This window comes from Actinoplanes sp. NBRC 103695 (assembly GCF_030269485.1).
GTDB lineage: Bacteria > Actinomycetota > Actinomycetes > Mycobacteriales > Micromonosporaceae > Actinoplanes.
The window spans coordinates 125837-239930 of record NZ_BSTL01000007.1; the positions used below are offsets into that span (position 1 = coordinate 125837).

General features: G+C 70.3%; 102 protein-coding genes and 1 tRNA gene (2 of these 103 cut by a window edge). 66 read left to right on the forward strand and 37 right to left on the reverse strand.

The window, feature by feature from the left end:
* From QSK31_RS13885 to QSK31_RS13895, 3 genes are all read left to right on the forward strand, one after another.
* Positions 1 to 761 carry the 3' end of an ABC-F family ATP-binding cassette domain-containing protein gene (locus QSK31_RS13885; protein ID WP_285684083.1) on the forward strand. 1036 nt of this gene lie to the left of the window's left edge, so only the last 761 of its 1797 coding nucleotides appear in the window; its start codon lies off the left edge, out of view; it ends in the stop codon at positions 759 to 761.
* 82 nt (positions 762 to 843) lie between these two features.
* Entirely contained in the window at positions 844 to 1305 is a 462-nt protein-coding gene (locus QSK31_RS13890) for a DUF4383 domain-containing protein (RefSeq protein ID WP_285684084.1), read from the forward strand.
* Positions 1305 to 1724: a DUF4383 domain-containing protein gene (locus tag QSK31_RS13895; protein WP_285684085.1), complete on the forward strand. Its 420-nt coding sequence runs from the start codon at positions 1305 to 1307 to the stop codon at positions 1722 to 1724. The genes QSK31_RS13890 and QSK31_RS13895 overlap by 1 nt, the downstream gene beginning before the upstream one ends.
* A gap of 68 nt (positions 1725 to 1792) precedes the next feature.
* Here the strand turns inward: QSK31_RS13895 and QSK31_RS13900 are convergent, their stop codons facing one another.
* On the reverse strand, positions 1793 to 2395 hold the full coding sequence (locus QSK31_RS13900; protein WP_285684472.1) for a TetR/AcrR family transcriptional regulator: 603 nt from the start codon (positions 2393 to 2395) through the stop codon (positions 1793 to 1795).
* A gap of 131 nt (positions 2396 to 2526) precedes the next feature.
* A complete protein-coding gene (locus tag QSK31_RS13905; RefSeq protein ID WP_285684086.1) occupies positions 2527 to 3495 on the reverse strand; it encodes an acyl-CoA desaturase in 969 nt (322 codons plus the stop codon).
* A gap of 206 nt (positions 3496 to 3701) precedes the next feature.
* On the opposite strand from QSK31_RS13905, the gene QSK31_RS13910 reads away from it, so the two are divergent.
* The 9 genes from QSK31_RS13910 to cysN all read left to right on the forward strand — a co-directional run bounded on the left by QSK31_RS13910 (position 3702) and on the right by cysN (position 12976).
* A tRNA-Gln gene (locus QSK31_RS13910) sits at positions 3702 to 3772 on the forward strand.
* A gap of 50 nt (positions 3773 to 3822) precedes the next feature.
* A complete protein-coding gene (gene glmU, locus QSK31_RS13915; protein ID WP_352244421.1) occupies positions 3823 to 5253 on the forward strand; it encodes a bifunctional UDP-N-acetylglucosamine diphosphorylase/glucosamine-1-phosphate N-acetyltransferase GlmU in 1431 nt (476 codons plus the stop codon).
* Between the two features lie 99 nt (positions 5254 to 5352).
* Entirely contained in the window at positions 5353 to 6333 is a 981-nt protein-coding gene (locus tag QSK31_RS13920; RefSeq protein ID WP_285684087.1) for a ribose-phosphate diphosphokinase, read from the forward strand.
* Positions 6334 to 6599: 266 nt separating this feature from the next.
* Positions 6600 to 7238, forward strand: coding sequence for a 50S ribosomal protein L25/general stress protein Ctc (locus QSK31_RS13925; protein ID WP_285684088.1), 639 nt, complete (start codon positions 6600 to 6602; stop codon positions 7236 to 7238).
* Positions 7239 to 7309: 71 nt separating this feature from the next.
* Positions 7310 to 7891, forward strand: a complete 582-nt coding sequence (gene pth, locus QSK31_RS13930) for an aminoacyl-tRNA hydrolase (protein WP_285684089.1) — start codon at positions 7310 to 7312, stop codon at positions 7889 to 7891.
* Positions 7892 to 8031: 140 nt separating this feature from the next.
* On the forward strand, positions 8032 to 9831 hold the full coding sequence (locus tag QSK31_RS13935; RefSeq protein ID WP_285684090.1) for a sugar transferase: 1800 nt from the start codon (positions 8032 to 8034) through the stop codon (positions 9829 to 9831).
* 18 nt (positions 9832 to 9849) lie between these two features.
* The gene (locus tag QSK31_RS13940) at positions 9850 to 10734 is read left to right on the forward strand and encodes a 3'(2'),5'-bisphosphate nucleotidase CysQ (RefSeq protein WP_285684091.1); all 885 of its coding nucleotides are present in this window, start codon (positions 9850 to 9852) and stop codon (positions 10732 to 10734) included.
* 32 nt (positions 10735 to 10766) lie between these two features.
* Entirely contained in the window at positions 10767 to 11678 is a 912-nt protein-coding gene (gene cysD / locus QSK31_RS13945; protein ID WP_285684095.1) for a sulfate adenylyltransferase subunit CysD, read from the forward strand.
* Entirely contained in the window at positions 11678 to 12976 is a 1299-nt protein-coding gene (gene cysN, locus QSK31_RS13950) for a sulfate adenylyltransferase subunit CysN (protein WP_285684096.1), read from the forward strand. Before cysD ends, cysN begins: the two co-directional genes overlap by 1 nt.
* Positions 12977 to 13062: 86 nt before the next feature.
* Here the strand turns inward: cysN and QSK31_RS13955 are convergent, their stop codons facing one another.
* Entirely contained in the window at positions 13063 to 13800 is a 738-nt protein-coding gene (locus tag QSK31_RS13955) for a hypothetical protein (protein ID WP_285684097.1), read from the reverse strand.
* Positions 13797 to 14315: a SigE family RNA polymerase sigma factor gene (locus QSK31_RS13960; protein ID WP_502872953.1), complete on the reverse strand. Its 519-nt coding sequence runs from the start codon at positions 14313 to 14315 to the stop codon at positions 13797 to 13799. The genes QSK31_RS13955 and QSK31_RS13960 overlap by 4 nt, the downstream gene beginning before the upstream one ends.
* Before the next feature lie 125 nt (positions 14316 to 14440).
* On the opposite strand from QSK31_RS13960, the gene QSK31_RS13965 reads away from it, so the two are divergent.
* The 7 genes from QSK31_RS13965 (at position 14441) to QSK31_RS13995 (ending at position 22681) form a co-directional block, all read left to right on the forward strand.
* Entirely contained in the window at positions 14441 to 15430 is a 990-nt protein-coding gene (locus tag QSK31_RS13965) for a LacI family DNA-binding transcriptional regulator (protein WP_502872954.1), read from the forward strand.
* A 74-nt stretch (positions 15431 to 15504) separates the two neighbouring features.
* Positions 15505 to 16959, forward strand: a complete 1455-nt coding sequence (gene arfA / locus QSK31_RS13970; RefSeq protein WP_285684101.1) for an arabinosylfuranosidase ArfA — start codon at positions 15505 to 15507, stop codon at positions 16957 to 16959.
* Complete coding sequence (locus QSK31_RS13975; RefSeq protein ID WP_285684103.1) at positions 16956 to 18287, forward strand: ABC transporter substrate-binding protein; 1332 nt, start codon at positions 16956 to 16958, stop codon at positions 18285 to 18287. The genes arfA and QSK31_RS13975 overlap by 4 nt, the downstream gene beginning before the upstream one ends.
* A gap of 2 nt (positions 18288 to 18289) precedes the next feature.
* Positions 18290 to 19150, forward strand: a complete 861-nt coding sequence (locus QSK31_RS13980; protein WP_285684105.1) for a carbohydrate ABC transporter permease — start codon at positions 18290 to 18292, stop codon at positions 19148 to 19150.
* The gene (locus QSK31_RS13985) at positions 19147 to 20019 is read left to right on the forward strand and encodes a carbohydrate ABC transporter permease (RefSeq protein WP_285684107.1); all 873 of its coding nucleotides are present in this window, start codon (positions 19147 to 19149) and stop codon (positions 20017 to 20019) included. Before QSK31_RS13980 ends, QSK31_RS13985 begins: the two co-directional genes overlap by 4 nt.
* A gap of 2 nt (positions 20020 to 20021) precedes the next feature.
* The gene (locus tag QSK31_RS13990) at positions 20022 to 21707 is read left to right on the forward strand and encodes a glycoside hydrolase family 43 protein (RefSeq protein ID WP_285684108.1); all 1686 of its coding nucleotides are present in this window, start codon (positions 20022 to 20024) and stop codon (positions 21705 to 21707) included.
* The gene (locus tag QSK31_RS13995) at positions 21701 to 22681 is read left to right on the forward strand and encodes a glycoside hydrolase family 43 protein (protein WP_285684110.1); all 981 of its coding nucleotides are present in this window, start codon (positions 21701 to 21703) and stop codon (positions 22679 to 22681) included. The genes QSK31_RS13990 and QSK31_RS13995 overlap by 7 nt, the downstream gene beginning before the upstream one ends.
* A 74-nt stretch (positions 22682 to 22755) precedes the next feature.
* Here QSK31_RS13995 and QSK31_RS14000 read toward each other — a convergent pair whose 3' ends face one another.
* From QSK31_RS14000 to galE, 3 genes are all read right to left on the reverse strand, one after another.
* Positions 22756 to 23841 carry a serine hydrolase domain-containing protein gene (locus tag QSK31_RS14000; RefSeq protein WP_502872959.1) on the reverse strand — a complete coding sequence of 362 codons (1086 nt, stop codon included), beginning with the start codon at positions 23839 to 23841 and terminating at the stop codon, positions 22756 to 22758.
* Between the two features lie 203 nt (positions 23842 to 24044).
* Positions 24045 to 25178 carry a galactokinase gene (galK, locus tag QSK31_RS14005; RefSeq protein ID WP_285684114.1) on the reverse strand — a complete coding sequence of 378 codons (1134 nt, stop codon included), beginning with the start codon at positions 25176 to 25178 and terminating at the stop codon, positions 24045 to 24047.
* A 12-nt stretch (positions 25179 to 25190) separates the two neighbouring features.
* Positions 25191 to 26168: a UDP-glucose 4-epimerase GalE gene (gene galE / locus QSK31_RS14010; protein ID WP_285684115.1), complete on the reverse strand. Its 978-nt coding sequence runs from the start codon at positions 26166 to 26168 to the stop codon at positions 25191 to 25193.
* Positions 26169 to 26305: 137 nt separating this feature from the next.
* On the opposite strand from galE, the gene trpS reads away from it, so the two are divergent.
* Genes trpS through QSK31_RS14030 form a run of 4 tightly spaced genes read left to right on the forward strand, consistent with a single transcriptional unit; the run spans position 26306 to position 29205 of the window.
* The gene (gene trpS / locus QSK31_RS14015; RefSeq protein ID WP_285684117.1) at positions 26306 to 27331 is read left to right on the forward strand and encodes a tryptophan--tRNA ligase; all 1026 of its coding nucleotides are present in this window, start codon (positions 26306 to 26308) and stop codon (positions 27329 to 27331) included.
* 4 nt (positions 27332 to 27335) lie between these two features.
* A complete protein-coding gene (locus QSK31_RS14020; protein WP_285684119.1) occupies positions 27336 to 27860 on the forward strand; it encodes a 2'-5' RNA ligase family protein in 525 nt (174 codons plus the stop codon).
* 21 nt (positions 27861 to 27881) lie between these two features.
* Entirely contained in the window at positions 27882 to 28799 is a 918-nt protein-coding gene (locus tag QSK31_RS14025) for a YihY/virulence factor BrkB family protein (RefSeq protein ID WP_285684120.1), read from the forward strand.
* Positions 28800 to 28809: 10 nt separating this feature from the next.
* Complete coding sequence (locus QSK31_RS14030; RefSeq protein WP_285684122.1) at positions 28810 to 29205, forward strand: hypothetical protein; 396 nt, start codon at positions 28810 to 28812, stop codon at positions 29203 to 29205.
* A 78-nt stretch (positions 29206 to 29283) separates the two neighbouring features.
* On the opposite strand, the gene QSK31_RS14035 is transcribed toward QSK31_RS14030, so the two are convergent.
* Positions 29284 to 29874, reverse strand: a complete 591-nt coding sequence (locus QSK31_RS14035) for a TetR/AcrR family transcriptional regulator (protein ID WP_285684124.1) — start codon at positions 29872 to 29874, stop codon at positions 29284 to 29286.
* A gap of 101 nt (positions 29875 to 29975) precedes the next feature.
* Here QSK31_RS14035 and QSK31_RS14040 point away from each other — a divergent pair, with 101 nt between their 5' ends.
* The 9 genes from QSK31_RS14040 (at position 29976) to QSK31_RS14080 (ending at position 39863) form a co-directional block, all read left to right on the forward strand.
* Positions 29976 to 31085, forward strand: a complete 1110-nt coding sequence (locus QSK31_RS14040) for a hypothetical protein (protein WP_285684125.1) — start codon at positions 29976 to 29978, stop codon at positions 31083 to 31085.
* A gap of 34 nt (positions 31086 to 31119) precedes the next feature.
* Entirely contained in the window at positions 31120 to 31521 is a 402-nt protein-coding gene (locus QSK31_RS14045) for an SCO4848 family membrane protein (protein WP_285684127.1), read from the forward strand.
* Positions 31522 to 31734: 213 nt separating this feature from the next.
* A complete protein-coding gene (locus QSK31_RS14050) occupies positions 31735 to 32814 on the forward strand; it encodes a BMP family lipoprotein (protein WP_285684128.1) in 1080 nt (359 codons plus the stop codon).
* Positions 32815 to 32962: 148 nt separating this feature from the next.
* Complete coding sequence (locus QSK31_RS14055) at positions 32963 to 34432, forward strand: ABC transporter ATP-binding protein (RefSeq protein WP_352244423.1); 1470 nt, start codon at positions 32963 to 32965, stop codon at positions 34430 to 34432.
* The gene (locus QSK31_RS14060; RefSeq protein WP_285684129.1) at positions 34429 to 35679 is read left to right on the forward strand and encodes an ABC transporter permease; all 1251 of its coding nucleotides are present in this window, start codon (positions 34429 to 34431) and stop codon (positions 35677 to 35679) included. Before QSK31_RS14055 ends, QSK31_RS14060 begins: the two co-directional genes overlap by 4 nt.
* A gap of 38 nt (positions 35680 to 35717) precedes the next feature.
* Positions 35718 to 36992, forward strand: a complete 1275-nt coding sequence (locus tag QSK31_RS14065) for an ABC transporter permease (RefSeq protein WP_285684131.1) — start codon at positions 35718 to 35720, stop codon at positions 36990 to 36992.
* Positions 36993 to 37099: 107 nt separating this feature from the next.
* Complete coding sequence (locus QSK31_RS14070) at positions 37100 to 37819, forward strand: cytidine deaminase (RefSeq protein ID WP_285684133.1); 720 nt, start codon at positions 37100 to 37102, stop codon at positions 37817 to 37819.
* Between the two features lie 73 nt (positions 37820 to 37892).
* Positions 37893 to 39176, forward strand: a complete 1284-nt coding sequence (locus tag QSK31_RS14075; RefSeq protein WP_285684135.1) for a thymidine phosphorylase — start codon at positions 37893 to 37895, stop codon at positions 39174 to 39176.
* Positions 39177 to 39182: 6 nt separating this feature from the next.
* Entirely contained in the window at positions 39183 to 39863 is a 681-nt protein-coding gene (locus QSK31_RS14080; protein WP_285684137.1) for a DUF4272 domain-containing protein, read from the forward strand.
* Here the strand turns inward: QSK31_RS14080 and QSK31_RS14085 are convergent.
* Positions 39805 to 40653, reverse strand: a complete 849-nt coding sequence (locus tag QSK31_RS14085) for a putative RNA methyltransferase (protein WP_285684139.1) — start codon at positions 40651 to 40653, stop codon at positions 39805 to 39807. The two genes, QSK31_RS14080 and QSK31_RS14085, sit on opposite strands and share 59 nt — an antisense overlap.
* Before the next feature lie 26 nt (positions 40654 to 40679).
* On the opposite strand from QSK31_RS14085, the gene QSK31_RS14090 reads away from it, so the two are divergent.
* From QSK31_RS14090 to QSK31_RS14115, 6 genes are all read left to right on the forward strand, one after another.
* The gene (locus QSK31_RS14090; RefSeq protein ID WP_285684141.1) at positions 40680 to 41759 is read left to right on the forward strand and encodes an adenosine deaminase; all 1080 of its coding nucleotides are present in this window, start codon (positions 40680 to 40682) and stop codon (positions 41757 to 41759) included.
* A gap of 449 nt (positions 41760 to 42208) precedes the next feature.
* The gene (locus QSK31_RS14095; RefSeq protein WP_285684142.1) at positions 42209 to 45703 is read left to right on the forward strand and encodes a sensor histidine kinase; all 3495 of its coding nucleotides are present in this window, start codon (positions 42209 to 42211) and stop codon (positions 45701 to 45703) included.
* On the forward strand, positions 45700 to 46104 hold the full coding sequence (locus QSK31_RS14100) for a roadblock/LC7 domain-containing protein (RefSeq protein ID WP_014447580.1): 405 nt from the start codon (positions 45700 to 45702) through the stop codon (positions 46102 to 46104). The genes QSK31_RS14095 and QSK31_RS14100 overlap by 4 nt, the downstream gene beginning before the upstream one ends.
* Before the next feature lie 98 nt (positions 46105 to 46202).
* On the forward strand, positions 46203 to 46583 hold the full coding sequence (locus tag QSK31_RS14105; RefSeq protein ID WP_285684477.1) for a DUF742 domain-containing protein: 381 nt from the start codon (positions 46203 to 46205) through the stop codon (positions 46581 to 46583).
* Positions 46564 to 47172, forward strand: a complete 609-nt coding sequence (locus QSK31_RS14110; protein WP_285684146.1) for a GTP-binding protein — start codon at positions 46564 to 46566, stop codon at positions 47170 to 47172. The genes QSK31_RS14105 and QSK31_RS14110 overlap by 20 nt, the downstream gene beginning before the upstream one ends.
* A 1682-nt stretch (positions 47173 to 48854) precedes the next feature.
* Positions 48855 to 49361, forward strand: a complete 507-nt coding sequence (locus QSK31_RS14115; RefSeq protein WP_285684148.1) for an AbfB domain-containing protein — start codon at positions 48855 to 48857, stop codon at positions 49359 to 49361.
* A 325-nt stretch (positions 49362 to 49686) separates the two neighbouring features.
* Here the strand turns inward: QSK31_RS14115 and QSK31_RS14120 are convergent, their stop codons facing one another.
* The 3 genes from QSK31_RS14120 to QSK31_RS14130 all read right to left on the reverse strand — a co-directional run bounded on the left by QSK31_RS14120 (position 49687) and on the right by QSK31_RS14130 (position 53254).
* The gene (locus QSK31_RS14120; RefSeq protein ID WP_285684149.1) at positions 49687 to 50529 is read right to left on the reverse strand and encodes a PHP domain-containing protein; all 843 of its coding nucleotides are present in this window, start codon (positions 50527 to 50529) and stop codon (positions 49687 to 49689) included.
* Positions 50530 to 50698: 169 nt separating this feature from the next.
* Positions 50699 to 51253: an AAA family ATPase gene (locus tag QSK31_RS14125; protein WP_285684151.1), complete on the reverse strand. Its 555-nt coding sequence runs from the start codon at positions 51251 to 51253 to the stop codon at positions 50699 to 50701.
* 552 nt (positions 51254 to 51805) lie between these two features.
* Positions 51806 to 53254, reverse strand: coding sequence for a methionine--tRNA ligase (locus QSK31_RS14130; protein ID WP_285684152.1), 1449 nt, complete (start codon positions 53252 to 53254; stop codon positions 51806 to 51808).
* A gap of 226 nt (positions 53255 to 53480) precedes the next feature.
* Between QSK31_RS14130 and QSK31_RS14135 the strand changes: the two genes are divergently transcribed.
* Positions 53481 to 54269, forward strand: a complete 789-nt coding sequence (locus tag QSK31_RS14135) for a hypothetical protein (RefSeq protein ID WP_285684155.1) — start codon at positions 53481 to 53483, stop codon at positions 54267 to 54269.
* Here QSK31_RS14135 and QSK31_RS14140 read toward each other — a convergent pair.
* The 5 genes from QSK31_RS14140 to deoC form a co-directional block, all read right to left on the reverse strand.
* Positions 54266 to 56446 (reverse strand): transposase, encoded by a 2181-nt coding sequence (locus QSK31_RS14140; protein ID WP_285684156.1) that lies wholly within the window; start codon positions 56444 to 56446, stop codon positions 54266 to 54268. The genes QSK31_RS14135 and QSK31_RS14140 overlap by 4 nt on opposite strands.
* Positions 56447 to 56591: 145 nt before the next feature.
* Complete coding sequence (locus QSK31_RS14145) at positions 56592 to 57506, reverse strand: SatS C-terminal domain-containing protein (protein WP_502872960.1); 915 nt, start codon at positions 57504 to 57506, stop codon at positions 56592 to 56594.
* 22 nt (positions 57507 to 57528) lie between these two features.
* The gene (locus QSK31_RS14150; protein WP_285684158.1) at positions 57529 to 58341 is read right to left on the reverse strand and encodes an aldehyde dehydrogenase family protein; all 813 of its coding nucleotides are present in this window, start codon (positions 58339 to 58341) and stop codon (positions 57529 to 57531) included.
* Positions 58334 to 59758 carry an aldehyde dehydrogenase family protein gene (locus QSK31_RS14155; protein WP_285684159.1) on the reverse strand — a complete coding sequence of 475 codons (1425 nt, stop codon included), beginning with the start codon at positions 59756 to 59758 and terminating at the stop codon, positions 58334 to 58336. The genes QSK31_RS14150 and QSK31_RS14155 overlap by 8 nt, the downstream gene beginning before the upstream one ends.
* A 2-nt stretch (positions 59759 to 59760) precedes the next feature.
* Positions 59761 to 60687, reverse strand: coding sequence for a deoxyribose-phosphate aldolase (gene deoC, locus QSK31_RS14160; RefSeq protein ID WP_285684160.1), 927 nt, complete (start codon positions 60685 to 60687; stop codon positions 59761 to 59763).
* Between the two features lie 116 nt (positions 60688 to 60803).
* Here deoC and upp point away from each other — a divergent pair, with 116 nt between their 5' ends.
* Positions 60804 to 61436: a uracil phosphoribosyltransferase gene (gene upp / locus QSK31_RS14165; RefSeq protein ID WP_285684161.1), complete on the forward strand. Its 633-nt coding sequence runs from the start codon at positions 60804 to 60806 to the stop codon at positions 61434 to 61436.
* A gap of 22 nt (positions 61437 to 61458) precedes the next feature.
* On the opposite strand, the gene QSK31_RS14170 is transcribed toward upp, so the two are convergent.
* Positions 61459 to 61959 (reverse strand): NUDIX hydrolase, encoded by a 501-nt coding sequence (locus tag QSK31_RS14170; RefSeq protein WP_285684162.1) that lies wholly within the window; start codon positions 61957 to 61959, stop codon positions 61459 to 61461.
* Between the two features lie 74 nt (positions 61960 to 62033).
* Between QSK31_RS14170 and QSK31_RS14175 the strand changes: the two genes are divergently transcribed.
* From QSK31_RS14175 to QSK31_RS14185, 3 genes are read left to right on the forward strand one after another with little or no spacing between them, the layout of a single operon-like run.
* Positions 62034 to 63140 (forward strand): DegT/DnrJ/EryC1/StrS family aminotransferase, encoded by a 1107-nt coding sequence (locus tag QSK31_RS14175; protein WP_285684163.1) that lies wholly within the window; start codon positions 62034 to 62036, stop codon positions 63138 to 63140.
* Positions 63137 to 64138 carry a Gfo/Idh/MocA family protein gene (locus QSK31_RS14180; RefSeq protein ID WP_285684165.1) on the forward strand — a complete coding sequence of 334 codons (1002 nt, stop codon included), beginning with the start codon at positions 63137 to 63139 and terminating at the stop codon, positions 64136 to 64138. Before QSK31_RS14175 ends, QSK31_RS14180 begins: the two co-directional genes overlap by 4 nt.
* A 50-nt stretch (positions 64139 to 64188) precedes the next feature.
* Complete coding sequence (locus QSK31_RS14185; protein ID WP_285684166.1) at positions 64189 to 66789, forward strand: glycosyltransferase; 2601 nt, start codon at positions 64189 to 64191, stop codon at positions 66787 to 66789.
* 12 nt (positions 66790 to 66801) lie between these two features.
* On the opposite strand, the gene QSK31_RS14190 is transcribed toward QSK31_RS14185, so the two are convergent.
* Genes QSK31_RS14190 through wecB form a run of 4 tightly spaced genes read right to left on the reverse strand, consistent with a single transcriptional unit; the run spans position 66802 to position 70967 of the window.
* Complete coding sequence (locus tag QSK31_RS14190) at positions 66802 to 68148, reverse strand: glycosyltransferase (RefSeq protein WP_285684167.1); 1347 nt, start codon at positions 68146 to 68148, stop codon at positions 66802 to 66804.
* The gene (locus QSK31_RS14195) at positions 68145 to 68687 is read right to left on the reverse strand and encodes a hypothetical protein (RefSeq protein ID WP_285684168.1); all 543 of its coding nucleotides are present in this window, start codon (positions 68685 to 68687) and stop codon (positions 68145 to 68147) included. Before QSK31_RS14195 ends, QSK31_RS14190 begins: the two co-directional genes overlap by 4 nt.
* Complete coding sequence (locus QSK31_RS14200; protein WP_285684169.1) at positions 68680 to 69849, reverse strand: glycosyltransferase family 4 protein; 1170 nt, start codon at positions 69847 to 69849, stop codon at positions 68680 to 68682. The genes QSK31_RS14195 and QSK31_RS14200 overlap by 8 nt, the downstream gene beginning before the upstream one ends.
* Before the next feature lie 41 nt (positions 69850 to 69890).
* Positions 69891 to 70967, reverse strand: coding sequence for a non-hydrolyzing UDP-N-acetylglucosamine 2-epimerase (gene wecB, locus QSK31_RS14205; protein WP_285684171.1), 1077 nt, complete (start codon positions 70965 to 70967; stop codon positions 69891 to 69893).
* 219 nt (positions 70968 to 71186) lie between these two features.
* Here wecB and QSK31_RS14210 point away from each other — a divergent pair, with 219 nt between their 5' ends.
* From QSK31_RS14210 to QSK31_RS14220, 3 genes are all read left to right on the forward strand, one after another.
* The gene (locus tag QSK31_RS14210) at positions 71187 to 73379 is read left to right on the forward strand and encodes a glycosyltransferase (RefSeq protein WP_285684173.1); all 2193 of its coding nucleotides are present in this window, start codon (positions 71187 to 71189) and stop codon (positions 73377 to 73379) included.
* Complete coding sequence (locus QSK31_RS14215) at positions 73376 to 74941, forward strand: glycosyltransferase (protein ID WP_285684175.1); 1566 nt, start codon at positions 73376 to 73378, stop codon at positions 74939 to 74941. Before QSK31_RS14210 ends, QSK31_RS14215 begins: the two co-directional genes overlap by 4 nt.
* Positions 74942 to 75003: 62 nt before the next feature.
* Positions 75004 to 76287, forward strand: coding sequence for a nucleotide sugar dehydrogenase (locus QSK31_RS14220; protein ID WP_285684176.1), 1284 nt, complete (start codon positions 75004 to 75006; stop codon positions 76285 to 76287).
* A gap of 189 nt (positions 76288 to 76476) precedes the next feature.
* Here the strand turns inward: QSK31_RS14220 and QSK31_RS14225 are convergent, their stop codons facing one another.
* A complete protein-coding gene (locus QSK31_RS14225; RefSeq protein ID WP_502872955.1) occupies positions 76477 to 77010 on the reverse strand; it encodes an acyltransferase in 534 nt (177 codons plus the stop codon).
* 133 nt (positions 77011 to 77143) lie between these two features.
* On the opposite strand from QSK31_RS14225, the gene QSK31_RS14230 reads away from it, so the two are divergent.
* Positions 77144 to 77827 (forward strand): GOLPH3/VPS74 family protein, encoded by a 684-nt coding sequence (locus QSK31_RS14230; protein WP_285684180.1) that lies wholly within the window; start codon positions 77144 to 77146, stop codon positions 77825 to 77827.
* On the opposite strand, the gene QSK31_RS14235 is transcribed toward QSK31_RS14230, so the two are convergent.
* Complete coding sequence (locus QSK31_RS14235) at positions 77804 to 79456, reverse strand: phospho-sugar mutase (RefSeq protein WP_285684181.1); 1653 nt, start codon at positions 79454 to 79456, stop codon at positions 77804 to 77806. The two genes, QSK31_RS14230 and QSK31_RS14235, sit on opposite strands and share 24 nt — an antisense overlap.
* Positions 79457 to 79509: 53 nt before the next feature.
* Positions 79510 to 81402, reverse strand: coding sequence for a serine/threonine-protein kinase (locus QSK31_RS14240; protein WP_285684182.1), 1893 nt, complete (start codon positions 81400 to 81402; stop codon positions 79510 to 79512).
* A 156-nt stretch (positions 81403 to 81558) separates the two neighbouring features.
* On the opposite strand from QSK31_RS14240, the gene QSK31_RS14245 reads away from it, so the two are divergent.
* Positions 81559 to 83115 carry an acyl-CoA mutase large subunit family protein gene (locus QSK31_RS14245; RefSeq protein WP_285684183.1) on the forward strand — a complete coding sequence of 519 codons (1557 nt, stop codon included), beginning with the start codon at positions 81559 to 81561 and terminating at the stop codon, positions 83113 to 83115.
* A 105-nt stretch (positions 83116 to 83220) separates the two neighbouring features.
* A complete protein-coding gene (locus QSK31_RS14250) occupies positions 83221 to 84462 on the forward strand; it encodes an amidohydrolase (protein ID WP_502872956.1) in 1242 nt (413 codons plus the stop codon).
* Here QSK31_RS14250 and QSK31_RS14255 read toward each other — a convergent pair.
* Entirely contained in the window at positions 84459 to 85427 is a 969-nt protein-coding gene (locus QSK31_RS14255) for a DUF4349 domain-containing protein (protein ID WP_285684186.1), read from the reverse strand. The two genes, QSK31_RS14250 and QSK31_RS14255, sit on opposite strands and share 4 nt — an antisense overlap.
* A 111-nt stretch (positions 85428 to 85538) precedes the next feature.
* Between QSK31_RS14255 and QSK31_RS14260 the strand changes: the two genes are divergently transcribed.
* The 4 genes from QSK31_RS14260 to QSK31_RS14275 all read left to right on the forward strand — a co-directional run bounded on the left by QSK31_RS14260 (position 85539) and on the right by QSK31_RS14275 (position 88953).
* Positions 85539 to 86174 (forward strand): MBL fold metallo-hydrolase, encoded by a 636-nt coding sequence (locus QSK31_RS14260; RefSeq protein ID WP_285684187.1) that lies wholly within the window; start codon positions 85539 to 85541, stop codon positions 86172 to 86174.
* Positions 86174 to 87094, forward strand: coding sequence for a hypothetical protein (locus tag QSK31_RS14265; protein ID WP_285684189.1), 921 nt, complete (start codon positions 86174 to 86176; stop codon positions 87092 to 87094). Before QSK31_RS14260 ends, QSK31_RS14265 begins: the two co-directional genes overlap by 1 nt.
* 88 nt (positions 87095 to 87182) lie before the next feature.
* Positions 87183 to 87920: an SCO6745 family protein gene (locus tag QSK31_RS14270; RefSeq protein WP_285684191.1), complete on the forward strand. Its 738-nt coding sequence runs from the start codon at positions 87183 to 87185 to the stop codon at positions 87918 to 87920.
* 76 nt (positions 87921 to 87996) lie between these two features.
* Positions 87997 to 88953, forward strand: a complete 957-nt coding sequence (locus QSK31_RS14275; protein ID WP_285684192.1) for a GNAT family N-acetyltransferase — start codon at positions 87997 to 87999, stop codon at positions 88951 to 88953.
* Here QSK31_RS14275 and QSK31_RS14280 read toward each other — a convergent pair whose 3' ends face one another.
* Positions 88954 to 89415: a gamma-glutamylcyclotransferase gene (locus tag QSK31_RS14280; protein WP_285684193.1), complete on the reverse strand. Its 462-nt coding sequence runs from the start codon at positions 89413 to 89415 to the stop codon at positions 88954 to 88956.
* Positions 89416 to 89506: 91 nt separating this feature from the next.
* On the opposite strand from QSK31_RS14280, the gene QSK31_RS14285 reads away from it, so the two are divergent.
* On the forward strand, positions 89507 to 90907 hold the full coding sequence (locus tag QSK31_RS14285) for an NAD(P)H-quinone dehydrogenase (RefSeq protein ID WP_285684194.1): 1401 nt from the start codon (positions 89507 to 89509) through the stop codon (positions 90905 to 90907).
* On the opposite strand, the gene QSK31_RS14290 is transcribed toward QSK31_RS14285, so the two are convergent.
* On the reverse strand, positions 90834 to 91571 hold the full coding sequence (locus QSK31_RS14290; protein WP_285684195.1) for a DedA family protein: 738 nt from the start codon (positions 91569 to 91571) through the stop codon (positions 90834 to 90836). The two genes, QSK31_RS14285 and QSK31_RS14290, sit on opposite strands and share 74 nt — an antisense overlap.
* 310 nt (positions 91572 to 91881) lie before the next feature.
* On the opposite strand from QSK31_RS14290, the gene QSK31_RS14295 reads away from it, so the two are divergent.
* From QSK31_RS14295 to QSK31_RS14305, 3 genes are read left to right on the forward strand one after another with little or no spacing between them, the layout of a single operon-like run.
* Positions 91882 to 93462 (forward strand): circularly permuted type 2 ATP-grasp protein, encoded by a 1581-nt coding sequence (locus QSK31_RS14295; RefSeq protein ID WP_285684197.1) that lies wholly within the window; start codon positions 91882 to 91884, stop codon positions 93460 to 93462.
* Positions 93456 to 94394, forward strand: a complete 939-nt coding sequence (locus QSK31_RS14300) for an alpha-E domain-containing protein (protein WP_285684200.1) — start codon at positions 93456 to 93458, stop codon at positions 94392 to 94394. Before QSK31_RS14295 ends, QSK31_RS14300 begins: the two co-directional genes overlap by 7 nt.
* Positions 94394 to 95251, forward strand: coding sequence for a transglutaminase family protein (locus QSK31_RS14305; RefSeq protein WP_285684201.1), 858 nt, complete (start codon positions 94394 to 94396; stop codon positions 95249 to 95251). The genes QSK31_RS14300 and QSK31_RS14305 overlap by 1 nt, the downstream gene beginning before the upstream one ends.
* An 18-nt stretch (positions 95252 to 95269) precedes the next feature.
* Here QSK31_RS14305 and QSK31_RS14310 read toward each other — a convergent pair whose 3' ends face one another.
* On the reverse strand, positions 95270 to 97021 hold the full coding sequence (locus QSK31_RS14310) for an acetyl/propionyl/methylcrotonyl-CoA carboxylase subunit alpha (RefSeq protein WP_285684203.1): 1752 nt from the start codon (positions 97019 to 97021) through the stop codon (positions 95270 to 95272).
* Between the two features lie 177 nt (positions 97022 to 97198).
* On the opposite strand from QSK31_RS14310, the gene QSK31_RS14315 reads away from it, so the two are divergent.
* The 3 genes from QSK31_RS14315 (at position 97199) to QSK31_RS14325 (ending at position 99579) form a co-directional block, all read left to right on the forward strand.
* Positions 97199 to 97804, forward strand: a complete 606-nt coding sequence (locus QSK31_RS14315; protein WP_285684204.1) for a PadR family transcriptional regulator — start codon at positions 97199 to 97201, stop codon at positions 97802 to 97804.
* 65 nt (positions 97805 to 97869) lie between these two features.
* Complete coding sequence (locus tag QSK31_RS14320; RefSeq protein ID WP_285684206.1) at positions 97870 to 98820, forward strand: ATP-binding cassette domain-containing protein; 951 nt, start codon at positions 97870 to 97872, stop codon at positions 98818 to 98820.
* Positions 98821 to 98823: 3 nt separating this feature from the next.
* Positions 98824 to 99579 (forward strand): ABC transporter permease, encoded by a 756-nt coding sequence (locus QSK31_RS14325; protein ID WP_285684208.1) that lies wholly within the window; start codon positions 98824 to 98826, stop codon positions 99577 to 99579.
* Here QSK31_RS14325 and QSK31_RS14330 read toward each other — a convergent pair.
* The 6 genes from QSK31_RS14330 to QSK31_RS14355 all read right to left on the reverse strand — a co-directional run bounded on the left by QSK31_RS14330 (position 99576) and on the right by QSK31_RS14355 (position 104056).
* A complete protein-coding gene (locus tag QSK31_RS14330; protein ID WP_285684210.1) occupies positions 99576 to 100229 on the reverse strand; it encodes an O-methyltransferase in 654 nt (217 codons plus the stop codon). The genes QSK31_RS14325 and QSK31_RS14330 overlap by 4 nt on opposite strands.
* Positions 100230 to 100232: 3 nt before the next feature.
* The gene (locus tag QSK31_RS14335) at positions 100233 to 100847 is read right to left on the reverse strand and encodes a Maf family protein (protein WP_285684211.1); all 615 of its coding nucleotides are present in this window, start codon (positions 100845 to 100847) and stop codon (positions 100233 to 100235) included.
* Positions 100848 to 100939: 92 nt separating this feature from the next.
* Positions 100940 to 102046 (reverse strand): type VII secretion-associated serine protease mycosin, encoded by a 1107-nt coding sequence (gene mycP / locus QSK31_RS14340; protein ID WP_285684213.1) that lies wholly within the window; start codon positions 102044 to 102046, stop codon positions 100940 to 100942.
* On the reverse strand, positions 102047 to 103336 hold the full coding sequence (locus QSK31_RS14345) for a hypothetical protein (protein ID WP_285684215.1): 1290 nt from the start codon (positions 103334 to 103336) through the stop codon (positions 102047 to 102049). It abuts the gene before it with no gap.
* Positions 103326 to 103751, reverse strand: a complete 426-nt coding sequence (locus tag QSK31_RS14350; RefSeq protein ID WP_285684217.1) for a hypothetical protein — start codon at positions 103749 to 103751, stop codon at positions 103326 to 103328. Before QSK31_RS14350 ends, QSK31_RS14345 begins: the two co-directional genes overlap by 11 nt.
* 95 nt (positions 103752 to 103846) lie before the next feature.
* Positions 103847 to 104056 carry an acyl-CoA carboxylase subunit epsilon gene (locus tag QSK31_RS14355; RefSeq protein ID WP_285684219.1) on the reverse strand — a complete coding sequence of 70 codons (210 nt, stop codon included), beginning with the start codon at positions 104054 to 104056 and terminating at the stop codon, positions 103847 to 103849.
* Positions 104057 to 104158: 102 nt separating this feature from the next.
* On the opposite strand from QSK31_RS14355, the gene QSK31_RS49215 reads away from it, so the two are divergent.
* The 3 genes from QSK31_RS49215 to QSK31_RS14370 all read left to right on the forward strand — a co-directional run bounded on the left by QSK31_RS49215 (position 104159) and on the right by QSK31_RS14370 (position 109461).
* A complete protein-coding gene (locus tag QSK31_RS49215) occupies positions 104159 to 108280 on the forward strand; it encodes a serine/threonine-protein kinase (protein ID WP_502872957.1) in 4122 nt (1373 codons plus the stop codon).
* Positions 108281 to 108329: 49 nt separating this feature from the next.
* Positions 108330 to 108545, forward strand: coding sequence for a hypothetical protein (locus tag QSK31_RS14365; RefSeq protein ID WP_285684221.1), 216 nt, complete (start codon positions 108330 to 108332; stop codon positions 108543 to 108545).
* A gap of 178 nt (positions 108546 to 108723) precedes the next feature.
* Complete coding sequence (locus tag QSK31_RS14370; protein WP_285684222.1) at positions 108724 to 109461, forward strand: M50 family metallopeptidase; 738 nt, start codon at positions 108724 to 108726, stop codon at positions 109459 to 109461.
* Here the strand turns inward: QSK31_RS14370 and QSK31_RS14375 are convergent.
* Together QSK31_RS14375 and QSK31_RS14380 are read right to left on the reverse strand one after the other, a co-directional pair.
* The gene (locus tag QSK31_RS14375) at positions 109447 to 109794 is read right to left on the reverse strand and encodes a hypothetical protein (protein WP_285684223.1); all 348 of its coding nucleotides are present in this window, start codon (positions 109792 to 109794) and stop codon (positions 109447 to 109449) included. The genes QSK31_RS14370 and QSK31_RS14375 overlap by 15 nt on opposite strands.
* A gap of 52 nt (positions 109795 to 109846) precedes the next feature.
* On the reverse strand, positions 109847 to 111424 hold the full coding sequence (locus QSK31_RS14380) for an acyl-CoA carboxylase subunit beta (RefSeq protein WP_285684479.1): 1578 nt from the start codon (positions 111422 to 111424) through the stop codon (positions 109847 to 109849).
* Positions 111425 to 111557: 133 nt separating this feature from the next.
* On the opposite strand from QSK31_RS14380, the gene QSK31_RS14385 reads away from it, so the two are divergent.
* The 3 genes from QSK31_RS14385 to QSK31_RS14395 form a co-directional block, all read left to right on the forward strand.
* The gene (locus QSK31_RS14385; RefSeq protein ID WP_285684224.1) at positions 111558 to 112841 is read left to right on the forward strand and encodes a hypothetical protein; all 1284 of its coding nucleotides are present in this window, start codon (positions 111558 to 111560) and stop codon (positions 112839 to 112841) included.
* 243 nt (positions 112842 to 113084) lie between these two features.
* Positions 113085 to 113927 carry a biotin--[acetyl-CoA-carboxylase] ligase gene (locus tag QSK31_RS14390; RefSeq protein ID WP_285684225.1) on the forward strand — a complete coding sequence of 281 codons (843 nt, stop codon included), beginning with the start codon at positions 113085 to 113087 and terminating at the stop codon, positions 113925 to 113927.
* A 4-nt stretch (positions 113928 to 113931) separates the two neighbouring features.
* On the forward strand, positions 113932 to 114094 hold the 5' end (the start) of the coding sequence (locus QSK31_RS14395) for a PH domain-containing protein (protein ID WP_285684226.1). The gene runs 425 nt beyond the window's last position; only the first 163 of its 588 coding nucleotides appear in the window; it begins with the start codon at positions 113932 to 113934; the stop codon falls past the right edge of the window.

Below are 114094 nucleotides of genomic sequence, written 5' to 3' on the forward strand. Positions count from 1 at the left end.
GCACGATCGTGCGCGGCTCGACCGTGAAGCCCGCGTTCCTCTCCCAGGAGCTGCGGGAGCTGCCCGGAAAGCTGCGTCTGCTGGAGGCGGTCGAGGAGGTCGCGCGGCGGGTCCAGCTGGGTGACCGGGAGTTGTCCGCGTCGCAGCTGGCCGAGGTGTTCGGCTTCACCGACAAGCGGCTGTGGACGCCGGTGAGCGACCTGTCCGGTGGCGAGCGGCGGCGGTTGCAGATGCTGCGGCTGCTGGCCGGCGAGCCGAACGTCCTGCTGCTCGACGAGCCCACCAACGACCTGGACACCGACACGCTGGCCGCTCTCGAGGACCTGCTGGACAGCTGGCCGGGCACGATGATCGTGGCCAGCCACGACCGTTACCTGGTCGAGCGGGTGACCGAGACGGCGTACGGCTTCTTCGGCGACGGTCGCCTGGTCCACCTGCCCGGCGGCGTGGACGAGTTCCTGGCCCGGGTGCAGACGCCGACCGGCGAGATGCCGGCGACCGCTCCGGGTGTCGCCCGAGCGAGTGCGCCCGGGATGTCGGCGGCCGAGGCGCGCGCCGCCAAGAAGGATCTGACCCGGCTCGAGCGGCAGATCGCCAAGCTGGACGAGCGGGAAACCAAGATCAACGAGGGGCTGGCCGAGCACGGTCACGACTACGACCGTGTCGTCGAGCTGGACACCCAGCTCAAGGCCGTGCAGGCGGAGCGGGAGCAGGCCGAGGAAGCGTGGCTGGAGCTCGCGGAGCGCGTACCGGAGGGGTGATCCGGGGGTGCTCCTGCGACGCCGGATCACGATGCGCGAGAATCGACGTCGAGACCACCGGCCCGACGTTGGAGACGGACACATGGCGCACTACCCGGTCAACCACCCGATGCGGCCGCTCTACCGCGCCCTCGCCGCGCTGGCCGGGCTCTACCTGGTGCTCTACGGCGTGGTCGGCTTGATCATGGTGAGCGACGGCGGCCTCTTCGGGCACCCGGACGAGCGCATCCTCGGCCAGGGCGGCAACCTCTTCTGGTCGATCGTCTCGCTGCTGGTCGGCGTCGTGGTGCTGATCGCGACCGTGCTGGGCCGCAACATCGACACCGAGGTCAACCGGGTGCTCGGCTGGGGCCTGCTGGTGGTCGGCAGCTACGAGCTCGCCGCCAGCCGCACCGACGCGAACTTCCTCGACTTCAGCATCGCCACAGTGGTCGTCACCTACCTCGTGGGGCTGGCGCTCGTCACCTCGGGGCTGTATATCAAGACGGAGCGCACGGAGAACGCCGGCGCCCCGCGCCAGGTGAGGGAGGGTCGCACGGCCTGATGGCGCATTTCCCCCTCAACCATCACCTGCGTCAGACCTATCGTTTCATCGCCGCCCTCGCCGGGCTCTACCTGCTCGTCGCCGGCGTGATCGGCCTCGTCCAGACCGCCGGCGACCCCTTCTTCGACCGCACCGGCGGCGACTGGGCCCTCGGCCTGCGGGTCAACCCGGCCGGCTCGTGGCTGCTGGTGATCCTCGGCGTGCTGATCCTGGGCGGTGCCGTGATCGGCGGCAACGTCTACCACCACTTGAGCATGGTGCTCGGCTGGGGCGTGATGGGCATCGCCATGTTCGTGATGGCGGCCATCCAGACCGACGTCAACGTGCTGAACGTGTCGATGGTCAACGTCGTCGTGCTGGCCGCGGCCGGCCTGCTCGTGCTGACGGCCGGCCTCTACGGCAAGGTCGAGCGGGCCTGACCCACCCGACCCTGCCGGTTCAGTTCGCCTTGCGGGCCTTCGCCGTGTGCCTATTTCGCCTTACGGGCCTATTTCGCCCTGCGGGTCAGCAGGGTCGGCTTGGCCTCCAGGTGGGACAGGCCGTTCCAGGCCAGGTTGACCAGGTGCGCGGCCACCATTTCCTTCTTGGGCTTGCGCGCCTCCCGCCACCACTGGCCGACCAGCGCCACCATCCCGACCAGCGCCTGCGAGTAGAGCTCGGCGAACTTCGGGTCCAGGTTCCGCTGCTTGAACTCGGCGCCGAGGATGTGCTCGACCTGGTGTGCCACGTCGTTCATCACGCTGGAGAAATTGCCCGCCGGGGACAGCACCGGCGACTCGCGGACCAGCACCTGGAAGCCGTGCGGCTCGTCCTCGATGTAGTCCAGCAGCGCTAGTGCCGCCTGTTCCAGCAGCTCACGTGGGTGGCCCGCGGTGAGCGCGGCGGCGATCCGGTCGAGCAGCGAGCGGACCTCCCGGTCCACCACCACGGCGTACAGACCCTCCTTGCCGCCGAAGTGCTCGTAGACCACCGGCTTGGAGACCTTGGCGCGGGCGGCGACCTCCTCGACGCTGGTGCCGTCGAAGCCTCGCTCGGCGAACAGCTGCCGCCCGATGGCGATCAACTGCTCGCGGCGCTGGGCTGCGGACATGCGCACCCGCGACGTCCCCTGCGTTACGTTCGTCGTGGCGCGAGCGCGTCGCCCCCGAGGTGGTGCTGGGCTGTCGTTCAACTCGGTCACCCGGCCATCCTGCCAGGACGGCCGGGTCTGCGTTGACTCACTCAGTTCGCAACCTTGGTCGGCTTGGCGGTCATCTTGGCGGCCAGGCGATCCATCCGAGGCCACTTGACGTCGGACGCGGCGCCGGTCTTCTCGAACAACCAGATCACCCGGGCCGAGATGTCGATCTGGCCACGCAGGACACCGTGCCGGGCGCAGGTCGGGTCGGCGTGGTGCAGGTTGTGCCAGCTCTCGCCGAAGGACACGATCGCCAGCGGCCAGAAGTTCGCCGCCTTGTCGCCGTTGCGGACCTCGAACGGGCGCTCACCGTACACATGGCACACCGAGTTGATCGACCAGGTGATGTGGTGCAGCAGGCCGATGCGGACCAGGCCGGCCCAGAAGAACGCGGTCAGGGCGCCCTGCCAGGACATCGTGATCAGGCCGCCGGCCAGCGCAGGTCCGAGCGTCGAGACGACCACGATCAGCGGGAACAGCTTGTCGACCCGGGCGATCGCCTTGTCCGCCATCAGGTCCGGGGCGAACCGGGCCCGGTTGGTGAGCTCACGCTTGAACAGCCAGCCCATGTGCGCGTACCAGAGGCCCTTGGTCAGGGCCCAGAAGCCGGTGCCGAACCGCCACGGCGAGTGCGGGTCACCCTCCTGGTCGCTGAACGCGTGGTGCCGCCGGTGGTCGGCCACCCACTGGATGATCTCGCCCTCGATGGCCAGCGAACCGGCCACCGCCAGGGACACCCGCAGCCACGGCTTCGCCTTGAACGAGCCGTGCGTGAAGTACCGGTGGAACCCGACCGTGATGCCCAGGCCGGAGATCACATAGAAGACCGCGCCGATCGCGATGTCGGTCCAGGACAACCAGCCACCCCAGGCGATCGGGACCGCCACCAGGACCGCGAGGAAGGGGATCAGCACGAAGAGGTAGAGCGCGAACAGGATCCCCTTGGACTGCGGGCCCTCGGTGAGCGGCTTCGGACCGGTCTTCGGGGCGGACTCGGCGAGCGTGGATGTCATGGCACCTCACAGGTTCTTTGAACGGGGGAGTGGGGACGGGAACTTACGGCTACGTCACCGTAACCTACGCAACCGTAGCTTGCCTACACTCCAAGTGCCCCTTCGGCGGGTGTGCATGCGCGCTGAGGGAGAGCTAAAAATCAGGAAGCGGGCGGCCGCTAATATGTGGCTCGAGGGCTTCGCGCACAGAGGCGATGCCCGATTGGTCCCGGATCGTCTAATGGTAGGACCGCGGCTTTTGGTGCCGTTTATAGGGGTTCGAATCCTCTTCCGGGAGCATCTCGTGTTGAACTGACAACCCCAACACCCCACCTCTGGAGTTTCCGCGTGAGCCAGACTCAGCGCACCGTCGTCGTACTCGCCGCCGGTGAGGGCAAGCGGATGAAATCCGCCACGCCCAAGGTGCTGCACCCGCTGCTCGGCCGCACCCTGGTCGGGCACGTGCTGAGCGCGGCGGCCGCCGCCCGCGCCGAGCACACGATCGTCGTCGTCGGGCACAAGGCCGACCAGGTCACCGCCCACCTCGGCGAGATCGCGCCGGAGGCCACGCCGGTGCTGCAGGCCCAGCAGAACGGGACCGGACACGCCGTACGCATCGCCCTGGAGGCCGCGCCCGACGCGGCCGGCACCGTCGTCGTGCTCAACGGCGACGTCCCGCTGCTCCGGCCGGACACGGTCGAGGCGCTGGTGGTGGCGCACGAGCAGGCCGGGTCCGCGGGCACCGTGCTGGCCGCCGAGGTGGCCGACCCGACCGGGCTGGGCCGGGTGGTCCGCGACGCGAGCGGCCGGCTGGAGCGGATCGTCGAGGAACGCGACGCCTCGCCCGAGGTGCGCGCCGTCCGCGAGGTGAACGCCGGCATCTACGCCTTCGACGCGGCGCTGCTGCGCGAGGCGCTGAGCAAGCTCTCCACCGAGAACGACCAGGGCGAGGAATACCTCACCGACGTGTTCGAGCTGCTCACCTCGGTCGGGCACCCGGTCGGCGTGTTCGTCGCGCCGGACGCGGAGGAGACGCTGGGCTGCAACGACCGGGCCGAGCTGGCCGGGCTGCGGGCCCGCCTGCGCGACCGGGTGAACACCGCCTGGCTGCGGGCCGGAGTGTCGATCTTCGACCCGGCCACCGCCTGGATCGACGTGACCGTGACTCTCGAACCGGACGCCCAGATCGAGCCCAACTGCCGGCTCACCGGCCGGACCACGGTCGCCGCCGGTGCGGTCATCGGACCGGACACCACGCTCGAGGACACCACCGTCGGCGAGGGGGCGACCGTCCTGCGGACCCACTCGATCGGCGCCGAGGTCGGACCGGCGGCCACCGTCGGGCCGTTCTCCTACCTGCGGCCGGGCACCCGGCTCGGCCGCAAGGCCAAGGTCGGCGGGTTCGTCGAGACCAAGAACGCGGAGTTGGGCGACGGTGCGAAGGTGCCGCACCTCACGTATGTGGGGGACGCCACCATCGGGGCCAAGGCCAACATCGGCGCCGGCACGATCTTCGCCAACTACGACGGGGTCAACAAGCACCACACCACGGTCGGTGAGGCCGCCTTCGTGGGCAGCGACACCGTGCTGATCGCGCCCGTGGAGATCGGGCCCGGGGCGTACGTCGCCGCAGGTAGCGCCATCGACAAGGGGGTGCCGGCCGGCAACCTCGGCGTCACCCGGGCGCAGCAGCGCAACATCGAGGGGTGGACCGAGCGTAAGCGGCCGGGCACGGTTTCCGCCGACGCGGCGCAGCGTGCGGCCGACCAGCAGAAGTGAGCAGTCCCACCCCGCTTGCCTGAGCGGGTGGCTTCCAGGCGGCCGAGGGGGATACTGCAAGCGAAGAATCCCCCTCGACCCACGGGAGAGACCAGACCGATGGGCAGCATCGTCGCGGAGAACCGCAAAAGTTTGATGCTCTTCTCCGGACGCGGCTTTCCGGAGCTGGCCGAGGAGATCGGGCAGGTGCTGGGCATCGAGCCCACCCGCTCAGATTCGTACGAGTTCGCGAACGGCGAGATCTTCGTCCGGTTCAAGGACTCGGTACGCGGCTCGGACTCGTTCGTCGTCCAGTCCATGACCGAGGGGATCAACACCTGGGTCATGGAGACGCTGATCATGATCGACGCGTTGAAACGCGGGTCGGCCAAGAGGATCACCGTCGTCCTGCCGTTCTACCCGTACTCACGCCAGGACAAGAAGCACCGAGGCCGGGAACCGATCTCCGCCCGCCTGGTCGCCGACCTGCTCAAGAGCGCCGGCGCCAACCGGATCCTCACGGTCGACCTGCACACCGCGCAGATCCAGGGCTTCTTCGACGGCCCGGTGGACCACCTCTTCGCGATGGACATCCTGGCCCAGCACGTACAGAAGAAGTTCGAAGGCCGGCCGATGACCGTGGTCGCGCCCGACTCCGGCCGGGTCCGCGTGGCCGAGCGCTGGACCGACCGGCTGGGCGGCTGCCCGCTGGCGTTCATCCACAAGACCCGCGACCCGCTCAAGCCCAACCAGGTGGTGGCCAACCGCGTGGTCGGCGAGGTCGAGGGCCGGGTCTGCCTGGTCGTCGACGACATGATCGACACCGGCGGCACGATCGCCAAGGCGGCGGACATCCTGTTCGACACCGGTGCGGCCGACGTCGTGGTGGCGGCCACCCATGCGCTGCTCTCCGACCCGGCCACCGAACGGCTGAAGAACAGCCGGATCAGTGAGCTCGTGGTGACGAACACGCTGCCGCTGCCGGCCGAGAAGCAGCTCGACAAGATCACTGTGCTGTCGATCGCCCCGCTGCTGGCCCGGGCTATCCGCGAGGTTTTCGACGACGGCTCGGTCACGACACTCTTCGGCGGCTTGAGCTGAGCACCCTGCAAGTTGCACCTGTCGTGTCGTGATTTTGCTCTTGGCGGGGACCGGTTCTTCGATGTGGTGTGTGGGCAGGTAAGCTGGTGCGGTTGCCACGGCGAGGGTGCCCCGTGGACTGCTGAAGTTCGCAGTCCTGGTGGAGGCGCCGTTATCGACGCGGTGCTCCGGGCTTGTGCCCAGCGCGCCCCTCTCGCCCGGCACCGCCGCAGCCCGCAGCCCGCCGACATGACGCAGCCGTTCAGTTGAGTTTCAGGAGTTTCCCCGTGTCCGAGGTAAAGATCAGCGCCGAGCCCCGCACCGAGTTCGGCAAGGGTGGTGCCCGCCGCACGCGCCGGGCCGGCCTGGTGCCCGCCGTGCTTTACGGTCACGGCGAGAAGCCACAGCACATCGCCCTCCCGGCCCGTGAGTTCGCCGCCGCGATCCGGCACGGCGGTCTCAACCAGGTGTTCACCATCGACATCGTCGGTGCCTCGGGCGCCACGCTCGCCCTGCCCAAGGCGATCCAGCGCGACCCGATCAAGGACACGTACGAGCACGTGGACCTGATCATCGTGAAGCGCGGCGAGAAGGTCCAGGTCGACGTCCCGGTGACGCTGGTCGGCGAGGCCGCCCGCAACACCCTGGTGGTCAGCGAGTCGACCACCCTGGCCGTGGTCGCCGAGGCCATGCACCTGCCGTCCGGCTTCGACGTCTCGATCGAGGGCCTGGAGGCGGGTTCGCAGGTCACCGCCGCCGACGTCAACCTGCCGCAGGGCACCGAGCTGGCCGTCGAGCCGGACTTCGTGCTCGCCAACATCAGCCAGGCGCAGACCGCCGAGCAGATGGAGGGCGACACCGGCGAGGAGGGCGAGTCCGCCGAGGGTTCGGCCGAGGGCGCCGCCACCGAGGAATCCGCTTCCTGATCTAACGTCTCTCATCAGGGGAAGTGCCCGTGTGGCGCTTCCCCTGATCTGTCTGTCTCTCTGGAGTGGCGATGAGCGAGCCCTGGCTGGTGGTGGGTCTGGGTAACCCCGGCAAGGAGTACGCGGGCAACCGGCACAACGTCGGCTTCCTGGTCGCCGACCTCCTCGCGTCCCGGGTCGGCGGGAAGTTCGGCCGGTCGAAGAAGGCGCACGCGGACGTCGCCGAGGGGCATCTCGGGTTCGGCGGGCCGAAGCTGATCCTGGTCAAGCCGCTGACCTACATGAACCTGTCCGGCGGCCCGGTCAGCCAGCTCGCCCAGTTCTTCAAGGTGCCGCTGGAGAACATCGCGGCCGTGCACGACGAACTGGATCTGCCGTACGGGCAGGTCCGCGCGAAGCGTGGCGGCGGTGAGGGTGGTCACAACGGGCTGCGTTCGATGTCGAAATCGCTGTCCACCAAGGAGTACGCACGGGTCCGGTTCGGTATCGGCCGCCCGCCTGGCCGGCAGGATCCGGCCGACTACGTGCTGTCCGACTTCTCCTCGGCGGAGCGCAAGGAGCTGGAGTTCCTCGTCGATCGGGCGGCCGACGTGACCGAGGCGATCGTGCTCGAGGGCGTCGAGTGGGCGCAGAACAAATACCACGGTTCGTAATCCGGCAAGGCTCAAATCGGATAGATCCTTTAGACCTTTTTGTCCGTCTATCCATGCCGTGACGCAGATCGGGCTCCACGCGTTGGTCACGTGAACGCACCGCACGGTGCGGTCCGTCCGGCGAACGTGGGGAGGTTCGGATGCGAGGCGACCTGTCCGAAGGGCGTGACCGAGCGCTCACCGAACCGACCGTGACGCTCCCGGTCATCGGGGCGCAGCGGCGCGAGTACGGCTACACCGACCCCGATCCGACGCCGGTCCCGGAGAACTACGCTCCGGCCAACCATCCGCCGGCCAACCACGGCCCGCGGACGCACCGGCCGTCACCGCGAAGCCGCAACCGGATCCCGGCGCCGTCGATCCCGACGAGCCCGCCACCGGCCGGCGCCGGCGACCTGAACCACCCGCCGCTGGCCGCCGAGGGAGGCCCGGCACGCAACCGGGCGGTCGAGCGGCTCTGGACGCCGGAGCCCAGCCGGTCGATGGCGGTGCGTCCGCCGTCCCGGCCGTTCGTCCGGGTCCGTGGCCGGCACGCCGCCATGTCCCGCCGGCAGCGGTGGGAACGCAGCTACGTCCGCGCCCTGGTGCTGTCCGACCTGTTCGCCGGAGTGGCGGCCGGCGCGGCCATGTTCGGGCTGCGCTTCGGCGACGTGGTGACCCCGTACAACCGGTGGTATCTGCTGCTCTCCGCGCTGCTGCCGGTGGTGCTGCTGGTGGTGCTGGCGGTGAGCCGGGCGTACGAGCGGCGCTTCCTCTTCGTCGGGACCGACGAGTACCAGCGGGTGTTCCGGGGTGGCGTCGGCCTGATCGCGGGCGTGGCCGTCCTGTCGTACGCGCTGGATCTTGATCTGGCCCGCAGTTATGTCCTGGCCGCCATCCCGACGGCGGTGATCACCGCGGGTGTCCTGCGCTTCGCGCTGCGCAAGCGGCTGCACAACGCGCGAGCCCGCGGCGAGCGACTGCGGCGCGTCATCGTGGTCGGCCACGAACTCAGCGTGATCGGCATCGCCCGGCAGCTCCGGCGTGAGCGGTATCACGGCCTCGAGGTCGTCGGCTGCTGCCTGCCGCCCGACTACGACGGCCTGGTCGACCTGCCGGTCTACGGAACCTTCGACGACGTCGCGACCGCGGTGGACGCCGCCGACGCGGACACCGTGGTGGTGCTCAGCTGCCCGGAACTGGACGGCGTGGTGCTGCGCCGGCTGGCCTGGCGGCTGGAACGCGACGAGGTTGACCTGGTCGTGGCCAGCGCGCTGATCGACGTGGCCGGCGCCCGGACCACCATCCGGCCGTTCGACGGCCTGCCCATGCTGCACGTCGAGCACCCCCGGCTGCACGGCGGAATCCGTCTGGTCAAGGAACTGGTGGATCGGCTGGGAGCACTGCTCCTCCTTGCATTGTTCAGCCCGCTGCTGCTGGGCGTCGCACTGTGCGTCCGGTTGACCAGTCGCGGGCCGGTACTCTTTCGGCAGGTTCGCGTCGGTCGTGACGGCCGCGAGTTCCGGATCTTCAAGTTCCGCAGCATGTATGTCGACGCCGAGGCCAGGCTGGCCGAGCTGAGGCACCTCAACGAGCACGACGGTGTGCTCTTCAAAATGCGCGACGACCCGCGCGTCACCCCGGTCGGTCGATGGCTGCGCCGGTTCTCGGTGGATGAGCTTCCGCAGCTGCTGAACGTCCTGACCGGTCAGATGTCGCTGGTCGGCCCCCGGCCTCCGCTCCCGTCGGAGGTGGCCGCCTACGCCGACGACGTCCGTCGCCGGCTTGCGGTCAAACCCGGCATGACAGGTCTCTGGCAGGTTTCCGGCCGTTCGGACCTTTCCTGGGAGGAGGCGGTCAGACTGGACCTGCGCTATGTGGAGAACTGGTCCCTCAGTTTGGACCTGGTGATCCTGTTGCGGACCATGACGGCGGTGGTTCGGTCCTCCGGGGCCTACTAGAGGGAAGGCGAGCGGCACATGAGCGAGACGAAGGCGTCGGCGCGCATCACCGGTCAGCGCGAACCGTCGGCCGAGGGTGGCACCCCGCCGGTGATCGACGCGGCATTCGCACGCTGGCTCGCCGACCGCGCCGGGCGGCTGCTGCTCCAGGTGCGCGAGGACATCGGGTACGCGGACGGTAAGGCGTTGAAAGCGGCCGGTGACAAGGCCGCGCACGACCTGCTGCGTACCGAGCTGGCCCGCTGGCGACCCGCGGACGCCGTGCTGTCGGAGGAGGACGACCAGTCCCGCCTGGCGTGGAGCGGCGGGAACGCGATGCGCCCGGATCGGCTGGACGCGTCCCGGGTCTGGGTCGTCGACCCGCTGGACGGCACCCGGGAGTTCTCCGAGGAGGGCCGCACCGACTGGGCCGTGCACGTGGCCCTCTGGACGGCGGACTGTTCCAGCCCGAGCTGCCTGGCGGCCGGTGCGGTGGCGATGCCGGCCCAGCACCGGACGATGGCGACCGATCACCCACCGGCGTACCCTCCGCTGCCTCTCTCGGCCGCGACCGGCGGACCGATCCGGATCGCCGCCAGCCGGACCCGTCCGCCCGCCTTCGTCACCGCCCTGGCCGAGGACATCGGCGCCGAGCTCGTCCCGATGGGATCGGCCGGCGTGAAGATCGCCGCGGTGATCAACGGTGACGCGGACGCCTACGTGCACGCCGGCGGCCAGTACGAGTGGGACTCCGCCGCACCGGTCGCTGTGGCGTCGGCCACGGGGCTGCACGCTAGCCGGATCGACGGATCTGAGCTGAAATACAACCAGGCCGATCCCAAACTGCCCGACCTGGTGGTCTGTCGTAAGGATCTTGCGCCGAGACTGCTCGCAGCGCTGCAGCGTCATCTGCCGGTAACCTGACCAACAGCCCAGCGCGAGTCAGAAAGATAACGATGAGTCAGACGAAGACCTACCGAGTGTCACACCTCGATGCCCTGGAGGCCGAGAGCATCTTCGTGATGCGCGAGGTCATGGCCGAGTTCGAACGCCCGGTCTTGCTGTTCTCCGGCGGCAAGGACTCGATCGTGATGCTCCGCCTGGCGGAGAAGGCGTTCGCGCCCGGCAAGATCCCGTTCCCGGTCATGCACATCGACACCGGGCACAACTTCCCCGAGGTGCTGGAGTACCGCGACACCCGGGTGGCTGCGCTGGGCCTCAACCTGGTCGTCGCGAGCGTGCAGGAGGCGATCGACACCGGCAAGGTGCGCGAGCTGCCCGACGGCACCCGCAACCGGATCCAGACGCCGGTGCTGCTCGCGGCGGTGGAGAAATACCGGTTCGACGCGCTCTTCGGCGGCGCCCGCCGCGACGAGGAGAAGGCCCGGGCCAAGGAGCGGGTGTTCAGCTTCCGCGACGAGTTCGGCCAGTGGGATCCGAAGAACCAGCGCCCCGAGCTGTGGTCGCTCTACAACGGCAAGCATCACGCGGGCGAGTCGATCCGGGTCTTCCCGCTGTCCAACTGGACCGAGCTGGACATCTGGCACTACATCGCCAAGGAGCGGGTGCCGCTGCCGGCCATCTACTACGCGCACGACCGCGAGGTCGTCGAGCGCGGCGGCATGCTCTACGCCGTGAACGAGTTCATCCGCCTCAAGGACGGCGAGACCTCCAGCGTCGAGCGGGTGCGTTACCGGACCGTCGGCGACGCCTCCCAGACCGCCGCGGTGCGTTCCGAGGCGGACACGGTGGACAAGGTGATCGAGGAGGTCGCGGCGACCCGGATCACCGAGCGCGGCGCCACCCGCGGCGACGACAAGGTCAGCGAGGCCGCGATGGAAGACCGCAAGCGAGAGGGTTACTTCTGATGTCCCAGGCAGTTCTCGAGCCGGAGTCGGCGCCGGCGCGTGGCATGGACCTGCTCCGGTTCGCCACCGCGGGCAGTGTCGACGACGGCAAGTCGACGCTGATCGGGCGGCTGCTGTACGACACCAAGACGATCTTCGAGGACCAGCTCGAGTCGGTCGAGGCGGTCAGCGCGGCGCGTGGCGACGAGTACACCAACCTCGCGCTGCTCACCGACGGCCTGCGCGCCGAGCGCGAGCAGGGCATCACGATCGACGTGGCGTACCGCTACTTCGCGACGCCGCGGCGGAAGTTCATCATCGCGGACACCCCGGGACACATCCAGTACACCCGCAACATGGTGACCGGGGCGTCCACGGCCGACCTCGCGCTGATCCTGGTGGACGCCCGCAAGGGCCTGGTCGAACAGTCCCGCCGGCACGCCTTCCTGACCAGCCTGCTGCGCGTCCCGCACCTGGTGCTCTGCGTCAACAAGATGGACCTGGTCGACTGGGACCAGTCGGTCTACGAGCGCATCGCGGACGAGTTCACCTCGTTCGCCGCGAAACTCGACGCTCCGGACCTCACGGTCATCCCGATCTCCGCGCTCAACGGCGACAACATCGCCTCCCGGTCGGACAAGAGCCCCTGGTACGAGGGCCCGTCCCTGCTCCACCACCTGGAGCACGTACACATCGCGTCGGACCGCAACCTGGTCGACGTGCGCTTCCCGGTGCAGTACGTGATCCGCCCGCAGTCGACGACGATCACCGACTACCGGGGCTACGCCGGCCAGGTGGCCTCCGGGGTGCTCAAGCCGGGTGACGAGGTGATGGTCCTGCCGTCCGGGCTGACCAGCACGATCGCTTCGATCGACACCGCCGACGGTCCACTGGACGAGGCCTTCCCGCCGATGTCGGTGACGGTGCGGCTGACCGACGAGATCGACATCTCGCGGGGCGACATGATCTGCCGGCCGAACAACGCGCCCGCCGTCGCCCAGGACATCGAGGCGATGATCTGCTGGATGGACGAGTCCGCACCGTTCTCGGTCGGCAGCAAATACCTGATCAAGCACACCACGCGTACGGCGAAGACGGTGGTGCGCGGCCTGCAGTACCGGCTCGACGTGAACACGTTGCACCGGGACGAGACGGCCGAGTCGCTGAGCCTGAACGAGATCGGCCGGGTGAAGCTGCGGACGGCGATGCCGCTGCTGGCCGATCAGTACCGGCGCAACCGGACGACGGGCGGCTTCGTGCTGATCGACGAGTCGAGCAACCGTACGGTCGCCGCCGGCATGATCATCGAGGCGTCATAGCGCCCACGACGCGGTGATGCACATATGTGCTCAGAGCAAAGGGGCGGGCCCGAAGGCCCGCCCCCTTTCTCGCTGAAGGAAGAGCGTCAGCCGACGCCCTGCACGGCCTTGTGCACGTGGACGCCCGCGGCCAGCTCGGTCATCTGCTGCTTGCTGAAGCCCAGCCCGCCCCAGAACTGGACGGCGAGGTAGACGTTCTTGGGCTGCTTGACGAAGATCGTCGAGCCGTAGTCGCCGTCGGCGCGGGCCGGCTCGGGGCTCGGCTTTCCGTTGGCGTCCGACACGTCGCCGCGCAGGCTCTTGCGCAGGATGCCGTCGCCGTCGCCGACCTTGATCTTCTCGCCCTGCGGGGTTCCGGCGTCCTTGCTCTCCAGGAAGACGGCGATCTTGTTCGAGTAGTCGCCCGGGTCGTAGATCGGCGCCTTGGACGGGTCGACGCCCGGGCCCGGGTTCTTGGCCTTGTCCGGGGCGATCACCAGCGCGTACTCGTTGACGGCCTGGACGAACCAGCCGTCCGGAACCGTGTCGACGGTGAAGCCTTTGGGCTGCTCACCCTTGTAGGCGACGAGCTGGATGCTCTTGGCCGACGCGGCGGGCGGAGCCTGGGCCTCGGTGCCGCCGGGGCCGGTGGCCGTGCCGGAGGTGGCGACCGCGAAGGCGGCCACCGCGGCGGCGACCGTGAAGAGCGAGCCACCGGCGGTCTGGATCGCCCGGCGCCGGCGCAGCGCGGTGCGTCCACGCGACAGGTCGGTGTCGGCCTGCTGGATGGTCGGCGCGACCGGCCGCCCGGCCACGTCCTCGAATGCGTCACGAAGGTCCATCATCGATTCACTCCTTGCCGAAGAAACGAGCCACGGGGCTCGAGAGCGGTGCGCAGCCGGTCGAGCGCACGGGCGGTCTGGCTCTTGACGGTGCCCTCGGAACAGTTGAGGGCGTCAGCGGTCTCGGCGACGCCGAGGTCGTAGAAGTAGCGGAAGACGACCGCGGCGCGCATCCGGGGCGGAAGCTCCTTCAGCGCCTGACGCAGCCGGTCGCCGCCGGGCACGTCGTCCGGGCCTCGGTGGACCTGGTCCGGGATCTCGGCCACCGGCCGCTCGCGCCGGCGCCACAACCGGCGCCGCTCGTCGGTCAGCGCGTTGACCAGCGCCCGGCGCACGTACCCCTCGGGGTTGTCCGCCCGGCGGAAAGCCGGCCAGCCGACGTAGAGCTTGGTCAGCGTTCCCTGCACGAGATCCTCCGCCAGATGCGCGTCGCCCGCCGTCAGCAGCGTCGCGGTGCGCACCAGGCCGGCCCTGCGGGCCAGCACGAAATCGTGGAACTGCTCATCACGCTCGTTCATCACGAGCCTCCTGAAGTCTCACGCCCCCCTGACCGCCTCCCGTGCCTCGGAGGTTGCATCCGGCGGACGTTGTTATAGTCCGGGGGTCGGCGGTTGACGAGGGGGCGAGGCTGGTGCCTCCGGGCTTGAAGGATGTCGCGGCCCTGGCCGGCGTGTCCATCAAGACCGTGTCAAACGTGGTCAACGGCTATCTGCACGTGGCGCCGGACACGCGGGCGCGGGTGCAGGGCGCGATCGATCAGCTGGGTTACAAGCCGAACGTCGCCGCCCGGCAATTGCGCAGCGGCCGGTCCGGGGTGATCGCGCTGGCGCTGCCCGAGTTGCAGTCGCCGTACTTCGCCGAGCTCGCCGGGCTGATCGTGCAGGCCGCCGAGCGCCGGTCGTGGACCGTGTTGATCGACCAGACCGACGGCCAGGCCGACCGGGAGCGCAACCTGGTGGCGGGCCTGCGCCGGCACGCGATCGACGGCCTGATCTTCAGTCCGCTGGCGCTGACCGGCGAGGAGCTGACCAGCGGCGGCGACGGCACCCCGATGGTGCTGCTGGGCGAGCGGGTGTCCGCCGGCCCGGCCGATCACGTGGCGATCGACAACACCGCGGCGGCCGCCGATGCCACCCGGCACCTGGCTGGGCTGGGCCGGCGCCGGATCGCGGCGATCGGCGCTCAGGACCGGCCGTCGGCGATGACCGCGCACCTGCGGCTGGCCGGTTACCGGCGGGCGCTGGCCGAGGCCGGGCTGCCCGACGATCCGGCGCTGGTCGTGCCGGCCGAGAGTTTCCACCGGGCGGACGGCGCGGCGGCGATGGAGCGTCTGCTGGCGCTGCCCGACCCGCCGGACGCGGTGTTCTGCTTCAACGACCTGCTCGCCCTGGGTGCTCTTCGCACGTTGCTGCGGAGCGGGCGGACGGTGCCCGGCGACGTCGCGGTGGCGGGCTTCGACGACGTCGAGGACGGCCGGTTCAGCACGCCGACGCTGACCACCATCGCGCCGGACGCCGCACGGATCGCGGAGCTGACGATCGACCTGCTGGCGGAACGGATCGGGCAAACCGCCGAACCGCCGCGGGAGGTATGGGTCCAACACCGTCTGATCACCCGCGAAAGCACCGGCTGACCTAGGAAATCTCTCCGTAACGAAACCAACGTCATCTCTTTACAACGTTGTATCCAACGTTGTAAACAGTGTCCATGTCAGTGGCGCAGCTCACCCTCGACCCCGCCTACGTGATCGCTCCGGTCGACCGCCGGCTCTTCGGCTCGTTCGTCGAGCACATGGGCCGGTGCGTCTACACGGGCATCTTCGAGCCCGGTCACCCGGCGGCCGACGCCGACGGCCTCCGCACCGACGTGCTCGAGCTGGTCCGCGAGTTGGGCGTCACCACGGTCCGCTACCCGGGCGGGAACTTCGTCTCCAACTACCGCTGGGAGGACGGCGTCGGCCCGGCGGCCCAGCGTCCGCGCCGGCTCGACCTGGCCTGGCGCTCGGTGGAGAGCAACGCTTTCGGGCTGAACGAGTTCATGCGCTGGGCCACGGCGGCCGGGGTCGAACCGATGATGGCGGTCAACCTGGGCACCCGCGGGGTGGACGACGCCGCCGCACTGGTCGAGTACTGCAACCTCGCCGAGGGCACCGCGATCAGCGACCGGCGGCGCGAGCACGGGGTGGCCAAGCCGCACGACGTACGCCTCTGGTGCCTCGGCAACGAGATGGACGGCCCGTGGCAGGTCGGCCGGATGACCGCCCGGGAGTACGGCCGCCTCGCCTCCCGCGCCGGCTCGGCGATGAAGAAGGTCGACCCGGGCATCGAGCTGGTCGCGTGCGGCAGCTCGAACGCCGACATGCCGACCTTCGCCGCCTGGGAGGCCACCGTCCTGGAGGAGGCGTACGACCAGGTCGACTACCTCTCGCTGCACCAGTACTACGACCCCGAGAAGGACGACCCGGCCAGCTTCCGGGCCTCCGCGTACGGGCTGGACGGGTTCATCTCCGACGTGATCGCGACCGCCGACCACGTCCGGGCCAAGCTCCGCCGGACCAAGCGGATCAACCTGGCGCTGGACGAGTGGAACGTCTGGTACCAGTCCCGGTTCACCGAGCCGGAGGACCGCGGCATCGAGGACACCCCGGAGCTGATCGAGGACGAGTACGACGTCACCGACGCGATGGTGGTCGGCAACCTGCTGATCAGCATGCTGCGGCACGCCGACCGGCTGACCATCGGCTGCCAGGCGCAGCTGGTCAACGTGATCGCGCCGATCCGTACGCAAAAAGGTGGCCCGGCCTGGCGGCAGACCACCTTCCACCCGTTCGCGCACACCGCCCGGCTGGCCCGCGGCACCGTGCTCCGCGCGGCGGTGACCTCGCCCCTGATGGCCACCGGCCGGTACGGCGACGTCCCCGCGGTCGACGCGATCGCCACCCACGACCCGGAGTCCGGCGCGCTGTCCGTGTTCGCGGTCAACCGCGGCACCGAGCAGATCCGGCTCGACCTGGACCTGCGCGCCTTCCCGAAGCACCGCCCCGGCGACCACCTGTGGATGGCCGAGGGCGCGACGACCGAACCCCTCACCCAGTCCGGCGGCACCTCCGTCGCCCTTCCCCCGCTCTCCTGGCACGCCCTGACCTTCGAGGAGCAACGATGACCGATAACCTGACCCGCCGCGGCCTGCTCGGCCTCGGTGTCGGCGCCGGTGGTGCCGTCCTGCTCGGCGCCTGCGGCGACGACGGACCCAACCCGGTCGTGAACGGCGGTGGCGGTGACGCCCAGCCCGCGGCGACCAGCTACTCCGGCCCGAACGTCGCGCTGACGTTCTGGAACGGCTTCACCGGCGGCGACGGCCCGGTGATGAAGTCGCTGGTGGAGAAGTTCAACGCGGCCAACCCCAACATCAAGGTCACGATGAACGTGTACGAGTGGGCCGACTACTACCAGAAGGTGCCGGCCGCGGTGTCCACCGGCAACGGTCCGGACCTGGGCATCATGCATGTCGAGCAGGTGGCCACCAACGCGGCCCGCGGCGTGGTCCTGCCGCTCGACGACGTCGCCGCCTCGCTCCAGCTCAAGGAGGAGGACTTCTCGCCGCCGGTGTGGCGGGCCGGGGTCTACAACTCCAAGCGGTACGCGATCCCGCTCGACGTGCACCCGCAGGGCATGTTCTACAACAAGAAGGTCCTGCAGGCCGCCGGCCTCGACCCGGAGAAGCCGCCCACCACCGGCGACGAGTACCTGGCCGCCCTGGACGCGTTGAAGGCCAAGGGGATCCAGGGGCACTGGGCCAGCCCGTTCCCGTTCACCGGCGTGCACCAGTTCGAGTCGCTCACCTGGCAGTTCGGCGGCCAGCTCTTCGACGACGCGGCGAGCAAGCCGATGTTCGCCGAGGACGCCGGCGTGAAGGCTCTGACCTGGCTGGTCGACCTGGTCAAGAAGGGTTACAGCCCGAAGAACGTGGCCCAGGACGCCGACGCGATCGCGCTGCAGAACGGCAAGGCCGCCTTCAACTGGAACGGCATCTGGAACATCAACACGCTCAACGGTGTGAAGGGTCTGGAGTGGGGCGTCAGCGCCCTCCCGCAGATCGGCACGCAGAAGGCGGCGTGGGCCGGGTCGCACAACTTCGTGCAGTTCAAGCAGAAGGCCAATGACCCGAACAAGCTGACCGCCGGCAAGGTGTTCATCAACTTCATCAGCCAGCAGTCGCTCGAGTGGGCCAAGGGCGGCCAGGTGCCGGCCCGCAAGGAGGTCCGGGAGAGCGCCGAGTTCAAGGGGCTCAAGGAGCAGTCGGCGATCGGCACGCAGATCGACGACCTGCACTTCCCGCCGTCGGTGCCGGGCATCGCGGACGCCATGGCGACCATGGACGTCGCGGTCAACGAGGCGATCCTGCTGCGTAAGGAGCCGGCCAAGGCGCTCGCCGACGCGGCCGCCAAGGCCGGCCAGATCCTGGAGCAGAACAAGAAGAAGTACGGCTGAGCATGCGTCGGTCCACGCCCTATCTCTTCCTGCTGCCGTACGTCGCGATCTTCGCGACGTTCACGCTGGTGCCCGCGGTCTACGGCATCTGGATCAGCCTGCACGACTGGGACTACCTGCTGCCCGGGAAGCCGTTCGTCGGCCTGGCCAACTACGCGGCGCTCTTCGACAGCGCCTCGCCGGTGTTCGACTTCTTCTGGCAGAGCATGGAGGCCACCGGGATCTTCACGGTGGCCAGCGTGCCGTTGCTGATCGTGGCGCCGATGGGCGTGGCGCTGCTGCTCAACCGTGCGTTCCCCGGCCGCACGCTGTTCCGGGCCGTCTACTTCGCACCGTACGTGCTGGGGGTGGCCGTGATCGGCCTGCTCTGGCGCTTCCTGCTGGACCCCAACCTCGGCATGGTCAACTCCCTTCTCGGAACAGACATCCCGTGGACCACCGGCCTGCCGTGGGCGTGGATCTCGCTGGTCGGCGTCACCGTGTGGTGGACGCTCGGCTTCAACGCGGTGATCTATCTGGCCGGGTTGCAGGACATCCCGCGGGACCTGTACGACGCGGCGCGGGTGGACGGCGCCGGGCGCTGGGCCGAGTTCCGGCACGTGACCATCCCCGGGCTCCGGCCGGTGCTCACCTTCGTGGTGATCAACACGATCCTGGCCTCGGCGAACATGTTCGGTCAGTCGTACCTGATCACGCAGGGCGCGCCGGGGGTGGAGACGCGGACGGCGATCATGTACATCGCCGACGAGGGCCTGCGCAGCTACCGGATGGGTAGCGCGGCCGCGATGAGCTACTTCCTCACGCTCGGGTTGTTGCTGGTCAGCGTGATCGTGTTCCGGTTGTTCAGAGAGAAGGACAAATGAGCCCCCGTCCTACCTCCCCGCCGCCGCCCCTGACCGGAATGAAGGCCAACCTCAAAGGAATCGCCTGGTACACCGTCCTGATCGGGATCAGCGTCGTCTTCGTGGCGCCGCTCGTGTGGATGCTGCTGACCTCGTTGAAGACCACCAGCGAGGCCACGGCCATCCCGCCGGCGTGGCTGCCCGCGGAGCCGACCACCCGGGCGTACCAGACGCTCTTCGCCGGTGGCAGTCAGACACCGGTGCTGCGCTGGTTCCTGAACAGCATGGTCGCCGCCACGGGACAGGCGATTGTCGTGCTGGTGGTGGCGTCGATGGCCGCGTACCCGCTGGCCCGGATGAAGTTCCGCGGTAAGAACGTGATCTTCGGGCTGATCGTCGGGACACTGTTCGTGCCCGGCTTCGTGATGCTGATCCCGAACTTCCTGATGGTCGACCGGCTGGGCTGGCTGGACAGCGTCTGGGCGCTGATCATCCCGGGTGCGGCCAGCGCGTTCGGCGTGTTCTTCCTGCGCCAGTTCTTCTCCGCGCTGCCCCGGGAACTGGAGGAGGCGGCGCTGATCGAGGGCGCCAACGCGTGGCAGATCTTCACCAAGGTGATCCTGCCGCTGTCCAAGCCGGGGCTGGCCACGTTGACCGTGATCGCGTTCCTGACCAACTGGAACGACTTCATCTGGCCGGTCTACGTGCTGTTCAGTCCGGAGAAGCTGACCCTGCCGCCGGGCCTGGCCACGCTCCAGGGCGCCTACACGACCGACTACCCGGTGATCATGGCGGGCGCCGCGCTGGCCAGCATCCCGGTGCTGATCCTCTTCGTGGTGTGCCAGAGGTACATCATCGAGGGCGTCTCCCGCAGCGGCCTTAAGGGGTAACGATGAAGAAGCTGCTCGGTCTCCTGGCCGTCGTCCTGGTCCTGATCCCGACGGCGGCCCACGCCAACCCGATCTCGCGGGGCTTCGCCGACACCTTCGCGGACCCGGTGATCGTGCCCGGTGGCGACGGCTACTACTACGGCTACGGCACCACCGACCCGCTGCGGGAAGGGGAGAAGGCCGCGCACCGGATCCCGATCGGGCGGTCGTCGAACCTGGTCGACTGGACGTACGTCGGTGACGCGTTCGCCGCCGGGCAGAAGCCGGCCTTCGCCGCGGACAACGCCGCCTTCTGGGCGCCGGACGTCCGGAAGATCGGCAGCCGCTGGGTGATGTACGTGACCGTCACCGAGACCACCGTCGCGCCCGGCGCCTCGGCCATCGGCGCGGCCACCGCACCCACGCCGACCGGCCCTTGGACCTTCGTGGACACGCCCGTGGTGGCGCCCCGTCCCAGCGGCGACGGCGGCTGGCTGTGGACCTTCGACCCGGCGCAGCTCACCACCCCCGACGGCCGGAAGTTCCTGTACTACGGCAGCTACTTCGGCGGGATCTGGGTCAGCGAACTCACCGCGGACGGGCTGCACCTGACCGGCACGGCCAGCAGGGTCGCGATCGACAACAAGTTCGAGGGCGCGTACGTGGTGCGGCACGCGGGCTGGTACTACCTGTTCGCGTCGTCGGCGAACTGCTGCGCCGGGCCGACCACCGGGTACTCGGTGTCCGCCGGACGTTCCCGGGATCCGCGCGGCCCGTTCGTCGACAAGCTCGGCCAGTCGCTGAACGTCTCCCGGGCCGGTGGCACGCCGGTGATCGCGCCGAACGGCAACCGCTGGGTCGGCACCGGCCACAACGGGCTGATCACCGACCGGCTCGGCCAGGACTGGCTCGTCTACCACGCGATCGACCGCGACGACCCGTACCTGGACGAGCCGTTCGGGATCAACGAGCGGCCGATGCTGCTCGACCGGCTCGACTGGATCAAAGGCTGGCCTTCGGTACGCGGGGGCGCCTGGGCCTCGGACGTCCTGCGCGACAAGCCCGGGCGTCCGCTGCCGCCGGTGCGCCCGGTTGCCGACCCGGCGCCCGGCCGGGTGATCGCCGAGGACGGATTCGATCGCCCGCTGCGGAACTGGACGGCGATCAGGGATCCGAAGGTCACCGTGAGCAACGGTCGGCTGACCTGGCCGGTCGAGGGCAAGGATCTGACCGGGACCAGCAACGACGCCGGTGTGCTGCTGCGCGACGCGCCGAAGGGCAACTGGATCGCCGAGACGAAGCTGACCCTGCCACTGGGCGAGGACACCGTCCGTAACTACCAGCAGGCCGGCCTGATCGCCTATGTGGACGACGACCATTTCGCGCGGCTGTCCGCGGTGGCGATCTGGAACACCCGGCAGGTCGAGTTCGGGTACGAGATCCCGTACGCCGGCGCGCTGTCCTACGGCGGCACGATCGCGGGCACGCCCGGGCTCGAGACGACCTGGCTGCGGCTCGCGCACCGGACCGACGCGAGTGGCGAGCACGAGTACCGCGCCGGGGTGAGCCGGGACGGGCGGCGCTGGACCTGGGGCGGCGTGTGGACCCTGCCGGCGAACACGACGCCGCGGATCGGCCTGGTGGCGCACGGCGGCGCAGTGCCGGCGGTCACGGCCTCGTTCGACTACCTGAGGTTCAGCCGATGGTGAGGCTGCTGGCGCTCTTGTTGATCCTTCCCCTTACCGGCTGCGCCAAGGAGGTCGAAGTGCCGGTGCCGACTTTCACCAACCCCGTGTTCGCCGACAACTTCCCCGATCCGGGGGTGATCCGGCATGAGAACACCTGGTACGCGTACGGGACGAACAATGCCGCCGCGGCCGTACCCATCTTGACCTCGAAGGATCTCGTGACCTGGACCGGCGCCGGGGATGCGATGCCCGAGGTCGGAGCGTGGGCCACCAAGGGCAACACCTGGGCGCCCGAGGTCATCGCGGGTGACGGTGGCTGGCTGCTCTACTACACGGCCCGGTCGACCGCCACGGATCGGCAGTGCATCGGGGTGGCGTTCAGTGCGAAGCCGGAGGGGCCGTTCGTCGACGAGTCGGACAAGCCGCTGATCTGCCAGGCCGACGAGGGCGGGTCGATCGACGCCAGCCCGTTCACGGCGGCGGACGGCAAGCGCTACCTCTACTGGAAGAACGACGGCAACGCGATCGGGCAGCCGACGTACCTCTACGGCTCCGAGCTCAGCGCCGACGGGCGGACGCTGACCGGTGAGCCGAAACAGTTGCTGGTCAACGATGCCGCGTGGGAGGACCACGTGATCGAGGCGCCGCAGATGGTCGAGCGGGAACGAACGTTCTTTCTCTTCTTTTCAGCGAACGCCTTCGATCGCGACGTGTACGCCATGGGCTACGCCACCTGCGACACCCCGCTCGGCCCGTGTCGCAAGGCCGCCGAGAACCCGATCCTCAAGACGTCGCCGGCGGCCGCCGGGCCGGGACACAGTTTCCTGGTGACCACGCCGGCGGGGGAGAGCTGGCTGCTCTACCACGCGTGGCCGCCGGACGCGATCGGCAGCGTGTCGCCCGGCCGCCAGCTCTGGCTGGACCGGGTCGACTGGGTCGACGGCAAGCCCGTGGTGAAGGGCCCGACCGCCGACCCGCAACCGCTGCCGCGCTAGGTCGTTTCTGGTGGATCAGCCAGGGCTGCGGCGTGGCCCAGAGCGCGCCTCGCACTTGGCTGATCCACGAGACACTAGCCGACGAGGTGGCGGCTGAGGTCCGGCGCGGACCTCGCCGTCACCGCCTCGGTGTCGCTGAAGGCCGCGATCCAGAACTGCGCCCTCGCGACGTCGATCGGGTGCGGCACGCCGGGCGCCGTCTGGTAGAACGACATGCTCTGCGCGTACGTCATCTGCCGCTTGCCGTCCTCGGTGTGCCACGACACGGTCTGGTGACCGATCACGCTGCCGTCGTGGCCCCACACCTTTCCGCCGGGTAGCTGGATCCAGTAGAGCCCCAGGCCGTACCCGCCGGCCTCGGGGTTTTCCGGGTCCGTCGGCACGGTGGTCTTCATCTCGGCGAGCAGGGCCGGGCTCAGCAGCCGGCCGGTCAGCAGGGCGCGGTAGAAGACGTTCAGGTCGTCCGCGGTGGACACCATCTCGCCCGCGCCGTACAACCACGACATGTTGTAGCGGGTGAAGTCACGCAGTTCCCCGTCCGGCGACCACGGCACGTACGCGTGCATGTGCGGCCCGCGGATCGTCGGGTCGGACCCCTCGAAATAGGTGTCCGTCAGGTGCAGCGGCCGGAGGATCCGCCGGCTCACCTCGGTGCGGTAGCTGTGCCCGGTGACCTTCTCGATGATCAGACCGGCCAGGACGTAGTTCGTGTTCGAGTACGACCAGCCGGTGGTCGGGGCGGCGGCCAGCCCGATACGGGCCAGTTGCTCCGGCGTGTAGGTCGTCCGGCCGACCTCGACGATGTCCTCTGCGGACCGCAGCAGCTCGGTGTCGAAGTCGCCGATCCCGCTCGTGTGGTTGAGCAGCATCCGGACGGTGACCCGGCCGCCGACCTCCTTCGGCACCAGCCGGGCGGGCAGGTAACGGCCGATCGGCGCGTCCAGTGCGACCCTCCGCTCGCCGGCGAGCTGCAGCATCGTGGTCGCCACGAACGTCTTGGTGATGCTGCCGACCCGGTGCCGCAGGCCGTCCCGGACCGGCCGGCCGGACCGTACGTCGATCACCCCGGCGGTCGGCGACCACACCCGGCGGCCGTCCCGGACCTCGGCGAACACGCCCGGCATCCCGGCCTCGGCCACCGCGTCCAGTTTCGTCTGCAGATCCACACCGGACGGTGCGGCGGCGGCCGCGGTCGCGGGTGCCACCAGCAGCAGCACGGCCGCCACGGCGACGGTCAGTGTGCGTCTCAACATCGTTCCCCCTCGTGCTGAACCAACACGACCGATGCTGTCATCGAGAACAGGCGATGTCGTCCGGCGCGGGGACGATCGGGTGGGTCCTCCGCGCGACGGACCCGGACCGCTCAGAGGCGGGTCGCTCCCTGGCTCGGGACCGCGACGAAGGGGGTGGGCGCGGTGAAACCGTTCTTCTCGTACGCCTCGGCGATCGCCGCCGCGGTGGCGTCCGCTCGCTCGGCGTCGATCAGCGCCAGGACGCAGCCGCCGAAGCCACCACCGGTCATCCGGGCGCCGTACGCGCCGGCCATCAGCGCCGTCTCCACCGCCACGTCGACCTCGGCCACGGTGATCTCGAAGTCCTCGCGCATCGAGGCGTGCGACGCGGTCATCAGCGGCCCGATCTCCCGGATCCGGCCCGAGCGCAGCAGCGACACGGTGTCCAGCACCCGCTGGTTCTCGGTCACCACGTGCCGCACCCGGCGCCGCATCACGTCGTCGTCGAGCCGTTTGAGGGCGTCTTCCAGGTCGTCCGTGGCGACGTCGCGCAACGCGGCCACGCCCAGCGTCCGGGCCGCCTCCTCGCAGGCCTTGCGGCGGGCGCCGTACTCGCCGTCGACGTGCCGGTGCGGCGCGTTGCTGTTCACCACCAGCACGGCCAGGCCCTCGGTGGCCACGTCGAACGGGATCTGCTCGACCTCCTGCGACCGGCAGTCCAGGAACAGCGCGCGGCCCGCCTCGCAGCGGATCGACGCGGACTGGTCCATGATCCCGGTCGGCGCGCCGACGTAGACGTTCTCGCCGCGCTGGGCCAGCGCCGGGCGCTCCGCCACCGGGATGTCCAGGCCACCGAGGTCGATCAGCGCGGTGAGCACCGCCGACTCCAGCGCGGCGCTGGACGACACCCCGGCGCCGAGCGGGACGTCCGAGGTGATCGCCAGGTCGGCCGGTGGCACGTCGTGCCCCGCCTCGGCCAGCGCCCACACGATCCCGGCCACGTACGCCGCCCAGCCGGTCACCGTGCCCGGCTCGCCCGGGGAGTCGAACGAGACGGACCCGTCCTGCAGGTCGGAGCAGACCCGCCACCCGGAGGACGCCCGGGACGCCGCCGCGACCACCCGCTCGGGCAGCGCGAACGGAAGCACGAAGCCGTCGTTGTAGTCGGTGTGCTCGCCGATCAGGTTCACCCGGCCGGGCGCCGCCCACAGGCCCTCCGGCTCGGCCCCGTACTGATCGCGGAAGGTCGATGCGACGTCACTCATGATCTGATCAGATCACGCCACATGGGTCCGATAGAACGTCCAGGCGTCACCGATCATGTCGTGCAGGGTCGCCTTCTGCGGCGTCCAGCCGAGCTCGGCCCGGGCCAGCGCGGACGACGCGACCAGGCTGGCCGGGTCGCCCTCGCGGCGCGGCGCGATCTCGACCGGCAGCTCGTGGCCGGTCACCTCGCGGGCCACTTCGACGACCTGCCGGTTGGTGAAGCCGCTGCCGGTGCCCAGGTTGTAGATCCGGTGCTCCTTGGCGACCGCCGCGTCCAGCGCCAGCAGGTGAGCCCGCGCGAGGTCCTCGACGTGGATGTAGTCCCGGACGCAGGTGCCGTCCGCGGTCGGGTAGTCGTCGCCGAAGAGCTGCAGCTTCTCCCGCTTGCCCGCCGCCACCTGCAGCGCGATCGGGATCAGGTGGGTCTCCGGGTCGTGCCGCTCGCCGACGTCCTGGCCTTCGGGCCGGATCAGCGCGCCGGCCACGTTGAAGTAGCGCAGCGACACGGCGGCCAGCCCGTGGGCGAAGGCCTCCGAGGTCAGGGCGTGGTCGAAGGTCAGCTTGGTGGCGCCGTAGGTGTTGGTCGGCGCCTTGACGGCGCCCTCGGTGATCGGCAGCTCACTGGGATTGCCATAGACGGCCGCGGTGGAGGAGAAGACCAATTTGGGTACGCCCGCGGCGCGCACCGCCTCGAGCAGGCGCAGGGACCGGATCACGTTGTGGTCCCAGTAGATCTCCGGCCTGGTCATCGACTCACCGGCCGCGATCAGGCCGGCGAAGTGCAGCACCGCGTCGAAGCCCGAGCCGGCCGTGAGGACGGTGCCGGCATCGGCGAGGTCGGCCTCCACGAAGGTCGCGTCGGGCGCTACCGCCTCGCGGAAACCGGTGCTGAGATTGTCCAGGACCGTCACGTCATGTCCGGCGTCCAGCAGCAGCCGGCTGGTCACGCTGCCGACGTACCCGGCGCCTCCGGTGACGAGCAGTTTCACGTCATTGCGCCCTTCGCTCGGGGATGTGCTTTTTAGATTCCATCATGAACGATCATAAGTCAACATGACCGAACATCCGACTGTCGCAAGCCCGGGCGGTTTACGGGAAGTGGGCCGAGACTGTCACAATGGCGCTCATGTCCGACGCCGCCCCTCGCCCGCGGGTGCTTTCCGGCATCCAGCCCACCGCCGACTCGTTCCACCTCGGAAACTATCTGGGCGCGGTGCGTAACTGGGTGGCCTTGCAGGACTCGCACGACGCGTTCTACTGCGTGGTCGATCTGCATGCGATCACCGCCGGACATGAACCGGTCGCCTTGCGCAATCGCACACGACTCTCCGCGGCCCAGCTCCTCGCTCTCGGCCTGGACCCGGACCGCTGCACGCTGTTCGTCCAGTCGCACGTCCCCGAGCATGCCCAGCTCGCCTGGGTGCTGAACTGCATCACCGGTTTCGGCGAGGCCGGCCGGATGGTCCAGTTCAAGGACAAGTCGGCCAAGGCCGGGCAGGACTCCACCTCGGTGGGCCTGTTCACCTACCCGATCCTGCAGGCCGCGGACATCCTGCTCTACCAGGCCGACCAGGTGCCGGTGGGCGAGGACCAGCGGCAGCACCTGGAGCTCACCCGCGACCTGGCGCAGCGGTTCAACACCCGGTTCGGGCCGACGTTCACGGTGCCCGCGCCGTACATCGTCAAGGACACCGCCAAGATCACCGACCTGCAGGAGCCGACCGCCAAGATGTCCAAGTCGGCCTCCTCGCCGAATGGCATCATCGAGCTGCTCGAGGAACCGGCCCGCTCGGCCAAGAAGATCAAGTCCGCGGTCACCGACACCGGGCGGGAGATCCTCTACGACGAGGTGAACAAGCCCGGCATCAGCAACCTGCTGACCATCTACGCCGCGCTGACCACCCGGACCATCGACGAGTTGCTCGAGCAGTACGACGGCCGCGGCTACGGCGACCTGAAGAAGGACCTGGCCGAGGTCGTGGTCGAGTTCGTCAAGCCGATCCAGGAGCGCACCCGGGCCTACCTCGAGGACCCCGGCTACCTGGACAAGGTGCTGGCGGTGGGCGCGGAGAAGGCGAGGGCGGTGTCCGCGGTGACGCTCGGGCAGGCGTACCAGAACATCGGTTTTCTGAGCCCGGCCCGCGGGGCCTGACCGCGTGGCGACGACCACCCGGATCGGCGTCGCGATCGACATACCCGAACCGTGGGGATCGCAGCTCACCCGCCGCCGGAGCGAGGCCGGCGACCCGCAGGCCGCGTTCACGCCGGCACACGTGACGCTGCTCGGCCCGACCGAGGTGCCGACCGACCTGCTGGCCGAGGTCGAGCAGCACCTGGTGACGGTGGCGTACGGGCAGCCGCCGTTCACCATCCACCTGCGCGGCACCGGCACGTTCCGGCCGATCACCGAGGTGGTCTTCGTGACGCTCGCGCAGGGCATCAGCGAGTGCGAGCTGCTGGCCGAGGCGATCAGGGCGGCCGACGGGCTGCAGCGGGACTCGCGGTTTCCGTACCATCCACACGTGACCGTGGCCCAGGACGTGCCGGCCGCGGCGCTGGACGCGGTCTTCGACGACCTTTCGGACTTCTCCGCCCGCTTCGACGTCCGGTCGTTCACGCTGTTCTCGCACGGTGGCGAGGGGCCTTGGCGGCCCCGGCGTGACTTCCCGCTCGGCGGCTGACTTCGTGGGTACGGTCATGCCGTGAACGTGATCGACCGGGTCTATGACGGCGCCGTCGCGGTGCTGATGAAATGGCGGCACCGGTCTCCCTACTTCGATCACTTCAGCCGGGCGATCCTGCGCTACGACGAGGTGAGCGGCGGCCGGCTGGCGGCGGCGATCGCGTACTACGGCTTCTTCGCGGTGTTCGCCCTGCTGCTGATCGGCTACTCGATCTTCGGCATCCTGCTCTCCAACAACGACGACCTGTTCGACATCGTGCGGGACTTCCTCGCGCAGAACCTGCCGTTCCTCAACCTCCAACAGGTGCTCGAGAGCGGGCGCACGGTCGGCGTCATCGGCCTGGTCGGTCTGGTCTGGACCGGCCTCGGCTGGGTCGACGCGATCCGCTCCTCGCAGCGCCTGATCTGGCGGGTCAACGAGCACCCCGGCTTCTACGGCATCCGCCAGCTCGTCGATCTCGGCGTGCTGCTCGGCATCCTGGTTCTGGTCGGGCTCTCGGTCGGCGCCGTCAACCTGCTGGAACGGCTGCTCACCTGGCTCTCCGACGGGCACGCGAGCTGGCTGCTCACCACGGTCAGCTGGGTCGCCACCATCTCGATCAACATGCTGCTGGCGTCGGCCCTGCTGGCCGCCGTGCCCCGGCTCCGGATGACCGTGCGCCGGATGGTGCCGCCGGTGCTCCAGGTCGGCATCGGCATCACGTTGCTCAACACGGTGGGTAAGTATCTGGTCGGCCTGGTCGAGCGGAACCCGGCCTACGGCCTGGTCGCGAGCGCGGTCGGCGTGCTGTTCTACCTCTACCTCTTCAACCAGGTCCTGCTCTTCGGCGCGGCGTGGGCGGCGACCAGTCCGCACGGTCGCGTCGTGGACCTCGCAGCTGACGATAAAACTGCCCCCGTGGGGCAAAATACCTGGATTCGGCACCACAGCCCGTAATGATGTGCCGGTGGGCACTCTCGTGACGTTGAGTCTGCCGCCGGGCTCCCCGGTGGCCGAACTTCCGTGGGTCATCACCGTCGGCGCGATCGGCGACGACGAGGACTGGGAGCCGGTGGTCTGCGGGCCGTACGAACGCGACCACGCGCTGGCGCTGGCCCAGGCGGTGGTGGCCGACGAGGACCTGATGGCCGTGGTCGAACCGCTGCTGCCGCTGATGGACGCGGAGGCGATCCGCGACGAGATCTCGACCGCCCGGGCGGCGTCGATCGAGTCCGTCCATCTACCGCCCGACGATGGCGAGGTCCAGGGCGAGCCGGTCGAGCCCGGTCCGGCGCCGAGCGCTTCCGAGGTTCGAGCGGGTTTCGCCCGTCTGGCCGCCAAGCTTCCCGGCATGGGTCTCTGACGCCGCTTTGCTCTGCGCACCTATATGCATCACTCGGGGGTGAGCGGTGCGCGAATCGGGTTGTGAGCGGTGCGCGAATCAGGTTGTGAGCAGTGCGCGCATGCCGGCCGCGAAGGTCGCCTTGTCGGGCTTGCCGATGATCATGCGTTGCAGGGCGTAGCCGGGGATCAGGCTGAACAGGACCGCGGCCACCGCTTCGGGATCGCTGCCGGCGGGTAGTTCGCCGCGCTCCACGGCCCGTGCCGCCATCATGACGATCGCCTCCCGCATCGCCGAGTAACGCACCCGCACGATCTCGCCGATCGCCGGGTCGATCGTCGACTCGCCCCAGATCTGCACCGCGAGCGGGAAAGCGCCGCCCGGGCCGAGCTGCTCGTCGATCAGGTCGAGCACGAGTTCCATGGCGTCCGGGAGTGGGATCGGCGGCTCCTGCTCGGCGATCTCCCGCAGGTGGGCCGCGACGCCGCCGGCGACTGCCTCGGCGATCGCGTTGATGATCTCGTTCTTCGACTTGAAGTAGCGGTAGACCGCGCCCACGGACAGGCCCGCCTCGCGGATCAGGTCCTGCATCGAGGTGGCGTGCAGGCCGTTGCGCAGGAAGCAGGCACGGGCCGCGGCGAGGATCTGCTCGCGGCGGGCGGTCAGGTGGTCTTCGGAGACGCGTGGCACGTCCCACAGTGTAAAACGAACGCTCGTTCTTGACGTCGGCCGGGAGGCGGGAGCATCCTGGGATTGCTAAAGAGAACGAGCATTCGTTTTAGGAGATTGTGATGCGAAGCCACCGCCCACTCACCGCCGGCATCCTCATCGCCCTGGTCGTCGTGGCGCTCCAGGCGTTGCTGGTGCCGCTCTTCGCCGGCCCGGCCGCCTCCATCGCGCCGCGCGACCTGCCCCTCGCGCTCGCCGGGCCGCCACCTGCCACCGCCGCGCTGGCCGCGAAGCTCCGTGCGGAGCATCCCGGCGCGTTCGAGATCACCCAGGTCGCCGACGTGTCCGCCGCGGACCGGGCGATCCGCGACCGCGAGGTCTACGGCGCGATCGTCCTTCTCCCGCCGTCCTCCGGAGCCGCCGGGCCGGCCAGCGGGCCGGCCAGCGGGGATGCCGCACCGGCAGGTGGAGCGCCGGCGCCGGCTGATGGAACCGCGCAGGCCGGCGGGGCCGCGGCGCCGGGCGGCATGAACGCCGAGGTGCATGTGGCGTCCGCCGCCGGGCCCGCCGTCTCGGCTCTGCTCGGCCAGGCCGCCGGGCCGTCGGCCAAGGTCGTGGACGTCGTCCCGCTGCACCCGGGTGACCCGCGTGGTACCGGGTTCGGCGCCGGCTTCCTGCCGCTGGCCATCACCGCGCTGCTCGCCGGGGTGCTGATCTTCTTCGTGGTCCGGGGCCGCGGCGCCCGGCTGGCCGCGCTGCTCACCTTCGCGGTGGCCGGCGGACTGGGCGGCGCGGCGGTGCTGCGGGGCTGGCTGGACGTCCTTCCCGGCGACTACTGGGCGGTGGCCGGTGTCCTGGGCCTGTTCGGACTGGCCGTCGCGGGTGCCATGACCGGTCTGGGCGCCGTGCTCGACCGGCCCGGCCTGGGGCTGGGTGCGGTCATGATGTTCCTGGTCGGCAACGCCCTCGGCGCGGTCGCGGCGGTGCCCGAGCTGCTGCCCCAGCCGTGGGGTGCGGTCGGCCAGGCGTTGCCGATCGGCGCCGGCGCCACGCTGCTGCGGTCGGTGGCGTACTTCGACGGCAACGGCGGCCTGACCGCGGCCGCCGTGCTGGGGTCGTACGCAATCGGGGGTCTGCTCCTGACCGCCCTCGGCCGTCGCCGCACCGCCTCGACCACGACGGAGGCCGCGTCCACCACCGCGGCCGAGCCCGAGCACGCTCTGGTCCGCTGACTGGAGTCCCAGGGGGACCGCCCATACTGGCCACGTGGTGATCACGCGGCGGTGGGCGGTCTTTCTGGTGCTGGTTGGCGTCTGGACCTGGCTGATCTGGCCGCGGTTCGGGCTCGCGATCTGGCGCGACGACCGGTCGTTCGACGGCGGCTCACCCACCGCGTTCCTGTGGATCCACGCGCTGCTGATCGCCGCCTCGCTGGCGATCGGGACCACGGTCGGCGTGCTCGGCATCAGGGCCTGGCGGGCGGGAACGCGCGCCGGGACAAGCGCGGTCACGGGCACGAGCGCGGGGGCGGGCGCGGGGGCGGGCGCGGGGACGAGCGCGGGCGCGGGGACGAGCGCGGGCGCGGGGACGAGCGCGGGCGCGGGGACGAGCGCGGGGGCGGGGACCGAACGATCTGTCGCCGGACCGGGCTCGGCGCCGAAAGATTAACGGCAGGTTTCGCGCCCGGCCGGGCAATTCACCGCCGACTCCACCTAATGCCGCAGGCCGTCCGCCACGCGGTTGCGGCCAGGTAACGGTGCGCCAACAGTACGGCCGGATCTCCTGACGCTGCTCTGGCCTGCGCGTACTGTCACGGCCGAGAACTCACCGCGAGTCGTCGGTGTGCAGTGGAAGGAGGGCGTTTTGCGCCCAGTACGTGGGATGCGGATCGTTGCGATTCTCGCGGCCGGTGGGCTCACGCTCGCAGCCGCTGCTTGTGGCGAAGCCCCCGATGAGACCCCGAGTGGCTCCGGCAGCAGCGCCGCCGGCACCCCATACAAGGCCTGCATGGTGACCGACGTCGGTGGCATCGACGACAAGTCGTTCAACGCGTCGGCGTGGGCCGGTGTGCAGGCGGCCAAGACCGCGCAGAGCAACGTCGAGCCGGAGTACGTCGCCTCCGACGCCGAGGCCTCCTACGAGCCCAACCTGCGCGGCTACGTCACCAAGAAGTGCAACTTCATCCTCGCGGTCGGCGGCCTGATGGGCGACTCCACCAAGAAGGTCGCGGCGGAGAGCCCCAGCCAGCAGTTCGGCATCGTGGACAGCGCGATCGACGGCGCGACCAACGTCTACCCGATGCAGTTCGCCACCGACCAGGCCGCGTTCCTGGCCGGTTACGTGGCGGCGGGCTACTCGAAGTCCGGCAAGGTGGCCACCTACGGTGGCCTGAAGATCCCGCCGGTCACCGTCTTCATGGACGGCTTCGCCGACGGCGTGGCGTACTACAACAAGCAGAAGAGCAAGAACGTCCAGGTGCTCGGCTGGACCAAGGCCTCGCAGAACGGCACCTTCGCGGAGTCCTTCACCGACCAGAACAAGGGCAAGGCGATCGCGAGCAACTTCGTCTCGCAGGGCGCCGACGTGATCATGCCGGTCGCCGGTGGCACCGGGCTGGGCACCGCCGAGGTGGCCAAGGGCTCCGGCGGCAAGGTCTCGGTCGTCTGGGTCGACCAGGACGGCTGCAAGAGCGCCGAGCAGTACTGCGATGTCTTCCTCACCACTGTGGTCAAGAACATCACCGACGCGGTCGAGCAGGCCGTCGCGACCGGCGCCGCCGGTCAGCCGCTCAGCGCCGACCCGGGTTACCTGGGCACGCTGGAGAACAACGGCGTCTCGATCGCGCCGTACAACCAGTTCGACAGCAAGGTCGACGCCGGTCTCAAGGGCGAGGTCGACAAGCTGAAGGCGGACATCATCGCCGGCACCGTGAAGGTGGAGTCGGCAAGCTCCCCCAAGTAACTACGGATAGGTAACATCCAGGCCGCCGCCGCGGACGTGAGCCCAGCTCAGCTCACGATCGGGGCGGCGGCTCTGCACCTTTTGAAGCCACCGGGAGAATCCGCTGAGACTCGAACTGCGCGGCATCACCAAGCGCTTCGGCGACCTGGTGGCCAACGATCACATCGACATCACCGTGGAGCCCGGCGAGGTCCACGCCCTGCTGGGCGAGAACGGCGCCGGCAAGTCCACGCTGATGAACCAGCTCTACGGCCTGCTCCAGCCGGACGAGGGCGAGATCCTGGTGGACGGCGAGCCCAGGGTGTTCCGCAGCCCGCGGGACGCGATCGCGGCCGGCATCGGCATGGTCCACCAGCACTTCATGCTGGTACCGGTCTTCACCGTGGCGGAGAACATCGCGCTCGGCGCCGAGGAGACCAAGGGCGGCCCGCTGGGCTGGCTGGACCGCCGCCGCAACCGGCGCGACGTGCTGGAGACCTCGCAGCGGTACGGCCTGCCGGTCGACCCGGACGCGCTGGTCGAGGACCTCCCGGTCGGCGCGCAGCAGCGGGTCGAGATCGTCAAGGCGCTCACCCGCGACGTCGACCTGCTGATCCTGGACGAGCCGACCGCGGTGCTCACCCCACAGGAGACCGAGGAACTGCTCGCGGTGATGCGCGGGCTCACCGAGTCGGGCAAGTCGATCGTCTTCATCACGCACAAGCTCAAAGAGGTCAAGGCCATCGCCGACCGGATCACCGTGATCCGGCGCGGCAAGACCGTCGGGACCGCCAGCCCGGACACTCCGGAGGACGAGTTGGCCGCCCTGATGGTCGGCCGTGCGGTCAGCCTCGAGATCGACAAGACCGACGCCGAGGCCGGGCGGGACGTGCTGACCGTGTCCGGCCTGGTGGTCGAGGACGACCGCGGCGTCCGGGCGGTGGACGGGGTCGACCTGGTGGTCCGCGCCGGTGAGGTGCTGGGCATCGCCGGGGTGCAGGGCAACGGCCAGACCGAGCTGGTCGAGGCGATCATGGGGCTGCGGGAGGCGCTCGCCGGGTCGGTCACCCTCGACCACGAGGACCTGACCAGCATGCGTACGAAACAGATCCTCCGCTCCGGGGTCGGCTATGTGCCCGAGGACCGCAGCCTCGACGGGGTGGTCAAGGAGTTCACCGTGGCCGAGAACCTGGTGCTCGACCAGTACGACCGGCCGCCCTACGGCAACGCGTTCAGCCTCAACCCGGCAGCGATCGCGACCGCCGCCGACGAGCGGGTGGAGCAGTTCGACATCCGTACGTCGTCCGCCGAGGCGACCGTCGGCACGCTCTCCGGCGGCAACCAGCAGAAGGTCGTCGTGGCCCGGGAGATGTCCCGGCCGCTGCGGCTGTTCATCGCGGCCCAGCCGACCCGGGGCGTGGACGTCGGCTCGATCGAGTTCATCCACGGGCGGATCATGCACGAACGCGACATCGGCACCGCGGTGCTGGTGATCTCGAGCGAGCTGGACGAGGTGGTCGGTCTGGCCGACCGGATCGCGGTCATGTACAGCGGCAAGATCCTGGCCATCGTGCCGCCCGACACCCCTCGTGAGGAGCTGGGTCTTCTGATGGCCGGTATTACGAGGGATCCGTCATGACCACAACCACGGAGGAGAAGGCGCCGGAGAAGGGCGACTCCTTCGCCGCCACGTTCCTGCGCAACCTCTGGTCGGCCAACACGGTCACGGTGACCGTCCTGTCGATCGTGCTGGCCCTGGTCATCGGCGCGATCCTGATGATCGTCTCGGACGAGGACGTGCGGGCCACCTTCGGCTACCTCACCGCCCGGCCGAGCGACGCGTTCACCAGCAGCTGGAACCTGATCAGCACGGCGTACGCCGACCTCTTCAAGGGCGCGATCCTCGACCCCGCCGCGATCTCCGCGTGGGCCGACGGCAGCGGCGGCTGGCAGGCGGCGATCACCCCGCTCTCGGAGACCCTCACGTACGCCGCGCCGCTGGTCTTCACCGGCCTGTCGGTGGCGCTGGCCTTCCGCGGCGGCCTGTTCAACATCGGCGGCCAGGGCCAGGCGGTCATCGGCTGCATCACCGCGGCCGTCGCCGGGTTCGCCTTCCCGCTGCCGTTCGTCCTGCACGCCGTGGTGGCGCTGGTCGCCGGCCTGATCGGCGGCATGGCCTGGGGCTTCCTGCCGGGCCTGCTGAAGGCCCGCACCGGCGCCCACGAGGTGATCATCACGATCATGCTCAACTACATCGCCGGGCTGTTCCTCACCTGGCTGATCATCCAGAAGGGCGTGCAGAACGCGGACCGCTCGGACGCGATCAGCAAGCCGGTGGACGCCTCGGCCCAGCTCGCCTCGATCGGCGGGCCGGTACGCGTCAACCTCGGCATCGTGCTGGCGGTGCTGGTCACCGCCGGCGTCGCCTGGCTGCTCAACCGCTCGGTCTTCGGGTTCGAACTGCGCGCGGTCGGCGCCAACCCGGCCGCGGCGAAGACCGCCGGCATCAGCGTCGCCAAGACGTACACGCTGCTGATGGTGGTGGCCGGCGGGCTGGCCGGGCTGGGCGGCGCGACCCAGGTGCTGGGCACCGCGCACGCACTCACCCCGGCGGTGGCCGGCAACATCGGCTTCGACGGTCTGCTGGTCGCTCTGCTCGGGCGCAACCGGCCGTGGGGCACGCTGGGCGCCGCCATCCTGTTCGGCGCGTTGCGCGCCGGCGGCAACCGGATGCAGTCGTTCAGCGGCATCTCGCTCGAGCTGGTCACCGTGGTCCAGGCGGTGATCGTGGTCTTCATCGCCGCGCCGGCCCTGGTCAAAACGATCTTCCACCTGCGTGCCGCCCGCTCCGCGCGGCTCGGTGCCTCAATGGCGAAGGGCTGGTGAGCGAGGTGACTGAGCCGGCCCGCAGCGGAAAACCCCAGATGAAAACCACGGAAGCTACCGCGGAGGACCTGGCCGAGGCCACCGCACCGACCCGGTTCTGGAACCGGCACCGGCGGCTCGGCGTCGCGCTGGTGGCGATCGGAGTGCTGGCCGCTGTCGTCTTCGGCTCGGTGGCCAGGTCGGCGACCGCCCGCTTCACCCTCGGCGTGCAGAACACCGGCCTCGCCCTGCCCATCGACGGCAAGGTCGGCGCGATCGTCTTCGGCCTGATCACGGCGCTGTGCGGCGGCGCGCTGCTGGCCGGCGTGGCCCGCCGGTGGCAGGGCACACTGCTCGGCGTCGGGATCGTCGCCTTCGTGCTGTCCTTCCTCTGCTGGCAGGTGGCCGGCCAGTACATGTCGCTGGTGGACATCGCCAACAACACCCTGGTGATCGCCCTGCCGCTGATCCTCGGCGCCCTGGCCGGCGTGCTCGGCGAGCGCTCCGGCGTGGTGAACGTGGCCATCGAGGGCCAGTTCCTGATGGGCGCGTTCGCCGCGGCCCTGGTCGGCACGATGGCGAGCAGCGTCTGGGCCGGTCTGGTGAGCGCCGCGCTCGGTGGCCTGCTGATCGCCGCGCTGCTGGCCGTGCTCGCGATCCGCTTCCTGGTCGACCAGGTCGTCGTCGGCATCGTGCTCAACCTGCTCGCACTCGGCATCACCGGCTTCCTCTACGAGCGGCTGATGCAGCCCGACGCGGCCAGCTACAACGAGCCGCCGCGGATGCCGACCTGGCAGGTGCCGGGGCTGTCCGACATCCCGGTGATCGGTCCGGTGCTGTTCAACTCGAACTTCCTGGTCTGGCTGGCGCTGATCCTCGTGGTGGTGGTCCACTTCGGCCTGACCCGGACACGCTGGGGCCTGCGCACCCGGGCGGTCGGCGAGCATCCGACCGCCGCCGACACCGTCGGCATCCGGGTACGCGGGTTGCGGTACGCCAACGTGCTGGTCGGCGGCCTGATCGCGGGCTTCGGCGGCGCCTACTTCACGCTGATCGGCGCCGGGTCGTTCACCAAGAACATGACCTCCGGCGCGGGCTTCATCGCGCTGGCGGCGCTCATCTTCGGCCGGTGGACACCCCTCGGTGCGCTCGGCGCGGCGCTCTTCTTCGGCTTCGCGCAAAATCTGCCGTACGCCCTGAGCACCTACAACAGTTCGGTGCCGAGCCAGTTCCTGAACATGCTGCCCTACGTCGCGACCATCATCGCGGTGGCCGGACTGGTCGGCCGGGTGCGTGCCCCGGCGGCCGACGGCCAGCCGTACGCGAAGAGCTGACACCCACACAGGGGAAGGGCTTGTCTCGGGGGTGGGCCAGACACACTCTGGACCTCGCCTCGCACTTGGCCCACCCCCGAGACAAGCCCACTGGCAGAATCACGGGCATGGAGATCGACTGGGCCGGTTTGCGGGAGGCCGCGATCGAGGCAATGCGGCATGCGTACGCGCCGTACTCGGACTTCCCGGTGGGAGTCGCCGGGCTGGTCGACGACGGCCGGGTGGTGATCGGCTGCAACGTGGAGAACGCGTCCTACGGCGTCGGGCTCTGCGCCGAGTGCGGCCTGGTGACGTCGCTGCACGCCACCGGAGGCGGCCGGCTGGTCGCGGTGTCCTGCGTCGACGCCACCGGCTCGCCGCTGATGCCGTGCGGCCGCTGCCGTCAGCTGCTCTACGAGCACGGCGGGCCGGACTGCCTGGTCGAGGCGGTGCCCCGCCCGCTGCGCATGTCCGAGCTGCTGCCGAATGCCTTCGGGCCGGACGACATCGAGAAGGTGACCGGCGCCGCCCCGGTGCTCGAGGTGCCGACCGCGCTGGCCAAGTGGCGCGGTCGCGGCACCGTGTTCGTGCACCCCGATCTGGCCGGTGGCGAGCAGGTGTGGACGGCGTACTGGGAGCGCTCGGCCGGCAGTTCGGACGCGGGTGACGCCGAGAAGGGCGTACTGGAGGAGGGGCCGACCTTCCCGGTCACCGCCGCCGCGGTCGAGTGGGGCCGGGTGCGCACGCCCCGGATCGTCGTCGTGGACGCCTCGGGCGGGCTTTCCTGGGCCGGCGACGGCCCGCCGCCGGAGGGCATCGACATCCGCTGGGAGGAGGACCCGTCATGACCGCCTGCACCGAGCGGCACCGCCTCGCGCCGGGCAACGGCGGCGCGGGCGAGGGCCAGAAGGGCATGACAAGATGAGCTCAGCCTTTGCCGCGGTGGACGTGATCCGGGCCAAGCGCGACGGCCGGGTGCTCAGCGACGAGCAGATCGACTGGGTGGTGGACGCGTACACCCGGGGGATCGTGGCCGATGAGCAGATGGCCGCGCTGGCCATGGCGATCCTGTTGCGCGGGATGACGCCGGCCGAGATCTCCCGGTGGACCGCCGCGATGATCGCCAGCGGCGAGCGGATGGACCTGGGCGGCGTCGGCCGGCCGACCGCCGACAAGCATTCCACCGGCGGCGTCGGCGACAAGATCACGCTGCCGCTCACGCCGCTGGTGGCCGCCTGCGGCGCGGCGGTGCCGCAGCTCTCCGGGCGCGGCCTCGGCCACACCGGCGGCACGCTCGACAAGCTGGAGTCGATCCCGGGCTGGCGGGCGTCGCTGACCGGCGCCGAGTTCCGCGCCCAGCTGAGCGAGGTCGGCGCGGTGATCTGCGCGGCCGGCGCCGACCTGGCTCCGGCCGACCGCAAGCTGTACGCGCTGCGCGACGTCACCGGCACGGTCGAGTCGATCCCGCTGATCGCCAGCTCGATCATGAGCAAGAAGATCGCCGAGGGCACCGGCGCGCTCGTCCTGGACGTGAAGGTGGGCAGCGGCGCCTTCATGAAGGACGCCGCCACCGCGACCGAACTGGCCCGGACCATGGTGGACCTGGGCAAGGCCGCCGGGGTGCGGACGGTCGCGCTGCTCACCGACATGAGCACGCCGCTCGGCCTGGCGGTCGGCAACGCGGTCGAGGTGGCCGAGTCGGTCGAGGTGCTGGCCGGTGGGGGGCCGGCCGACGTGGTCGAGCTGACCCTGGCGCTGGCCCGGGAGATGCTCGACGCGGCCGGGCTGACCGATGCCGACCCGGCGAAGGTGCTGGCCTCGGGCGCCGCGATGGACTCCTGGCGGGCGATGATCCGGGCGCAGGGCGGCGACCCGGACGCGACTCTGCCGTCGGCACGCGAGACGGAGATCGTCCGGGCGGTCGCGGACGGGGTGGTCCGGTCGGTGGATGCGTACGGGGTCGGCGTGGCCGCCTGGCGGCTGGGCGCCGGCCGGGCGCGCAAGGAGGACCCGGTCAGTTTCGGGGCCGGCGTCGTGCTCCATGTGAAGCCGGGCGCCACCGTGCGGGCCGGGGATCCGCTGTGCGAGCTGCGCACCGACGAGACGGACCGGTTCGCCGGCGCCCGGGATCTGGTGACCGAGGCCGTCGTGGTGGACGATGGCGAGTTCGTACCCGCACCGCTTCTGCTTGATCGGATCGTCTGACCGCCGATGAACAAGGACGTTCCTGACCCCCGCGCGGTACGCAAGGCCAGCCTGGACGAGCTGGACCGGCTCGGCCTGGCCCTGCCGCCGGCCCACTTCCCGCTGGTCTGGGAACCGGGCGACGGCGTCGAGCTGCGCGCCACCGCGGAGATCGAGGCCCGCGCCGCGGTCCTGCACGTGGTGGTGGCCCGCTGTTTCGGGATGCCCACCGAGGCGGCCATGCACTGGCTGCTCGGCTCGCACCTGGTCGAGCTGGTCACCCCGCCGGAGTGGCAGTTCGTGATCGGCGCGAAGGGCGACCACCGGTCGTTCGTGCTGCACCACGACGCGGTCTTCGCGCTGGCCTGGCTGCTCGGCCTGGCCCAGCACCTGGACCCGACCGCGCCGCCGGAGGACCGGCTGATGCAGCAGATGCCCGACCTGCCCGCCGGGGAGAGCTTCGACCGGTGGCGGTCCCGCTCGCTGATGTCGCCGCGCGACCCGATCGAGGCGGCCGTCCTGCTTGACCTGCACTACTGCCTGGACTGGGCGTTCCAGGACGCCGAACAGAACGGCCGGCCGCTGCCGGGGGACATCAACGGCAACGCGATCGGGCAGCGGCGGTGGGCGCTGGAGTGGGCGGTGGTGTTCACCGGCCCGTTCCACGAGCAGCCGCCGGACTGGGAAGAGGTCGACCTGAGCGTCTGAAGACGGTCACGTCGACGGCCGCGGTGACCGGCCCGCCCGCTGAGTCGATCGATGTGTGGGCCGACACGTGCCGGGCGCTCGGCGTCATGTCGATCAGGGTCCGCACCTCGTCGCCGGTCAGGGTGAGCCGGCGGCGGAGCGTCGTGGTGCTCTCCGGCACGAACGAGGACAGCGTCTCGGCCAGCCGTTCCCGCTTGTCCGGGTCGACGCGCAGGAGGCCGTGCGCGTCGATCAGCTCGTGCAGGTGATCCGCGGCCGGCGTGACCACCACCAGGGCGCCGCCGGGCCGCAGGACGCGGTGGAACTCGGGCGCGTTGCGCGGGGCGAAGACGTTCAGGATCAGATCCGCCGACCCGGTCGCGATCGGCAGCGGCTGCCACAGGTCGGCGAGCACGGCGGCGACCCGGGGGTGGGCGCGGGCCGCGCGGCGCAGGGCGGGCTTGGAGACGTCGACGGCCAGGCCGGTCGCGGCGTCGTTCCGATCGAGCAGCGCGGTCAGGTACCAGCCGGTGCCGGCGCCGGCGTCCACGATCAGGGTGTCCGACCCTGATGCGGGCAGGGCGTCGCGGATGAAGTCGTAGTGGCCGGCGGCCAGGAAGGCGTCACGTGCCGCGACCATCGGGGCGGAGTCGCCCTCGTGCGGCATCCGGCCGCGCGTCAGGTTGGCGTACCCCTGCCTGGCTATGTCGAAAGCGTGCCCCCGCGCGCAGCGCAACGTGAGCTCCGGACCTCGATCGAGGGTGTCCTGGCACACAGGGCACCGTAGGTACGGCAGTGCGCCATCGATCATGCGCTCATCACCACTAAAGTCATCGGATGGCCGCCATCTCGCTTGCCGACATCGTCAAGGCCCCCAAGGCGCTGCTTCACGACCACCTGGACGGGGGTCTGCGCCCCGCGACCATCGTCGAGCTCGCCGCGAGCGCCGGGCACACGCTGCCGGAGACCGACCCGGGCAGGCTGGGCGAGTGGTTCGCCGCCGCCGCCGACTCCGGGTCGCTGGAACGCTACCTGGAGACCTTCGCGCACACCGTCGGGGTGATGCAGTCCGAGGAGGCGCTGCACCGGGTCGCCAAGGAGTGCGCGCTCGACCTGGCAGCGGACGGTGTGGTCTACGCGGAGGTGCGCTTCGCCCCGGAGCTCCACCTGGAGCGTGACCTGAATCTCGACCAGGTGGTCGAGGCGGTCCTCGCCGGTTTCCGGGACGGCTCGGCGGAGGCCGCCGCCGAGGGCCGGCAGATCCGGGTCGGCGCGCTGCTCACCGCGATGCGGCACGCCGCGCGGTCGCAGGAGATCGCCGAGCTGGCGGTGCGCTTCCGGGACGGCGGCGTGGTCGGCTTCGACATCGCCGGCGCCGAGGCCGGTTACCCGCCCACCCGGCACCTGGACGCGTTCGAGTACCTGCAGCGGGAGAACTTCCACTTCACCATCCACGCCGGCGAGGCCTTCGGCCTGCCGTCGATCTGGCAGGCCCTGCAGTGGTGCGGCGCGGACCGGCTCGGTCACGGTGTGCGGATCGTCGACGACATCACGGGTACGAGCAACGACCCGGTTCTGGGCCGGTTGGCGGCGTACGTCCGGGACAAGCGCATCCCGCTGGAGTTGTGCCCGTCGTCGAACGTGCAGACCGGCGCCGCGCCGTCGATCGCTGAGCACCCGATCGGGCTGCTGCGCGACCTCAGCTTCCGGGTCACGGTGAACACCGACAACCGGCTGATGAGCGGCACCTCGCTGTCCCGGGAGATGGCGTTGCTGGTGGAGGCGTTCGGCTGGGGCTGGAGCGATCTGCAGTGGCTGACGGTGAACGCGATGAAGTCGTCGTTCATCCCGTTCGACGAGCGGCTGGCGATCATCACGGACGTCATCAAGCCCGCGTACGCCAAATTGCTGGGGTAAAAATCGGTTATTCCGCCCATGAGCGACACGGTGCTACTTTCGGTTCACGAAACTGGCCGAACCGGTCACTCAGTTCAACCGTTCGGACACATTGGTCTCTACAAAAGCTGCAAAATGCGGCATCTCACCTTGCCGTATCGGGGCTTCCGAGCAATGGTCTGTCCTGCCACGATCCGAGCGGATCGAGACCGGCAGGTGCACGTAAGCCCCCGCGATGCATCAGCCGTCCGGAGTGACCGTAAGAGACGTACGCGTATACGAGCAGTGACGACGGACCGGCGATGTCCAACCACTTGGACGCAACATCGCATCACACACCCGGTCCGGGTCCGGCTGCTCTTTCTCTTTGACACTCGTCGTGATGGAATCTCGGGGGCCCGACCCCCGTGTCGGCCGTGTGTGGGGTCCGGACGAAGCCGACGACGGGCCCGAATCAGGAGGACGGTGACGTGAGCAAGCGCCCCAAGCCGGCGAACGGCGTCATGTCGCGTCTTCGGCGGCCGGCCGGACGGCTACGGGACCTGCCCATCTGGTCGAAACTCGGCCTGATCATGCTGGTTCCCACGCTCGCGACGATCATCGTCGGCGTGAGCGGTCTGGTCGACCACATCGAAGAAGCGAGCAACGCCGAGCAGGCGCGCACCCTGGCCGTGCTGTCACAGGCCGCCGGTGGACTGGTCGACCAGCTGCAGGACGAGCGGGCCTACGCGACCGCCATCGCCCGGACCGACGCGCGTGTGAAGACCGACCCGGTCCGGAACAAGGCGCTGCAGCAGTACCAAGCAGTGCACCCCAAGGTCGACGCCGCCAAGGTGCCGTACGCGCAGCAGCAGTCCGCGCTGGACCTGGAGGGTCAGGCCAACATCGTCGGCCTGCTCAGCAGGCTCGACAACAACCTCAGCGAGCTGCCGGTCGTGCGGACGCAGGTCGCCAACGGCGACCGCGACGTGGCCGACGTCGACGAGAACTACGGCAAGATCATCGACGACCTCCTGAACGTGCGGGACGCCTCCGCCCAGCTGGCCGCGAACACCGAGCTCGGCGACCACATGCGTGCGGCCGCCGCGGTGGCCCGCATCAAGGACTTCGTCGCGCAGAGCCGCGATGTCGGCATCAAGATCACGGACGAGAAAGATCTGACGATCTCGCTGCGTCGCGAGCTCGACCTGACCCAGACCGGTCAGCAGATCGCGCTGAACAGCCTCACCCAGACCAGCACGCCCGAGGAACTCGCGCTCTACAACCGCACCGTGGCGGGCAAGGACCTGTTCCAGGCGACCAACCTCATCGTCCCCCTGGTCAACCTGCAGGGCGGGAACACGAAGAACATCCCGTTCACCCTGGACCAGTGGGAAACGGCGATGCGGGGCTACAACGGCCTCTTCCGCCAGGTCGAGACCCGGTTCGACGCGGACATCGTGAGCCTCGCGACCGACCTGCGCGACGACGTGCAGCGCCAGGTGTTCATCGAGACCAGCGCGCTGCTCGGCATGCTGCTGCTGGCCATCCTGTTCGCGTGGCTGGTCGCCCGGTCGATGGCCCGCTCGCTGCGCGAACTGCGCCAGGGCGCGCTCTCGGTGGCCCAGTACGGCCTGCCGCACGCGGTCAACCGGCTCCGAGATCCCTCACTGTCCAGCTCGCTGACCCCGGCGCAGGTGGCCGACATGGTCGCCGAGCCACTGCCGGTCCGCAGCCGGGACGAGTTCGGGCAGGTGACCGAGGCGTTCAACGCGGTCCACCTCGAGGCCGTGCGTACCGCCGCCGAGCAGGCCGCCCTGCGGTCCTCCGTCGCGACCATGTTCGTCAACCTCGCCCGCCGTTCGCAGATCCTGGTCGACCGGCTCATCGGTCACCTGGACAGGCTGGAGCGCGGCGAGGAGGACCCGGACCGTCTGGCCGAGCTCTTCCAGCTCGACCACCTGGCCACCCGGATGCGTCGTAACGACGAGAACCTCCTGGTCCTCGCCGGTGCCGACTCGACCCGCGTGCAGCGCGAGCCGGCCGCCCTGATCGACGTGCTCCGCGCCGCGCAGTCCGAGGTCGAGCACTACACCCGCATCGAGTTCGGCATGGTCGACCGGGACATCGAGGTGGCCGCCCACGCGGTCAACGACATGGTCCACCTGGTCGCCGAGCTGTTCGACAACGCGACCGCGTTCTCCCCGCCCAACTCGACCGTGCTGGTGGAGGCCCGCCGCCTCGGCGACGGCGCCATCCTCTCGGTCGAGGACCGCGGCATCGGCATCAGCCACGAGCAGCTGCGCGACCTGAACGAGCGGCTCGCCAACCCGCCGCTGGTGGACGTCGCCGTCTCCCGGATGATGGGCCTCGTGGTGGTCGCCCGGCTGGCCAACCGGCACGGCGTCAAGGTGGAGCTCCGCCCGGCCGGCGCCGAGCGTGGCACCGTCGCCGAGGTGGGCCTGCCGATCAGCGTCCTGATCTCGTCCTCCGCCGCGAACCGGCTCCCGTCCGGTGGCAACCAGCCGCAGCCGGCGTTCGGCGGCGACCCGGCCACCACCCAGGTGCGGCCGCAGTTCGCCGAGCCGCTGGCGCTGGAGAGCGGCCGGGGCGGTGGCGGCTACCCCGGTGGCCGTCCCTTCGACCCGAACCCGCCGATGCCCAACGGCGGCATGCTCGGCACCGGCAACCGGTCCGTACCGGCCTGGTCCGACCTGACCGGCGCGCCGACCAGCGGCCCCAGCAACGGTGGCGGCCCCGGCGGCGGTGCGAACGGCACCAACGGGAGCAACGGCTTCCACGGTCCGCGCAGCAACGAGCCGATCCCGCCCATCCCGGCCGGCCCCAGCGGATTCGACGGATCCAACGGATACGACGCCCCCAACGGGTTCGACGGACCCAACGGGTTCGCCGGTCCGGACGGCCTGCCGCAGCGTCGCAACGGCGAGAGCTTCCGGCCGGACGCCGCCGACACGATGAACGGCTTCGGCCCGACCATCCCGCGTCAGCTGCCCTCCAACCCCGAGGGCCAGGGCTTCTCCGGTCCGCCGATGCCTCCCGTGTCGGCCCCGCCGGTGTCCTCGGCGCCGCCGTACGACCGCGGCCCGGCGACCCCCGACCAGAACGCGTACCCGCCCGCGCAGCCGCAGGGCTTCGCCAACGGCGCCGGTGCGCCGCCGGCCTGGCCCCCGGTCGCCCAGGACCGGGACAACCCTCCGCCCGTGCCGGAGAGCCTGGCCGCCGCGCTGGACATGACGGCCGAGCTGCCGCGCTACCGTCCGGACCGCAACGGCTCAGGCAACCCGGCCGTGGCCGGCCCGGCCAACCCGCAGTCCGACGCCGAGCGCACCGTCGCGGCCCATGAGGTCGCCGCCGCGCAGGCGGCGCAGGCGCAGGCCACCGCGGCCGCGCAGATCGCCGCGGCGCAGGCACGGCAGCGGGCCGGCGACGGTCAGAGCCAGTACGCCGACGAGACCATGGAGCTGCCGATCTTCCGGGAGCTCGAGTCGGCGTGGTTCACGACGGCCAAGCAGCCGGCGGCCGACGACGCGATCACCTCGCAGCGGATCCCGACCGGGGAACCGACCCGGACGGTCCCGCAGCAGCCACCCCCGCCCGAGCCACGCGACCTCGACCCGGCTCCGGTCGGCGCGGTTGCCGGCAACGGCGCGGCCACGGCGAACAGCCCGTGGCAGACCGCGGCCGACGAGGGCTGGCACGCAGCCCGGGCCGCGGCCGAGAGCCCCGTCGAGGCCACCACCGGCGCGGGTCTGCCGAAGCGTAAGCCGATGGCACAGTTGGTCCCTGGCGGCGTCGATCGGGCGGAGACTTCCACCCAACGTCGCACTCCCGAGGCGGTTCGTGGTCTGCTGTCCGCGTACCACCGGGGTGTGCAACGCGGCCGCGGCAAGGAACAATCGACCAACCCGGAGGTAACTTCGGGCGGGCAGCAGTCTTTCCAGGCTGGCAAGGAGCATGAGGCATGACATCTACGCAGGATCTTGGTTGGCTTCTTGCCAACTTCGCCGATCGCGTTCCAGGGGTCGCGCACGCGATCGCGGTCTCAGCCGACGGTCTGCTCCTGGCGGCCTCGCGGGACCTCCCGCGGGACCGGGCGGACCAGCTGGCGGCGATCGCCTCCGGCCTGGTCAGCCTCACGCAGGGCGCGGCCCGGTGCTTCGAAGGAGGCGCCGTGCTGCAGACAGTCGTCGAGATGGACAACGGGTTCCTTTTCCTGATGTCGATCTCCGACGGTTCGTCGTTCGCGGTGCTCGCCGCACGCAGTTGTGACGTCGGACAGGTGGGCTACGAGATGGCCCTGCTGGTCGACCGAGTGGGAGAGGCCCTCACACCGGCGCCGCGGTCCGCGGCCGGAGTGCTCGGCTGAACGGGGCGATCTGCCGGAACTATCGGCGGTTGTCCAAAATATGAAAATCAAGAGACACTTTGTCTGGGCTGAGCATGGGTTGGAGGTGAGCGGTGACGATGCCAGAACGCGATGAACCAACAGGCGCACTGGTGAGGCCGTACGCCGTGACCCGAGGCCGTACCCGGCCCAAGTTGGACATAGCGCTCGAAGCGCTCGTGGAAACAACCGTCCGAGGCCGTTCGGCGGGGGTTGGTCGTTCTGGTGGCGGCAGCGAGCATCAATACATCGCAGCGATGTGTGACGGCGGCAGAGTTCAGTCGCTGGCCGAGATCGCCGCACGCATGCAACTGCCGCTCGGCGTGGCTCGGGTGATCGTCGCGGACATGGCTACTGATGGCCTGGTCGCGGTGTACGAGCCGACGTCCTTGGACGACGAGACCGATGCGGTGGGCACGGAACTGCTGGAGAGGGTGCTGAGTGGACTTCGCAGGCTCTGACACGTCGCGTCGCCCGAGTGCTGGGCGCGTCACATCGGCGAAGATTGTCATCGCCGGTGGGTTCGGCGTCGGTAAGACGACGCTGGTGGGGTCCGTCTCCGAGATCACCCCACTGACCACCGAGGCGATCATGACCTCCGCCGGCGTGGGTGTCGACGACAACCGGCAGGTGCCGGGTAAGACGACGACCACGGTGGCGATGGACTTCGGCCGGATCAGCATCGATCGGGACCTGATCCTGTATCTGTTCGGCACGCCCGGACAGACACGGTTCTGGTTCATGTGGGATGAACTGGTCCGGGGTGCGATCGGGGCGGTCGTGATGGTGGACACCCGCCGCTTGGCGGACTGTTTCGCCGCGATCGACTTCTTCGAACACCGACGACTGCCGTACCTCGTGGCAATAAACTGCTTCGACGGTATGCAGTACCACAACGCTCAGGATGTCCGCGACGCGCTGGCCATCTCGAGCGAAATCCCGGTGGTCAGCTGCGACGCGCGTAACCGCGAGTCGACCAAGAACGTGCTGATCTCCCTGGTCGAGTACGTGCTGACCATGCGCCGTTCGCGCGCGGTCGCCCCGGCCTGACCTGACCTCGGAACGCCCTGCCCGGCCCCGGCCGCGCGGGGCATTTCGTGTTGCTCCAGTTGGGCTCACGAGGTGCTCGGTGCCCGGCCGTGGGGTGCTTGGTCGTGGGTGCCCGGCCCTGGGGGTGCTCGGTCGTGGGCGCCGGGTCTTGGTGCCCGGTCTTTGGGTGCTCGATCGTGGGCGTTGGCCTTTCGGCGGCGCTCCGTCTCTGGGTTTCGTCTCTGGCGCCCCTTCTCTGGGCGCTCAAGATCAAACTCGGGATCGAGAGCAGACTTTCCCGGGTCCGTCGTGGTTCGGACCGCCGCTCCCGCCGGGGACCGGTCGCTGCGCTCCCTGCCGGATGCGTAAGTGGCGCCGCGCCCGGCTGCCCGCGCTGCCCCCGCCCTGCGCCGTTGCGACGCCGGCGGGCACTCGGGCGGTGACGCCGCCGAGTGACCGGGCAGGGGGCCGGGTAGCCGCCGCCAGCCGGGAGTGAGGGCGAACGGGCACGCCGCTACTACCGGCGCAAACTCGCCGCAAGCAAGACCCCCATGGAAGCCATGCGAGCCCTGAAACGCCGGCTCTCCGACATCGTCTACCGGCGGATGGACGCCAAAGCCGTCAGGACGGGCCTGGGAGGACAAGCGGGGGCGACTCTGCAATCCAGCGCGGCCGACTTGATCCCCCTGGTCGACACTTCGGAGAAGTCACCTCCCGGACCAGCCGAGGACCACCCTTGGAACACCTCTTCCCACCGGCTCTTGACACAGAGGGGTGCCAGAAGAGTGCCGCATCTCTTTCGCCATATCGAGCAGGCGGATAATGTCCGATGTATGTCGAACTTTAATGGGCGGGGCAACTTAGCCGCGGGTCCGATATCGGCTCCGGGAACGTTCTCGCTTACGCACCCAGAGGGCAGCTCGACCGGCTGGGCAGGGAGCTTTTCGCCTGATAACCCAAGGCTTCCCATGCAGGAGTCCGTTGGCCACGTCGCAAGAATCCGACTTGATCAGGGCGGAAGCGGTACTGCGCTCGTCAGCCGTGTTGTTGATAGATGGGGAACGATTCGCATCGATAGTATCGAATCGCCACCGTTCTGATTCACCGGCTGGAAGATGAGTGACATGTCAGAACGTCCGATAACAACCACGACAGCCACGTCGTTCGAGGCGGCCCCAACGGTCCAGAAAGCTTGGACCAGGCGCGCGATGGATACGTACGACGAGGTGGCGTCAGGCAACCGCACCTGCCGCCCTCCGAAGCGGTTTGACGCAGTCATCTCGGCTACGAGCGTGCGCCGAGTTACCCGGTCGGCGTCGCAGCGCGTGATGGCGCTCCGCCGGCCCGCCGCGCACGCTCGGCGGCAGAACAGTGCACTGGTTTACTGAGGTCGAAAGGGGCGCGCTGAGCGCGAGGTCCTCTGGACGACCGAGAGGCCCCGTGTTGGAAGCTTGAAATCGACCTTGTCGGAGCGGCGAAGTCCGTCATTCGAAGGGCCGGTCACTCTCACTGCGCCCGGTACCCGGGAACAGCGCCGCCGGTGACCCGATCGCGGCCGACCACCAACGTACGAGTTACCACTTTCTTCGAGTTCGACAGACTCACGGTGTATACGCTCATTGTGTCGGCAACGTCGCCGGCGCGATAAGGGGGATCCAATGATAGGACCATTCCGTTCAAGGACCTGGGTTCGATGGAGGGCGTTGCTCGCTGCCGTCGTCGCGACGGTCGCCACCCTCGGCGTCGCGGTCGCACCGGCTGCGGCCGCTTTGCCGCTCTCTCGCTACTACTCACTCGAATCTTTCAACTATCCGGGGCATTTCGCGCGCCATGCGAACTATCTCGGTGAACTCTCCACGGTATCCAGTCAACTGGATCGCAACGACGCCACCTGGCTGCTGGTTCCCGGGCTGGCCGGTGCCGGGGTGTCGCTGCGCTCGAAAAACTATCCCAGCTACTACCTGCGGCACTCAGGCTTCCGGCTGCGGATCAGCAGGTCGGACGGTTCCCGGCTGTACCGGGAGGACGCGACCTTCTACGTCCGCCGCGGCAATGCCGCTTCCGGTTCGGCCTGGCTCTCCTTCGAGTCCTACAACTATCCCGGCAGATTCATCCGGCATGCCAATTACCACCTGTGGCTGCACCCGATCGACCGCACGCAATTGTTCAAAGCGGACTCGACCTGGGCCGCACGCCCGCCGTTGGCCTAAGGGCGGATCAAAACCGTCCACGTTGACGGCGGGCTGACGCAGAGCGGAAGGTCGGCCGTCGTCGCCGGAGTCCCGCAGAATCGCCGCCGCGAGGGAACCAAGTCGCTCGCGCGCATCACTTCCAGCAGAAGGCCTCAGAGCCTGGTCTTGTGCCGCATTGGGCGATGACGGAATCGTGCGGAATGCGTCCGACCTGCGCGATGGAGCTACCCGAATCAGTTGACGGCCATACTGACATCGGCAGATCCGCGCCTGCGGGCCTGCATCGGCGCCTGAGCAAGCGAGCGCGGGACTAGCGGTATGTGAGTAATCACCAGGTAGGCGGTCATCCCGGGAGGGTCCATCGGTCGTACGGATGACGGCCCGGCCGGAAACCATGTGCCTGGACCATGTCGACGGCCGCGGACAGGCCGGTGCCGACGGCGTCCGGGATGTGGGCGTCGCTGCCGAAGGTGACCACCTTGCCGCCCTCGTCGCGCCACCAGCGGACGATCTCCGAGGCCAGCGGGATGCGGGTGTTGACCTCCAGCGTCCGGTCCGTGGCGGCGAGGGTGCGTAGCGCGTGCCGGAACTCGTCCTGGAAGGCGTGCAGGTTGAACGGTCCGGCCTCGGCGGGCCAGCCGCGGACGGCGTAGTCCAGGTGGGCGAGGACCTCGAAAGCATCCGTACGGGCGATCAGCTCGGTGATCTCGGCCAGGTAGAGCCGGAGCACCTCGACGGCGGGGCGCTGCCGGTAGAGAGCGTTCGCCTCGACAAGGTGCCCGTCGACGGGCAGGGCATGCAGTGAGCCGAGCACCCGTTCGTAGTGGCCGGTGCCGAGCAGTTTCGCGACCGGCACGGCATTCCAATGGGGTTCGCCCAGTTCGACGCCGCTTATGACGCGCAGCGACGGGAAAAGCTCGCGGCACCGCTGGATCGAGGATAGATAGCGCTCCTGGTCCAGCTCGGGCGGGACCAGCACGCCGTCGGGACCGGTCAGCTCGCGTCGCAGCGGTGAGAGCTCGAGGACTACCTCGTCGACCGTCCACCGGGAGTAGTCGACGTGTTCGGTGAACGCGACGGCCGGAAGACCGAGCTGCACCGCGCGGGCGCAGGTCCGTTCCATGCAGCCCCCAGGGGCGTCCCACGAAAATTCGGTGTGCACGTGACCGTCCGCGGGCTGAACCACCTGGCCCACGGTAGCGATCATGGTGCAGGCGCCGCGGAGCGGGTGGGCCTGCAGTGCTGACACCCTGCCCCCGAACTGCGAACTGCGAACCTCGGACCTCGGGGCCGCGAACGTCAGGGCGATATCTCGGTAGCCGGCGCGCACGCTCGGCGGCATGACAGTACGCCGGTCATGATGGTTGCTGCGGCGAATCAATGGCCTTCTGGACAAGGGCTGCGCGAGCCTTGAGTGGAGCCGGCGGCACCTCGATGAGCTCGAATCCCAGCTCGCGGTATGTCAATTCATGAACCTGTTCGAAAACAAGTGAGTCTTCGAAGCTGATGCGGCGCGCGGCAGTAGGTTCGACGTAGCCTTGACTGCGTATGAAGAATACGGTTCGTTCGTAGAGGTGCTCGACCTGCATCCGGTTGATCTCGGCGAGGAGTCCGGCTGATGCGGTCGCGGCTGCGTAGCGGCTCAACGCCAACGTGCAGACAGGTGAGCGATCGAAGAAGGTGACGGCCGTGTGCACCTGTTCGGCGGTGAGCTGTCGCTTGCGTTGAAGATCCACAATGTGATCGATGAACGCCGGATCCTGCCACGGCTCCGGGTTGCCGAGAGCCTGGTGCAGCGCGATAACGTCCGTCGCGGCCTCCTCGACGACAGCGTGGCCGGCAACCTCCAACTGACGAAGGATTGCCGTCTTTCCTGAGCCCGGAGCACCGGTAAGAATGTACCTTCGCACGACTGGATCCGGCCCTTCGGGGGTATTCGGCAGAATCAGCGCACGACTCTGGGCAGCCTCTTCCGCAAAGAAGGAATGATTTTGTGCAACTGCCTACGGCCGAGAGCATGACTCCATCGGCGCGGCGTTGGAGCACGTTACCACGCAAATGATGACGCACTGTTCTCGGCGGATCCGCGCACCCGCCCTCGGGTCACTTCATGATCGCTAGCGCGGAGAGTGAACGGGCGTGAACAACCGTCGGCGCCGGCAGGTTTACGAGTGGCGCCGGTTCTCACGAACATCACGGCCCGCAGAGCCGGCAACGTGGTGCCGAAACTCGCGAACATCTGGTGCCCAAACTCGCGAACGAAGCCAGGCCCGGTCGGCTCGTTCCTGTGCCTGGCAGGGGCTCGGCGGTTCGGCCCTGTGTGCGGCGCGTCTGGTCGGTTTGCTCATGGGCGCCGAGGCTGGCCGGCTTGGTGCTGTGCGCTGCGGGGGGCTGGTCGGCTCGGGCTTGTGCCTGGTGAAGGCTGGCCGGCTCCACCGCTTGCCCGGGGGCTGGTGTGGTGGTCAGCGGGTGGTGGCTGGGCGGGCGAGTTTGCGGAAGGCGGGAGTGGGGGTGCCTACGTGAGGGCCGGCGCCCAGCTGGGGTGTGAGGCGGGCGGCGGCGTCGGGCAGGAACGGGGCCAGCTCGGTGGTGATGCGGCGGCAGGTGTCCACCAGGGTGGCCACGGTGGTGTCGAAGGACGGTGGGAGTTCCCAGGGGCGACGGTGGTCGATGTAGCGGTTGGCGGCTGACACGGCTTCGCGGATGGCGGCCGTGGCGGCGCGGAGGTTGAAGGCCGCCACGGCGCTGTCGATGATGGCCGGCAAAGTGGGGGACAACGGTTCGGGCGTACCCGTGATGTGGCTTTTGCGGTGTCGATGCGCGAGGGTCAGCGTGCGGTTGACCAGGTTGCCGAGGCCGTGGGCCAGGTCCTGGTCGGCACGGCGGATCAGGCGGGACTCGGTGAAGTCGGTGTCGCCCAAGGGGGCCACCTCGCTGAGGAGCCACCAGCGCAGGGCGTCGGTGCCGTAGCGGGCGGCCAGGGCTACCGGGTCGACCGTGTTGCCGCTGGACTTGGAGAGCTTGGCGCCGTCGACCGTCAAATGGTCGTGGACCAGGATGCGGCTGGGGAGGGGGCGGCCGGCCGAGAGGAGCAGGGCCGGCCAGTAGACCGCGTGGAAGCGGGTGATGCCCTTGCCGATGATGTGGGTGCGATCGCCGGGGGCTGCCCACCAGCGGTCGTAGTCGGCGCCCTCCAGCGCGGTCACATAGTTGGCCAGGGCGTCCCACCAGACGTAGATGACCTGGCCGGGGTCGCCGGGCACCGGGATGCCCCAGCCGCCCGCCCGGGCCGCGGGGCGGGAGACGCTGAAGTCGTTCAAGCCCGCCCGGACGAACGCGAGCACCTCCTGGCGACGGGCCTCCGGCTCCACCCGCAGGGTTCCGGACTCCAGCAGGTCGAGGATCTGATCCTGGTAGCGGGAGAGCCGGAAGAACCAGTTCCGCTCGGTCACCGGCTCGGGGACGACCCCGTGCTCCGGACACTGCCCGTCGGTCAGCTCCGCGGCGGCCCAGAACTGCTCACAACCGCCGCAATACAGCCCGTGGTACTCCCGCCGGTAGAAATCGCCCCTCTCGGCGCAGGCACGCCACAGGGCGGCCACTCCGGCGCGGTGGCGTGGGTCGGTTCCGGTACGGATGAAGTCGTCGAAGGACAGCGACAACGGCCCGCGCAGCCCCCGGAAGCGCTCGGCGTTGCGGGCGACGAACTCGGCCACCGGCACTCCGGCGGCCCGGGCGGCGGTCACGTTCTTGAACGCGTTGTCGTCGGTGCCGGTGAGGAAGCGGGTCGGGCGGCCGCGCAGGCGGGCGTGCCGGGCCAGCACGTCGGCCTGGACGAGTTCGAGGGCGTGGCCCAGATGCGGGGCGGCGTTGACGTACGGGATGGCCGTCGTCACGTACAGCAGGGTCATGATCTTCTCCGCGGGTGTCGGCCGTCGGCGGAGCAGGTCACGGAAGATCAGACCGGGACCCCGGCGACGGGGTCTGGTCGGGTGGTGTCAGCGCACGCCGAAGAGCCCCTTGTCGGGGCGCGTCATCAGGCCGGTACGCATGCGTCGATGCTGGCATCCACCGGGAGGGCCGCGCCAGCCGATTTCGCCTTGCGCGGGGCGGATCTCGCCGGGATCCTCAGCGCCCATGGGCTCCGACGCCAAACTGATCATCCTCGACTACGACCGGTACAACGGCGAGGTCGTGCCGGCGGTGGTCGCCTGGCTGCGCACCGGCGAGGCGCCGTCGTGGCTGCTGGACGCCGGTGACTCCGGCGAGAGTCTCTCCGAACGACGGCGGGTGGGCGCGCGTCTGCGGGACGAGCCGGTCGACCTGGCGCGGCACTGCACCTGGCTGGGTGACGACCTGCGGATGCGTACGGACCTGGCCGAGGCCGGCGCGGCTGCGCGCCCGATGCTCACCTGCACCTCCGTCACCTGCCCGGAGCGGTTCAAGTGCCCGTTCCAAGGTGATGGTCAGGAGGTCGTCACCTTCCTGGTGCAGGACGTGGTCGAGGACCGCTGCCTGGGTGACGGGCAGTTCCTCGGGCGGTCGGTCACGCCGGACTTCTACACCCCGGTGCTGGACCGCCTGGCGGTGCCGGCGGACGACCCTCTGCGGGCGCTGCTGGCCGCGCTGGGACGTCGGGGCGGGGTGATCGGCTACGTGTTCGAGAGGACGTCGGGGATCCGGGGCTGGCTGACACCGGCCGAGACCGCCGAGCTCGCCGAGCGTCTCGATCGGCTGGACCTGCCGCGGTACGCGCCGACCTTCGAAGCCATGCGCGCCCGCTGGCGGGACTCGATGACGGCCATGGGAAACCAGGACTGGCGGGCCGTCAGCATGTCCTTCGTCCGTACCGTGGCCAGGATCGCCGCGGCCGAAGGCAAAGCGGTCCTGTGGGGTGCGGACGTCGACCGGTCGGGCAAGCCCTAAGCGCGGTAGCCGGCGCTGTTGCGGTAGTCGTCGGCGGGCTGGCCGTCGCGGGAGAAGTCCCAGCCACCGGCGGACTCGCGTCCGGGCCGGCCGCCGATCGCGTACCCGCCGATCTCCTGACCCCGGCGCCAGCCGCGGAAGTAGCCAGTGGTGTGCGCCGCGATCGACGCCGCGTCGCGGACGATGCGGGCCGGCTGCTCCTCGCGCAGGGGCGAACCCGGCACCAGGTTGGCCTGCGGCACCCGCTTGGGCAGGCCGGCCGACGTCTGCGACGCCACCGCGGGAGTTGCGGCCTTGGCCGCGGCCTTCCAGCCGGTGTCGTTCGGGTTCGTCCAGTCCAGGTTGTCGGCGGTGTCCTCGTCGTGGCCGGTGAACCAGGCCGAGCGGGCCGCCGCGAAGATCAGCAGGTCGCCGTCGCCCTCGTCGGGCACCGGCGGGGTGAGGCTGCGGTCGAGCGCGGTCAGCGTGGTCCGGCGGGGGCCCCGGCCGTTGCTGGTGCCGTTGGCGCGGGCAGCCGGGGTGTCGACCAGGCTCAGCCGCGGCGGTTCGGTGACCGCGGTGACGTCGGCGGGCACGTTCGCCAGGCCGCCCAGGGACTCCACCAGGCGCAGCGCCGGAGGCTCCTTGGGCATGTCCTGCCAGGGCGGGCGGACCCGGCCGTCACCGTTGCCATTGCCGTTACCGGCGGAGGCGGCCGGCGGCTGCACGGCGTTGTCGTCGCTGGAGTTCATCAGCGGCCAGTTGGCGCGGGAGCCCGGCGGGGGTGTCTCGGCGCGGGGCGTCTCGGCACGCGGCTGTGCGGGCATCGGCAGCGAGTAGTCGGTGGCCCCGTTGGCGCCACCGCGCGTGTTCGGCCGCGGCGGGATCACGCTGCGCTGACGCTCGGCGCGGGCCTTGGTCATCGCCGCGTCGGTCAGCGTGGGCCGGAACTCGCGGCCGGAGTCGGCCGGCGAGACCGGCCGGGCGCCGGGCGTGATCGGGGTCATCCCGGGCGGGGGCGGCGGCACCGACACCGGGCGGTTGCCCGGGGACTGCTGCGGCGGGAGGCTCGCGGCGGCCGGCATCGGCGCGGTCGGGCGGCCGGCCAGCGGCGCGGGCGCCATCGGCGGCGGACCGATCGGGTCGGGTGCGACCGGCGGGGCGGTGAGCGGGCGCGGCATGGCCGGGGAGTTGCCGGCGGCCGGTTCGGGACGCCCGCGGCGGGGCAGCCGGGTGCCGGTGTCGGACGGGCGCAGTGCCGCCGCGGCGGGCTCGGCGGCGCGGCGGGCGCCGGCGGACCGGCGGCCGGAACTGCTCGCGGGTGCGGTGACCCGGGCGGCGAGGGTGCCGATCAGCGACTCGCAGGCGCTGTCGGAGGCGCGGACCGCGCCGATCGCCTGGCGCACGGTGTCGGCCGCGGAGGGGGCCAGCGACTTGTTGACGCCGCCCCGGCGGGGTGACTCGTTGATGGCCACCACGAGCGCGGTGACCGCGGCGGTGACCTGGTCGTCGGTGCCGGCGCCGGCGCGGGCGAGCTCGGCGACCACCTCCATGGCGGTCTGCTCGGTGTCGCCACCACGGCCGCCGAGGCGACCGGGCTCGGGAAGGGCGTCCAGCACGGCCATGGCCAGCGGGTGCGCCGGGTCGGGGTACGCCCGCAGCGCCGCCGGGTAGAGCTCGCGCAGCACCTCACGCAGGGCGGTCGAGGCGGCGTGCCGTCCGGTCAGCATGGCGACGTGCGCAGCCAGTATCGGCTTGTAGCTGATCAGCTCTCGGGGCGCGGGGACGGTGGCGGCGGCGATCGCGCCGGCCTGCATCGCCCGGGCCAGGCCGACAGCCCGGCGGGCGGCCGTCGAGGCCTGCATCTCGTCGATCGAGTCGTCGTCGGCGAAACGCTCGGCGTAGTCGTCGGTGGCGTCGTCGTCGGTCACGACCAGCGGGCGCCCGGCGGCGGTGAGGAGCGACGTCACCATGTGGTCGTCGCTGTCCGCGGCGACGGCGACCTCGCCGAACCCGGTTGTCCGCTCCACGAGCAGCGTCCCCAGCTGGGCATAGCCCGACGGGTCGTCGCTGATCTCATGGACGCCGAGCAGCCGTCCCGCGTCGTCCACCACGGCGATGGTCAGCAGCGCGGAAGAGCCCGCACGCACCGATTCATCAGCCGACGCCAGACCGCAGTACACGCGCACGAGCGCCACGGCGTCGTCCTCCTCCCCGGTGAGGGTCGTTCGCGACGAACCGTGAGTCTCAGGGCCGCCTGAGTGCTGCGGAGATCTCCACCGTCGCGAACGATCCTCATTTACTGCTGTCGTGTGCCAAAGACTGATGGTCCCTGGTAAGGGGTCAGTCGCGCCAGTCCACAGCGGCAGAGATCTTCCCGATGATCGAGCGCCAGCCGAGACTTGCCTGTTGTGCCCCGATTTTCTTCAGTCTGCGGCGGCCGAAGTAGCCACCCATACCGCCGGTCTCCGCCTTTCGCAGAGACTCATCGAGGTCGTCCAGCGGCGAACCGGGCGCCAATGCCAGGATCACCGTCTTGAGCCGGAGGGCATGACCCAGGTCACGGGCCACCTCGCCCGCCGCGATCAAGAGCGGCAGGTCCCACGTGTCGTGCCCTCCGCGAAGATTCTCCACGACGAGGTCAAGTTCGTACCGGTCATCCGGCTGCGGGTCGACGTCGGTCGACTCTACCCGTTCGGCAACAGTGCTCCAGCTGTCCAACTGGGCCATATCGTGCGGGGCACCCGAACGAATGAAGCTGACCAGCGACTCGGGCGTCTTGAAGGTGAGCAACCGGCCACGGTGACTGAGGAAGACGGGCACCTCCTCGTCCTCCGGCTCGTCCTCGGCCTCGTCCTCGAAGTCGGCCGGGTCCGGCTCATCGGCGGTGTCGTCGCCGCTCTTCTTCGCCTTGTCGTCGTCCTCGGCGAGAAGCGCCTGGAACTCCTCGTCGACGATGACCTCTTCCTCGTCGTCCTCCGCGGCGCGAGCCTCGGCGGCGGCCCGCTCGCGGGCCTCGAAGGGGTCGTCCTCGTCGGTCTGGATCTCGGTCGGCGTCAGCTCGGACGACTTGCGGTATGCCCGCAGGGTCAGCCCCACGCCACCGGGCATCGCGATCTCCACGGGGGAGATGCGAACCTCGTCCCACAACTCGCGCCCGGACAGGCCGGTCACGGCCTCGGACTCGTCGGACTGGGTGGCCACGGTGACCTCCGGTGATCTTTCGGACGGACGTTCGGGGTGACTCTGCGCACACAGACAATAGAGGGTCGAGCTGTGCTCAGAACCCCTTGGGGTGCCAGACCGTCTTGGTCTCGAGCAGAGCGGTCATCGGGCGCAGGCCGGGGTCGGTGGTGAAGTCCGCCTCGGCGCCCGCCGGTCGCAGCACCCGCTTGAGGGTTCCGGCGGCTTCCCGTTCCAGGTCGGCGGCCAAGGCGGCGTCGGCGACGGCGGTCAGATCGAGCGCGTTCACGTCGTCGTGCGACGCCAGCCACGGCGCGACCTCGGCCGGATCACCGGTGAGAATGTTCACCACTCCGCCCGGCAGGTCGGAAGTGGCCCAGGTCTCGGCGAGGGTGATGGCCACCTGGGGCCCGGTGCTGATCACGACCACGGTGTTACCGGTGACGATCGCCGGTGCGACGACGCTGACCAGGCCGAGCAGGGACGGCGGGGCGATCACCCCGACCACGCCGGTGGGCTCCGGCGCCGACAGGTTGAAGAACGGGCCGGCCACCGGGTTGGCGTTGCCGGTGACCTGAGCGAGCTTGTCGGCCCAGCCGGCGTACCAGACCAGCCGGTCGGTGCTCGCGCTGACTTCCTCGCCGGAGACGCCGAGGTGCTTGAACTCGGCCCGCCGCGCTTCGAGCATCTCGGCCGCGCGATAGAGGATCTGACCCCGGTTGTACGCGGTCGCCCCGGCCCAGCCCGGCTGTGCCTTGCGGGCGGCGACCACCGCGTCGCGGGCGTCCTTGCGGGAGGCACGGGCCACGTTGTCGCCGTCCACGAGATCGGTCCGTCCTGACTCGCTGCGCGGGAACTTGCCCCCGATGTAGAGCTTGTAGGTCTTCCGGACCTTCAGACGCTCAGACAAGGTAGGCCTCCAAGCCGTGCCGGCCGCCCTCCCGGCCGTAGCCGGACTCCTTGAAGCCGCCGAACGGCGAGGTCGGGTCGAACTTGTTGAACGTGTTGGCCCACACCACGCCGGCCCGGAGCTTGTCGGCCACGGCGAGGATCCGCGAGCCCTTCTCGCTCCAGATGCCGGCGGACAGCCCGTACGGCGTGTTGTTGGCCTTCTCGATCGCCTCGGCCGGGGTGCGGAAGGTCAGCACCGACAGCACCGGCCCGAAGATCTCCTCGCGGGCGATCCGGTGCGCCTGGGTGACCCCGGTGAAGATCGTCGGCGCGAACCAGAAGCCCTGGCCGGGCAGCTCGCACGGCGGCGACCAGCGCTCGGCGCCCTCGGCGTCGCCGGCCTCGGTCAGCTCGGTGATGCGGGCCAGCTGGGCGGCCGAGTTGATGGCGCCGACATCGGTGTTCTTGTCCAGCGGATCACCGACCCGCAGCGTCGCCATCCGGCGTTTCAGCGAGTCGAGCAACTCCTCGGCGATCGACTCCTGCACCAGCAGCCGCGACCCGGCGCAGCAGACGTGGCCCTGGTTGAAGAAGATGCCGTTGACGATGCCCTCGACGGCCTGGTCGATCGCCGCGTCGTCGAAGACGATGTTGGCCGCCTTGCCGCCCAGCTCGAGGGTGAGTCTCTTGCCGGTGCCGGCCACCGCGCGGGCGATCTGCCGGCCGACGTCGGTGGAGCCGGTGAAGGCGACCTTGTTCACGTCCGGGTGTTCGACCAGGTAGCGGCCGGTGTCGCCGGCGCCGGTGACGATGTTCACCACCCCGGCGGGGAGCTCGGCCTGGCGGCAGACGTCGGCGAAGAACAGCGCGGACAGCGGGGTGGTCTCGGCGGGCTTGAGCACCACGGTGTTGCCGGTGGCCAGCGCGGGTGCGATCTTCCACGCCAGCATGAGCAGCGGGAAGTTCCACGGGATCACCTGGCCGGCCACCCCGAGCGGGCGCGGCGCCGGGCCGAACCCCGCGTACTCCAGCTTGTCGGCCCAGCCCGCGTAGTAGAAGAAGTGCGCCGCGACCAGCGGGAGGTCGACGTCGCGTGACTCCTTGATCGGCTTGCCGTTGTCCAGCGACTCGAGCACCGCCAGCTCGCGCGAGCGCTCCTGGATGATCCGGGCGATCCGGAAGAGGTACTTGGCGCGCTCGGCGCCGGGCAGGCCGGACCAGGCCGGGAACGCGCGCCGGGCGGCCGCGACGGCCCGGTCGACGTCCTCCGAGCCGGCCAGGGCGACCTCGGCCAGCGTCTGCTCGTCGGCCGGGTTGATCGTCTTGAAGGTGGCCTTGCCGGGTCCGAACTCGCCGTCGATGAACAGGCCGTAGGACGACTCGATGGTGACGACCGAGCGGGACTCGGGGGCGGGGGCGTAATCGAGGAAGGACATGCTCAGTCCAGCGTGAAGTAGTCGGGGCCGGCGTAGTGGCCGGTCGTGAGCTTGGTGCGCTGCATCAGCAGGTCGTTGAGCAGCGACGACGCGCCGAACCGGAACCAGTCCGGGCTGAGCCAGTCGTCGCCGGCGGTCTCGGCGACCGTGACCAGGTATTTGATGGCGTCCTTGGTGGTGCGGATGCCGCCGGCGGGCTTGACGCCGACCTGCCGCCCGGTCTGTGCCCGGAAGTCGCGCACCGCCTCCAGCATGACCAGCGTGACCGGGAGGGTGGCGGCCACCGGGACCTTGCCGGTGGAGGTCTTGATGAAGTCGGCGCCGGCCCACATGGCCAGCCAGGACGCGCGCCGGACGTTGTCGTAGGTGCCCAGCTCGCCGGTCTCCAGGATGACCTTGAGATGCGCCGGGCCGCACGCCTCCTTGACCGCCACGATCTCGTCGTAGACGTGCCGGTAGTCGCCGGAGAGGAAGGCGCCCCGGCTGATCACCATGTCGATCTCGTCGGCGCCGGCGGCCACCGCGTCCCGGGTGTCGGCGAGTTTGACCTCGAGCGGCGCCTGGCCGGACGGGAAGGCGGTCGCCACGCTCGCGAGGTGCACGCCGGAGCCGCGGAGCACCTCGGCGACGGCCGGGACCATGGCGGGGTAGACGCAGACCGCGGCGACCGGTGGGCAGCTCGGGTCGGCCGGGTCGGGTCGCAGCGCCTTGGCGGCCAGCGCGCGGACCTTGCCGGTGGTGTCGGCGCCCTCGAGCGTGGTCAGGTCGACCATGCGGATGGCCAGGTCGATCGCGGCGGCCTTGCTGGTGGTCTTGATCGACCGGGTGCTCAGGGCGGCCGCGCGTGCCTCGACTCCGACCTTGTCCACGCCGGGCAAACCGTGCATAACGGAGCGTAATGACGCGGGTGGGTGGAGCGTGGCAGTCATGAGACGGATTCTACGCGCGGGTGTGACAGTTGATCTTGACAAGCGCAGGTTGCGCTCGGGTTCTCCGCGCCGTCCGAAGGACCAGGCGCCGGTAGAAAGCATGTACTTTGATCGCCGTGGACGTACTTGTCGTTGATCATCCGCTGGCGCAGTCGAGACTCACCGCGATGCGGGCGGAGGAGACCGACAGCGGCGCGTTCCGCGCCGCGCTGCACGAGCTGACGACCATGCTGGTGTACGAAGCGGCGCGCTCCTTCGCGGTCGAGAAGTACTCGATCAGCACCCCGGTGGCGCCGACCGAGGGTGCGAGGCTGGCCAAGCCGCCGCTGATCGTCCCGGTGCTGCGCGCCGGCCTGGGCATGGCCGACGCCGCGCTGGCGCTGCTGCCCGAGTCGTCGATGGGCTTCGTCGGCCTCGCCCGGGACGAGGAGACCTTCGAGCCGCGGGCCTACATGGAGTCGCTGCCCGGCGACATGGGCGGCCTGCCCGCGCTGGTCCTCGACCCGATGCTGGCCACCGGCGGCTCGCTGGTGCACTGCTGCCGGCTCCTCGCCGATCGCGGCTGCGACGACATCATCATCTGCTGCGTGCTGGCCGCCCCGGAGGGCATCGCCAAGCTCGAGGAGTCGGGGCTGCCGCTGCGGCTGATCACGGCGTCCATCGATCAGGGCCTGAACGAGAAGAAGTACATCGTCCCGGGGCTCGGCGACGCCGGCGACCGTCAGTTCGGCGGCATGCCGAGATTCTGAATTCTTCAGAAACACCAGGTTTCTAAACAGTGGAGTACGACCACGAGACGGCCTTTCCGTCCTGGAACGGCATGATCCCGTGGAACGGCCGGGGCGCCGAAGCGAATACCAGGGGCAGGAAGTGCCGGTCCGACTCCCACATCGGCACCCGCCCGGCCAGCACGTCCTCGACCGGTACCCAATGCAGGCTGCCCTCGTCGTTCGCGACCTTCGGCTCGCCGGTCCAGGACGGGATGCGGAAGAGGAACCCGAACCAGTTGGCGCCGTCCCGGCCGAAGCCTGGCCAGGAGATCGTTCCGGCGAAGTCGAGTACGTCACATCCGAGGCCCGCCTCCTCGCGGATCTCGCGGCGCATCCCGGCGGCGACGTCCTCGTCCATTTCCACTTTTCCGCCGAGACCGTTGTAATAGCCGAAGTGGACGTCGTCCGGGCGAGCGTCACGACGAATCATCAACACGCTCCGTTGATCCGGCGACAACAGATAGCCCAGGGTGGCGAGTACCGCTTGCACCAGCGTCACCATAGGCCATCGCCAAGGTGGGATGAGGTACTGTTCCCGCCGCCCGCGTATACCGATAGTCATCAGGAGGACGCCCCATGTCCGGGCCCCAGGACGCCATCCCACCCGCCCGACCGGAGATCGGCGACGCCGAGATCGAGGCCGCCGTCCGCGTGCTGCGCAGTGGCATGGTCGTGCAGGGGCCGGAGGTGGCCGCGTTCGAGCAGGAGTTCAGCCCTGTCGCCGGTGACGTGCACTGCGTGGCCGTGAACTCCGGCACGTCCGCCCTGCACCTGTCGCTGCTCGCGCTCGGCTTCGGTCCGGGCGACGAGGTCATCGTGCCGTCCTTCTCGTTCGCCGCCACCGCCAACGCGGTGCGCCTGGTCGGCGCCGAGCCGATCTTCGTGGACATCGAGCCCGGCTCGTTCAACGTCGACCCGGACGCGGTCGCCGCCGCGATCACCCCGCGCACGGTCGCGATCATGCCGGTCCACCTGTACGGCCACCCGGCCGCCATGGACCGCCTGGTCCCGCTGGCCGAGCAGCACGGGCTGGCCATCGTGGAGGACGCGGCCCAGGCGCACGCCGCCGAGCTGAACGGCCGGAAGGTGGGCAGCTTCGGCGCGGCAGGCTGCTTCAGCTTCTACCCGACCAAGAACATGCACTCGCTCGAGGGCGGCATGATCACCACCGCCGACGCCGAGCGGGCCCGTACCCTGCGTCTGCTGCGCAACCAGGGCATGGAGGCGCGCTACCAGAACGAGGTCGTCGGCACGAACACGCGGCTCACCGACGTGGCCGCCGCGATCGGCCGGGTGCAGCTGGGCAAGCTGGCCGGCTGGACCGAGAAGCGCCGGGCCAACGCCGCCTACCTGGACGCCAACCTCCAGGGTGTCGTCGTGCCGCCGGTCGCCGAGGGCGCCAAGCACGTCTACCACCAGTACACGATCCGGGTGCAGGGCGACCGGGACGCGTTCCAGGCCGGTCTCAAGGATCTCGGCATCGGCAACGCGGTCTACTACCCGATCCCGATCCACCGGCTGAAGCCGTTCCTTGACAAAGACGGAAATGTCGGCGACTGGAAGCTGCCGGAGACCGAGAAGGCCGCGGCCGAGGTCGTCTCGCTGCCGATCCACCCCAGCCTGACGCAGGAGCAGCTGGACCGGATCGTCGAGGGCGTCAACACCGTGGCGGCGCGGGCATGAGCGCCTCGACGGGACTCCGCGCCGGCCTGATCGGCCTGGGCGCGATGGGACGCAACCACGCCCGCGTCCTCAACCTGCTGGACGGCGTGCAGCTGGTCGGCATCATGGACCCGGCGCCGGGCGCGACCGGCCCGGCCGGCGTGCCGGTGGTGCCCGACCTGGACCAGCTGCTCGCGCTGCACCTGGACTACGCGGTCGTGGCCTGCCCGACCGCCCTGCACGAGGAGGTCGGTCTGCGCCTGGCCGCCGCCGGCGTGCACGCGCTGATCGAGAAGCCGCTGGCGCCCTCGGTGGTGTCGGCCGGCAAGCTGGCCGACGCGTTCGAGCAGGCCGGTCTGGTCGGCGCGGTCGGTCACATCGAGCGGTACAACCCGTCGCTGCAGAGCCTGCGTACCCGCTTGGAGGCCGGTGAGCTGGGCGACATCTACCAGATCGTCACCCGGCGGCAGGGCCCGTTCCCGGGCCGGATCGCCGACGTCGGCGTGGTGATGGACCTGGCCACGCACGACATCGACCTGACCGCGTGGGTCACCGGCCGGGACTACGAGAACGTTTCGGCTCGTACGGTGTCGCGCAGCGGCCGGCCGCACGAGGACATGGTCTCCGCGGTCGCCTCGCTCGGCGACGGCCTGATGGCGACCCACCTGGTGAACTGGCTCAGCCCGTTCAAGGAGAGGTCCACTGTGATCACCGGCGAGCGGGGCAGCTTCATCGCCGACACGCTCACCGCCGACCTCACCTTCTTCGCCAACGGCGCGACCAGCACCGAGTGGGAGGCCATCCGGGCGTTCCGGGGCGTCTCCGAGGGCGACATGGTCCGCTTCGCGATCCCGAAACGCGAGCCGCTGCTCGTCGAGCACGAGCGCTTCCGTGACGCGGTAGAGGGAAAAGACAGCGACATCGTCACGTTGCGACAGGGAATGCGTACCGTCGAGGTCGCCGAAGCCGTTCTCCAATCGGCTGTCGACGGCGCCACCGTGGCGGTGCGCGCGAGGTAGCGATCTGACGCACCTCAGCGTTCGGCAGCCCCGAGCGCGGAGGTGCGTTGGTGGACTCCTCGGTTACCGCACCACATGTCGTGGTGATCGTCGCCAACGGAATCACGGGCGACTCCCGGGTGCAGAAGACGGCGATCGCCGCGGCTCGCGCCGGGTGGCGGGTGACGCTGCTCGGTGCGGGCGGGCGTGACGGCAAGCGGCGCGAGACGGTGATGGGCCCGGTCCGGGTGATCCGGGTGCCGGTGCCGGCCGTCTTCGCCGCCCGCAGCAAGGGGCACCCGGTCCGCCGGCTGCTCACCCAGACCGGCATCCCCAACCAGGAGGGCCTGGCCGGGGTCCGCGCGGCGCACCAGGTCTGGCTTCGCCGCAACACCGCCCGGATCGGGCGCCTGCGTACGGTCGAGGGCCCCGCCGCGGCGGTCGGCCGGCCACTCAGCAAGGCCCTCGGCGCGATGGTCCGGGGCCGCCGGGCGGTGCACCACCTGCGGGTACGGGCCTTCCGCTGGGAGCAGCGGCAACCGGGGCGGCCGACCGGGAACTGGCGGCGGGACTGGCCGCCGCTGGCCGACCTGGACCTCGCCTTCGGTCCGGTGATCGAGGAACTCCGGCCGGATCTGGTCCACGCCAACGACATCACCATGATCCACACGGCGGCGCTGAGCGTGGCCCGGATGCGGGCGCGCGGCGACCGGGTCGCGTGGCTGTACGACGCGCACGAGTACGTGCCCGGCATCGACTCCTGGAAGCCGGCGGAGAGCCGCGCCTACCGGACCGTGGAGCGGGCGTTCATCCGCCGGGCCGACGCGGTGGTGACCGTCTCGCCGGAGATCGCGGAGATGCTCCGCGAGGACTACCGGCTGCCGGAGACGCCGCTGGTGGTGCGCAACACCCCGATCGGCGAGGCGGTCGGCGCCACCGACCCGATGCCTTCGGTACGCGCGAACTGCGGGCTGGCCGATGACGTGCCGCTGCTGGTCTACTCCGGCTGGCTGGCGCCCGAGCGCGGGCTCGGTACGGCCGTGACCGCGCTGCCCGACCTGCCCGGCGTGCACCTGGCCGTCGTCTCCGGCCGGGACACCCCGGAGCGGCGACGGCTGCTGGAGCGGGCGGACGACCTCGGCGTCGCGGACCGCGTGCACGTGGTGCCCTACGTGCCGCAGCATGCCGTGCCGGACTATCTGTCCACTGCGGACCTCGGCCTGATCTGCTCGCAGCGGACCCTGAACTACGAGCTCTCGCTGCCCACCAAACTCGCCGAGTACCTGCACGCGCGGCTGCCGGTGGTGGCCAGCGACGTGCGGACGCTGGGCGAGTTCGTCCGCCGGCACGGGGTGGGCGAGGTGTTCGTCGCCGACGATCCGGTGACGTTCGCTCAGGCCGTACGCAAAGCATTGGTCTCTCGAACCGAACTCGCCGCCCACATCGCCGAACCGTTGCTGGCCGAGCTCTCGTGGGAGCACCAGGTCGCCGGCCTGATCGACCTGTACGCCCGGATCTCCCCGCGCGTTCCCGAGGCGCCGCGGCCGGCGGTGTCCTGGTCGGTGCACGAGACCACCGCGCCCAAGCCGGTCGTCGGCGAGGGCGGCGCGCTGCCGCACTGGCGCCCGCTCAGCCCGGCCACCCGGGTGCGGCTCGGCCTGGGCCCGGCGAACTACGCGGGTCAGATGGCCACCTTCGCGCAGGCGATCTGCCGTGATCTCCCGGACGTCTCCGCCGAGGTCTTCATGCGACACGACCGGCACACGATGCTCTTCCCGGCCGACGTCTACCTGGAGACCGACCGGCAGGACGAGCTGGCGGTGCAGCTGGAGCAGACGAGGCGGATCGTCGAGCGGTACACGCACCTGATCGTGGACGCGTTCCTGCCGGTGTTCGGCCACCTGAACGGCGAGACCATCGAGGGTGATCTGCCCGCGCTGCGCCGGGCCGGGATCGCGGTGGCTCTGCTGGCGCACGGCAGCGAGATCCGGCATCCCGGGCGGCACCTGCGGCGGCACGAGTTCTCGCTGTTCCGGGACGCGCCGGAACGCCTGATCAACCGCTACACGATCCGCGCCGACCGGAACAGGCGGATCGCCGAGGAGAGCGGGCTGCCGCTCTTCGTCACCACGCCCGACCTGCTCGACGACCTGCCCGGCGCGGCCTGGGCGCCGCTGGTGGTCGACGTGGACGCGTGGGCGAGCGACTCACCGATCCTGGAACGGGTGCATCCGCGGGTGCTGCACGGCCCGTCGCAGCGCTGGACGAAGGGCACCGAGCGCATCCTGCCCGTCCTGGAGGGCCTGCACGCCCGAGGCGCGATCGAGCTGGTCGTGGCCGAGGGGGTCAGCTGGCCCGCCATGCAGGAGATGATCAAGACCTGCGACATCGTGGTGGACCAGTTCGCCGTGGGCAGTTACGGCACGTTCGCGGTGGAGGCGATGGCGGCCGGGCGCCCGGTGCTCGGCTGTCTGGACGAGCGCGTGCACGCCGCAGCCGGGGTGATGCCACCGATCGTGAACACGACTCCGGAGTCTCTCGCGGAGACCCTGGAGTCGCTGATCGACGACCCCTCGCGGACGGTGAAGATCGGCATGGACTCGGCGCTGTTCGCCCGCGAGTTCCACGATGGACGCCGGACCGCGCAGGTCCTGGCCGGCTTCTTTGACTAGGTCGTGTTTGGACTAGTCCTTCTTCGCGATGATCGTGCGGAGCCGCTCCTCGAACGGCTCCAGCACGCGGTTCCGTGTGTACTTCTCGGCGTGCGCGATCGCGGCGGCGCGAGTCTCCGGGGTCAGGTCCTCGGCGGCCTTGCCCGCGGCGATCATGGCCTGGGCCACGTCGACCGGGTCGAGGCTGTCCGCGTTGAACCACAGTGGATAGCCGGCCAGCACCTCGGCGGCCGCGATGCCCGGGGCGTGCACCGAGACGATCGGCTTGCCGTTCGCCATGTACTCGAAGATCTTGCCGGAGGTGACGTACTTGGCGCCGCCGGCCAGGAAGACGAGCACGTCGCTCTCGGCGTACGTGTGTGCCACCTCGGTCTTGGACACCGGGCCGCGGTAGATGATGCCGCTGTTCTCGCTGCCGACCCGGTCGTCGTCGTCGATGTTCAGCAGGTGGCGCATGCCGACCTGGCTGCCGCGGAAGAACCCGAGGTGGCCGTAGATGTTGAGGGTCGCGTCGGACAGCAGGGGGTGGGCCCGCGCGGTCTCGAAGGCCTCGACCATCTCCCGCACCGGCTGGACCGGCGTCACCGTGCCGACGTAGGTGTACTGCAGCGGCCGCGTCGTCTTGTGCGGCGGCGCGCCCTCCTCCAGCACGTCCGGGTCCCAGCCGTTGGGCACGATCATCATCTTGCCGGCGTCGGACGGGTAGCGGTCCTGGTGCCACTTGCGCAGCGCCTCGTTCACGAACACCGCGGCCGAGGCCTTGTGCAGCACGCGCTTCTCCCAGGACCACGCCACGTGGCCCTCCGGGTAGAGCGGCTTGTCCTTGAACAGGTCCAGGGTCCAGGCGTCGCGGTAGTCCACGACGTACGGAACACCGGTCAGCCGGTGGAACAGGTAGGCGGCCGCGAACGACGCGAACGGGTTGCCGGTCGCCACGACCACGTCGAACTTGCGGCGCATGTGCATGCGCAGCGCCTTGGCCACCGACGCCATGCCCCACGAGTGGTAGTGCTCGGGGAACAGCTTGTGCGTCTTGTTGTAGAGGTTCACCGCGAGCAGCGGCGCCTGCCGGCGGAACCGGCTGAACCGGCGGATGTCGTGCTGCCAGACGAACTGGTTGAGGTGCGGGCGCTCGACATGCACGCGCGGGTCGATGGTCTCGGCCAGTTTCTCGTCGACCGAGCCGATCGCCTCGTACAGGAACGACAGCGGCGCCGCGAACACGGTCACGTCCCAGCCGCTGGCCACCAGGTGGTTGGCGGTGGCGCGGGCGCGGTAGACGCCGCTGGCGCGCGAGGGCGGGAAGTAGAACGAGAGATAGAGGACTCGCGGGCGACCGGTCTCATCCGGGGTGGTCATCGCTCTCCAATCGCGGTCGCCTCGGCATGGTCCAGGCTGTACGCCACGCGCGGCACATCGTGGTGCTCGAGAAAGTCGGCCGCGGTCGGCATCGACCCGGGGTCGGTGATGAGCAGAACGTCGACGACGGTACGCGCGCCGATGCCACGCTCCATCAGCGACTCGGGACGCGACCCCGCACGTCGCCGGACCATCGGCAGGAACACGCGCCGGTGCAGGGGATTGGCCACCCGCCGGCGCCACGCGCTGGAGGCGCGCTGAGAGAAGCCCTTGATCGGACCCACCCCGACGACCTTGAACGCGAACCGGGGGACGCGCACGAGCAGCAGCCACTCGACCGGCATCCAGCGTTCCTGCTTCTCCAGATCGTGCAGGTCGACCACCCGGACGCGGTCGGAGATCGGCTCGTCGAGCCATTTCGACCTCTGCCGGAGCACCAGCGTCGCCTCGTTGCCGTCGGCGACGACCCGCTCGGCGTCGGTGGCGGCCGCGCGCTTGCGCTGCCCGCCCTCGGCGAGGATCACCACGTGTTCACCCACGGTCTTCTCCGAACCACACTCGGTGATGCTCGCGGGCGGTGGTGGCGTAGCCGTACCGGTCGTCCAGCACGCGCCGCGCCCGGGCCAGGTCCAGTCCGTCGGGGAACCGGTCGCGCAGGCGGCGGTAGCCGTCCACCAGGGCGTCGCTGCCCTCCTCGACCTCGACCATCTCGCCGGCGTCGGACTCGATCCCGGCCAGCGACTCCTGCGGGCCACCGCACCTGGTGACCAGCACCGGCAGGCCGGCCGCGGAAGCCTCCACGATGGTCATCCCGAAGGTTTCGAACCGGCTCGCGTGCACCAGCAGGTCGTGCTCCCGGAAGAGCAGCAGCGCGCGGTCCGGCGGCTGCACCCCGGCGAACGTCACCGCCTCGCTCACGCCCAGCGCCGCCGCCCGCTCCACCAGCTCGGCGTGCAGCGGGCCGTCACCGACCAGCGTCAGGGTCAGCGCCGGGTCCTCGGCGTGGCACCGGGCGAACGCCTCGAGCAGCCAGTTCACGCCCTTGAGCTGGGACAGCGTGCCGACGTACAGCCAGCGGCGCAGCTCGGTGACCGGGACCGGCCGCTCATATTCGAAGGAGACCGGGTTGGTGATCAGCTCGATGCGGTCCTTGTGGTGCGGGAACGCGTCGATCAGCGGCCGGCTGACCCGCTCGCCGACCGCGTAGAAGCCGGCCACGCGGTGCAGCAGCTCGTCGTACATCTCCCGGGCGTCCGGCTGGTCCAGCAGCTTGCCCAGGAACGAGGCGTGCTCGGTGACGTGCACCGGGGTGTCCGGGCCGACGTTGGCCAGCGCGCCCCAGCCGCCGGAGAGGCCGACGTGGGCGTGCACGATGTCGAACGGCATCGGCTTGCCCTGAAGCGCCTGCCCCAGCACCTCGGCGTGCCTCTTGGCCACCTCGGCGTAGCGCGGCGTCACCGACAGCGGGACCGGGAGCTGGGTCACCCGCGCGCCGCCCGCGGTCGGCACGAAACGCAGCGGGTGGTGGGTGCGGGCCAGGAGTTTCGCGTACGCGGACTCGATCGGCGCGGCCGGCTGCCGGTGCCCCCACTCCTCGCAGTGGAAGACACTCATGTCCGTGCCGGGGCCGGTCGCATCGACCATGGCCTGCACGAACGCGCCGCGGAAGGGGTGCTGCGCGGTCGGGTACCAAGGCGTCACGACCGCGACCTTTGAGGGGTGGTTGGTCACGGAAGGCCCCGTCAGCTCTTGCCGAGGACGTCGACGACTCTCCGCGCCGCCTGGCCGTCACCGTACGGAGCGCCACGCTCGGCGGCCGGGGCGGCCCGGGTCGCCAGCGAGGTGAAGTCCGCGAACGACTGCGGCTCCGGCACCAGGTGGTTCCACCCGTCGACGAGCGTCTCGGGCCACTCGGTCTCCGGACGCAGCGTCGTGCACGGGCGGCCCAGCAGGTAGGCCTCCTTCTGCAGACCACCGGAGTCGGTGACCACGCCGGCCGAGCCGAGCACGGCGGCGACCATCCCGGCGTACGGCAGGGGGCGGCCGGAGTGCAGCGCGCCCTGGGTGAGCTTGAGGCCGAACTTCTCCGCCCGGGACACCAGCCGCGGGTGGGCGAGCAGGGCGACCGGCACCGGCAGCGAGGCCAGCGCCTCGAGCATGCCGGCCAGCCGCTCCGGGTCGTCGGTGTTCTCCGCGCGGTGCAGCGTGGCCAGCAGGTAGGGCTGGTCCGGGTCGATGCCGGCGGGCAGCTCGGGGCGGATCCCGGCGCCGGCCAGGACGTCGTCCCGAACCTTCATGCAGACGTCCACCATCACGTCGCCGACCAGCACCGAACGCTCGGCCAGGCCCTCGTTGGCGACGTGCCGCATGGCCTCCTCGGTGGGGCAGAGCAGCAGGTCGGCGGCGTGGTCGGTGAGCACCCGGTTGTGCTCCTCGGGCATCCGCCGGTTGAACGAGCGCAGCCCGGCCTCCAGATGCGCGACCCGGATGTGCTGTTTCACCGCGGCCACCGCGCCGGCCAGGGTGGAGTTCGTGTCGCCGTAGACCAGCACCCAGTCGGGCTGCTCCCGCTCGAGCACCGGGTCCATCGCGCTGAGCACCGAGCCGGTCTGCACGCCGTGGCTGCCGGAGCCGACACCCAGGTGCACGTCCGGGTCCGGGATGCCGAGCCCGGTGAAGAACACGTCGGAGAGGTCCGCGTCGTAGTGCTGGCCGGTGTGCACGATGACGTGCTGGTGCTCGGTCTCGGCGAAAGCGGCCGCGATCGGCGCGAGCTTGACGAGCTGTGGGCGGGCGCCCACGACACTCAGGACCTTCACGAAATATGCTCCTCGGCTCGTCGTTTGCGCGGGGTGGGAAGATGTCTCGGCCGCTGAACACGATACGTGAATGCGGCATCCCTCCATTCGCAGCCCCGGCCCGGCGGGGGTACCGGAGGAGCGGCGTCGCGCTGGAGAGGGCACCATACTGTTAGCCGCCGTACCGCTTGGCGAGGGTTGTCGGGCCGCAACCGGCACCGTTCACGCGAAGGAGTTCCGTTGACCACCCCCTCTTCCCCGGTCGTTCACGTCGCGTTGGGCGCGCGCCGGATCCGGGCCGCTCGGACCCTTGCCGCCGACCTGGCGGCCGACGGCCGGACGGTGCTTCTGGTGGTGGCCGACCGGCCCGAGTGGTCCGACATCGAGATCCCTGGGGTAACTGTCCGTAAGGTCGGTTCCGGCGATCCGGGCAAGGCGCTGCGGGCGGCGCGCAAGCTGCTGCTCGCCCGGCGTGGCCCCCTGGCCGACGCCGGCCTGCTGCTCACCACCGATCCGGAGTCGGCGCCGATCGCGGATGCCGCCCGGCGGCGTTTCCCCCGGCTCGAGGTGCGCACCGACGTCGCCGCCGACCCGGCGCGCAAGCCGTCGGCCGCCGACGTGGCCGTGGTCACCCCCTGGTACCCGTCGCCGGACGACCCGTTCGCCGGTGCGTTCGTCCAGGCGACCACCGACGCGGTGGGCAAGGAGGCGGGCACGATCGCCACCCTGCACGCCGAGAACTGGTTCTACTCGCCCAAGGGTGTGACCGGGAAGCTGATCGGCGTGGCCCTCGAGCGTGAGCTCGAGAGGCAGCCCGGCTTCGTGGTCGAGGACACCCCGGAGGGCGAGCTCACCCGGGTCGTCGTGCCGCAGCAGACCAGCGGCAACTGGGGGCTGTGGGGACAGGCGCAGGTCGAGCGGCTGGCGGCGGCGCTGCCCACCGGGCGGATCGAGGCGCCGGTCATCCACGCGCACACCGGTCACTACGCGGGCGTGGTGGCCGCGGCGCTGGCCCGGGACGACGCCAAGATCGTCGTCACCGAGCACGCCACGTTCCTGGACCAGATCTTCGAGCACCGGGCGTCGCGGGTGGCGTACGGCGAGATGCTCGACCGGGCCGACCGGGTGCTCTGCGTCGGCCGGGCGCTGCTCGACCAGATCGTGGAGAAGTTCCCGATGCACGAGGGCAAGCTCCAGATCGTCCCGAACCCGGTGGACTTCGACCGGTTCGCCGTCCGCCCGGCGCCCCCGTCCGCGCCGCTGCGCTGGCTCTACGTCGGCCGGATGCTCGAACACAAGGGCGTACACACGCTGCTGGAGGCGTTCGCCAAGGTCGCCGCCGAGGACGACCGGGTGACGCTGACCCTGGTCGGGAACGGCAAGCTGGAGTCGACGCTGCGCAAGAGGATCAAGGAGCTCGGCCTCGGCGCCCGGGTCTCGCAGCGGCCCCCGGTCCGGCCTGAGGAGGTCGCCGGGCTGCTGCACGAGCACGACGTGCTGACCCACGCCAGCACCTCGGAGACCTTCGGGATGACGCTGATCGAGGCGATCGCCACCGAGACCCCGGTGCTGGCCGCCCGCAGCAAGGGACCGGCCGAGACGCTGCAGGGGCTCGATCACGTCGCCGGTCAGTTGTTCGAGGTCACCGACGATCCGAACGAGATCGTCAAGGCGTACCGGAAACTCCTGGACTCGTGGGACGGCCTGGACCTGCCCGAGGCCCGGCGCCGGCTCCGCGAGCGCTACGGCCGCGAAGCGGTCGGCGCGCAGCTGCGTGAGGTCTACCGCGAGGTGCTGACCGGGCCGCCCGTGCCGGTCGCGCGGCAGGCCGAGGCGGACGACGTCGCACCCGCGCCGGCCGCCGACGCGGAGCGGATCGCGGTGGTGGCGATCAGCCCGCCCTCCCTGCAGTCCGCGCGACGCTACGTCGCCGGCGTCCGCGAGCGCGGCTACGGCGTCGACCTGATCGCGCTCGACCGCAGTCACTGGGACCGGTTCGCCGCGGACGAGGGTGTCCGGGTGCATCTGATCGGCGAGGTCGAGGAACGCCGCTTCACCCGCCGCCTGGAGCGGGCCGCGGTCACCTCGCTGCCGCGCTGGGCCCTGGGCTTCGTCCGGGCGCGGACCCGCAGCGTCCCGAGCCCGATGCCGGAAGCGCTGGCGATCTTCGCGCAGCGCGGGCACCGGGCCGTCGCCGACCGCATCAACCGGCGGATCTACAACCCCTACTACTCGGTGGTCCGGCCACGCATCCTGTGGCGCATCGCCCGCCGCCAGGTGCTTCCCGACCTGGACATCGAGCGCACCCGCCGGGTGGTCGTGATCGGCCCGGCCGGGGTGACCATCGGCTGGGGCCTGGCCCGGAAGTACCCGTCGATCACGGTCGGCACCGACATGGCGATGCCCGAGCCGGCCGGCCGCGCCGAGTCGTGAGCGCGCCCGTGCCCGACGTGACGGTGATCGTCGCCGTCTACAACACGATGCCCTACCTCGCCGAGACGCTGACGTCGCTGGTCTCTCAGACGATCGGCCTCGACCGGCTCGAGGTGATCGCGGTGGACGACGGCTCCACCGACGGCAGCGGCGCCGAACTGGACCGCTGGCAGAGCCGCCACCCCGCGACGATCAAGGTCATCCACCAGGCGAACTCGGGCGGCCCCGCCGCGCCCAGCAACCGCGCCCTGGACCAGGCCACCGGCCGTTACGTGTTCTTCATCGGCGCCGACGACCACCTCGGACCGGAAGCGCTGGAACGGCTGGTGCGCGCCGCCGACGAGCTCGAGGCGGACGTCGTGCTCGGCCGGTTGGTCGGCGCCGGCGGCCGCTTCGTCAGCCAGCTGATCTTCGACCCGGGCGACCGCGACGACATCACGCTGACCAACTCGGCGCTGCCGTTCGCGCTGTCCAACACCAAGCTCTTCCGCCGGTCGCTGCTGGAGGAGCACCACATCCGCTACCCGGAGCAGCTGCGGTCGCAGAGCGACCAGCCCTTCACCATCCAGGCGGTGGTCAAGGCCCGGCGGGTGGCGGTGCGCTCCGACTACAAGTTCTATTTCGCCGTACGCCGGACCGACTCCAGCAACATCACCTACGGCACCCCGCTGCACGACCTGCTCAGCGACACCGCCGTCCTGATGGACCTGGCCGCCGACCTGATACCGGACGACGCCGCCCGCCACCGGGTGCTGCACCGGCACTTCACGTGGGAGGTCACCAAGGTCCTCAACCAGCGGTTCCTCGACTCGATCCGGGCCGAGCAGAGCCGGGTCCAGGACGGCATCAAGAAGCTGGCCGAGACCTACCTGACCGACGACGTGCGCAGCAGCCTCGAGGCGCACCGGCGGCTGCTCGTCAGCGTCGCCCAGTTCGGCACGCTGGACGACCTGATCACCGTGCTCCGGCACCACCTGAAACACAAGAAGAAGCCGGTGATCGTCGAGGACGGCCGGCACTACCTGGGCTACCCGTTCTTCCGCGACCCCGAGCGGGCGTTCCCCGACGAGTGGTACGACGCCACCGCCACCCTGGCGCCACCGGTGCACCAGGCCACCCCGGCCACCGTCAGGTGGGGACGCAACGCCGCCGGGCAGCGGTCGCTGGTCGTCGAGTGGCGCAGCTCGCTGACCGACCTGAACCGCACCGACGAGCCGCGCCCCCGGGTCTTCGCCGGCGACCACGTGGCCGCGCAGACCGAGATCCGCCCCGACGGCACGGTCCGCGCCGACTTCGTGCTGCACGACGTGATCGCGGAGGATGTCGGACGCAAGAAACGGCCACTGCGCTTCGTGCGTACGCTCGGTGGTGAATTCCACAGCCTTCCGGTCACCGTCAGCGGCAAGGGCAAACCGCTGGCGCGTATCCTGCACCGGCGTGGACTGCGGTTGTGGTCAGTGGCCCCGGATACGAACCGTGACGGCCAGCTACGCATCGTGGTCAACCGTGTGACACCGCGCCGGCTCGCCGGCGCCGTCGTGAGTCGGCTCCGCCTGCGCTGACTAATCCCGTCCGGCTTATTCCGTCGGCGCGACCGCGCCGCCCCGAGGAGGAAGACCCCCGCATGAAGATCTGTGTCGTCGCCCTGGGCAAGATCGGGCTGCCGCTCGCCGTCCAGTTCGCGTCCAAGGGGCACACCGTGCTCGGTGCGGACGTGTCGGAGCCCACCGTCCGCAAGGTCGCCGAGGGTGTCGTGCCGTTCCCCGGCGAGACCGACCTGGACGTGAAGCTCAAGGAGGCCGTCGAGGCCGGCCTGCTCACCGCCACCACGGACACCGCCGCCGCGGTCGCCCAGGCCGACGCCGTCGTGGTCGTCGTGCCGCTGTTCGTCGACGGCGACGGCATCCCCGACTTCGCCTGGATGGAGTCCGCGACCAAGGACATCGCCCGCGGGCTGAAGCCGGGCACCCTGGTCAGCTACGAGACCACGCTGCCGGTCGGCACCACCCGCAACCGCTGGGCGCCGCTGCTGGAGGAGGGCTCCGGCCTGGTCGCCGGCCGCGACTTCCACCTGGTGTTCAGCCCCGAACGGGTGCTCACCGGCCGGGTCTTCGCCGACCTGCGCAAATACCCCAAGCTGGTCGGTGGCGTGGACGCCGGCTCGGCCCAGCGCGGCATCGAGTTCTACGAGGCCGTGCTCGACTTCGACGACCGCCCCGACCTGGACAAGCCGAACGGCGTCTGGGACCTGGGCTCCGCCGAGGCCGCCGAGCTCGCCAAGCTGGCCGAGACCACCTACCGCGACGTCAACATCGGGCTGGCCAACCAGTTCGCCCGGTACGCCGACACCATCGACGTCGACGTCAACCTGGTCATCGACGCCTGCAACACGCAGCCGTACAGCCACATCCACCGGCCGGGCATCGCGGTCGGCGGGCACTGCATCCCGGTCTACCCGCGGCTCTACCTGTGGAACGACCCGAACGCCACGGTGGTCCGGGCGGCCCGCGAGGCCAACGCGGCGATGCCGTCGTACGCGGTGGACCTGCTCGCCGCCGCGGTCGGCGACCTGACCGGGCTGGGCGTGCTGGTGCTGGGCGCGTCCTACCGGGGCGGGGTCAAGGAGACCGCGTTCTCCGGCGTCTTCGGCACCGTCGAGGAGCTCAAGCGGCGCGGGGCGGTGCCTTATGTGTCCGACCCGATGTACTCGTCGGAGGAGTTGACGGCGCACGGCCTGCCGCCGTTCGAGGGCCAGGACCTGGGCGCGGCGATCCTGCAGGCTGATCACGCCGAGTACCGCAATTTGACCAGCGATGACCTGCCTGGGGTCAAGGTTCTTGTCGACGGGCGTCGCACCACCGATGCGGACAAGCTTCCCGGGATCCGGCGGATTGTTATCGGGGGCTGAGCTTTCTGCCTAGGGGCTGCTGAGCTGCTGGTCGTCGCTTCGCTCCTCCGGGCGATTGCCCCCTGGGGGTCAATGAGATGGGCCGGGTTTTCCGACGCCGCAAAGAGCGACGGCGGCGGAAAACCCGGCCCATCTCATTGACGGGGCAATCGCGGGGCGGGGCTAGCCTCGCGAAAAGTCGGGGCGGGGCTAGCCTCGGGAAAAGTCGGGAGGGGTGGTCATGTCTCGGGAGATGATCTCGCCTGACCAGTTCACCCAGGCCCTGGGTCGCGCGGGATTGCCTGCCACCAGTTGGTAGGGCGGGACGTCCTTTGTTACCACCGAGCCGGCGGCGATCATCGCGCCCTCGCCTACCTCGATGCCGCAGATGAGGGTGGCGTTGGCGCCGATCGAGGCGCCGCGGCGGATTACCGTGGGGGTGATCTTCCAGTCGGTGTTGTGGGCTCGGGGGCGCAGGTCGTTGGTGAAGACCGCGCACGGGCCGACGAAGACGTCGTCCTCGATCGTCACGCCCTGGTAGACCGAGACGTTGTTCTGAATCTTCACCCGGCTGCCGATCACGGCGTGGGCGTCCAGGTAGACGTTGCGCCCGATGACGCAGTCCGTACCGACCGTGGCCGAGGACCGGACGTGCGCGATGTGCCACACCTTGGTGCCCGCGCCGACCTGGGCGCCGTCCTCGACGTCCGCGGTGGGATGCACGAAGTAATCCATGTGGCGCATCCTCGCAAGGCCCCCCGCGCGGCGCTCCACCGGCCCGCGGCGAGACAGACCGTAACCGGCGGATCACCCGGTTGAGTCCGACGGCTGACCTCGGGGATGTCCAAGGTGACCACGGCCACTATCGTGCAATGACATGACCTCCATCGCGCTGGCCGAGGAGTTGCTCCTCCTCGCCTACGACGACCAGACCGGCAAGGCGACCGGTTCCCGCATCGGGCTCGACCTCGGCATGGCCGCGGCCGTCATGGTCGACCTCGCGCTGCACAACCGGGTGGCTTACGTCGACGGTTTCCTCAAGGTCATGGACGACACCCCGATCGGCGAGTCGATCGCCGACGCGGTGCTGGCGAAGGCCGCGGCGGACGACCCGCACACCCCGGCGCAGTGGTTGCAGCGGCTCCGGCACGGGCTGCGCGCCCGGGTACTTGCCGACCTGGTCGCCCGCGGCGTGGTGCGGGACGTGGACGAGACCCAGATGGGCGTGATCCACGTGCACCGCTACCCGACCACGGACCCGGCGTTCGAAGCCGAGATCCGCAAGCGGCTGGCCGAGGCGCTGATCACCGAGGCGATCCCGGACGAGCGCACCGCGGCCCTGGCGACGCTGCTCACCGCGGTGCGGATGGAACCGGCGTTGCGGCTGCCCCCGGAGGAGGCGGCGCAGGCCCACCAGCGGCTGGAGGCGATCGCCAGCGGCGCCGGCTTCAGCGGCTCCGCCAACCTGGAGGACTCGATCGTGCGGCCCAGCGTCGCGCTGGTCGTCGCCACCCTGGGCCGCGCCATCCAGGCCGCGCTAGGCACTCCCAAGCAGGCCTAGAGCCCCCGCGGTCTCGGTCTTGAGGACGGCCACGGCCTCGGCCGCGGCCAGGCGGTCCTGCGTGCGGGTCGCGGCCGTCGTCGGGCGGACCACTTCCAGGTACGCCTTGAGCTTGGGCTCGGTGCCGGACGGTCGGACCACCACCCGGGCCGACGAGGTGCTCAGCCGCAGGATGTCGTTCTCCGGCAGCAGGTCCTCGAAGGTCACCGGCTCGCCCAGCAGGGTGGCCGGTGGCGCCTTGCGCAGGTGGGACATCGCGCGGTCGATGTCGGCCAGGTCGTCCACCCGCACGGCCAGCTGGTCGGTGGCGTGCACACCGAACTCGACGTCCAGCTCGGCCAGCCGGTCGGCGAGCGTACGCCCCTCGGCCCGGAGCCCGGCGGCGAGCTCGGCCACCAGCAGGGCCGCCGTGATGCCGTCCTTGTCCCGCACCAGGCCCGGCGCCACGCAGTAGCCGAGCGCCTCCTCGTAGCCGAAGGCCAGGTCCTCGTCGGCCCGCACGATCCACTTGAAGCCGGTCAGCGTCTCCCGGTAGGGCACGCCCCGGGCCGCGCAGATCGCCCGCAGCATGGTCGAGGAGACGATCGTGGTGGCATATGTGCCGGGGGTGCCACGGCGGATCAGGTGGTCGGCCAGGACCGCCCCGAGCTGGTCGCCGGTCAGCGGGGTCCAGACGCCGTCCGCTCCGGGCACCGCGACCGCGCACCGGTCGGCGTCCGGGTCGTTGGCGATGGCCAGATCGGCGCCGGTGGCCGTGGCCAGGGCGAGGAGCAGGTCCATCGCGCCCTTCTCCTCCGGGTTGGGGAAGGGAACGGTCGGAAAGTCCGGGTCCGGCTCGGCCTGCTCGGCCACCACGTGCGGGGCGGCGAACCCGGCCCGGGCGAAGGCGGCGGCGAGGACGTCACCACCAACCCCGTGCAACGGCGTGTACGCCACGGTGAGCGCCCGCGGCCCGTCCGGGAGGGTGGCGGCCGCACGGCGCACGTACTCGTCGACGATCTCCGCACCCAGAACCGTGCTTCCCTCGCGCAGCGTGATCTCTTCGAGGTTGTCGGCGTTGCTGATCGCGTTTTCGATCTCCCCGTCGGCGGGGGACACGATCTGCGCGCCGGCCCCAGCCGTCCCACCCAGCTCCGCGCCGAGGTAAACCTTGTAGCCGTTGTCCTGCGCCGGGTTGTGGCTGGCGGTGACCATCACCCCGGCGGCCGCGTCCAGCGTCCGCACCGCGTAAGCCAGCACCGGCGTCGGCAGAGGCCGGGGGAGCAGCATCGCCACCCGCTGCTTGCCCCGTGCGATCTCGGCGGTGAGCTCGGCGAATCGCCGTGAGCCGTGCCGCGCGTCATAGCCGATGACCAGCCGGCCGGCCGCGCCCTTCTCGGCCAGCCAGTCGACCAGCCCGGCGGCGGCCCGCATGACGACGGCGACGTTCATCCCGTTCGGCCCGGCGCGGAGCCGGCCGCGCAGCCCAGCGGTGCCGAATCGCAATCGGCCGGAGAAGCGGTCCGTCAGCTCGTCGTAGCTGTCCGGCAGTGCGGCGAGCAGCGCCCGGACCTCCGCGCGCGATGCCGGGTCAGGATCGCCGGCGATCCAGCCCTCGGCCAGTTCGGTGACGTCGACAGGTCGTTGCATCCCCCGTGCATATCACGGCACGGGACCAGGCCCGCGATCTCCCCGCGGAGCAATCAGGCAAGAGCGTAGGAGGTTGCCATCTCCTCGAAGATCGGCTTGCTGTCGGCGAACTTCGATTCCTTGGTGGTCAGGAAGAACGAGTACGCCTTGCCGTCCTGAATCACCGCGCCCCACATGCCGTGCCGCGCGTCGGGACCGCTGCCGCAGGTGTACTCCAGGACGGCACCGTCCCGGCCGGCGATGGTCCGCGGCTCGAGCGACACCTGGTTGTACGGCTTGGGGCAGCTCGTCGACTTGGTCTTCAGCGTGTTCTCCGCGACGCCGAGGAACTTCTCCGGCGTCGACTTGGAGCTCTCCACCAGGATGCGCACCTTGCGCAGCTTGTCCTTGGGATCGACGTAGTCGACCCACACGCCGCCGGAGGTCGTCCGCTTCCAGTCCTTCGGCACGTTGACGTTGATGCCGCGGTCGTCGTAGGTCTGTGTCGGGAAGGCCGCGGCCACCGGCGCCTGGCTCTGCGGTCCGGCGAGCGGCGGGGCCTCGGGCTCCTCGCCGCCGGGCAACGTGATGATCAGGACCAGCGCGATGATCAGCGCGAGCGCGCCGCCGCCGGCCGCCAGCTGCTGGTTGCGCGACCAGCCCTTGACCGTGGTCACCGCCCGGTCGGAGGCGTCCTTGACCGTGCTGACCGCGTTCTGCATCATCGCGCGGCGCTTGGCCGCCGGGCTCTGCACGATGCGGCCGCCGCCGTACTGGTTGGCGGTGCCGGGGTTCTCCCAGGATCGCCGGGGCGGGACGACGGCAGTGGTGTCGCCACCGGCCGGCCCGGGCGGCATGGCCTGGGTGCGGCCGTCCGCAGCCCCGCCACCGCCCCTGGCCGGGCTGAAGCCAGAGCCTGATTGCCCGAGCTTGGCCAGGTGGCCGCTCAGTGACTCGCCGGGCGCGAGCATGGCCCGGCCGCCGATCTGGCCGCTCGGTTTCGGCGCGTGGATCGGCTGGGTCTCGGCTGCCGGCGGCCGCTGGCTGGGCACCACCGAGTAGGGGTCGGTCATCATGTGCGGCGGCGACTTGCTGGCCAGCGGCCCGGCGAGCTGCTGCCGGAGCATGGTGCGGGCGCTCTGGGCGTCGAACCGGCGAGACGGCTCCTTCTCCAGGAGGCCCATCAGGATGGGGTCCAGCGAACCGGCCCGGACCGAAGGGGCCGGTGGGTCCTCCACGACCGCGTGCATGGTCTCGATCGGGTCGCCCTTGTCGAACGGCGGGCGGCCCTCGACGGCGGTGTACAGCGTCACACCCAGCGAGAACAGGTCACTGGGCGGGCCGAAGTCGTTGCCCATCGCACGCTCGGGCGAGATGAAGTGCGGCGAGCCGAGCACCATGCCGGGGGTGGTCAGCTGCACGTCGGTCGGCAGCTTGGCGACGCCGAAGTCGGTCAGCACGCAGCGGCCGTCGGAGCAGATCAGCACGTTGGCCGGTTTCACGTCGCGGTGCAGCACGCCGTGCGCGTGGGCGACCTCGAGCGCGCCGAGCAGCGCGATGCCGATCTTGGCGACCACCCGTGGCGGGATCGGGCCGTCCTCGATGATCATGTCGGCCAGGCTGCGGGCGTCCAGCAGCTCCATCACGATCCAGGGCCGGCCGTTCTCGTGGACCACGTCGTAGACCTGGACCACGGCCGGGTGCTGGAGCGCGGCGGCGGCGCGGGCCTCGCGCATGGTGCGCTCGTACATCGAGTCGCGGTCGCTGGGCGCCAGGCCCGGCGGGAGGATGACCTCCTTGACAGCGACGTCTCGGCGCAGCAGCGTGTCCGCCGCGCGCCAGACCGTGCCCATGCCACCGTGCCCGACCGCGGCCCTGAGTGTGTACCGACCGCCGATGAGCGTGCCTGGAGCTGCGCGTCCGCTGGTGGGAGCGTTGCCACTGCTCCACGTCGGAATCTGAGTCACAGAGATGCCACCGAGGGGATCTAGGGGCCGGGGGACCGAACCCCGCTATCTTGCCGCTTCCGACCCCTTTTCGGAAAGTCGATGGGGCATTCGTTACCGTCCCGACGACGAGCCGTAAACAGACTGTCGCAGAGTGTCGACGACTAGTATCGGATCGTGGACGCTGAATCCGGATTCACCATCAAACCGGTGTATAAGGAACCCGTATCGGCTGATCTTGGTGAGCCGGGCGAGTTTCCCTATACGCGTGGCGTCTACCCGACGATGTACACGCAGCGACCGTGGACGATGCGGCAGTACGCGGGCTTCGGCACCGCCGCCGAGTCCAACGCGCGCTACCACCAGCTGCTCGCCAACGGCACGATGGGCCTGTCCGTCGCTTTCGATCTGCCGACCCAGATGGGGTACGACTCGGACGAGGCGATCGCGCACGGCGAGGTCGGCAAGGTCGGCGTGGCCGTCGACTCGCTGGACGACATGCGGCGCCTCTTCGACGGCATCCCGCTGGACAAGGTCTCCACGTCCATGACGATCAACGCCCCGGGCTCGGTGCTGCTGTTGCTCTACCAGCTGGTGGCCGAGGAGCAGGGGGTGCCCGGGTCGGCCCTGAACGGGACGATCCAGAACGACATCCTCAAGGAGTACATCGCCCGCGGGACGTACATCTTCCCGCCCAAGCCGTCGCTGCGCCTGGTCGCCGACACGTTCGCCTACTGCCGCTCCCAAGTGCCGAAGTGGAACACCATCTCGATCTCCGGCTACCACATGGCCGAGGCCGGGGCGACGCCCGCGCAGGAGATCGCGTTCACCCTGGCCAACGGCATCGAGTACGTGCGTGCCGCGATCGCCGCCGGCCTGGCCGTGGACGACTTCGCGCCCCGGCTGTCGTTCTTCTTCGTCGCCCGCACCACGCTGCTGGAGGAGATCGCCAAGTTCCGTGCCGCCCGCCGGATGTGGGCGCGGATCATGCGCGACGAGTTCGGGGCGACCAATCCGAAGTCGCTGATGCTGCGCTTCCACACCCAGACCGCCGGGGTCCAGCTCACCGCGCAGCAGCCCGAGGTGAACCTGGTCCGGGTGGCGATCCAGGCGCTCGGCGCGGTGGCCGGCGGGACGCAGTCGCTGCACACCAACGCGTACGACGAGGCGATGGCGCTGCCCACCGAGAAGTCGGCGCGGCTGGCGCTGCGGACCCAGCAGGTGCTCGCGTACGAGAGCGGCCTGACCGGCACCGTCGACCCGTTCGCCGGGTCGTACGCGATCGAGGCGATGACCGACGAGGTGGAGCGGATCGCCACCGAGCTGATGGAGCGGGTGTTCTCGTACGGCTCCGCGGTGGACGCGATCGAGCAGGGCTTCCAGAAGCAGGAGATCGAGACGTCCGCGTACCGCATCGCCAACGAGGTGGACAGCGGCGAGCGTGTGGTGGTCGGGGTGAACCGGTTCGTGGCGGACACCGAGGAGCGGTACGAGCCGCTGCGCGTCGACCCGGCGATCGAGGCCGGTCAGGCCGAGCGGCTGGCGACGCTGCGTGCGGAGCGGGATGGCCGAGCGGTGGAGGCGGCGCTGGCCGATCTGGCAAAGGCCGCCGAGGGTACGGACAACGTGCTGCCGTTCATGAAGGACGCGTTGCGCCTGCGTGCGACCGTCGGAGAGGTCTGTCACACCCTGCGCGGGGTATGGGGTGTGTACCAGCCGGTAGAGCGCTTCTGAGGTCCTGGCGTCACCTGGAGGGTGGATCACCCGTTGGGTGGTCTAGGCTTTCGCGCCTCAACGGACTATTACCGCGGGCCTCAACGGACTACTGCCGAGGGAATTGTGACCAGTGTGCTGACGGTGCCGGAGGGCACAACTGTGCGTGATCAACCGGGTCCTCTGCCGGGCCAGCTCGACCGCTGGCTGGTCGCCCGGGGCGCCGACCTGGTCGCGTTCCGTCGTCACCTGCACGCGCACCCGGAGCCGTCGCACCACGAGTTCGAGACCGCCGCGCTGGTCGTGCGCGAGCTGACCGCGGCCGGGCTCAAGCCGGAGCTGCTACCCAAGGGCAACGGCGTGATCTGTGACATCGGCGCCGGCGACCGGGTGATCGCCTTCCGCGCCGACCTGGACGCGCTGCCGCTGCCGGACACCAAGGACGTCCCGTACCGCTCCACGGTGGACAACGTCACCCACGCCTGCGGCCACGACGTGCACACCACCGTGCTGCTCGGTCTGGGCCTGGCCCTGGCCGAACTGGAGCGGGAGGGCGCGCTGCCCGGCCGGGTGCGGCTGATCTTCCAGCCCGCCGAGGAGAGCATCCCGTCCGGCGCCCCGGAGGCGATCGCCGCGGGCGCGCTCGACGACGTCGCCGCGATCTACGCCCTGCACTGCTACCCGCAGCTGCCGGCCGGTCTGATCGGCGTGCGGTCCGGCCCGTTCACCGCGGCCGCCGACATGGTCGAGGTGACGCTGACCGGCGCCGGTGGGCACACCGCGCGTCCGCACCTGACCGCCGACCTGGTGCACGCCCTGGGCCGGGTCATCGTGGACGTCCCGGCGCTGCTGGACCGGCGGATGGACCCGCGGGCCGGCGTCTCGATGGTGTGGGGCGCGGTGCACGCCGGCGAGGCGGCCAACGCGATCCCCGGGACCGGGTACGCCCGGGGCACCGTCCGGATCCTCAACCGGGAGGCCTGGCGCGCGGCGCCCGACCTGGTGACCCGGCTGATCCGCGACGTGGTCGCGGCGACCGGCGCCGAGGCCGAGGTGACCTACACCCGGGGTGTGCCGCCGGTGATCAACGACCGGATGGCCACCGCCGTGGTCGCCGGTGCGGCCGGCGCCGCGCTGGGCGCCGACCACGTGGTGGAAGCCGAGATCAGCATGGGTGGCGAGGACTTCTCGTTCTACCTGGAGCAGGTGCCGGGCGCGATGATCCGGCTCGGCACCGGCACGCCCGGCAGCGACATCCGGCACGACCTGCACCGGAGCGATTTCGACGTGGACGAGCGCTGCATCGGCGATGGGGTTCGGGTGATGGTGCACACCGCCCTGGCAGCGCTCGCCACCGGTTCTTTCTAAGCCGCGTCGGCAGGCTGAGGTGCGTCGGCAGGCGCCGCGGCCACCGGCGCACGGCGGCGACGGTTGCGGCGGAACGCCCAGATCGCCAGCCACACCGGCACGCCCAGCACGATCAGCCACGGCAGCAGCGCGCCGAGCACGGTCACCAGGACACCCAGCGAGGCGGTCAGCGCGTCCCAGCCGCCGCGCAGACCGGCCAGGAAGCCGGGTGCCGAGTCGTCGTCCGGCCCCACCTGCGCGGCGGGGCTGAGCAGCACCACGGTGATCGTGGAGAGCGCGGTCAGGTCGGCCAGGCGGCGCTTCTTGGCCTGCAGCGAGGCCAGGTCGGACTCCCGGGTCGCCACCTCGCGCTCCAGCATCACCAGGTCGTTCAGCGACTTGGCCTGGGACAGCAGCCGGCGGCCGCTGTCCACCCGGGCCTGCTGCACGGCGATCCGGGCGTCCAGGTCGACGGTCTCCTCGGTGACGTCCTGGGTGTTGATCTCCCGGGACTCCTCCTTGCCGTCCTTGCCCAGCTTGGCGAGCTGGTCGACGACGTTGGTGAACTTGACCGCCGGGACGCGCAGGGTGAGCGTGGCGTTGGCGCCGCCGTTGTCGCTGTTGCGGTTGTCGCCGCCGATGAAACCACCGGCGCCGGCCGCGATCCCGACGGTGCGGGCGGCGGCCTCGTTGACGTTCCCGACGCGCAGCGTGATCGACCCGGTGTAGATGATCGCGCGCTGGTCGATGCCCAGGTTGGGCGCCTTCGCGGGCTCGGCCTTACCCTCGGCCGGACCGCCCTGGGCGGGTGCGATCTCGGCCTGGTCCTTCGCGGCCTCTTCGTTCGGCATGGCCGGCGCCGCGGCGGGTGCCCCGCCCGAGTCGCCCCGGCTCTGGGAGGCGGTGTTGTCGGCCGAGTCGGCCCCGCAGGCGGTCAATAGGAATCCGGCCGCTAAAGCGGCCGCGATCAGTCGTGTGGTACGCATGGCTTCCTCCGAACCCCGTTTCGGTTTGCCCCCGTCAGACGCGCGGCACGCGCCGGTCGGTTCCGGCAGACTGCGGGTTGAGGGGTCACGATTCGGCAGCGGAGGAGTCCCGTGCAGATCACGAAGTTCACGCATTCCTGCCTGCGCATCGAGGGTGACGGCGTGCTCGTCGTCGACCCCGGCGTGTTCAGCGAGCGTGCCGCCCTGACCGGCGCGGACGCGGTGCTCATCACTCATGAGCACCCCGACCACCTGGATGTCGAGGCGGTGATCGAGGCGGTGAAGCTGCGGCCCGACCTCAAGGTCATCGTTCATCCGGACGTGCTGCCGCAGACCGAGCCGTTCGCGGCGGCGGTTACCGCGGTCGAGCCGGGCGCCGAGTTCACCGCCGCCGGGTTCACCGTCCGGGCGTTCGGCGGGCAGCACGCGGTGATCCACCCGGACATCCCGCGGATCGCCAACCTGGGCTACCTGATCTCGGACGCCACCACCAACCTCTACCACCCGGGCGACTCGTTCCACGTCCCCGAGGGCGAGACCGTGGAGACCCTGTTCGTCCCGCTGCACGCTCCGTGGGCCAAGATCTCCGAGACGATCGACTTCGCCCGTACGGTGCACCCGGAGCGCGCCTTCGCCCTGCACGACGGGCTGCTCAACGACAACGCGTTCGGCATCTACAACGGGATGATGGAGCGGCTCTCCGGCACCCGGTACGCCCGCCTCGCGCCGGGCACCACGCTCGGCTGATGGCGGCCGCGACCGACGAGCTGATCCGGCGGATGTACGAGGCGCCGCCGGACGGCTTCGTGGCGGCCCGGTCGGCGGCCGTCGCCGAGGCCAAGAAGTCCGGTGACACCGCCGCCGTCAAACAACTCACCGCCCTGCGCAAACCGACCGTGGCGGCGTGGCTGGTGAACCTGCTGGCGCTGCGGAAACCGGAGCTGATCGATCAGCTCGTGGAGCTCGCCGAGGCACTCCGGACCGCCCAGCGCACGCTGCGAGGCGACGAGCTGCGCGAGCTCTCCACCCAGCGCCGGCAGATCGTCTCCGCGCTGGTCGGCGAGGCCCGCAAGCTGGCCGTCGCGCAGGACAAGGGACTGGCGGGCAAGCTGCCGCTGGGCGAGGTGGAGGCGACGCTGAGCGCGGCGATGTCCGAGCCGGAGATCGCCGAGCAGGTCCGCAGTGGGCGGCTGATCCGCGCGGCCACGTACGCGGGCTTCGGTGAGGTTCCGCGCCCGCGCCTGCGCCTGGTGCACGACGCGGACGCTCTCGAGGACGCTGAGCAGGCGGAGGAGGAGGTGGAGGAGGGCGACGACGAGCCCGCTCCGGCGGCACGGGATCGGGCACTGGCCGAGCGCCGCCGCCGGGAGTTCCAGGAGAAACGCCGTGAGTTCAAGAAGGAGCTGACCGCCGCGCAGGCCGCCGAGAAACGCGCCGACGACCAGCTCGACAAGGCCGAGACGGCGGAGCGTGACGCGGGTCATGCCGTCGAGGACATCGACAACGAACTGGCCGAACTGGAGCGTCGCCGGACCGAGGCGCAGGCCGAGGTGGGTCGCCGCAAGCTTGCCCGGCGCACCGCGGAACGCGAGGCCGCGGCCGCTCGCCGCCGGGTCGGCGACGCGGAGGCCGCTCTGGAGGACCTGGACGGCGCCGCACCGGACTGAGCGTGCACATTTCCGGATTCGGTCCGGAAACATCCGGCGGCCGATGGGGTGATTTTCAGGATTCATGCGATGAGAGCAGAATCGCCTCGTGACCCCCGAACAGGCCGCCGCCAACGCCCGACCGGGACTCGTGAAACTCGTGGGTGCGTTCGCCGAGTCGCCGCAGACGCTGCGCCGTGCCCGGCTGCTCGGGCTGTCCGGCTGGGCCTACCACGTCTCGGCCCGTGCCGGGGCGCTGGGCGACGTGCGACCCGAGACGGTGACCGCGGCGATCGGGTTCATCGCGCCCGAGGCGGTGACCGACGGCTGGGAGGCGACGGCCAAGACCTCCGAGCCGATGGAGGTGGCCACCTGGCACCTGCACGAGCTGTGCCGCTGGGGCGCCGACGAGCTGGCCGGCTTCCCGCGGATCGGCCGGTTGCTGGAGCTCTCCCGCCAGGTGGTGTCCGCCGTGGACGCCGCCGGGCTGCCGCTGTTCGCCGCGTGGCGGGCCATGCCCGTACCGGATTCGTCGCCCGGCGCGCTCGCGGCCGTCCAGTTGCACCTGTTGCACGAGCACCGGATGGGCGTGCAGGTGGTGGCGATCCGGGCGAGCGGGCTGACCCCATTGGAGGCGATCATCGCCGGGCCGGAGGGCGAGACGGGCGCGGTGGCGTTCGGCTGGCAGCCGCCCTATCCGCCGGCCGGGCCGATCGTGCGGCGTCTCATGTGGGCGGAGTCGGTGGCCGACGCGCTGGCCGGCCAGGCGTACGGAAGCCTGAACCGCGAGGAACGAGTAGAGCTCTGTGGCCTCCTCGAATCACTGGTAACCCGTCTGACAAGGTAGGGCCTCGCTCCCGGCCGACCGACCGGACAGGCCCTAATCTCTACCTTCAGGGACCTCGATGTGGTCCCATGCTGGGGTGAGTGCGCTGCCGCCCGGCTTCTCGATCCGCCGGCCCACCCTGGACGACGTGCCCGACCTGCTCAAACTGGCCCACGCCAGCGATGAGGCGGCGGTCGGTGAGCCCGACTTCAGCACCGACGACGTCCGCGAGGCGCTGACCGACGCCAACACCGACATGTCTGTCGACTGCTGGGTCGCCCTGGACGCGGACGGCTCCATCGTCGGCTGGACCTACCCGCACAACCCGACCGGTGGGAACCGCGACTTCATCGAGGTCTACACCTGGCCGGGGCGTGGTGCGCCGGTCCAGCGGCCGCTGCTCGAGCTGATGCTGGCCCGGGTGGCCGAGCGGGGCGCGGCGTTCGGCCACGACCCGTACGAGGTGCGCGCCGGCGCCATCCCGACCGAGAGCGCCTACATCGCCACGCTCCTCGACGCCGGGTTCGAGTTCCACGCCCAGCACGCCCGGATGACGATGTCGCTGGCCGGGGTGTCGCCGACCCCGCCCGCGCCGCCGGAGGGCGTGACCGTGCGGGTGCTCGACCACACCGACGAGGACGAGCTGCGGCGTTTCCACGGCGTGATCCAGGAGGCGTTCCGCGACTCCGACCATCACGCGACCAGCTTCGAGGTGTGGATCGACCGGGTCCGGGCCCAGGCGAGGGTCAGCTGGGACGAGTGGTTCGTGGCCGAGGTGGACGGGCGGATGGTCGGGGCGTTGCAGTCCGCCGACGGTGACGGCTCGGCGGAGGACGAGGGCTGGGTGCGCTCGTTGGCCGTGCTCCGGGCGTACCGGAGAAGGGGTGTGGGTGAGGCGCTCCTGCGCCGAGCTTTCGCGACCTACGCCGCCAACGGACGCGCCCGGGCGGGTCTGGGTGTGGACATGGCGAACCCGACCAGGGCGGCGCGGCTCTACCGCGCGGTGGGCATGCACCCGCTGTACGAGGCGAACATCTACAGACGCCTCGCCTGATCAGGCGTCGGGCGAGGCTGTCCTGGTCGGACGCTGGCGGAGCTCGGTGACGTAGTCGTCGGGCGCGCCCGCCTTCTCCGCCGCGTTCGCGATCTCGGAGAGGTACCACGCCGTGGGCATGCCGCCCTCGTATCCGTCGAAGACATAGACCCACGCCGCGAACTCGCCCTCGAGCGAGGCGACACGGACGGTGAGCTTCTGGTACGCCCCCGCGGTCACGCCCTCGACCTCGTCGAGTTGTGACGCGTCCCATGGGTGCACGTCGTAGACGGACACGAAGACCCGGTCGCCCGGCGACTCGACGATCGTCGTGACGGCGCCCTCCCAGCCCATATCCCCCTCACCGGCGAACGTGAGGCGCCAGCCTTCGATCCACCCCACGCCGACCATCGGCGAGTGCGGACAGTAGGCCCTCATGCGGGCAGGGTCGAGGTTCGAGCCATACGCGGCGTAATGACGCACGGCGATGACACTAACCGCAGAGACGGGTGAGGGAGAATACGAGGGGTGCGTGTCGCCAGGCATGCTGCTTATTTTTGGAGGTTTGCGGACTGTGACCCGGATTGTGATCATCGGCGGGGGGCCGGGCGGCTACGAGGCGGCTCTGGTCGCCGCGCAACTCGACGCGGACGTGACCCTCGTCGAGGCCGACGGGGCCGGTGGCGCCTGTGTCCTGTCCGACTGCGTGCCCAGCAAGACGTTCATCGCCAGCTCCGACGTGGTCACCGGCTACGGCAACAACGAGCGCTTCGGCGTGAGCGGCCCGGGGCTGGAGGGCGTCTCGGTGGACGCGGTGGCCGTGAACACCCGCGTGAAGCAGCTGGCCCTGGCCCAGTCCGGCGACATCCAGGCCAAGCTGATCAAGGCCGGGGTCGACGTGGTGACCGGGCGGGCCCGGCTCGGCGAGGACACCCTCGGGCACACCCACCAGGTGCTGATCACGCCCGCGGGCGGGGAGCCGTACGCGGTGGACGCCTCGACCGTGCTGATCGCCACCGGCGCCACCCCGCGCGTGCTGGCCTCCGCGGCGCCCGACGGCGAGCGGATCCTGGACTGGCGGCAGGTGTACGACCTGACCGCGCTGCCGGAACACCTGATCGTCATCGGGTCGGGTGTGACCGGCGCCGAGTTCGCCAGCGCCTACCTCGCGATGGGCGTACCGGTCACCCTGGTCTCCAGCCGCGACCGGGTGATGCCGCACGAGGACGCCGACGCCGCCATGGCGATCGAGCGGGTCTTCCGTGAGCGCGGCATGACGATCCTCAACCAGTCCCGTGCCGACTCGGTGGTCAACACCGGCGACGGGGTGCGGGTCACGCTCGCCGACGGCCGGGTGGTCGAGGGCTCGCACGCGCTGATGGCGGTCGGCGCCATCCCGAACACCGCCGACCTGGGCCTGCGCGAGTACGGCGTGGACGTGTCGAACGGCGGCCACGTGACCGTCGACCGGGTGTCCCGCACCAACGTGCCCGGCATCTACGCGGCCGGCGACTGCACCGGCGTGCTGCCCCTGGCCAGCGTGGCCGCGATGCAGGGCCGGATCGCGATCTGGCACGCGATGGGCGAGGCGGTGGCGCCGCTACGGCTGCGTACCGTCTCGGCGAACGTCTTCACCGACCCCGAGCTGGCCACGGTCGGCCTCTCGCAGAACGACGTGGACGCGGGCAAGGTGCCGGCCCGTCAGGTGATGCTGCCGCTCACCGGCAACGCGCGGGCCAAGATGGCCGGGCTGCGGGACGGGTTCGTGAAACTGTTCTGCCGGCCGGCGACCGGGCAGATCGTCGGCGGCGTGGTGGTCGCGCCCAAGGCCAGCGAGCTGATCCTGCCGATCACGATGGCGATCGAGAACAACCTGACGGTCGATCAGCTGGCGCACACCATCACGATCTACCCGTCGCTGTCGGGGTCGATCGCGGAGGCGGCACGTCAGCTGATGCAGCACGAGCTTCAGTAGCGCCCCCTTCGTCGGGGGCCTCTTTCCGGCCCCCGAAGAAGGCGAGGATCCAGCCGGCGGTGCCGAAGACCACGGCGGCGGTGGCGGCGATCGCGAAGAGCCGCCACGCCGACTGGGTCACCGCGGTGCCGCCGATGTGACCGACCAGGCCGCCGTACATGGCCCAGGCCAGCGCGGCGCCGCCGTCGTACAGCGCGAACAGCTTGATCGGGTAGCCCCGGCGGCCGGCGTGGTAACCGGCGGCCATCCGCCCGCCCGGCACGAAACGGCAGAGCAGCAGCACCAGCGGGCCCGGCTTGCGCAGGCCCCGGGTGAACCGCTCGGCGGCCTTCTTGGTCTTGGACGGCTCGTGGTCGCCGTCGTCGTCGTGTTTCGGGCCGAACCGGTTGCGTAAAGCGGACAGCCGATCGCCGAAGAAGTGGTTTCCGGTGTTACCGGCCGTACGCCCCAGCACGAACGCGATGACGTCGCCGGTGAACATCCCGAGCGCACCCACAGCGATCACCAGGGGCAGATCGAGGTCGCCGTACACGGTGAGTGCGCCCGTGGTGATCATGATGGCCTGGATCGGCACCACCGGGACCATCGCGTCCACCGTCAGGAAACCGAACAGCGCAAGGTACACCCATGCCGGTGTCGCCATGGCGGCCAACAGATCGGTCATCGGTCAAGGCACCTCGCGGCTATCAGGATCTCGTCATTCTGCGTTCGCGCCCCTGTGAGGGTGCTGAGTCCCAGCATGCGCCGAGTACCCGTGCAGGTAGCGGTGATGCCCGCCACGCTACGTGTAAACGGGCGCCGGCCAGGCGGGTTCAGGAGAGTGTCGCTTCCCTCTCCGGCCACGTCATCCGGAATACGCATGGTGGGCGTAACGTGAGAGACGGGCCGTCGGCTGGTCCCGTGCCGACGGCCCTCCTTTGAGCTCTGGTGACGCTTGTTACCCGTGCGCAACGACATGCGCATAGATTCTCTGCATGGCGGATCTGTTCGAGGAGTACCGCCTCGGCCCCGGCTGGGACGAGATGTTCGCCGAGCTGGGCATGCCGCGGGAGAGCTACGAGGCGCTGCACGCCACGCTGCAGCCGCTGTCGAGCGCTGAGCTCGGCATACGTGCCGAGGTGCTCGCCCGCGCGTTCCTCGATCAGGGCATCACGTTCGCCCTCAAAGGCGTCGAACGTCCCTTCCCGCTGGACATCGTGCCGCGCATCATCGCGGCCGCCGAGTGGCGCGGGGTGGAGCGCGGCGTCGCCCAGCGGATCCGCGCGCTGGAGGCGTTCCTGGCCGACGTGTACGGCACCGGCCAGGTGCTCGCCGACGGTGTGGTGCCGCGCCGGATCATCGCCACCAGCGCTCACTTCCTACGCCAGGCGGCCGGCATCAACCCGCCCAACGGCGTGCGCATCCACGTCGCCGGCGTGGACCTGATCCGCGACGAGCAGGGCACCTTCCGGGTGCTCGAGGACAATGTGCGCATCCCGTCCGGGGTGAGCTACGTCATGGAGAACCGGCGGGCGATGGCCCAGGTGCTGCCCGAGGTGTTCGCGGCCACCCGGATCCTGCCGGTGGAGTCGTACCCGGCGATGCTGCTGCGGGCCTTGCGGGCGGCCGCGCCGACCGGCGTCAGCAATCCGACCGTGGTGGTGCTCAGCCCGGGCGTCTACAACTCGGCCTACTTCGAGCACGCGCTGATCGCGCGCGAGATGGGGGTCGAGCTGGTCGAGGGGCGCGACCTGGTGTGCGTGGGCAACGACGTGGCCATGCGTACGACGGCCGGCGAGCAACGCGTGGACGTCATCTATCGGCGCATCGACGACGACTTCCTCGACCCGGTGCACTTCCGGGCCGACTCGGTGATCGGCGTGGCCGGGCTGCTGAACGCCGCGCGGGCCGGTCGGGTGACGATCGCCAACGCGGTCGGCAACGGGGTCGCGGACGACAAGCTGCTCTACACGTACGTGCCGGACCTGATCCGGTACTACCTGAACGAGGAGCCGCTGCTGCCGAACGTGGAGACCTACCGGCTGGACGAGGAGGGCGTGCTGGAGCACGTCCTGCCGCGGCTGTCCGAGCTGGTGATCAAGCCGGTGGACGGGGCCGGCGGCGCGGGCATCGTGATCGGGTCGCAGGCCACCTCCGCCGAGCTGGAGACCGCGGCCGCGACGATCAAGGCGAACCCGCGCGGATGGATCGCCCAGCGCGAGGTGAAACTCTCCATGGTGCCGACGCTGATCGGGAACAGGCTGCGGGGACGGCATGTGGACCTGCGGCCGTTCGCAGTGAACGACGGGAAGCAGATCTGGGTGCTGCCGGGCGGCCTGACCCGGGTGGCGCTGCCGGAGGGCGCGCTGGTGGTGAACTCCAGCCAGGGCGGCGGGTCCAAGGACACCTGGGTGCTCGCCGACGGGTCCGAGGCCTATTTCGAGACACCCCACCTGCCGGCCGAGCCGACGCCGCTGCCCCCGGCATCGAGCCCCGACCCGGGCCCCGGCGGTCTCGGCGTCGAAGAGCAGGAACAACAGCAACAACAGCAGCAGGGGAGGGCCGAGGAGTGTTGAGCCGGATCGCCGAGTCGCTCTACTGGATCGGCCGGTACGTCGAGCGGGCCGAGGCCACCGCCCGCATCCTCGACGTGCACCTGCAGCGGATGCTCGCCGACCCGTGGACCCAGGAGGACTCGGCCTGCCGCTCGCTGCTCGCCGTCATGGGCCGGCCCGCGGCGGACGGACCGGTCACCTCGTCCCAGGTCGTCACCCTGCTCTGCCTGGACGACCGGAACCCCAGCTCGGTGGTCGGCTCGCTGGCCGCCGCCCGGGAGAACGCCCGCGGCGCCCGGGAGACCGTCTCCTCGGAGATGTGGGAGTGCCTCAACGCCACCTGGCACGGCCTGCCCACCGCGCGGCGGCGGGTCGAGCAGCAGGGCGTGCACGCGTTCTTCCGCTGGGTCCGGGAGCGCTGCGCGGTGATGACCGGGCTGACCGACGCCACCATGAGCCGCGACGAGGGCTGGCTGTTCCTGGTGCTGGGCCGCAGCGTGGAGCGGGTGGACATGACGGCGCGCCTGCTGCGGACGCACGAGCGGGCCGGCGGCAGCATCCCGTCCTGGCTGACGCTGCTGCGCTCCTCCGGGGCGTGGGAGACTTTCCTGCGGACGTACCGCGGCGCCCTGGACGACCGGCACGCGGCCGAGTTCCTGCTGCTGGACCGCCTCTTCCCGCGCTCGGTCTTCGCCGCGCTGTCCAGCGCCGAGGGCTGCCTCACCGACCTGGAGCCCGACCCGGGCCGGGCCGGCGTCGCCACCGACGCGCAGCGCATCGTCGGCCGGGCCCGCACCAACCTCGAGTTCCGCGGCGCCGACGAACTGATCAACGACCTGTCGCCGGTGCTGAGCAGCCTGGAACGCACCTGCTCGCAGGTCAACGAGGCGGTGTCCCGGCGCTACTTCCGGCAGACCACGGCCGTCAACTGGGTCCGGGGAGCGGTCGCCTGATGGACAGCTGGCGGCTGAAGGTGCAGCACAAGAGCGGTTTCGACTACGCCGGGCCGGTGTCGTCGTCGTACAACGAGGCGCGGATGTGGCCCCGCAACGAGGCCCGGCAGGCGGTGCTCGACGCGCGGGTCGAGGTGTGGCCGCCGGCGCGCACCTACCGGTACGAGGACTACTGGGGAACCGTGGTCACCGCGTTCGACGTGCACGCCAAGCACGAGGCGCTGACCGTGACCGCCACCTCGACGGTCGAGACGCTCCCGCCCGGCGACCTGCTCGACCCCGGCGACGGCGCCACCTGGGACGAGATGGCCGTGCCGGACAGCGTGGACCGCTGGTACGAGCTCATGTTGCCCACCAAGCGCACCAGCCTGGACTCGTCGTTGCGGGAGATCTCGGCGGACATCAAGGCGGCGCATGCCACCCCGCACGCCGCGGCGCTGGCCGTCTGCGAGTTCGTCCGCGGCGAGGTGACCTACCAGACCGGGGCGACCGGGGTGCAGACCGACGCCGTGCAGGCCTGGCGTCAGCGGGCCGGCGTCTGCCAGGACATCAGCCACCTCACCGTCGGCCTGCTCCGGGAGATGGGACTGCCCGCCCGGTACGTCTCCGGATACCTGCACTCGAGGCCCGGCGCGGCCATCGGGGAGAGCGTGGTCGGGCAGAGCCACGCCTGGGTGGAGTGGTGGGTCGGCCGGTGGACGGCGTACGACCCGACGAACGGCGTCGCGGTCGGTGAGCGGCACGTCGTGGTCGGGCGCGGCCGCGAGTACGGCGACGTCCCGCCGCTCAAAGGCGTCTACGCCGGGCCGAAGAGCACCGGCCAGGGCGTCGAGGTGACGATCACCCGCCTGCGCTGATCCGCGTGACCGACCCGGTCACGGTGCTGCGCCGGCTCCATCGATGGTGCAGATCGGGGTGCCGGCGGTGATCGTGGCGCCCACCTCGACGGACAGGCCGCTCACGGTGCCCGCCTTGTGCGCGGTCAGTGGCTGCTCCATCTTCATCGCCTCGACGACCACGATGACGTCGCCCTCGGCCACCTCGTCGCCGTTCTGCGCGGCGACCTTCACGATCGTGCCCTGCATCGGGGCGGTGAGCGCCGCCTTGTCCGCGGTGCCGGCCGCGGCGGCCTTCCGGGTGCGCTGCGACGGCCGGCGGGACGCTGCCGCGGGCGTACCGGTGAAAGCCGGCAACGTCACCTCGAGCCGCTTGCCACCCACCTCGACCACGACGGTCTCGCGTTCTTCCCGCGTTTCCTCTTGCGGCACGGCCTGGAACGGGGGCACCTCGTTGGCCCACTCGGTCTCGATCCAGCGGGTGTGCACGGCGAAGTCGGCGGCGAAGGCCGGGTCGCGCACCACCGCGCGGTGGAACGGCAGCACCGTCGCGATGCCCTCGACCACGGTCTCGTCCAGGACGCGGCGGGCTCTTTCCAGCGCCTCGGCCCGGGTCGCGCCGGTGACGATGATCTTGGCGAGCATCGAGTCGAAGTTGCCGCCGATCACGCTGCCGTTCTCGACGCCCGAATCGACCCGCACGCCGGGGCCGGACGGCCAGGTCAGTGCGGTCACCGTGCCCGGCGCCGGCAGGAAGTTACGGCCCGCGTCCTCGCCGTTGATCCGGAACTCGATGGCGTGCCCGCGCGGCACCGGGTCCTCGGTGATCGCGAGTGCCTGGTCGTCGGCGATCCGGAACTGCTCGCGGACCAGGTCGAGGCCGGTGGTCTCCTCGCTGACCGGGTGCTCCACCTGCAGCCGGGTGTTGACCTCCAGGAACGAGATCGTCCCGTCCTGCCCCACGAGGTATTCGACCGTGCCGGCGCCGTGGTAGCCGGCCTCGCGGCAGATCGCCTTCGCGCTGTCGTGGATCTGCGCGCGCTGCTCGTCGGTGAGGAACGGCGCCGGCGCCTCCTCGACCAGCTTCTGGTGGCGGCGCTGCAGCGAGCAGTCGCGCGTGCCGACCACCACGACGGTGCCGTGCGTGTCGGCGAGCACCTGCGCCTCGACGTGCCGCGGCCGGTCCAGGTACCGCTCGACGAAGCACTCGCCTCGCCCGAACGCCGCGACCGCCTCCCGCGTCGCCGACTCGAACAGCGCCGGGATCTCCTCGATCGTCCGGGCCACCTTCAGCCCGCGCCCGCCACCGCCGAACGCCGCCTTGATCGCGACCGGCAGTCCGTGCTGCTCGGCGAACGCCACGATCTCGCTCGCGTCACCCACCGGCTCGGAGGTGCCCGGCACGAGAGGCGCGCCGGCACGCTGCGCGATGTGCCGCGCGGTGACCTTGTCGCCGAGATCGCGGATCGCCTGCGGGGTGGGACCGATCCAGATCAAACCCTTGTCGAGTACGGCCTGAGCGAAGTCCGCGTTCTCCGACAGGAAGCCGTAGCCCGGGTGGACGGCATCGGCGCCGCTGCGGCTCGCCACGTCGAGGAGCTTGTCGATGCGCAGATAGGTGTCCGCCGCGGTCTCACCGCCGAGCGCGTAGGCCTCGTCGGCCAGCCTCGCGTGTGGGGAATCGCGGTCGCTGTCGGCGTAGACGGCAACGCTGGCCAGGCCCGCGTCCCGACAGGCGCGCAGCACCCGGACAGCGATCTCTCCACGGTTCGCGATCAATACCTTGCGCACAGGTTGAGCCTAGATGAGTTGTTCTCACGCCCGCACTTGGTGTTTGGAGAGTGACCACTTACGCACGTGGAGCGAAGCGACCCTCGGCGTGAGCAGCGGTCTGGACCACCCACCCCGCTACGACCTGATCCGGATCTTGAATTTTCTTTGGTCAAACTTGTCTATTAAAGTGAACCCATGTCGGCGACGCGGATGATGATTCTCGGGCTGGTCCAGTGGATGCAGCCGGTGCACGGCTATGACGTCCGGCGTGAGCTGCTGAGCTGGAGTGCCGACAAGTGGGCCAACGTCCAGCCCGGGTCGATCTATCACGCCCTGCGCAAGCTCGCCGACGAGGGCATGCTGCACGAGGTGGCTACCGAGCAGGTCGGCGCACGCCCGGCCCGCACCACCTATCGCATCACCGACAAGGGCGTGGCCGAGTTCGAGAGCCTGCTGCGCAACCACTGGTGGAACGTGGCGTCGCCGGCGGACCCGTTCATGGCGGCGTTCTCGTTCCTGCCCGCCCTGCCGCGCGAGGAGGCTGCCGCGGCGCTGCGCAACCGGGTCACCCAGCTGGGCGCCGGGATCGAGCAGCTCCGGGCGGCCACCTCGGCGGACTGGGTCGAGAACAAGCCGGTCTTCGTCACCTGGATGTGGGAGCTGTCCATCGAGCGTGCCGAGGCCGAGATCCGGTGGTGCGAGCGTGTGGCGAAGCTGATCGAGGACGGCACGCCGTACCTCCCTTCGTCGTTCACGCCGGAACGCCCGGGGCTGACGCCGCAGGGCTGGGTCGACCAGTAATCAAGCTTGACTACTAAAACTTGACCAGGCTAGCCTCCTCGGTGCAACCACCGAGGGGGAGCGTCATGATCGAAACGAGAGGGCTGCGTAAGTCCTTCACGTCCCGGCAGGGGCGAGAGAAAAAGGTGGTCGAGGCCGTCCGCGGGGTGGATTTGGACGTCGCCGAGGGGGAGATCTTCGGCTTCCTCGGCCCGAACGGCGCCGGCAAGACCACGACGCTGCGGATGCTGGCCACGCTGATCGAGCCGGACGGCGGCACCGCCACGATCGCCGGCGCCGACCTGCTGAGCGACCCGGGCGAGGTGCGCCGCCGGATCGGGTATGTCGCGCAGGGCGGCAGCACGTGGGACGAGTCGACCGCGCGTGAGGAACTGGTGCTGCAGGCCCGGCTCTACGGGGTGTCCAAGGCCGACGCCCGGGCGCGGGCGGTGCGGGTCCTGGAGGGCTTCCAGCTTTCCGAGTACGCCGACCGCAAATGCAAGACGTACTCCGGCGGTCAGCGGCGCCGGGTCGACATCGCGCTCGGCATCATCCACGAGCCGAAGGTCGTCTTCCTCGACGAGCCGACCACGGGTCTCGACCCGCAGAGCCGCGCACACATGTGGGACGAGGTGCGCCGCCTGCGTGACGAGGGCATGACCGTCTTCATCACCACGCACTACCTCGACGAGGCGGACGCGCTCTGCGACCGGATCTCCATCATGGACAACGGCATCGTCGTCGCCTCGGGTTCCCCCGCCGAACTGAAGCGGGACATCTCCGGCGACATCGTGCGAGTGTCGACCCCCACGGTCGCCTCCGCCGCCGAGGTTCTGGGGTCCTCCTCCTTCGTCACCAAGATCGAGACTCAGGACGACGGTGTGCGGCTCTACGTCGAGGACGGCGCCGCGGCCATCCCCCTGATCCTGCGCGCGCTCGACGCGGCGTCGGTCGAGCTCGGCACCATCGAGCTGCACCGGCCGAGCCTCGACGACGTGTTCCTCACCAAGACCGGCCGATCGCTGCGGGAGAGCTGAGCGATGAAACTGCTGCGTGACATCTCACTGATCTTCTCCCGCCAGATGCAGCTGCTGCTGCGCAACCCGGTGTGGATCGCGGTCGGGCTCTTCCAGCCGGTGATGTACCTGCTGCTGTTCGCCCCGCTGCTCAAGCCGGCGCTGGGGGTGCGTACGAACGCGGAGGCGTACGAGATCTTCGTGCCCGGTCTGCTGGTGCTGCTCGCCATCTTCGGCGGCCTGTTTCAGGGCTTCGGCCTGATCGCCGAGTTGCGGGCCGGCGTGATCGAACGGTCCCGGGTCACCCCGGTCAGCCGGCTCGCCCTGCTGCTGGGGCGCTCGTTGCGGGACACGGTGTCGCTGATCGCCCAAGCGGTGATCATCACGATCCTGGCGTTGGCCTTCGACCTGCGGGTGTTCATCGGAAACCTGCTGTTGGCGTATCTCATGCTCGCGCTCATATCGCTTATGACGTCTGCGGTGAGCTACGGCGTTGCATTGGCCGTGAAGAGCGAGGACGCGCTGGCGCCGCTGATGAACACGGTTGCCCAGCCGGTGCTGCTGCTCTCGGGCATTCTGTTGCCGCTGACGTACGCCCCCGGCTGGCTCCAGGGCATCGCGAACTGGAACCCGTTCTCGTGGGCGGTGGACGGCACACGTGCGCTGTTCCGGGGCGATCTGGGGGCGCCCGACGTGTGGCAGGGCCTGCTCATCATGGCGCTGCTCGCGGTGCTGGCGGTGGCCTGGGCGGCGCGGCTGTTCGCCCGGAGCGTCCGTTAGAGCTTTCTGGCCATCGTGATCCCGTCTCCGATGGGGACGATCACCAGCTCGACCCGCGGATCCTGTGCCGCCGTGGCGTTGAAGTCGACGACGCCCTGGTCACGCGAATCCTGCGGGTCGAGCACCCGGCCGCTCCACAGCACGTTGTCGACCAGGATGAGCCCGCCCGGCCGGATCCGGGGCACGAGTTCGTTCCAGTAGGTCGTGTAGTTCTGCTTGTCGGCGTCGATGAACGCCAGGTCCAGATACTCCTCGGCGGGCAACTCCCGGATCCCGTCGGCGGCCGGCCCGATCCGCAGCTCGATCCGCTCATCCACCCCGGCGAGCTGCCAGTACCTCTTCGCCACGGCGGTCCACTCGGTGGAGACGTCGAAGCAGATCAGCCGGCCTTCAGCTCCCATGCCCCGGGCGATGGCCAGCGACGACAGCCCCGTGAAGGTCCCGATCTCCACCGCGTTCCGGGCCCCCTGCACGGCGGCGATGATCCGCAGAAAGGCGGCCTGCTCCGGCGCGACCTGCATCCCCGCCGCGTCGGGCAGACTCGCCCGCGTCTCCGCGATCAGCGCGGCCATGACCTCATCCGGCGCGGTGGAGTGCGCCAGCAGATACTGGTGCAGCTCCGCGGTCAGCTGGAGAGGTTCGTAGGACATCGTCTAATCCCGCCACAGTTGGGTGATGGAGACGTTGAGCTCCCCGAGCAGATGACGCATCAGCGGCAACGACAGCCCGACCACATTGCCCGGATCCCCTTCGATCCGCTCCACGAACGCCCCGCCCCGCCCGTCGATGGTGAACGACCCGGCGACGTGCAACGGTTCCTCGGTGGCCACATAGGCCTCGATCTCAGCATCGGTGATGTCCGCGAAGTGCACCACGGTCGTACCGACGTCCTCGGCCTGCCGCCCCGTGACCAGATCGGTCAGGTGATGCCCCGTGTGCAGCACCCCCGACCGCCCCCGCATGGCCTGCCACCGCTTGACGGCCTCATCGGCGTCGGCGGGCTTGCCGAGAATCTGCCCGTCGAACGCCAGAACGGAATCACACCCCAGCACCAGCACCCCAGGGTCGGCCTGCATCCGAGCAGCCACGGTCCGCGCCTTCATCCGGGCAAGAGCCAAGCTGAGCGTGTACGCGTCCTCAGCCTCGACAGCGGACTCGTCGACCCCGCTGACCAGCACATCCACGTCAATGCCGGCAGCCTTGAGCAGAGCCCGCCGGGCCGGGCTGGCAGAGGCCAGAACAAGTCGGTACGAAATGTCGGTCAGCACAGCCGCCACGCTACAAGCCCCGACTCACAGAGGCCCCCCACTGCACCGATGTGTCTCCGAACGGTTCAGTTCTACCCATGGCGCCTCCGCCTCTACCTATGCCGCCTCCGCCGCAGAAACACAGCAAGCAGCGCGACGAGCCCACCGAGCACAACGACCCCGCCACCGACCAAAGCGGCGACGGGCACTCCGGGCGGCGCGTCCGGCGCAGCCTGACCCCCCTCTGAGGCAGGTGTCGCGTCCGGTGCGGGCGAAACCGACTCACTTCCTTGGCCGGTCGCCGTCAAAGCCTTGACGATGTTGAGAACCCCGAAGCCACACTCCTCATCCCGTCCAGGCGGGCCGATATCGGTGGCGGTCGAGGTGAGTCGCTCGATCACCTCTTGGGCAGACAGGTCTGGGAACTTCGCCCTCACCAGGGCCGCGGCCCCCGACACAATCGCCGTCGACGATGAAGTGCCGTCCGAGACCGAGTAGCCGTCGTTGAGTCGAGTGCTCACGATGCCAACGCCAGGAGCGCAGAGCTGGACGGCCTTGCCGGTGAATGAGAATGGGGCGTGCTTGTTGTTTCGATCGGACGATCCCACAGCCAACACGCCGGGGGTTGCAGCTGGGTATCCGAACTGCAGGTACTCCGGTTTGTTACCCGCGCCCGCGACGACGACCACATCGTCCGCAACTGCTGCTTTGGAGGCATCTGCCAGCGCAATTGAGGGCGCGTTCGCCGACGAAACGTTGATTACCTTTGCGCCGTTCGCGGCGGCCCAGGTAATGCCGTTTGCGACGACGTTGCTGCTTCCTACTTGACCGGGGTGCGAATCGCGGACTGGCAGGATCTTGGCATCCGGTGCAATGCCGAGGACGCCATCTCCGTCAGTCTTGCCATGCGCGGCGATCAGTCCGGCCATCTCCGTTCCGTGGCCATCAGCGTCAATATTCCCGCCTCCGGCGTCTCGATCGAGGACGTCAGTTCCCGTGAGCAGGTTGCCGCTGAGATCGCGATGCGGAGCGACGCCGCTGTCGACGACGCCAACAGTGATGCCAGCGCCCTTCGTCACCTTGTGTGCGGCGGCCACCTGAAGCGTCTTGAGGTGCCACTGCCTGTCTCTGACTGAGTCTGCGGCGGCAGGCGTTATCGGAAACTGGGCCAGGCCGACGACGATCAGAACAAGAGAGACGAGCGTAGTTCGCGATCTCACCTAGTCGAGTCCAATCGCGGGGCCTGGGTCGATCGGTGGTTCAGGCTGTGGCTCAAGAATGGGAGATACGCCCGTCGCAGTTGCCCAAGGATTGTCCGGATCCCATCGTTGCGTCGACGAATCGGACTCCCCGCCTTGCCGTGGAACCGCGCCGATTGGTTGACCAGCCATCGTGGTCGCGCGACCGGCTGGGGGCTTCGATCCGGCTGGGCTACCCGGATTAATCACCCCTCCCACGGGGCTCACGGATGAAATCGGCCGTCCGTTGACACCGGGCTGACTGGGGATCTCGCCGATGATGCCCCCTGGAGAGCCAATTCGAACCGGACCGGCCGCAGTCCTGCCTTGGGGCGGCAGGCCGCGAGATCCTGGTCCAGAAGCGGGGTTGGAGAGACCGGCCGGGATTGGCGGCAGCGGCGTGACAGGGCCTGTCCCGACAGGAGGCGCGATCGTCGGTGGAGGTGGTGGAGCGGTGACTACGGGTTGTGTTGTCCCGCCGAGCACCAACCCTGGCAATCGGCCGGTGCCCGATTGGGGTGCCGATGGCTGAGAGAATTGGCCGAGAGCAGAGGCCGATGCAGAGTGCCCGGCACCATTTGCCAGGCCTGGGTCAAAAGCGACCACCGGTGGGATTGGTGGCGCTGCGCCATACGGGTTGTCCAGGTCTTCGGAGTTCTGATTGACCCTCTTGAAGGGAACATATTCCTTAGGCTGGCGAAGCTGGGTCTTTGCCTGGACGAGGTCGACGCTCAGGCTGGACATGATCGCGCGGGCTCGGGCCTCCAGCTCGGTCTGGCGGCCGCCCGGCACCGGGTTCTTCGGCGTGGGCCGTGCGGCCGGCCCCTTGGCGCCGACCGGCATGGCCGCGACCTTCAGGTCCTGTTCGTAGTCGACCAGCTTGGCCTCGTTGGCCAGGTACTCCGTGACGACCTTCTCCAGGTCGGTGCGGGATGCGCTGATGGACAACGTCGCGCTGCTCAGGGCGCTGTGGTTGGCGATCGCCGCGTCGTACGTCTCCTGCAGGTGGCCGAGCAGCTCGTCCAGGCGGGCGACATAGGCGGCCGCGGCCGCGCTTTTCTCCGGCGGCCACGCCGTGGCGAGGTTCTCGCGGTAGTTTCGCACGGCCGACATGTGCTGCAACGTCAGCTCGTAGGACCTGCGCCAGCCGTCGACCAGTTGCCAGTGGGGCGTGGTGTCCTGGTTCTGCAGGGTCATCCACATGTCGATCATCGACATGTTCGCCCAGTTCGTGCCGCCGTTACCGCCGGTGCCTCCGCCGCTATCCAGCATCGGGCGTTCCCTCCGTGGGGGTCACCGCGGCGTGGAAGGCGTTCTCGACGTCGCCGACCCGGGCGTGGGCGAACGCGTCGCTGCCGGCGTACTCCTTGCTGATCTCCTGGGCCGCGGTGGCGAAGGTGTTCGTACCGTTGGCGAAGTTGTAGACGTTGATGTGGGTCGCGTCCTGGACCCTGAGCTGCTCGTGCATGAAGTCGACGAGTTCGGGAAACGTCGCTGCCGGCGGGGGCAGCTCGGTGAGCATGCGGTCGGTCACGCTGGCCAGGTGGGGGACGTAGTTGCTCTCCACGTCGGTCTGGAGTTTCTTGGCGAACTCCTCCATGGCCGCGATGTCCGCGTTGATGTCGCCGAAGTTGGTGAAGCCGTAGTCGCTGAGCCAGGTCGGCCCGCGGTCCTCCTCTGCCAGCACCGTCGCTCCCCTTCTCGACAGGAAGATCCGTTACGTGCGTCTATGCGCCGGATCCGCCGTCAGAGTAGTCGGTCGCGCCGACCGCCTCGACCCCCTCAGAGCGTCCTGTGGACAACTCCGGAGGCGCGCCACGACGACGGTCTCTTTACCGGTCTGGCGCTGCGCGCCCACTCCGACCGGGGCGAATGTGAGACCGCGTACACGGCGGCTCTGCGCTCCCGGAGGGTGACCACCGCGACCAGTGCGGCCAGCTCTTCCGCGGTCGGTGTGCCTCGGGCAACGCTGACCTGCGGTTCCGCATCCATCGACAGAGCGTACGACAATGTGAGGGACGCGACGGGGACACGAATCCCACACTCGGCTGATCGATTAGCTGTGCCTCGACATGACCGGGTATTTTCTGCGTGATGTCTACTTCCCCCCCGCTCATTGTCGCTGACCGTTACCGGCTCGTCGCGCCGCTCGGTCAGGGCGGGATGGGTCGTGTCTGGCGGGCGACCGATGTCGTGCTGCACCGCGAGGTCGCCATCAAGGAGCTCGTGCCGCCCCCGGGGCTGACCCAGGACGAGCGGCAGGAGATGCGCGAGCGGTCGCTGCGTGAGGCCCGGGCCATCGCCCGGCTGAACAACGTCAACGTGGTTCGCGTCTTCGACGTGCTGCGGACGGATGCCGACCCGTGGATCGTCATGGAGTACGTGCCGTCCAAGTCGCTGCAGGACAAGCTGGCCGCCGACGGCCCGTTCCCCGCGGTGCGTGCCGCCGAGATCGGCCTGGGCGTGCTCAACGCGCTGCGTGCGGCGCACCGCAACGGCGTCGTGCACCGTGACGTGAAACCCGGCAACGTGCTGATCGGCGAGGACGGCCGGGTCGTGCTCACCGACTTCGGCCTGGCCACGCTGCCCGGTAACCCGGACGTGACTCGGACGGGCCTGGTGCTGGGCTCGCCTGCGTACATCGCTCCGGAGCGCGCCCGGGACGGCACCGCGGGCCCGGGCGCCGACCTGTGGTCGCTGGGCGCCACGCTGTACGCCGCCGTGGAGGGCCAGTCGCCGTTCGCGCGCCCCTCCGCGATCGCGACGCTGGCCGCCCTGGCCACCGAGAACCCGCCGCCGGCCCGCAACGCCGGCCCGCTCAAGCCGGTGCTGAACGGTCTGCTCCGCAAGGATCCCGCGCACCGCATCGACGCCGTGGAGGCCGAGCGTCTGCTGCAGCGGGCGACCGGCCGCCGGTCGAAGTTGTCGTTCCCGATGAGCCCGACGATGCGCCGCCCCGGTGTCGGCCGTGAGCGCCCCGCCCCGCCGGTCGTCCCGGGCACCAGCACGGGCGCCGCTCCGGTCGTTCCCGGTCCGCGCCCGCCGGTCTCGCGCCCGCAGCAGCCGCCCGCCGCGTCGGGTGGGACGCCGCCGGGTGGTCGTCCGGTCTCGCGCCCGCAGCCGCCGGTCACTCCGGGTGCGCCGCCGTCGGGCCGTCCGGTCTTCGCGCCGGGCAAGGCGTCGGTCGGCCGCCCCGTTCCGGACAACCCGACCCGCGTCGACCGCCCGCCCCTCGACGCCACCCGCCTCGACGGACCTTCGGTCAAAGACGATCAAAACCCAGATTCGGGTACGGGCGCTCGAGGCTCGACAGGAGCAACGACGGGGCGGGATGGCTCGGCGGCGGCACCGGGTCCCGCTCAGTCGAGCGCAAATGGCGCGCTTGCTCACGGGACACGGGGCACCTACGGCACGGTTCCCGGCGCGCAGAGTCCCGCCCGCCCGGGCCGCCCAGGCACCCCGCACGCTCAGCCCGCCCCGCACGCTCAGCCCGCCCCGCACGCACAGCCCGCCCCGCACGCTCAGCCCGCCCCGCACGCACAGCCCGCCCCGCACGCTCAGCCCGCCCCGCAGCACCCGCAAGCCATGCCGCACACGCAGGCCGCCCCGCATTCTCCGGCGGCTCCGCAGCAGCAGTCGGCGGAGACCCGCAGCGGCCCGCCGTTGTCCGAGGCCGAGGCGGAGGCCAGGCTGGCCGCCGCCTCCGAGCAGTACCTGGCAGCCCAGGAGGCCCGCCGAGCCTCCCGTGGCCTGCCACCCGCACGTCTGCAGCGCCCGGCCGACCCGACCACGGTCGTGTCCCGCCCCCAGCCTCCGGCGGCCCCGAGCAACTCGGCGGGCACCGCGACGAAGCCGTCCGCCGAAGCCACGTCGGTGGTGCGTCCCGCGGACCAGACCACCGACCGAACCACCGTGGTGTCCCGCCAGACCCCGGCAAAGCCCCGCGACACGCCCGGGACAGCAACGGGACTCGAAAAATCGCCGACCAAGGCAACTCCCGCCAAGGCGCAGCCCGCTCCCGCCAAGGAACGGTCCGAGCCGACGAAGCCCTCAGCCGCGCGGACAGCACCCGAAACCGCATCGAAACCCGCCCAGGCGTCCCCCACGGCCCAGCCCAAGTCAGAGCCGGGCCAGGCCTCCGCCGCGCCCGCAGCCACCGTCCCCGCAGCAAGGACGAAGCCGCAGAGCCCCGAGCCGACCGCGACGGCCGCGACCGAGACCGAGCCGAAAGCCGAGCCGGCCACCGAGCCCCTGACCGAGGCGCCGGCCACCGAGCCCGAGACCCAAACGCCGGCCACCGAGCCCGAGACCCAAACGCCGGCCACCGAGCCCGAGACCCAAACGCCGGCCACCGAGCCCGAGACCCAAACGCCGGCCACCGAGCCCGAGACCCAGGCGCCGGCCACCGAGCTCAAGGCCGAGACGACTGACGCCGAAGCGGCAACGAAGTCTGCTGATCGGACTACGACAGCGCGGGGCAAGAAGGGACGAGGCCGCGCGGCAACATCGAAGTCCGCCGCCGTCGCCGATGCCGCGAAGTCCGCCGAGCCCGAGACGCCTTCCGAGTCCCCGACGTCTTCCGCGCAGACGACAGATGAGGCGGCGAGCGCCAAGGCGACGCCCGCCGAAACCGCGGGCGAGGCCGTGAGCGCGGGCGAGGCCGTGAGCGCGGGCGAGGCCGTGGTCAAGGCCGAAGCCGACAACTCCGGCGCGCCGGAGAAACCGACGGCAGCCGTCGAGGCCGAGACGAAGTCGGAAAACGCCGACGCCAAGGCCGCGACCGAGCCGGAGCCGCCCGCCGAATCCGAGACCGGCGAGGAACCGGCCGACAAGGCGGGCGCCGCAACGGACGGAACCGAGCCCGCCACCGCGGCGAAGGCCACCGCGAGTGAGACCGCGAAGGCCGCCGAGGTCGAGACGACGAAGGCCCCCGAGCCGGAAGACGCGAAGAGCGACGCTGCCGAGGATGCCGACACCGAGGCACCAAAGGCCGAAGTCTTCAAGACCGAGAGCCCGAAGCCCGAAGAGCCCAAGGCCGAGGTCCCCGAGCCCGAAGTCCCCAAGGCCGACGCGCCCGAGGCCGACGCGCCCAAGGCCGACGCCCCTGAAGCCGACGCTCCTGAAGCCGAGGCGCCCAAAGCCGAAGCAAGGGCTGAAAAGCCGAGGACACTGGCCGACACCAACGCGAAGCTGGCCGCCACCCAGGTCGCCGCGCAGATCAACGACCGTGCCACCAAGGACGGCAGCACCCAGGTGCCCGCGGCCCGCAAGCCGAGCAAGCCGGCGGACGACCGGACCAAGGTGACGACCGCGGCGATGGCCAACGCCACGCCGAGTGACCTGCTGGGTGACCAGGCCGCGCAGACCGCCGCCGGTACCGCCGTGTTCGGGGTGCCGTCCGCGCGGACCAGCGGAACCCCGGCTTTCCCGGTGTCGAACCGCCCGGCGTGGCAGCCGCTGGTTCCGCCGACGATGCGGTCGCGGGGTGTGACGATCTTCGGCACCACGCTGACCCGGAAGCAGACCCTGATCGGGGTAGCGATCGTCGCGGTGATCGTGCTGCTGGTCGGGGTGCTGGTGCCGCTGGCGTTCGCGGGTGACGACGAGCAGGGCGGCGGGGACGGGACTCCGCAGCAGCCCGCGGCCACCGGTAACGCCGCGCCGCCGGCCGCCACCACGGACAACAAGACACCGCCGCCGACCCAGGCGGAGGAGGACCCGCCGGCCGCCACGAGCCCGAGCGTGAAGCCGTCGACGCCCGTGTCCGCGCCGGCGACCGTGCCGGCGGGGTGGACCGTGTACAACGGCGACGGGTTCTCCGTACCGCTGCCGAAGGGTTTCTCCGCGCAGAAGCGTGGCACCGAGGTCTACTTCAACGACAACAAGAACCACCGTCTGTTGATCATCGACCAGACCGATCAGCCGAAGCCCGACCCGGTCAAGGACTGGGAGGAGCAGGAGGCCGACCGCCGTGGCAGCAGCTACCGGAACTACAACCGGATCCGGCTGGTCGCGGTGTCCGGCTACTTCCAGAGGGCCGCCGACTGGGAGTTCACCTATACGACCAGCTCAGGCAACGACCAGCATGCCCAGAAGCGGGGCATCGTGGTGAACGCGAAGAAGGCGTTCGGCATCTCCTGGTACACGTCGCCGGGGGACTGGGACGCGGACAAGGCCGTGCTGGAGCAGATCTACAAGGGCTTCAAACCGGCTTGACGGGTCATTCCGTGAGTGAGTGACGCATTCATGGGGTACAGAACCGTCCATGGTTCGCAGGAAGCACGGAAGCATGCCCACGCTGGCGCTGTGGATGATCGTCGCCGTGGCCGACATCGCCCTGCTGGCCGCGGCCGCCGGTCCAGCGGTGACCGTGCTGGTCGTCGCCGGTCTGGCAATCGTGGCCGGTGGCTTCGCCGGGATGCGGTCGATCAGCCGCCGCGCACCCGAGCAGGCCAAGGCGGCAGCCCGCAAGCGCGCCTGAGTGTCAAGCTCGAGTCGCGCACCCGAGCCGACCAAGGCGGCAGCCCGCAAGCGCGCCTGAGTGTCAAGCTCGAGTCGCGCATCAGAGCAGGCCAAGGCCTGACAGCCCGCGAAGGGAATAAGTTATCCACAGCCGCCGCCAGGGTGGGACCTAGGCTGATCGACTACGCTCGCGGGCTGTGTCGATCGACGGTGTGACGAGCATCTGGGATGAGCTGTTCAGCGCCCAGCCGGACCCGCCTGCCCTGCTGGCGCTGATCACGGCCTTGGTCGCGCTGGTGGCGGTGGCGTTTCGACCGGTGTGGCGGGTGGCCCGCAACGCGGTGACCATCGCCCACGAGGGTGGCCACGCTCTCGCCGCCCTGCTCACCGGGCGTCGCCTGCGGGGCATCCGGCTGGAGTTCGACACGTCGGGTCTCACGTTGTCGGCGGGGCGGCCGACCGGGCCGGGCATGATCTTCACGTTGCTGGCCGGCTACATCGCGCCGTCGCTGGTCGGGCTGGCCGGCGCCTGGATTCTCGGCGGTAACCGGATCACGCTGCTGCTCTGGCTGGCGATCGTTCTGCTGCTGCTCATGCTGATCAACATCCGGAACCTGTTCGGCGTGATCTCGTTGCTGGTCACGGGCGCGATCGTGTTCGCCGTCTCCTGGTACGCGTCGCCCGAGGTGCAGGCCGCGTTCGCGTACACGGGGGTGTGGTTCCTGCTGATCGGGGGCGTGCGCCCGGTCGGCGAGCTGCAGAAGCTGCGCCGCCGGGGGCGGATGCCCGAGTCCGACGCCGATCAGCTGGCGCACCTCACGCGCGTACCCGCGATCATGTGGGTTTCGTTCTTCTACCTGGTCACGATCGTCGTGCTGGTGGTCGGGGCGTTCATGCTGGCCGGGCAGTGGTTGCCGGAGCTATCGGCGAGCTGAGCCGGAAGGCGACGGGCCGGAAGTCGAGGGGCCGGAAGTCGAGGGGCCGGAAGTCGAGGGGCCGGAAGTCGAGGGTGTCGGGGCCGGCGTCTCGCCTTGGGCGCCGCGTGCGCTCCAGGTGACGAGCACGAAGAGGATCGCGGCCGACGCCAGGCCCCACTTGATCAGTTTGCCGAGGTTGCCCCAGTAGAGGCTGCGGGCTTTCGGGACACTACCTTTCGCTCCCTTGAGTACGACACGGGATGCGCGGAAGCCGCTCCACACGTACCCGAGTCCGAACACGGCGATGCCCACGAGGATGGCCGTGAGCAGGGACATCGAGCTCAGAGACATGCGGACCAGGGTGCTCGCGTCCTAACGCATTGTCACTAGCCCGAATGGCCGGTCACAGTGGGATGTTTCCATGTTTCTTCGGCGGCAGCGTCTCGCGCTTCGTCCGGAGCGTACGCAGCGCGCGGGTGACCTGAATGCGGGTATGTGACGGCGGGATGACGGCGTCCACATAGCCCCGTTCCGCCGCGATGTAGGGGTTGGCCAGCGTGTCCTCGTACTCCTGGATCAGCTCGGCCCGCCGTCCCGCCGGATCCGCGGCGGCCGCGAGCTCGCCGCGATGCAGGATGTTCACCGCGCCCTGCGCGCCCATGACCGCGATCTGCGCCGTCGGCCAGGCGAAGTTCATGTCGGCGCCGAGATGCTTGGACCCCATCACGTCGTACGCGCCGCCGTACGCCTTCCGGGTGATGACGGTGACCTTGGGGACCGTGGCCTCGGCGTACGCGTAGATCAGTTTTGCTCCGCGCCGGATGATGCCGTCCCACTCCTGGCCGGTGCCGGGCAGGAAGCCGGGCACGTCCACGAAGGTCAGCACGGGCAGGTTGAAGGCGTCGCAGGTGCGCACGAAGCGGGCCGCCTTCTCGGACGCGGCGATGTCCAGCGTGCCGGCCAGGCTCATCGGCTGGTTGGCGACGATGCCGACCGGCCGCCCCTCGACGCGCCCGAAGCCGACCACGATGTTCTGCGCGTACAGCGGCTGCACCTCGAGGAAGTCCTCGACCACCGCCTCGACCACGGTCTTGATGTCATACGGCTGGTTCGCCGAGTCCGGGATCAAGGTGTCCAGAGCAAGATCCCCCGGTTTCACGGCAAGCCCAGCGGTCGGGTCGAGGTCCGCGATCGCGTCAAAGGTGGTGGGTTCGTCCAGGTTGTTGCTGGGGAGGTACGACAGGAGCGCGCGAACGTAGTCGACGGCGTCGTCCTCGTCCGCCGCCAGATAGTGCGCGTTCCCGCTGCGGGTGTTGTGGGTGCGCCCGCCGCCCAGTTCCTCCATGCCGACGTCCTCGCCGGTGACCGTGCGGATCACGTCGGGACCGGTGATGAACATGTGCGACGTCTGGTCGACCATGACGGTGAAGTCGGTGATCGCCGGTGAGTAGACGGCGCCGCCCGCACACGGCCCCATGATCAGGGAGATCTGCGGGATGACACCGCTTGCGCGTACGTTGCGGAAGAAGATGTCGGCGTAGAGACCGAGCGCGACCACACCCTCCTGGATGCGCGCGCCGCCGGAGTCGTTGATCCCGATGATCGGGCAGCCGATCTTCATGGCCAGGTCGAGCACCTTGACGATCTTCTCGCCGAACACCTCGCCGAGCGACCCGCCGAAGACCGTGAAGTCCTGCGAGAACACGCACACCTGGCGGCCGTCGACGGTGCCGTGGCCGGTGACGACCCCGTCACCGTACGGGCGGTTCTTCTCCAGCCCGAAGTTGGTGGACCGGTGCCGGGCCAGCTCGTCGAGCTCCACGAAGGAGCCTTCGTCGAGCAGCATGGCGATGCGTTCCCGGGCGGTCTTCTTGCCGCGGGCGTGCTGTTTCTCCACCGCGCGGGCGGAACCGGCGTGTGTCGCCGCCTCGGTGCGCCGCTCGAGGTCGGCCAGCTTGCCGGCCGTGGTGTGCACGTCGATCTGCTGCCCGCTCTGCTGCTCGCCCGGAGTCGGCGCATCCTGCTGGAGTGTCACGAGGTTGATCGTATCCACGTCCGTTCGGACGATGCCGCAGTAGCGTTTCGTACTGAATGCCCTATTCGTTACTCCACCCGTGACGAACTGGATGACCGCGGGCGGCCTCGCCCTGATCGCGGGGGGAATCGCCACACTGGTGGGTTTCCGGCACGTGCTGCTGCCCGGTGGCGAGCCGGCGACCCGCGGCGAACGGCGGCGTGGCGGGCCGACGTTCACGGTGCCGGCGCAGATCCGGGCCCGTCGCCGGCGGCAGGCGCTGGCCCTGCCCGCGGCACCGACCCGCGCGGCCATCGAGCCACCCCGGCCCCCCGAGCCGCTCCAGCCCGCCGAGCCACCCCGCCCAGCCTCGCCGTCCCGCGTCGCCTCGCCGTCCCGCTCAGGTGAGCTGCTTGGCTCGGGTGAGCTGCTTGGCTCGGGTGAGCTGCTTGGCTCGGGTGAGCCGGTTCGCTCCGGCGAGCCGGTTCGCATGGTCCAGCCTTCCGGCCCCGCCTCGGAGTTTTCTCGCGCTGCGGAGTTTTCGCGCGTCGCCGGGTTTCCCCGCGCCGGCGAGCCTTTCCGCGCTGCCGGACCGCAGGCGTCGGGCATCTCGGGGGACGTCGCGGAGAAGGACGAGGCCGAGAAGGTCGAGCGGCCCGTCGAGACGCGCGCGGAAAGGCGAGCCAGGCAGGCGGCCGCGAGAGCCGGCGACGGGCCGACGCACTCGGTCAGGAACCCGTTCGTGCAGCGGGGTCACGTCGTCGACGAGCCGACCGGTCCGGTCGCCGTCCCGGTCGCGAAGTCCACTCCGGCGCGAAACACCCCGCGTGAGGGCGACCGGATCGAGGGCTGGGTCCGCCCGCAGTACCAGGAGGACGATTCGGTTCCCGGCGACTACTGGACGCCGATCCCGGAGAGCTATGGCTGGCCGACCCCGGTGGACCGGCTGCCCGAGGCCCCGGGGTATCCACCGCGCTTCGACCCGGTCGACGCATCCCCGGCCGTCGAGCCGGCCGTCCCGCAGTGGCCGCCGGTGCAGCCGGCCGACCGCATCGACCTGCCTCGCGGCTGGTCCACCCGCAACGTCCAGCAGCGCCCGGTCCGCCGCGGCCCCCGCGAGGCGGTCGAGCCCGGCGCCGCCTTCAACCCGGCCAGAGGCGGCAACCCGGTCAGAGGGGGCAACCCGGCCAGAGGCGGCGGACAGGTGCGGGGCGCCAGTCCGGCCATGGGAGGCGGTCCGCTCAAGAACGCCGGCGCAGCGGTGGAAGGCGAGCAGGAGAACTCGCAGCGAAGCCGTCCCCGTCCCCGTCCCCGCCCGTCGTCGGGCGGCCAGCCGGAGCGCAGCACCGTCTACCGGAGCAGGCACGCTGCCGACCCGGGCTAGCCTCAGCCCCAGGCGGGCCCCGTCGATCCCCAGCGGCCGTCGGCCCGGAGTGAGATGCCGGCCCGGGGATGAAACGTCGGCCCGGGGATGAAACGTCGGCCCGGGGGTGAAACGTCGGCCCGGGGGTGAAACATCGGCCCGGAGTGAGATGCCGGCCCGGGTTGAGGCATTGGCCGGGGCGGCCGCCGATCAGGGTTCGGGGCGTCCCCGCCCGGTCGGCGGGACAGGACCTACGCTTGGCCGATGTCCTCGCCGTACCGGGATCTGGATCGCCCGCCGCTCAGCAGCCGCAGCCTCGAGCGTGCCCTCCTCGTGCCCGGCGGCCTCTGGCGCCGGCTCGACATCCGGGCCGCGACCGGGTCGACCAACGCCGACGCCACCGAGGCCGCCCTCGCCGGTGAGCCGGAGGGCCTCGTCGTCGTGGCCGAGCAGCAGGTGGCGGGCCGTGGCCGCCGGGATCGCACCTGGGTCTCGCCGCCGGGCGCCGGCCTGACCCTGAGCGTGCTGCTGCGTCCGGGCGATGTGCCCAGCCGGCGGTGGGGCTGGTTGCCGTTGCTGGCGGGGGTCGCGCTGCGCGACGCGGTGCACCGGATCACGGAGCTGGACGCCACCCTCAAATGGCCCAACGACCTGCTGGTCCACGACCAACAGAGCCAGCTGAGTAGCAAGTGTGCGGGGATCCTGGCCGAGGTCGCTGGTGACGCGGTGGTCGTCGGCATCGGGCTGAACGTGACGACCCGGGTCGGCGAGCTTCCCCCGGTGACCGGTCTGCCGGCCACCTCGCTGCAGATCGCGGGTGCGAAGAGCACCGACCGGGAACCGCTGGTCAAGGCGCTGCTGCGGAGCCTCGAGCAGTGGTACGTCGGCTGGCGGGACGCGGGCGGCGACGCCGAGATGTGCGGGCTGCTGGGCGCGTACCGGCGGGGGTGCTCGACGATCGGGCGGGACGTGCGGGTGGAACTGCCGGCCGGGGACGACGTGGTCGGCGCCGCGGTGGACGTGGACGCCGACGGGCAGCTGGTGGTCCGAACGGCTGACGGCGTCGACAACCGTGTCTCGGCCGGTGACGTGCGCCACGTACGCTGACCGCGTGCCTTTCCCGGACGACGTCCTGACCGAGGAGGAGGAGGTCGTCCTCCACCTCCGCCCCCATGCCAAGGCGGCCGCGCGGCCGGTGATCGCGCTGCTCTTCGCACTGGCGGTCACGATCGTCGCCTGGGTGATGCTGCCGGACAACGACGGCGGCCTGATCG

What these genes read in the sequence shown, in the direction of transcription:
- QSK31_RS13995 (WP_285684110.1), top strand. Translation starts at nt 21,701, where the DNA reads ATGGTGAGGCTGCTGGCGCTCTTGTTGATCCTTCCCCTTACCGGCTGC.
- QSK31_RS14060 (WP_285684129.1), top strand. Translation starts at nt 34,429, where the DNA reads ATGACCACAACCACGGAGGAGAAGGCGCCGGAGAAGGGCGACTCCTTC.
- QSK31_RS14295 (WP_285684197.1), top strand. Translation starts at nt 91,882, where the DNA reads ATGGCGGATCTGTTCGAGGAGTACCGCCTCGGCCCCGGCTGGGACGAG.
- cysN (WP_285684096.1), top strand. Translation starts at nt 11,678, where the DNA reads ATGTCCCAGGCAGTTCTCGAGCCGGAGTCGGCGCCGGCGCGTGGCATG.
- QSK31_RS14345 (WP_285684215.1), bottom strand. Translation starts at nt 103,336, where the DNA reads ATGCTGGATAGCGGCGGAGGCACCGGCGGTAACGGCGGCACGAACTGG.
- QSK31_RS13985 (WP_285684107.1), top strand. Translation starts at nt 19,147, where the DNA reads ATGAGCCCCCGTCCTACCTCCCCGCCGCCGCCCCTGACCGGAATGAAG.
- QSK31_RS14390 (WP_285684225.1), top strand. Translation starts at nt 113,085, where the DNA reads ATGTCCTCGCCGTACCGGGATCTGGATCGCCCGCCGCTCAGCAGCCGC.
- QSK31_RS13975 (WP_285684103.1), top strand. Translation starts at nt 16,956, where the DNA reads ATGACCGATAACCTGACCCGCCGCGGCCTGCTCGGCCTCGGTGTCGGC.
- QSK31_RS13920 (WP_285684087.1), top strand. Translation starts at nt 5,353, where the DNA reads ATGGGCAGCATCGTCGCGGAGAACCGCAAAAGTTTGATGCTCTTCTCC.
- QSK31_RS14080 (WP_285684137.1), top strand. Translation starts at nt 39,183, where the DNA reads ATGAACAAGGACGTTCCTGACCCCCGCGCGGTACGCAAGGCCAGCCTG.
- pth (WP_285684089.1), top strand. Translation starts at nt 7,310, where the DNA reads ATGAGCGAGCCCTGGCTGGTGGTGGGTCTGGGTAACCCCGGCAAGGAG.
- QSK31_RS14065 (WP_285684131.1), top strand. Translation starts at nt 35,718, where the DNA reads ATGAAAACCACGGAAGCTACCGCGGAGGACCTGGCCGAGGCCACCGCA.
- QSK31_RS14085 (WP_285684139.1), bottom strand. Translation starts at nt 40,653, where the DNA reads ATGATCGATGGCGCACTGCCGTACCTACGGTGCCCTGTGTGCCAGGAC.
- QSK31_RS14320 (WP_285684206.1), top strand. Translation starts at nt 97,870, where the DNA reads ATGATCGAAACGAGAGGGCTGCGTAAGTCCTTCACGTCCCGGCAGGGG.
- deoC (WP_285684160.1), bottom strand. Translation starts at nt 60,687, where the DNA reads ATGACTGCCACGCTCCACCCACCCGCGTCATTACGCTCCGTTATGCAC.
- QSK31_RS14100 (WP_014447580.1), top strand. Translation starts at nt 45,700, where the DNA reads ATGACATCTACGCAGGATCTTGGTTGGCTTCTTGCCAACTTCGCCGAT.
- QSK31_RS14050 (WP_285684128.1), top strand. Translation starts at nt 31,735, where the DNA reads ATGCGGATCGTTGCGATTCTCGCGGCCGGTGGGCTCACGCTCGCAGCC.
- QSK31_RS14135 (WP_285684155.1), top strand. Translation starts at nt 53,481, where the DNA reads ATGGGCTCCGACGCCAAACTGATCATCCTCGACTACGACCGGTACAAC.
- QSK31_RS13905 (WP_285684086.1), bottom strand. Translation starts at nt 3,495, where the DNA reads ATGACATCCACGCTCGCCGAGTCCGCCCCGAAGACCGGTCCGAAGCCG.
- galK (WP_285684114.1), bottom strand. Translation starts at nt 25,178, where the DNA reads ATGAGTGACGTCGCATCGACCTTCCGCGATCAGTACGGGGCCGAGCCG.
- QSK31_RS13955 (WP_285684097.1), bottom strand. Translation starts at nt 13,800, where the DNA reads ATGATGGACCTTCGTGACGCATTCGAGGACGTGGCCGGGCGGCCGGTC.
- QSK31_RS14090 (WP_285684141.1), top strand. Translation starts at nt 40,680, where the DNA reads ATGGCCGCCATCTCGCTTGCCGACATCGTCAAGGCCCCCAAGGCGCTG.
- arfA (WP_285684101.1), top strand. Translation starts at nt 15,505, where the DNA reads ATGTCAGTGGCGCAGCTCACCCTCGACCCCGCCTACGTGATCGCTCCG.
- QSK31_RS13900 (WP_285684472.1), bottom strand. Translation starts at nt 2,395, where the DNA reads ATGTCCGCAGCCCAGCGCCGCGAGCAGTTGATCGCCATCGGGCGGCAG.
- QSK31_RS14225 (WP_502872955.1), bottom strand. Translation starts at nt 77,010, where the DNA reads ATGCGCCACATGGATTACTTCGTGCATCCCACCGCGGACGTCGAGGAC.
- QSK31_RS13940 (WP_285684091.1), top strand. Translation starts at nt 9,850, where the DNA reads ATGAGCGAGACGAAGGCGTCGGCGCGCATCACCGGTCAGCGCGAACCG.
- QSK31_RS14230 (WP_285684180.1), top strand. Translation starts at nt 77,144, where the DNA reads ATGACCTCCATCGCGCTGGCCGAGGAGTTGCTCCTCCTCGCCTACGAC.
- QSK31_RS14155 (WP_285684159.1), bottom strand. Translation starts at nt 59,758, where the DNA reads ATGTCCTTCCTCGATTACGCCCCCGCCCCCGAGTCCCGCTCGGTCGTC.
- QSK31_RS14355 (WP_285684219.1), bottom strand. Translation starts at nt 104,056, where the DNA reads ATGGATGCGGAACCGCAGGTCAGCGTTGCCCGAGGCACACCGACCGCG.
- QSK31_RS14375 (WP_285684223.1), bottom strand. Translation starts at nt 109,794, where the DNA reads ATGTCTCTGAGCTCGATGTCCCTGCTCACGGCCATCCTCGTGGGCATC.
- QSK31_RS14235 (WP_285684181.1), bottom strand. Translation starts at nt 79,456, where the DNA reads ATGCAACGACCTGTCGACGTCACCGAACTGGCCGAGGGCTGGATCGCC.
- QSK31_RS13890 (WP_285684084.1), top strand. Translation starts at nt 844, where the DNA reads ATGGCGCACTACCCGGTCAACCACCCGATGCGGCCGCTCTACCGCGCC.
- QSK31_RS14315 (WP_285684204.1), top strand. Translation starts at nt 97,199, where the DNA reads ATGTCGGCGACGCGGATGATGATTCTCGGGCTGGTCCAGTGGATGCAG.
- QSK31_RS14070 (WP_285684133.1), top strand. Translation starts at nt 37,100, where the DNA reads ATGGAGATCGACTGGGCCGGTTTGCGGGAGGCCGCGATCGAGGCAATG.
- QSK31_RS14220 (WP_285684176.1), top strand. Translation starts at nt 75,004, where the DNA reads ATGAAGATCTGTGTCGTCGCCCTGGGCAAGATCGGGCTGCCGCTCGCC.
- QSK31_RS14325 (WP_285684208.1), top strand. Translation starts at nt 98,824, where the DNA reads ATGAAACTGCTGCGTGACATCTCACTGATCTTCTCCCGCCAGATGCAG.
- QSK31_RS14265 (WP_285684189.1), top strand. Translation starts at nt 86,174, where the DNA reads ATGGCGGCCGCGACCGACGAGCTGATCCGGCGGATGTACGAGGCGCCG.
- QSK31_RS13935 (WP_285684090.1), top strand. Translation starts at nt 8,032, where the DNA reads ATGCGAGGCGACCTGTCCGAAGGGCGTGACCGAGCGCTCACCGAACCG.
- trpS (WP_285684117.1), top strand. Translation starts at nt 26,306, where the DNA reads ATGTCCGACGCCGCCCCTCGCCCGCGGGTGCTTTCCGGCATCCAGCCC.
- QSK31_RS14190 (WP_285684167.1), bottom strand. Translation starts at nt 68,148, where the DNA reads ATGACCACCCCGGATGAGACCGGTCGCCCGCGAGTCCTCTATCTCTCG.
- QSK31_RS49215 (WP_502872957.1), top strand. Translation starts at nt 104,159, where the DNA reads ATGTCTACTTCCCCCCCGCTCATTGTCGCTGACCGTTACCGGCTCGTC.
- QSK31_RS14170 (WP_285684162.1), bottom strand. Translation starts at nt 61,959, where the DNA reads ATGGTGACGCTGGTGCAAGCGGTACTCGCCACCCTGGGCTATCTGTTG.
- QSK31_RS14305 (WP_285684201.1), top strand. Translation starts at nt 94,394, where the DNA reads ATGGACAGCTGGCGGCTGAAGGTGCAGCACAAGAGCGGTTTCGACTAC.
- QSK31_RS14175 (WP_285684163.1), top strand. Translation starts at nt 62,034, where the DNA reads ATGTCCGGGCCCCAGGACGCCATCCCACCCGCCCGACCGGAGATCGGC.
- QSK31_RS13980 (WP_285684105.1), top strand. Translation starts at nt 18,290, where the DNA reads ATGCGTCGGTCCACGCCCTATCTCTTCCTGCTGCCGTACGTCGCGATC.
- QSK31_RS14290 (WP_285684195.1), bottom strand. Translation starts at nt 91,571, where the DNA reads ATGACCGATCTGTTGGCCGCCATGGCGACACCGGCATGGGTGTACCTT.
- QSK31_RS14255 (WP_285684186.1), bottom strand. Translation starts at nt 85,427, where the DNA reads ATGCGTACCACACGACTGATCGCGGCCGCTTTAGCGGCCGGATTCCTA.
- QSK31_RS14330 (WP_285684210.1), bottom strand. Translation starts at nt 100,229, where the DNA reads ATGTCCTACGAACCTCTCCAGCTGACCGCGGAGCTGCACCAGTATCTG.
- QSK31_RS13990 (WP_285684108.1), top strand. Translation starts at nt 20,022, where the DNA reads ATGAAGAAGCTGCTCGGTCTCCTGGCCGTCGTCCTGGTCCTGATCCCG.
- QSK31_RS13960 (WP_502872953.1), bottom strand. Translation starts at nt 14,315, where the DNA reads ATGAACGAGCGTGATGAGCAGTTCCACGATTTCGTGCTGGCCCGCAGG.
- cysD (WP_285684095.1), top strand. Translation starts at nt 10,767, where the DNA reads ATGAGTCAGACGAAGACCTACCGAGTGTCACACCTCGATGCCCTGGAG.
- QSK31_RS14075 (WP_285684135.1), top strand. Translation starts at nt 37,893, where the DNA reads ATGAGCTCAGCCTTTGCCGCGGTGGACGTGATCCGGGCCAAGCGCGAC.
- QSK31_RS14365 (WP_285684221.1), top strand. Translation starts at nt 108,330, where the DNA reads ATGGTTCGCAGGAAGCACGGAAGCATGCCCACGCTGGCGCTGTGGATG.
- QSK31_RS13895 (WP_285684085.1), top strand. Translation starts at nt 1,305, where the DNA reads ATGGCGCATTTCCCCCTCAACCATCACCTGCGTCAGACCTATCGTTTC.
- QSK31_RS14105 (WP_285684477.1), top strand. Translation starts at nt 46,203, where the DNA reads ATGCCAGAACGCGATGAACCAACAGGCGCACTGGTGAGGCCGTACGCC.
- QSK31_RS14180 (WP_285684165.1), top strand. Translation starts at nt 63,137, where the DNA reads ATGAGCGCCTCGACGGGACTCCGCGCCGGCCTGATCGGCCTGGGCGCG.
- QSK31_RS14130 (WP_285684152.1), bottom strand. Translation starts at nt 53,254, where the DNA reads ATGACCCTGCTGTACGTGACGACGGCCATCCCGTACGTCAACGCCGCC.
- QSK31_RS14040 (WP_285684125.1), top strand. Translation starts at nt 29,976, where the DNA reads ATGCGAAGCCACCGCCCACTCACCGCCGGCATCCTCATCGCCCTGGTC.